Here is a 113,357-nt window from a genome sequence, read left to right on the forward strand (position 1 = left end):
GGTTCTGTCAGCTGAATTCGAACCGGTCTCAGTTTGCCACGGAAGCCGCGAACCTATCCGGAACAAAGCTGTCGCCACTCGCTAAGAGCGGCGGCGCGGGTCAGCTTGAAAGTGTCTCTGCTGGTAAGCGATCTTTCTTGGTTGAAGTGGTTGTATACGGAGGAATGGACGGAGGCGAATTTCTGTAAACTTCGCATGCGCCTGAAACGCTGCATGGCGCGTTCGCGTCGTCGAAACGGCAGGTGCGAGTTCTCCACGGGGTTATTGAGCCACCTGCCCGTCCTTTGTTTTTTAACACGCCCAATTGTCTGAGTGCAGCCTTATGGAAAGCAAAACAGTCGGTCACGATCTCATCGGCGCCACCTACCGCTTCATCGATTTCTTGAGGAATTTCAGTGCTGCAGCTTTGTTTCGGCGTTTGGTGACAACGGCCTCCAGTACTTCGCCCTCATGATCAACAGCCCGCCAGAGGTAATGTCTCTTGCCATTAACCTTCACAAAACCTCATCCACGTGCCACTTCCATTTCGAGAGTGCGCGCAGTTGTTGCACCTGCTTTCTTCGGATCTCAGAGGCAATCATCGGACCGAACCTGTTCCACTCATATCGGACAGTTTCGTGGCTCACGTCGATGCCTCGTTCGTGCAACAGATCTTCGACATTCCGAAGCGAAAGCGGGAAACGGATGTACAGCATCACCGCAAGGCGGATGATCTCGGGACTAGTTTTGAAGTACTCGAAGGATGCAGGTCTGGTCATGGGCAATAGCTACGCAATACCCCTGCCCCACTCAAACAAAGTTCTTTTGACAAGACCATCAGAGCAATTCAATCTGACAAGACGTAATAAAGGCTTGCAATGCTATCTACCTATTGATAGGTAGATAGCATTGCAAGCCCTGACGGAGGTACTCAGATGAAGATTTATGATGTCGAAGGGTTCCCGAACCCTGCCCGTGTTCGTATTGCGCTGGCTGAAAAAGGCGCGTCAGACAAAGTTGAATTCATCCCTGTGGATGTGATGGGCGGCGAACATCGCACGCCTGAGTTCAAAGCCAAAAACCCCGATGCCGCAGTGCCTTGTTTGGAACTGGAAGATGGATCGCACATCGCTCAATGCAACGCGATCACTGAATATATCGACGCAACCTTCGATGGCCCATCATTGACCGGCGTGACTGCGCAAGAGCGTGCCCGAATCTCGATGATGAACCTGCGCGCGGAAAACGGTCTGTTGAATGCGGTCGGCACCTACTTCCACCATGCCACACCTGGCCTCGGCCCGGACCTGGAAACCTATCAATGCGCCGAATGGGGCAACAAACAGAAAGAGGTTGCCGGAAACACCATGGCCTATCTGGATGCGGTATTGGCCGAAAACGAATACTTGGCTGGAGACACATTCTCGGTGGCTGATATCACCGCCTTTGCAGGATTGGCGTTCGCCGATTTTGCTAAAGTTGAAATTCCTGAAACCCTGACCAACCTGCAAGCTTGGCGTGCTAAGATGGCGGCCCGTCCATCTATCGCCGGCTAAGCGAGAACTGCCATTTAAGTTGAAAGGACCCCTCCCATGGAACTCAACTCGGACTTCTCTTCGCGTGTCGTTGTTCACTCTGATCAGCTTGAGTGGCGGGCCTCGCCCATGAAGGGTGTGGACCGGCGCATGCTGGACCGAATTGGTGGCGAAGTCGCCCGCGCCACCACCATTGTGCGCTATGCACCAGGCAGCAAATTCTCGGCCCACACCCATACGGGTGGTGAAGAGTTCATAGTTTTGGACGGCGTCTTTCAGGATGAGCATGGCGATTTTCCCGAAGGCACTTATGTGCGCAATCCCCCAACGACCGAGCATACGCCCGGCTCAGAACCCGGCTGCACGATCTTCGTCAAACTCTGGCAGTTTGACATGGATGATCGCAATCAGTTCCGCAAAACCATGGCCGACGAACTGGCCGCACCCGTGAACGGGGTCGCCACTGCGACCCTGCACAAGGATGACCGCGAGGTTGTCACTTACAGCCATGTTGATGCAGGCACCGAGATTACTTCGAATGCGCCGGGTGGAATCGAGCTGTTAATGATTGGCGGATCGCTGACCTCGGGCGGTGACGTTCTGAAAAAGAACGACTGGCTACGCCTGCCTGAGGGTGAAGCGCTGTCGGCTATGGCTGGCCCAGACGGGGCGAAGGTCTGGATGAAGACTGGCCACCTGCCCTTTGCACAGCCACCGGTGGTTTAATTCATGAGTAGCAAGAAACCTCTGGCGATTGTCGCCGGTGCGGGGGCTGGCCTTGGCCAGTCCCTTCTCGCGCGGTTTCAGGCAGGTGGCATGACGGCCATTGGTCTTGGACGGACGCAGCCGCAGGAAACGATCGCGCCGTTTCATCAGGTCGATCTGTCCGATCCGAGTGCGGTTGCGCCAGTGATTTCTGAATTGATCGCTACGCATGGCCCGCCGAAGATCGTGGTGCACAATACGGCTGAGCTGGTGATCGCGCCATTCCCCGAAACCGCATTGGAAGACTATCAGAGAACGTGGACATCAATGGTGCAATCTTTGGTCCTGCTGGGGCAATGTGTTCTGCAACCGATGGTGCGCGGCGGTGGTGGCGCGCTGATCGTTTCGGGGGCCACAGCGTCGCTGCGCGGCGGCCCACGGTTTTCCGCTTTTGCGTCGGCTAAGTTCGCCCTGCGCGGGCTGACACAATCGCTGGCTCGTGAATATCAACCGGCTGGCGTACATATCTCGCACGTCGTTCTGGACGGGATCATCGATACACCCCGCTCGCGGGATTTGCACTCGCTGGATCAGTCGAAGATGATGAAACCGGACGAGATTGCCGAGGCCTACTGGCAGTTGGCTCATCAACCGCAATCCACCTGGACCCATGAGCTGGACCTGCGCCCGGCATCTGAGGGGTTCTGAGCGATGCAGACGCAAACTCTGATCATTGGAGCAGGCATTTCTGGCCTCTGCCTTGCGCGACAGCTACAGACACAAAGCCATGACTACCTGCTGGTCGAAGCGCGGGATCGTCCGGGCGGGCGTATCCTGACGGAAAGGCTGGAGGGTGGGTATTTCGACATGGGTCCAGCCTGGTTCTGGCCCGGACAGCCGCGTATTGCAGCGTTAATAAAGCGGCTCGGACTGGAGTGGTTCGAGCAATATTCAACAGGCGCTCTCAGCTTTGAAAACGAGATCGGCCAGGTCGAGCGCGATCGCGGGTTTGCCTCGATGCAAGGATCTTATCGCTTGAAAGGTGGTCTGGGCGCCCTCACTGATGCGCTTGCCGCTGAGATACCGTCGAAGCGGCTCATCTTATCCGCGCCAATCGTCGGGTTAGAGAAGTCTGCGTCTGGGATCACCACGACCGCTCAAACTGGGCAAGTCATCCATGCTCAGGAAGTCGTACTGGCCCTCCCTCCTCGCGTGGCGAGCAAGATCGCGTTCTCACCTGCTTTACCAGATGAAGCTTTAGCGGCAATGACCGGGATCGCGACTTGGATGGCCGGACAGGCCAAAGCCATCGCTGTCTATGATACCCCGTTCTGGCGCACGGTCGGGCTGTCCGGTGACGCGATGAGCCGCAGGGGGCCGATGGTGGAAATACACGACGCCTCCCCTGCCGAGGGCGGACCTTACGCGTTGTTCGGCTTTATCGGCTTACCCCCGCGCACCCGCAGCAACGAAGAACGGCTGCGGCAGTTGCTCAAAGAGCAACTGTCCAGGCTGTTCGGCGCCGCAGCTGCGGAGCCAAAGACACTCTATGTTAAAGACTGGGCCTTTGACCCGTTCACCTCTATCGAAGCGGATCAACAGCCGTTATACGCTCATCCGCAATACGGGCTGCCCCATGCGATGACCCGTCTGTGGGATGGCCGACTAATCTTTGGCGGGACCGAAGTTGCACCACAGTTCGGGGGCTATATCGAAGGCGCCCTGGAGTCTGCGGAAAACGCGCTGGCCCTGATCATGACGGAAAAGGTTTGAGCACGTATGACGAGTGATACCAAGACTGCCCTTTTGGATGTTGCCGAACACGCTGCGCGCGCGAGGGGGTTTGACGGGTTCAGCTATGCCGATCTGGCAGAGGCGGTGGGTATTCGCAAGGCGTCAATCCACTATCATTTCCCGACCAAAGCAGCGCTGTCGGCGGCACTCATGGGTCGCTATCATGAGACCCTGCAAGCAGAGTGCAACCGCATCCGGTTAGAACACAAAACCGGGGCCGAGCAATTGCTGGCCCTGATCGACCTCTACCGGCATGCACTCAATGACGGGAAAACCTTGTGTCTCTGCGTGTCGCTCATCAGCAGCCGTGAAAGCCTTTCGGATGACGTGATCCAAAAGATCAGAAAATTCCGCGCCATGATGGTTACCCAAATCGAAGAGATCCTGAAGCTTGGCCAAGAAGACAAATCAATCACCGGCATCACCGATCCTACCTCGGAGTCCCGCGCGGTACTGGCCCTTTTGGAAGGCGCGCATCTGACCGCGCGCGCAGAAGAGAATGTGAATACCTTCGATGAGGCTTTGGGCGTTTTAAAGTCCCGCTGTTGACCTTCGCCCCGACACATCGGATCGTTGCCGCAAGCAATTCATTTGATATTCGGAGCTTCCATTATGCCCAAAGTCATTCTGATCACCGGCACGTCATCCGGCCTTGGTGTTCAAATCGCCGTACAAGCAGCCCAAGCGGGCCATACTGTCTACGCTACTATGCGAAACCTCGCCAAGCGTGGCATCTTGGATGCGGCCGCCTCTGACGCTGGCGTCAATTTCAACGTGCTTGAGCTGGACGTGCAGAACAGCGCCAGCGTAAACGCCGCAGTCGATCAGATCATCGCGAACGAGGGGCGGATCGATAAGCTGATCAACAATGCGGGTGCTGGATTTGTTCGCACAACCGAACAAGCCAGCGAAGAAGACGTCGCCTGGGTCATGGACGTGAATTTCATGGGTGTCGTGCGCTGCACAAAAGCGGTGATGCCACACATGCGCGCAGCGCGCTCGGGCCATGTCATCACAATCTCATCCGTAGGCGGCCTTGTGGGTCAGCCGTTCAACGAGATCTACTGCGCCGCAAAGTTCGCCGTTGAGGGATACACTGAGGCTCTGGCCAGCTATGTCACGCCCAATTTCGGTATCCATTTCTCGACAGTTGAACCGGGCGGTATTCAATCCGAGTTTGCGACCAATGTGCTTAAACATGTCGAGGCCACGGGCGGGATGCTTGAGGATGAGTATCTACCTATTCTCCAGAAGTATATCGGCGGCGCTCAGGCGCGAATGGATGGCAGCGATATCTATCAAACTTCGGAACAAGTGGCATCAGTTGTCATGGGCGTGGTTGAAGCCTCTGACCCGCCGATCCGCGTTCGCACTTCAAACTGGGGTGAGGCGTTTACTCGCCTGAAAACCGAAGCAGACCCGGATGGAAAAAAGCAACAAGCAGCCGTGATTGAGCAGTTCCTAAGCTAAAACCTTACTGGTGTAAGTCTGCTAGGAATGCGGCAGCCTTGCTGCAATTGCCACAGGTTTCCATGCTGCATCAACGGCGACGTCCGCTTTTTGCGATGTCGAGGAACACCAGCACGCGTCGATCATGCGTACAATCCCTGATCCTTTTCGGATCGGTTTCTGTCGGCAATGTCGTAAAGCTTTTCGCGACCAGCGCCATGAAAAGGGTGCTGTCAGACGAATTCGAACCAGTCTCTATTAGGCCAGTGACGCTGTCCTTTATCCAGCACCAAGTTCGCGCCACTCGCTAAGAGCGGCGCTTCGTGTCAACTTGAAGGTGTCTCGGCTGGTCAGCGATCTTTCCTAGTTGAAGTGGTTGTAGACGGAGAAATGGACGGAGGCGAATTTCTGTCGACTTCGCATGCGCCTGAAACGTTGCATCGCGCGTTCGCGTCGTCGAAACGGCTGGTGCGAGTTCTCGACGCGGTTGTTGAGCCACCTTCCCGTCTTTTGTGTTTCGAGCGCGCCCATTTCTCTGAACGCAGCTCGATACGACGCGAAGCGATCGGTGACTACTTCTTCAGCTTTACCGCGCCGCCTCATCGATTTCCTGAGGAATTTCAATGCTGCTTGCTTGTTTCGACGTTTGGTAACGATTGCTTCCAGCACTTCGCCCTCATGATCGACGGCCCGCCAAAGACAAAGCCGCTTACCATTCACCTTCACGAAAACCTCGTCCGCGTGCCACTTCCATTTGGAGTATGCTCTCAATTGCTGAGCACGCTTTCTTCGGATCTCAGCAGCAAACATCGGGCCAATCCTGTTCCACCAATATCGGACAGTTTAGTGCCTCACGTCGATGCCTCGCTCGTGCAACAAGTCTTCGACATTCCGAAGCGATAGCGGGAAACGGATGTACAGCACTACCGCAAGACGGATGATATCGGGGCTGGTTTTGAAGTATTTGAAAGAGGCAGGTCTGGTCATGGGCAAAAGCTATGCAACACCCCTGCCCGCCTCAAGACAAGTTCTTCTGACAAGACCAAACAGAATGCCTTATGAGCTAGCGATGAATAGTCTAATTTCGAGCTTGCCGTAGACTACCTCTTCAGCTTTTTGCCCGATGGAAGAAAAGCTGAGCGACGATGATAACACTTGTAAGTCCACCAGTTTTCGCGCTTCAGGTCGGCTATCGGGGCGAAATAACAATGGTTCTGAACTTGCGAAGGGAACCATTACACTCCGGCGAAGAGTATTTGTTTCTTGCGGTCTGCATCCCTTTGACACAAAACGAAATCGTTCTCATGCAAAAAGCCCTGAGGGGAGGACGCAACTAAAAAATGCCCAAAATCATCTCGCCCTGCGACTAACGCAACCAAAGTTTTCACGCCATTCTGCTGTTTCATTGAAGGCTTTATGAAACGCAACGCCGCACCAATGCGTCTATCGTCTGTGTTATTGGGCCCTGATGCGTGAAAGAGATGCCCGTGATGCATGGATGCCTGCCCTGCACGCAATTCGGCAGCAACTGCATCATTTTCGTTCACATCGACTGCGATTTCCTGCCCACGTGATAACAGATTGTTTTCGCTGAAAGTGTCCACGTGAGGCACGATACGGCTTTTGTGGCTGCCAGGAACAAACTTCATACACCCGCTTTGCTCGGACGCTTCTGAAATCGCAACCCAACAGGTAACCTCTTCAGCATCATCCAATCCCCAATAGGTCAAGTCTTGGTGCCACGAGACTATCTTCGATGATCGCGCTTCTTTTACGAAAAGTGCACCGCTCCAAACCATGAGGTCCGGCCCTAACACCGTTGAAGCAGCCTCAATCAGCTTCGGATGGCGAAGTAGTGCATCGAATGATGGTATCAGCCTGTCCGGATAAGAATATAGAAGCTTAAGTTTATCTGGGTCGTCTCTGAGAATGCGCTCTGCTTCCTCAAAATCATTGCGCAGCGCTTGGACCTCAGAAACTGTCAGGATATCCAGCGGAGCTACGAAACCGTCTCTTTCATAAGTCTTTGCAATATCACGCGTTCGTTTATCCATTTTCATTATCCGGAAAAGTTAACTGCACCTTCATTGATTGGGTTCGATCAGACGCGACCTCGAAAGCAGTGATGGCCTCGCCAACCTCGAAGGAATGCGTCACCAACTGGTCGACGTTTATTAGTCCGCTTCGCATCATCTCGACCGCGACTGAGAACTCGGAATGGAAACGGAAAGACCCGCGAAGCACTATCTCTTTTGCAGTCAACGCCTGCATCGGCACAGTCATATCTCCGCCCAGACCAAGCTGAACCAATGTTCCACCCGGTCGCAAGCATGCGACGCCAGAAGCCAGAGCCGATTGAGCCCCGGAACACTCCAGTTGTACATCAACCTGACCCTTGTCGTTTTCAAACTGCTCCAGTTTTTGTGGATCGGTGTAGGTGTTGATGACATCGTCTGCCCCGCATCCACGCGCCAGAGCGAGGGTCTGGTCCGAGATATCCGTCGCCACTATTCTGGCCGCCCCAGAACGACGCGCCGCCAAGATCGTAAGGCAGCCGATTGGACCGCATCCCGTGATAAGAACCGTTTTACCTAAGAGGCTCCCGGCTTGTTTAATCGCGTGCAAACAGACCGCCAAAGGTTCGGCCATAGCGGCCTGCGCAGGACTTAACTCATCTGCTGGAACGCATTGACTGGCTTTCGCTACGAGTTTGCTTTGAAAAGCACCTTGGATATGCGGGAACGGCATCGCGCTGCCATAGAACTTCATATCAAGACAGTGGTTTTGCTGCCCGTTCAGACAATAACTGCAGGATTGGCAAGGTCGGGATGGAGAAACTGCAACCAGTTGACCTAAATGCAACCCCTGCACACTTGACCCAACTCTCACTATTTCCCCGGCGATTTCGTGTCCAAGCACCATCGGTTGACGCAACTTGATCGCGCCGAAACCACCGTGGTTATAATAATGCAGGTCAGAGCCGCAAATCCCTCCCGCGCGCATGGCAATCAAGACTTCGTCTGGCCCCACGTCGTGCACATCCCGGTTTTCCAACCTCAGATCTTTTGCGGCATGGATAACAACAGCAACACTGGCCGAAGACATTGCACGGACTCCCTATACAGATTGCCAAAAGATACGGATAGTCGGTGCTGACAACCAAGGGATTTTTGCATGACGCTTGAAATGTTTAGCCTAGAGGGAACACGCGCGCTCGTAACAGGCTCTAGCCAAGGCATCGGATTTGCGTTGGCTCGTGGTTTGGCTGCCGCCGGTGCGCAGGTCGTTTTGAACGGTCGCGATGCCACTAAACTAGCGGCAGCAGCATCCGAGCTGAGCGAAACAGGTGCCTCGGTACGCGAACTTTCGTTCGATGCAACCGATCATGAAGGTGTCCGATCTGCTGTGGACGACTTTGAAGAAAAAGTCGGCCCAATAGACATCCTGATAAACAACGCCGGAATGCAACATAGGACGGAGTTACAGGATTTCCCCGCTGATGCCTTCGAGCGCCTGCTACAGACAAATGTAGCGTCCGTCTTTCACGTCGGTCAGGCTGTGGCACGGCACATGATTGAAAGAAAGTCTGGTAAGATCATTAACATTGCGTCGGTTCAATCCGCACTAGCAAGACCGGGTATTGCGCCTTACACGGCGACAAAAGGCGCCGTGACCAATCTTACAAAAGGAATGGCAACTGATTGGGCTAAGTATGGTCTAAACTGCAATGCCATTGCACCTGGATATTTCGATACACCTTTGAACGCCGCCTTGGTTGCCGACCCAGAGTTTAGCTCATGGCTTGAGAAACGTACCCCGGCCGGTCGCTGGGGCAATGTAGAAGAACTTGTCGGCGCCGCCATTTTCCTTGCCTCCCCTGCATCCAGTTTCGTCAATGGTCATACTCTCTATGTCGATGGTGGAATAACGGCGTCACTTTGATCTGCAGCTTCCAATCGTCTGCTAAGTAAGACTGACTTAGATATCGTTCATAGCGCCGACGCCAAGGCAATTACCACAACAACCATTAATGAAGCGGCCATCGCAATATTGATCCTTTGATGCGATCTCTCGCTTAAATCAAGGCTACCCAGCTTTGCGCCAGCACCCAGCCAGATCATGTGCACTGGCACCCAAATCATATTGAATACTACGATTTTTATGACGACCTCCCAAACGGGCGCATCGGGCAAAAAGGCAAACCCTGAAAACAATGCTGTGCCGACCACGTAAGCCTTGGGATTGATGAACTGAAGTGTCAGACCGTTCGCAAAACCAAGCGGCGAAACCGCAGGAGAAAATCCGACCTTTGAGCCGGCGCTGGCAATACGCCAGGCGAGAAATACCAAATACCCGACAGAGGCGAATAGCAACAAAGTTCTAAGCACCGGTACAGCCAAAGCGACCGCAGCGACTCCAGAGACAACTAACATCATGTTGATGAACCCGCCCAGCATCAGACCAGCCACAAAGGCGAGTCCAGCTCGAAAACCAAATGCTGATCCAATACCCGCGGTTGTTAGAACACCCGGGCCCGGCGTAACTAGCAGAAAGAAAACCGCGACAGCAAACTCAAACACTTTTCAGATTGGCCTACTACAGATCTCTGCATTCCGGCACAGCTGTGATCACCGATCCGTCCTTATGGTGTTGCAGCAGATTGTCGACAGTCAGGTCACCCATTGCTGCACGCGTCTCAAAAGTCGCGCTACCAGCGTGAGGGAGCAGAACGACATTGGACAACTCGCGCAATGCTTTTGGAACGCGCGGTTCGTCCTCGAAGACATCAAGCCCTGCCCACCCGAGCTCACCGTTTTGCAATGCACTAATTAAGGCAGTTTCGTCAACAACCGAACCTCGACTAACGTTTATCAGAGTGCCGCCTGCCCCCAACGCGCGCAACACCTCAGCGTTGACCAGCTTATTGGTCGACGGGCCGCCGGGCGTGATGCATATGAGGACGTCCACATGCTCTGCCATTTCAACCAAATTGTCGAAATATCGGTACGGGACATCCTTTTGATTGCGGGTGTGATATGAGATTTCGGGTGCCCACGGCTCCAACTTATCAACAATCGCCTGACCAATGCGACCAAGACCAAGAATGCCTATTTTTTGATTGTCCGCTGATCGCGTCAAAGGGGCATTACCTTCAACTTCCCACCGTCCGGACCGAACGTAATTATCGTCACGTATGAGTTCTCGATAACATGACAGCAACAGCAGAACGGCGGTGGTTGCGACTTCTTTGTTCAACACATTGGGCGTGTGCGTCACAACAATCCCACGCTCAGCCGCAGCATTAGCGTCGACGGCGTCGTAGCCGACTCCATAGACGCTAATCATCTTCAGATTACTGAGTGAAATCATTAGGTCATGCGGAACGCCATCATGCCCGTTCGTTACGATATGCGTAATACTTTCCGCGTTGAAATCGTCCATTTGATGAATATTGAACACTGAAGACAGGCGTTCTCGCATCCGTTCAGTGATCCCTCCGATTTGCAACAAGTCAGTCATCTTGGCCGACCTTTTGCCGCTGAACACCAAGCCCATCGATACGAAGCTCCATGACGTCGCCCTTTTTCAGATAAACTGGTTCCGGTTTGATCCCCATTCCAACACCGGGCGGTGTTCCGGTTGAAATGACGTCACCGGGGTGCAGCGTAAAAAGTTGGCTTAGATGCTCAATGATCTCGGCAACGGAAAAGATCATCGTGGCGGTATTCCCGGTTTGCATGCGCTGACCGTTTACATCCAGTGACATACCAAGATTCTGGGGATCCGGCACCTCATCCCGGGTCACTAACCACGGGCCGGTAGGGCCATATGTGTCGCAGGATTTTCCTTTGGTCCATTGACCGGTCAGTTGCGTTTGAAAATGCCTTTCCGACACGTCGTTTACGATGCAATAGCCCGCAACATATTCGAGTGCGTCGGCCTTGGAAACGTATTTGGCCGTCTTACCAATGACGACCCCCAGTTCGCATTCCCAGTCGGTATGTGTAGACCCCCGCGGCATAACAACATCATCATAGGCACCTATGACAGCCGAGTTCGCCTTGAAAAAAAGTATCGGATGCTCGGGAATATCTGCGCCGGTTTCTGCAGCATGGTCCGAGTAGTTCAAACCGATGCAAAGAAATTTGCCGATGTCACCGACACACGGCGCGATACGAGGGTCACCCTCTACAATTGGCAGGTTGTTCGGATCCAATGACCGCAGGTTATCAAGCGTTCCGTCATCCAACATATCCCCCGTGATATCATTGATATGAGCGGACAGATCCCGCAATTGACCCTCAGAGTCGACCAAGGCTGGCTTTTCCGAGCCCTTGGCTCCGTAACGAACAAGTTTCATTTCTGTTCCTTTTAGTGGTTATCGCGTGGCATGAAGCCTCGCGCGATATCGCGGTAGTTTTCTGCACCCTTGAGCGTCATCCCGCGATCCAACCGATCTACTTTTTCGCGGAATAATTCCTGCCAGGGGGATTGGTTGGGCGGGGTTGAATAACCACCCTTTGCCTCCAGATCGCGGGCGCGTTCATGCAGCTCTTCAAGCGAAACCAGCATATCCGCTGTGCCTTTTCCAAGATCGATGCGCAGTCGGTCGCCATTTCGCACCAAGGCCAACCCACCACCCTCTGCAGCTTCGGGTGAGGCATTCAGGATAGACGGACTTCCTGATGTACCGGATTGCCGTCCATCACCGATGCAAGGAAGGGCTTCTATGCCCTGTTTCAACAAATATGCGGGCGGCCGCATGTTCACGACCTCTGCAGCACCAGGGTATCCTTTTGGTCCCGCTCCGCGCATAATCAGTATACAGTTTGCGTCGATGTTTTCTGCAGGATCATCGATCCGATGGTGAAAGTCCTCAGGCCCATCAAACACAACCGCCCTGCCCTCAAATGCATCAGGATCATCCGGGTTCGACAGGTAGGTCTCTCGAAATGCCTTTGAGATCACAGATGTTTTCATAATCGCACTCTCGAACAGGTTGCCTGAGAGATTGATGAACCCCGCCTGTCGCTTAACCGGGCTACTTACAGGCTTGATTACGTCGCTGTTCTGAGACCGGCGCGTCGAGCAGTTATCGCCCATCGTCTTACCGTTCACCGTTATCGCATCGGGATGCGGCAGCAATCCAGCATCAAGAAGCTCTCCGACAACGGCGGGTACACCTCCGGCCTGTTGGTAATCTTCGCCCAGATACTCACCCGCAGGCTGCATGTTAACCAACAGTGGAACGTCGTGGCCAAGTTTCTGCCAGTCATCGTTGGTCAACGGAACACCAAGATGCCGAGCGATTGCATTCAGGTGGATCGGCGCATTCGTCGATCCACCAATCGCAGAGTTGATAACAATCGCATTCTCAAAAGCCTGACGTGTCATCACATCGCTGGGGCGTAGATCCTCCCAGACCATGTCCACAATGCGTTTACCCGTTTCATAACTGATTTGACCGCGCTCTCTGTACGGGGCTGGTATGGCGGCTGATCCGGGCAATTGCATACCCAAGGCCTCAGCAAGCGAATTCATGGTCGTTGCTGTTCCCATCGTATTGCAATAACCCACCGAAGGTGCTGCGGCGGCTGCGATTTCCATGAACTCATCGGTGTCGATTTCGTCAGCCGCAAGGTCTTCGCGCGCTTTCCAAATAACCGTTCCCGATCCGGCGCGCTCACCTTTCCACCAGCCGTTGAGCATGGGGCCGACCGACAGGGCGATCGCTGGGATGTTGACGGTCGCAGCGGCCATAAGAAGCGCGGGCGTGGTCTTGTCGCAACCAATGTTCAGAACAACGCCGTCAATCGGATACCCGAATAGACTCTCAACCAAGGACAGATAAGCCAGGTTGCGGTCGAGTGACGCCGTTGGCCGTTTACCTGTCTCTTGTATCGGGTGGACCGGTATTTCGATGCACGTTCCCCCGGCGGCGATGATTCCATCGCGAACACGTTTGGACAATTCGATATGATGCCGATTACAGGGGCTCAAATCACTGCCGGTCTGAGCAATGCCAATGATCGGTTTGCCTGATTGCAGTTCCTCACGGGTCAATCCGTAATTCAGGTATCTTTCCAGATACAATGCCGTCATCTCAAGGTTCTCAGAATTCATGAACCACTTGCGAGATCGCAAATCGTTTTTTGATACTTTTCTCATTGGCCTGACCAACCCCCGTCAATTATATGCGTGTGTCCTGTGGTGAATGCACTTTCATCGCTCGCCAGATAGACGACCAATGCAGCAATCTCTTCTGCTTTCGCTACACGCCCCATAGGCTGACGCGCCACAAATTGTGCAAGGGCCTCTTCTCTGCTGCCCAATTGCTCTCCCAACGCATCTACGCGGTCACGCCAACTGGGACTATCGACTGTTCCCGGACAAATGCAATTGCACCGGATTCCTTTTGTTATGAAGTCCACGGCTACCGATTTCGTCAGCCCGACAACAGCGGCTTTTGTCGTTCCATATACAAAACGATTTGGCGCACCGATTATGGAACCCAGCGCGGAAGACATATTGATTATCGAGCCTCCTCCGCGCTCTAGCATTCCCGGCAATACAGCCTTTGTCGTGCGCACCATTGAGCGCACATTAAGGTCCATTGCGAAATCCCACTCTTCATCGGTTGCACCCAGAATAGTTCCGTGATGCACGAACCCTGCGCAGTTGAACAAAACGTCCGGCTTCGCTCGCGCGACCCCATGATGAATGCTGTCATTATTCGTCACATCCATCTCGAATATTTCGAGATTTTCGAGATTCCGACCGCGAATCAAATTTAGTTTTTCAGGGTTAATATCCGTCGCATAGACTTTTGCACCCTCTCTTGCCATTGCAATTGCGCTTGCAAGTCCGATCCCCTGTGCGGCGGCTGTGACCAAGACGCTTTTTCCCTTAAGTCTTTCTGACATATAAATATTCCGACCTCAAAAGTGGCGACTGGACAAGTGTTACTTCGTCCCACAGATCAACCGAGAAGCAAAGAAACCTTGGCGGATTTGCAACGACTTCTGGCATGTGGGCACAGAGCCGTTAGCGTATGACAGAGATTTTGGTTTGGCCATAACCATGCGTGGCGCACCTTCGGAAGGACAGTAGATGATGAGCAAGCAGTTCAAAGTGGCTCTGTTGGGAACCGGCCTGATGGGAGCTCCTATGGCGCGGAATATTTTGCGCGCCGAGTTTCCGCTCACTGTATGGAACCGCAGCTTGAAAAAGGCAAAACCGTTGACAGCAGAAGGCGCGACATTGGTGGAAACTGCCCCGCTGGCGGTTTCGGGTGCAGACGTAATAATAACCATGCTCTCGGATGGATATGCGACCGGCGCGCTACTTGCTGACGAGGCTTTCCGCGAGCGACTCAAACCGGGGATGATCTGGATTGATATGTCGAGCGCCAAACCCGAACACGCAAGAGAGCAATCCGCGCAGCTTTCCTCGATGGGGGTGCTGCATCTGGACGCCCCGGTTTCCGGTGGCACCAAAGGTGCCGAAGCTGGCACCCTTGCGATCATGGTCGGTGGCGATCAGGACGTTATGGAGCGCGTGCGACCAGTTCTGACAGCAATGGGCCGGCCTGTACATGTTGGCCCAAGTGGTTCTGGTCAATTGTGCAAATTGGCCAATCAAACAATTGTCGCTGTAACAATATCGGCAGTCGCCGAGGCGACTCTACTGGCTCAGCAAGGTGGTGCGGACCCCACCGCGTTGAGGGCCGCACTGAAGGGGGGCTTTGCGGATAGTATTATCTTGCAACAACATGGCGAACGCATGTCTGATGGAAATTTTGCACCCGGAGGTTTGTCTAAGTTTCAACTAAAGGATTTGGACAACACGCTGGAGGAAGCACGAAGCCTTGGCGTTGAGCTACCTAGCACCCGATCTGTGCGCGACCGTTTCGAATATCTGATAGACGAAATGGATGGGGCCGAACTGGATCATTCGGCTTTGTATCTAGAACTCAAAAAACGGAACGGAATGCTGTGACGCGGATCCTGATTATAGGCGGCGGAGGAATGCTGGGTCAGAAACTGGCCCATCGCGTGTCGACCCAAGAAACCTTCGGAGCCGATGCCCAAGTCTCACTGTTCGATCTCTCGTTCCCGCCCGACAGTGCGGCAGGTAATCAAATTGTGGGGAACTTGACTGCGTCAGGCATAGCTAAGTCTTTTGCTACGCAGCGGCCAGACGTCATTTTTCATCTTGCAGCTATCGTTTCAGGCCAAGCTGAAACAGACTTTGCGTTGGGTTGGGATGTAAACCTTATGGCAACGTGGGCACTGCTGAACGCACTTAAGGATGAACACGAGGCATCAGGAAACGAGTACACACCTCGTCTGGTTTTTGCCTCGTCCATAGCAGTTTTCGGGTCACCATTCCCCGAAAAGATAAGCGATGAGTTCCTCTCGGCACCTTTGACAAGTTACGGAGCGCAGAAAGCGGCGGCTGAATTGATGATCACGGATTTCAGCAGGAAAGGATACATCGACGGTATTTCCTTGCGCTTGCCCACTTTGTGTGTGCGCCCGGGCAAAGCCAACGCTGCCGCTTCGTCCTTCTTTTCGGGTATAATCCGAGAGCCATTGAATGGGGATGAGGCTGTCTTGCCAGTTGCCGAAACCGTTCGCCACTGGCACGCCAGCCCCCGCGCCGCTGCGACTTTTTTGACCCACGCAGCAACAATGGACACACAGCTTTTGAATGACAGACGCGCATTGAACATGCCTGGCGTAAGTTGCACCGTCGCCGAACAAATCGAAGCTCTGCGCAAAGTGGCAGGTCAAGACGCGGTTGGCCTAATCAGGCGAGAACCCGACGAGGCAATCGAACGAATAGTCAAGAATTGGCCGCGCGACTTTCAAACAGATCGCGCTCTGGAGTTGGGGTTCGAAGCGGAATCAAGCTTCGACGAAATCATTCGCGTGTATTTAGAAGACGATTTTCGGCTTTAGTCGCCCATCGTCTTTCCAGTTAGGTGGCGTTCCAGATGATCGTGAATTTTCTCTCGTGTTAACTGCTCATCCCCTGACAATGCTGCTTCAAGTATATCGGCATGGTGTCTTATGTTCTGAGAAATGAATTCAAAGTTCCGGTCTGCAACCATCAACTGCTGCCTGAACTGCGCGTAAACTCGGCTATGCATTTGTTTTAAAGTTTCCGAGCCACAGGCAGAAATAAGTGTTTGGTGAAACTCCTTTTCCGAGGCAAACCATATCTCGATAAGGCCGCTCGGGTCGTCTGTGGCGTGAATGCGTTTTTCGATATGGCTGAGTTTGTGATGTGCGGCCGTCAATCTTGCTTCCCAATCCACCCCGCCATTACGGATCGACATTGCGGTGCCTTCGGCCTCCAACAGAACACGGACGTGCGTCAATTCGATAAGCTTCTGCGGCGAACGCATTGGCACGCGGAAACCTTTTTGTTCCTGAAAGTCCACCAAACCAACAGCGGCCAAACGAAAAAGGACTTCACGAACGGCGCTCGCAGAACAGCCATACACTTTACGAAGTTCTTCAGCCCGCACCTTCGCTCCATGCTCGAATCCATTAGAGATCAGGCGCATCTTAAGATCTTGATAAATATCTATTTCGTCGTTCATTCCAGTATGCACCTTCAAGTTTTGTCCAAGTAGCGTCCTAACCTTATTTTCGAATTATCGCAAGAATCTCGAAATTTTTAGAAATTTCAATTTTTTCTTGTTGCATTCGATTCGTCGGCTTAACGTTTACCTGCGCGACAGCAAAGGAGGCGGCAAGATCTTCCACACCGCGCACGCTCAACGTCTGGGAGGACAATATGAAAATAGTCAAGACAGCGGCCCTGGCGGCCGTAGCCACGACAATGGCAGCCGGTTTCGCGATGGCTGAAACAACGAAGCTTAGAATTCAAACCCATTTTTCGCCCGAAACTCTGTCAGGCCAGATGGCTGCAAAATTCGTTGAAGACATTCAGGAAATGTCGAACGGCGAAATCGAAGTTGAAATGTTCTATTCCTCTTCGGTGGTCAAATCAGTTGAAACCTTCGATGCCGCAGCTACCGGAATTCTGGATTGCGACATGACGGGCGGCGGCTATCAGACCGGTAAAAACCCGGCCTTCCAGTTTGCGGGCGACCTGCTCGGCGGATATCAGAACCCATATCAGCAAATGGCTTGGCTTCTTCATGGCGGCGGAAGAGAAGCTGTAAATGATCTATACAACGGCTACGACATGGAATTCATCGGATGGTGGATTCCCGGGCCAGAGTCGCTGTCTTCGACCAAGCCGATTGCAAAAGTGGAAGACTTCAAGGATTGGAAGTTCCGCTCGCCTCCAGGCCTTGCAACCAAGGTGTTCGCGGAACTTGGTGCTTCTCCGATCGTGATGGACTTCAACGAAATCTTCACGGCTTTGGAAACCGGTATCATTGATGGTGCGGATGCTGCGAACCTGACGAACAATGTGGGCCTCGGTCTGTACGAGATCGCAGGCCACACAAACTATCCCGGTTTCCACTCGATGCCTGCAGATCACCTAGCTTGTCGCAAAGACGTCTGGGAAGCGATGCCCGCGCATCACAAGAAGATCATGGAAGTCGCAATGGATAGCCTGGCATTGCACAATGCCACAATCAATGAAGTGCAGAACGCTCAGACTGCAAAAGACCTGAAGGCAAAAGGCGTTCAGTTGTACGAATGGTCGCCTGAAGACCTGGCAGCGTATCGCGCGGCCGTTCAGGTCGGTTGGACGGAGTTCGCAACGACACCTGAAGCACAGGCGCTTTTGGAAAGCCACATCAACTTCCTGCGTGACCTGGGCGCAATGCAGTAATCAGGCTTCGATCGAACTACGACACACGGAAAGGCCGCACTTGCGGCCTCTCCGGATCGGCGCCGGGATCCAGAACTTCATGAAAATCACCAGAATAATAAGTCATGTACTGCAGTACGACATGCCGGAAGTTCTGGGCTACTCGCAACAGTATTATGACAAGCGTACAACCCATCTGGTCGAGATTCAGACAGATGAAGGGGTAACCGGTTGGGGGGAGTGCTTTGGTCCCGGAAACGTAGCCATTGCGAACAAATCCATCGTGGAAAAGGTAATCCAACCAATGGTCCTTGGCATGGACCCTTTGGACAAAGACGTGATCTGGCACAAGGTGTACAATCTTTTGCGAGACCATGGCCAAAGCGGAATGCCAATACAGGCTTTGTCCGGGGTGGACATCGCACTTTGGGACATCTCCGGCAAAATCTCTGGCCTCCCCCTCCATAAGCTTGTCGGCGGGGCTCATCGCGCAAGCGTTCCTTGCTACGGCTACGGCATGATGCTCCGGGATGAACCGATTTCTAGTCTTGCAAGCCGTTTTGAGGATGAAGCCGCAAAGATCAAGGCAATGGGATTTACCGCCACCAAAATGAAAACGGGCTTTGGCCCGAAGCCTGATGTGAAACTGTGCGAAGCAGTTCGACGCGGAGTTGGTGACGACTTTCCTTTTATGGTCGATGCAAACCATGCCTATACGACTTCAGACGCGTTCTTTGTCGGTCGGGCGCTGGAAGAACTGGACGCATATTGGTTCGAAGAACCGGTCGCGCCAGAAGACATTGACGGATACCGCGAACTGCGCACTTCGCTTAAAGTAAACATCTCGGGCGGAGAGGCGGTATTCAATCGCTGGGCATGGCGCAATCTTCTTGAAAACCGTGGCATCGATATCGCGCAGCCAGAGGTTTGTGCTTTGGGCGGTGTTTCAGAGTATCTCAGGGTACTGTCTCTATGCCACGCACATTTCATTCCGGTCGTAAATCACGTCTGGGGTAGCGCCATCGCCGTCGCAACTAATCTGCATTTACTAGCGGCCATGCCCGCAATTCCAGGCGGCTTGCATCCATGGGAGCCGATGCTGGAGTTCGACACAACGGACAACAAGTTTCGGGACGATCTGCTGACCGAACCGCTGGAAATTCAAAATCAGGTCAAGGCCAACAACGGCCGTGTCACGATCCCGACTGGCCCCGGATTGGGTGTCGAGCCGGACCGAGACTTTATCGATCACTACAGGATCGAAGGATAGGGACGAGGGTTACGCGATGCACAAGAACTCAGGCGGACTAATTGAATGGCTCATACCGTTGGCCTTCGTCGCAACAGCCAGCTGGCTTGTTTGGCATCTTCCCGCATTCCTATTGGACTGGCTGCCTTACACCTCTGAATCCCTCAAAAGTCAGGTAACTGAAATATATCTGCGCAGCGACGTTACGCCCGAATTGTCTGGCGTATTCGGGGGGTATGTCGACATCATCGACATGGCCGCGCTCGTCCTTCTACCGTTTCTTGCAGTGATTGGTACCAAGACCGTGCGCCCGGCGACGATGGAGTTCGAAGGCTCGACGGTTATGGACCGTTTCGCCCTGTTCATAGGTCGAGTGACGATGATGATGATCGCAATCATGACTGTCGTCATGCTCTACGAAGTCTTCATGCGTTATATCCTGGAGAAGCCGACCGAGTGGGCGAACGAAATGACACTCTGGTTCGCCAGCTTTGTGTTTTTAATGTCTGGCTACTACGCCATGCAGCAACGCAGTCACATTCGAATATTCCTGATGTACGACGCAGTTCCACGTTGGCTTCAGCGCGTTTTTGATACGGTTTCGACTATACTGATCGTGCTATTTGCCTTCTTTCTTGTCTACGGCAGCTACAAACAGGTGTTCGTCAATAAGCTCTACAAATGGGAGCTTTATGGCTCTGCCTTCAATCCTCCGATCCCGGCGACGTTGCAGCCGATGGTGCTGATCGTGATTACGCTCGTCGCAATGCAAGCAATTTTGAACTTGGTCGCGGATTGGAACAAAGAACCGGAAATCCACACAGATGAACCGGACGAAGACGAAATTGAAATGATCAAACGGGCGGTGGGACAAGACTGATGGACATTGGAACAATCTCACTCATCCTGATGGTCGCCCTGATTGTGCTTCTGGCGATCGGGATGCCCTTGGGTCTGGCCTCGGCTTCGCTTGCGGTTCTGGTTCTTGTGCTCAAGTTCGAACCGACACTGCTTTTAAACCCGTTTTCATTCGGCGACGGGATTCTCACCGGTCGGCCAGGGACTGGGCCGCTCTATATCCTGGCGCAGAAGATATACGGGCTCTTAACGGACTACGTGCTCATATCCGTGCCATTGTTTATCTTCATGGCGTCGCTGCTAGAGCGGTCCGGGATCGCGCGCGACATGTATTCGTCGCTGAATGTCTGGCTGTCCAGAACACGCGGCGGCATCGCGATCGTGACCTCGATCATGGCGGTGATCATGGCTGCCATGTCCGGCATCATCGGCGGTGAGGTTGTCCTGCTGGGCCTTATCGCCCTGCCCCAGATGCTGCGCCTGGGCTACGATCAGAATCTCGCGATCGGCGTCATCTGCGCCTCAGGGTCTCTGGGCACCATGATCCCTCCTTCGATCGTTCTGATCATCTATGGGCTGATCACCGAAACCTCGATCAAGTCGCTGTTCACCGCGTCTTTCATTCCCGGCTTCATGCTGGCCTCGATGATCATCCTGTACATCATCATCCGCACGCGGTTGAATCCTCATCACGCTCCGCTGCCGGAACCGGACCCGAACGACCCCGAACCAGCCGAGAAACGCAAACTGTTTGGGGCCTTCATGAGCATCGTCGTCGCCGGGTTTTCCACCGTTCTGTTTATCCGGGCCGCTTTTTTCGAGCTCTCAGGCTCGAACGCTGCCAGCCAGGGTGAGCCCGCGAGGCTGGGAACGGCTGACTACCTGCCCTGGTTTGCCGGCATCACGATCGTCGCCCTTCTGCTGATTTTCTTCGTCTTTGGCAGACAACGCGCAAAAATCGGTTGGGAAATGGGCAAGGGTCTCGTCGCGCCGCTGGTCGTAATCGGCGTCGTGCTCGGTTCGATCTATGGCGGGATCACAGGGATCACTGAGGCTGCAGGCATGGGCGCCTTCGCCGTTCTGATCATCGCCATCCTGCGGGGCGAAGGATCGTTCGAGCTGGTTTGGGACAGCTTGATGCGGACGTTAAAATCCACAGGCACCATCATCTGGGTTACGATCGGGGCCGCCGCGCTGGCGGGTGCCTATACCATTGCTGGAGGGCCCCAATACGTGGCCGACCTGATCGTCGGCCAGGAGCTGCCGACCATGTTGGTCATTCTGGTAATGATGCTGATCTTGCTGTTCATGGGCGCATTCATGGATTGGGTCGGCATCGTACTGTTGATCATTCCGGTCTTTCTGCCGATCGTCCTGCGCCTTCCTATCGAGGAAATCGGAGTCTTTGGCCAGTTGGAGCCGAGTCATGTCGCCATCTGGTTCGGCGTCGTGTTCTGTATGAACATGCAGGTCAGCTTCCTCTCGCCCCCTTTCGGCCCGGCCGCGTTCTACCTGAAGTCAGTGGCCCCGCCGCATATTAGCCTAACGGATATCTTCCGCGGCTTCCTGCCATTCATCGGGATCCAGTTGCTGGCGCTTTCCGTTCTTCTGATTTGGCCGGGCATCATCGCGCTGCTGTTGTGAGGTTGCACCCATGCTGACACAAGATCAGATTGGCAAGTTCCAGACCGATGGATACCTCGTGGTTGAGGATGTAATTCCCCGCGATGTCCTGGGTCGGGTGCAAGCGGAATACTCGGATGTCCTGAACCGGCTCTATGACTGTTGGTACAAAAAAGGACTGGTCAAGGATGAGCCGTCCGGAATGACCTTCTGGGACAAACTTCTGTCCGCCTATCAGGCCGGATGCGACTATTTCCAGCCGCTGGACATCTCGCTGCCCGGCGATCGGATCATGGCGGACACACCGTTCCATATTGGGCCCGCAGTGTTCGACTTGCTGACGGCCCGTCCCATGCTTGACATCGTCGAGCAGCTGATCGGGCCAGAGTTGGTGAGCAATCCAATCCAGCACGTTCGGCTGAAGCCACCTGCCCTGAAGCTGTCCAAGGACGAGGTGCGCGCGCACATCACCGCAACGGACTGGCATCAGGACCGAGCGGTTGCGCTGGAGGATGCTGATCAGACCGACATGGTCACGGTTTGGATTGCCGTCAACGATGCAACGGTTGAAAACGGCTGCCTGCAAGTGCTGCCAATGGCACAAGACCAATCTATCCTGCCACATTGTGCCCGGACGCAGACAGGCATTGCCGACGGGTTCATTGATGAAGGCCGCGCCGTGCCCCTTCCTGTCAAGGCCGGCGGGATCATCCTGTTTCACCCTTTGACGCCACACGCTTCGCTGATCAATAAAACGGACCGGTTCCGCTGGTCGTTCGACATCCGCTTTAGCGCGGCAGGCCAGCCGACCGGTCGAGATCATTTCCCCAGCTTCATCGCGAGGTCCAGATCGCGCCCCGAAACCGAGCTGCGAGATTGGCGCGTCTGCAAGTCCAATTGGGAGGCGGCGCGAGCAAGACTGTCCGGCAAGCCGCATATAGATATTCACCGGTGGACATCGGACTCACCGTTCTGCGCCTAGCTGCTGCCGCCAGGAAAGCTGATTATGACTTTTGTACGTTTAGATCGAACGGATAGCGTGGTGGTTGCAAGTCGGCACCTGGAGGCCGGCAGTATGGTCGAGGATGTCACGACCAATGCGCGCATACCCCCGGGGCACAAGGTCGCCACGCGGAATCTTGCACTCGGCGATCCGGTTAGAAAATACGCCCAGATCATCGGTTACGCCACCCAACCGATCGAACCCGGTGACCATGTACACACCCACAATGTCGAGTTCCGGAACACCAGCGTGAACTACGAGTTTGCGACGGATCACAGGCCCACGAAACCCGCCAACTCGGTCGATACATTCATGGGCTACCACCGGGACAGCGGTCGGGTCGGCACGCGCAATTACATCGCGGTTCTGACCACAGTGAACTGTTCGGCAACTGCGGCCCGCATGATCGCCAATCACTTCACGCCGGACAAGCTGGCCAAGTTTCCGAACGTCGACGGCGTGGTGGCCTTTGTCCACGGAACGGGCTGCGGAATGGCCGATTCCGGCGACGGTTTTGAAGCCCTTCAACGGGTCATGTGGGGGTTTGCAAAACACCCCAACCACGCTGCCGTTCTGATGGTCGGTCTAGGCTGCGAGATGAACCAGATCGACTGGCTGCTGGACGCGTATGGGCTGAAGCAAAGTCCCACCTTCCAGACGATGAACATCCAGAACGTCGCCGGATTGCGTCGGACCGTGGAAATGGGCATCAACAAGATCAACCAGATGCTTCCCATTGCCAATGAGGCGAGGCGCAGCGAAGCCCCGGCGTCCGAACTGATGGTTGCGCTGCAATGCGGTGGCTCGGACGCTTGGTCCGGCGTGACCGCGAACCCGGCGCTCGGACATGCCTGCGACCTGTTGGTTGCGCAAGGCGGCACAGGTGTCCTTGCGGAAACACCCGAAATTTACGGAGCCGAACACCTTTTGACCCGCCGCGCCCTTAGTCGCACAACTGGGGAAAAACTGATCGGACTGATCGATTGGTGGCAGGACTATACCGCTCGCAATCACGGTTCGATGGACAACAACCCAAGCCCCGGCAACAAGCAAGGGGGTCTGACGACCATCCTAGAGAAGTCGCTGGGGGCAGCGGCGAAGGGCGGCACCACCCCTTTGACCGGTGTATTCAAATACGCCGAACCCATCACCGCCAAAGGCTTCACCTTCATGGACAGCCCCGGATATGACCCGGCCTCTGTGACCGGGCAGATCGCGGCTGGGTGCAACCTTGTGTGCTTCACCACGGGACGCGGCTCTGCATTTGGGTCCAAACCGGCACCCACGCTGAAAATCGCTACCAACTCTGAATTGGCAGCACGCATGCCCGAAGACATGGACGTGGATGCGGGCGACATTCTGACCAAAGGCGCCAGCGTCGAGGAAAAAGGACAGGAAATATACCGACGGCTGCTCCAAGTCGCCTCCGGCGCGCGGACCAAGTCCGAGGCGCAGGGCTTGGGTGACTACGAATTTGTTCCCTGGCAAATCGGAGCGGTGATGTGAAACGGATCCTTGTAGCCGGCGGCGGATTAATCGGTATCCGCCACGTCCGCGCCGTGATTGAGCATCCCGGCTGCATGTTGGTCGGGTTGGCCGATCCAGATGGCTCGATCCAGATCGACGCGCCGCGTTTTGCCAGTATGGACGAGGTGCAGGACCCGGTAGATGGCGTCATCATCGCCACTCCGACCCGCCTGCATGCCGAACATGGCATTCTGGCCGCATCCCGCGGTTGGCACATGCTGATCGAAAAGCCGGTTGCCGCGTCGGTCGATGATGCACTGCGCCTGAAGACGGCCGTTCGCCAGGCCAATGTCCGCAGCCTTGTAGGCCACCATCGGCGGTATCATACAATCTTGCAACACCTGAAGGAGGTGATCGCGCAAGGTACGATCGGACAAGTCATCAATGTCTCGTTGCTGTGGGCCATGCGCAAACCCGACAGCTATTTTGAACAGAACTGGCGGACTTCCGATGGCAGCCCAGTCATGATCAATCTGGTGCATGATATCGATGTCCTGCGCTTTGTGATCGGAGAAATCTCGGATGTCGTCGCCCTGCCCGGAGCGCCCATCCGCGGATCGGAACGGATAGAAAGCGGGGCTGTCGCGATCGCATTCGAAAACGGCGCGACGGGCACTATCAGCTTTGCCGATACCGCACCCAGCCCCTGGGGGTTTGAGGCCGGAACCGGCGAAAACCCGAACATCGGCACGACCCATCAGGACATGATCTGGATCACGGGAACCAGTGGCGCTGTGAGTTTTCCTTCCATGACCCTGTGGCGCGGACAGGATTGGGGCACTGCGGCCCAAAAAGACCAACTTACACGACCGGAACAGCAACGCGCACCGCTTGAAGCGCAACTGGATCACTTCCTTGACGTGATCGACGGCGCCCCTCCTCTGATCGACGTCGAGGATGCAGCCCGGACGCTCGAGATCACATCATTGATCGAACAGGGGTTAAGGGCGCGAACAACTCGGGCGCGGGCGCCGGCCTGATTGACACGCGGCCCGGCGAAATACCGGACCACTCAAAAACCAATGATTATCCGCTGGGCAATATGTGTATTCAAACTGCAAAGTCGCCCGCACCAAACACAAGAATGAAAACCAAACACATTCACGGAAAGGGAAACCAATGAGCAAACCATCAATCGGGTTTATCGGCTTGGGACTAATGGGCGGAGCCATGGTGAGCCGACTGTTGGACCAAGGATATTCGGTCGCTGTATTGGGAAACCGTGACCGCACGTACCTGGACGCCGCGATTGACCGAGGCGCCCGCGAGATGCGAAACGCCCAAGAACTGGCTCAGGCCAGCGACATCGTGATGCTGTGCATGGGCACCTCCGAACAGGTCGAGAGCCGAATGCACGGTGCAGATGGAGTGATTGCGGGATTGAAGTCCGGCGCGATTGTCATCGACTTTGGCACCTCGCTTCCTGGCAGCACACGCGCCTTGGCCGAGGAGGTTGCTGCAGCCGACGGAAGCTATCTTGATGCACCGCTTGGCCGGACACCTTCACACGCGCTGGAAGGCAAGCTCAACATCATGACATCTGGCGACAAGGCTGCCTTTGACAAGGCAGAGCCGATACTGAAAGATTTGGGCGAAAACGTTTTTTACCTTGGCCCCGTTGGGTCCGGACACACGATCAAGCTGATCAACAACTTCTTCGGAATGACCGTTGCGAACGCGATGGCCGAAGCCTTTGCCATGGCTGACATCACCGGTGTTGACCGCAAGCAGCTTTATGATGTGATGGCCGCAGGGCCGCTGCATTCCGGAATGATGGATTTCGTCAAAGCCTATGGCGTTGAGAGCGACCCAAATCAGCTGGCCTTTGCCATCAAGAACGCGGCAAAAGACCTCGGGTATTATGACCGAATGGCGCGCGAGGCAGGCGTTACCAGCGTGATGTCGCAGGGCGCGCTTTCGGCGCTGAATGACGCCCGCGACCACGGTCAGGCGGATGACATGGTAAGCCAGATGGTTGACTACTACGTCAAGCGCTTCAACACCTGATCGATGGCCGTCTCCGCCAACCCCACCGCTGACCTGCCGCGCCTTGGCATTGTGCTGATGCTGATGGCGTGGCTGTTCTTTTCGTTGGTTGACCTTGGGGCCAAGTGGTTGGCGTTGGCCGGAGTGCCAGCATTTCAGTTGGCGTTCATGCGCTATGCGGGGCACTTCGTGATCTCAGTGGGCGTGATCGCCAAGGGCGGGATAGAGGCCGGTCGGTTCAAGACTGCCCATCCATGGCAGGTGATAAGCCGGGCCTTGCTGCTGATCTCGGCGACCGTTTTCAATTTTTATGCCCTACGGTTTTTGCCACTGACCGTTGTGTCGGCAATCATGTTCTCCAGCCCGGTCATCGTGTGCTTTCTGTCCGTCTTTGTATTGAAAGAAAGCGTGGGCCCATGGCGTTGGGCGGCTATAATCCTGGGCTTTCTGGGGGTGTTGGTTGTCGTACGGCCGTTTGGTTCGGCCTTTCATCCGACCATGCTGCTGATCGTATATAATGCCACCGCTTTGGCTTTGTACTCGATTATGACGCGCAGGCTGTCCGGGGTCGTTGCCGTGGACACTATGCAATTCTACCTCGGGCTTACCGGTACGGTGGTCCTGTTGCCGTTCGCCATCTGGTTTTGGGTCCAGCCAGAAAACACGTGGAGCCTGATTGTACTGATCGGCCTTGGTGTGTTTGGCTGGTGCGGGCATCAGCTGCTGACGAACGCGCATCGGTTTGGAACGGCGAACCAGTTGATGCCATTCACCTATTCGTTCCTAATCTACGTGGCAATCTGGGGTTATCTGTTCTTTGACACAGTACCGGACGCATTCACGTTGGCGGGGGCTGCGCTGATCATGGCTGCCGGTCTCATCATCTGGAAAAGAGAAAAGAAATGACGCGAATTGCCTGCATCGGCGAAGCAATGATCGAATTGTCCATGCTGGAAACCGGCGCGAAGGTGGGCGTCGCGGGGGATACGCTGAACACGGCCATCTACATGCACCGTGCCGCGCCTGACCTGCAGGTGGAGTATGTGACATGTCTAGGCGACGATCCGTTCTCAAGGCGTATCGTGGACTTCATCGCCAGTCATGACATCGGAACATCCGGCATCCGCATCATTCCGAACGCCTCTCCGGGACTATACGCGATCACGACATCTGCGGACGGTGAACGCAGCTTTACCTATTGGCGCAGCGAGGCGGCCGCCCGCCAGCTTTTTGCCGATCACGACTTCAGCCCGCTGAACGGTTACGACGTGCTGTACTTGTCAGGGATTTCCGTGGCCATTCTTCCGCATGCAGTCAGGCTTGCGCTTCTGGATTGGCTCGAAGGCTCTTCCGTTCGGTTGGTATATGACAGCAACTTTCGTCCGCGTCTTTGGGACAGCGTCCAACACGCTCGGCAGATTAACCAACGGCTTTGGCAACGTGCAGACATTGCCCTGCCGTCCATTGACGACGAGATGGCATTGTTCGGGGAAAGCGCGGACCAGGTGGCTGCACGCTTTGCCGATCATCACGGTGTTGGTGCGTTGAAACGCGGAGAGAATGGCCCTTTGTCCATCGGTCAGAACACTGACCAAACCTATGAACCTGCCAAAAACGTGCTGGATACGACAGCGGCGGGCGACAGTTTCAACGGTGGGTACCTCGCGGCCTTGCTGATGGGGAAATCACAGGCCGACGCCCTGATGACTGGGCACAATTTGGCTTCCACCGTTGTTCAATTCCGCGGCGCGATCATTCCCGGATAAGTGGCGCGAGATCCTCAGCGCCAACGAGACCCAAAAGCAGCGCTACCGGGTCCGGCTGCTTGACGGCCGTGGCAATTTCCGACGCGCAAGGATCGTTCAGCGCCCTGCCCTTTGCGATCTCGGACATGCAAAAAGAGATCCAGGCCCGCATCCCTGCAATCACCGCCTGAGAGCCGGTCTCACGGAGTGTGGGAACAAACCGATACGGCAGCTTCTGGCTGCCATCCATTGCGATTTGGTCCAGACGGTGCGCCAGCTCGGGGTTTTCAAAGCGGCGTAACAAAGCCTCGGCATAATCCGGAACCTGTGCTTGCAGTGCAGCGGGCAGCGTTGCGCCCGCATCCTTCATCAACTCAGAAACCAGCGGGCGCAAAACCGGGTCTTGAACCGCTTCGTGGACGTAGGTCAGGCCCCGCTCCAACCCGGCATAAGCCAACAGGGAATGGGCACCGTTCAGCATGCGCAGCTTTCGCATCTCGTGCGGGGCTACGTCATCGACCAGTTGCACTCCCGGCCAATCCGGGTGTGGACCGGCGAAACTGTCTTCGATCACCCACTCCGAGAACGCCTCGGTCGGAACAGCCATAGGATCGCCGCTGATTGCGCGAACGGCGTCCGTGGTAGCCGGGGTGATCCGGTCGACCATCGCGTTGGGAAAGCGAACAGAGTCCCAATTCACGTCCAGACCGGCTGCTTCCGCAAAATCGGCAACTGCCGTTTCGAGCGTCTTGCCGTTTTCCATGCGATTGTCACAACTTAGTACCGTTACTGGCTTGCTCCGTTCCGCAAGGCCATAAGCTAAAAACCCGATCAGCGTCGCAGGCCCTTGCCCTGCCAGATCGGCGGCAATCGCCGGGTCCTGAAGGTTCAGCTTGCCCGCGGCGTCCAAGTGATAACCTTTCTCGGTAACGGTTGCCGAAATGATCTCGGCATCCGCCATCACATCGAACATCTCTGCGCGATCCTTGGGCGCGACCAGAACGTCACGCAGAGCTTTGATGCGCCGGACTCCCTGCCCCTGTACGCACAAATCGTACTCGAAATCCTGTCGGGCCAATCCATCCCGAACCGAGGATGAACGCAGGCTGACGCCGACAACGTCCCATCCGCCCGCTTGATCCGTGTAATCCAGCAAATGCGCCCGGGCAAAGTTTCCAAGGCCGAAATGAAGAATTGTACCCATTTACCTTTGCAACCCGTAAACTTGTTTCGCCAGATCGACCGCCAGCAATCGCGCCAGATGCTCGGCACTGTCCCGATCGAAATAGCCGCGCGCAACCTGCTCGGCCAGATGAATCGCCACACCCCTTCGCCACAGGTCGTGACGTGCAGGAATGGACAGGAAAGCCCGCGTGTCGTCATTGAATCCGGCCAGATTGTAATATCCGGCCGTTTCAACGACCTGATCGAAATACCGCGCAATCCCGGCTGGGCTGTCGTGGAACCACCAAGGCGGCCCGATCCTAAGGCACGGCCAATGTCCCGCCATCGGGGCCAATTCACGGGCATAGGTGCTTTCGTCCAATGTGAAAAGTATGATGCGCAGTTCCGCCGAGTTACCGACCCGGTTCAACAGCGCCTCAAGGCCCGTGACCCAATCCATTGCGATTGGAATGTCGGCCCCCTTGTCCCGTCCGAAGTCCCGCAGTACCGCGTGGTTCGTGTTGCGCTTGCTGCCAGCATGTATCTGCATTGTCAGACCATCATCGACAGACATCTGCGCCATTTCGATCAGCATATGCCCATAGAACCGGCGAGCATCCTGTTCGGTACCTTCCCGCCGTCTCAGCCGCTGGTACAGCGCATCCGGGTCGTCCAGCCACTCGGTCTGTACGCGTTCGATACCGTGGTCGGTGGCAGTACATCCCAGCTGGATGAAATAAGCCCGCCGCATTCGCAGCGCGTTGAGGTAGCCATCATAGCTGCCCAGATCGCAGCCTGTCAGCTCGGCCAACTTGTTCAGGTTCTGTACGAACTCCGGGTCCGCCCCATCCAAAACCCCGTCTGGGCGGAACGTCGGAACAACCCGCCCGCCCCAACCGCTTGCACGGATCTCTTGATGCTCCACGAGGCCATCGAGAGCGGAATCCGTGGTGGCCAGAACCTCGATCCCAAACCTGTCGAACAAAGCCCTCGGACGAAATTCGGGTCGCGCCAGCTTTTCTGAGATTTTATCATAAATCAGGTCAGCCGTGCGCAAAGACAACTCTTCAGACACGCCCAGCGTTTCGTGCAGCACGTAGCTCATCCAGATCCGGGATGGCGTTCCCAGAAACAGATGCCAGTGTTTGGCAAAGGTGCGAAAAACGGCGCGTGGATCCTTCTTTCGCCCCTCTTCCCCAACGCCAAGTTCGGACAAAGGAACGCCCTGCGAATAGAGCATACGGAATACGTAATGGTCGGGAACCACAAGCAGCTCTGCCGGGTTGGGAAACGGCTCATCGGTTGCAAACCACCCCGGATCGCAGTGACCATGCGGAGACACGATTGGCAGGTCCTTGATGCCCAAGTACAGGTTTTCTGCCATGCCATTCAAATTGCCAGTCAATTCTGCCTCCGATACTGCTGCCCGCAATTGTTAACACAGTTTTTAATGGTTGCATCTTTCCCGTTCGAACCCGCAGACTGACCGTGTGATCCGGGGGAATGAATGAATATTGCGCTGATTGGTTTGGGGATGGTTTCGGGCACGCATGTCGCTGCCATTCAAGCATCGGATCAAGGCCTCAGTCTTGCCGGCGTCCTCGGGCGCAACTCTGAAAAAGCAGCTGGGTTCGCGCGGCGAAACGGCACCCGCGCATTCGGCTCGATCGAGGAAATCGCAGACGACCCAAACGTCGACTTTGCGATCATCGCAACACCGCCCGATCAGCGCTCAGAGTTGGTTCGGGTTCTTTCGAGCGCTTCGAAACCGATCCTGATGGAAAAGCCCATCGAGAGAACGCTGGGCGCCGCGACGGCCATCGTCGAGCAGTGCGAGGTATCCGGTGTGCCGCTGGGCATAGTCTTTCAGCACCGCGCCCGCGCCGCCTCGCAGACGCTGAAATCAGCCATTGAACAGGGTGAGCTAGGCGCGATCGCCACGGTGGAGATCCGTGTCCCCTGGTGGCGCGATCAGAGCTACTATGACGAGCCGGGTCGCGGCACTTATGCGCGCGACGGAGGCGGTGTCATGATCTCGCAGGCAATCCACACGCTTGACCTTGCGATGTGGCTGCTGGGGCCGATCTCGGACATTCAAGCCATGATGAGAAAAACTCCGTTACACGATCTCGAAGCTGAGGATTGGGCAGGTGCAATCTTTGAAATGGATAGCGGCGCAGTGGGCACTATGATGGCGACTACTGCCGAATATCCCGGGGCCGCTGAGTCCATTACCATCCAAGGCACACGCGCCAAAGCGCATCTGGAGTCAGGTGTCCTGACCTTAACGACTTTCGATGGTCATAAATCCACGGTTGGCGAAACGTCCGCTACAGGCGGAGGGGCCGATCCCATGGCGTTCACCCATGCTTGGCATCAGGCGGTCATCGAGGATTTCGCCAAGGCTGTTGCCGATGGCACGCTGCCCATGGCCACCGGACGCAGTGCCCTTTTGACCCACGCCGTCATAGACGCGATGCAGATCGCCAATCGAACCGGCCAGAAAACACGAGTCATCTCATGAGCCTGACCTGCGTCGCCCTTGGCCTGGACCACCGCCATATCTATGGCATGACGGAAAACATGCGTAAAATCGGCGTGGACTGCGTTGGCTACTGGACACAAGGCGATCCGGAAACGCTGCCGGGCTACGTCAAAAGGTTTCCCGATATTCCGCGGCTGGCCCGACTGGAAGACGCCCTAACCAGTGGGGCGGATCTGGCGCTGATTTCGGCGATACCGGCAGATAGGGCCGCGTTGACGATCCGCGCCATGCAAAACGGCATGGATGTCATGAGCGACAAGCCGGGCTGCACGACGTTCGAGCAACTCGACCAGATCAAGCTAGCGGTCGCCGACACTGGTCGAATCTGGTCGGTGAATTATTCCGAACGATTTGAAACGCCCGTCAGCACCCGGGCGACCGAGTTGGTCGAGTCCGGTGCCATCGGGCGCGTGATCCAGACGGTTGGGCTTGGCCCGCACCGATTGAACCGGGCAACCCGGCCGGATTGGTTTTTTCAGCGTGACCGCTATGGCGGCATTCTGACCGACATCGCCTCGCATCAAATCGATCAGTTCTTGCATTACACAGGTTCGAAAACCGCAGAAATCACGAACGCTTATGTGGCGAACTACGCAAACCCCAAAGATCCCGGATTGCAGGATTTCGGAGAACTCAATCTAAGAAGCGAGAATGGCACCGGGTACATCCGGGTTGACTGGTTCACGCCGGATGCCTTGCCAAACTGGGGGGATGGTCGTCTGACGATCCTCGGAACCGAAGGATATATCGAGTTGCGGAAATACGTCGATGTGGGTGGGGCCTCAGGGACAGACCATCTGATCCTCGTCAATGGTGAAACCTGCCAAAAGATCGACGCAGCCGACGCCGGCCTTCCCTACTTCGCGCGCCTGGCCGATGACATCCGCAACCGGACCGAAACCGCGATGACACAGACCCACTGCTTTACGGTCATGGAACTGGCACTGCACGCGCAGGAAGTGGCGGAACGCAGATGATCAACGTTGCGATCCTTGGCGCAGGTATCGGTGCGCAACATCTGGACGCTCTGGAACGGCTTGACCGCACCTTTCGCGTAGCCGCCGTGGTCGACCAGAATACGGACCGGATCGAACAGATACGGCAGAACTCGGATTTTCGGGCACTAACCAACATTCAGGACGCTCTTGATGATCCGGCGATTGATGTCATCGACATCTGCCTGCCGCCCCATCTGCATGTACCGACCACCCTTGCAGCACTGGCCGCAGGAAAACACGTTGTCTGCGAAAAGCCTCTTGCGACCTCGATGCAAGATGTGGATCGGATCACGGCAGCCACACGCAGCGCGGGCAAGCAGGTGTTTCCGGTGTTTCAATACCGGTGGGGGCCGTCACTGGCCCAACTGCGCCACCTGCAACGCGCAGGCCTGACCGGAGCGGTCCAAACTGCCGCGCTTGAGACCCATTGGTCCCGCGGGGCAGACTATTACGCGGTGCCGTGGCGGGGAACATGGGCTGGTGAACGCGGCGGCGCAGTGCTGGGCCATGCCATCCACAACCATGATCTGCTGACTCATATCGCGGGTGATATCGCCTGGGTGTCTGCAATGGCCACAACGCGGGTCAACCCGATCGAGACCGAAGACTGCGCCGCGATCTGCTTTGGCATGACTTCCGGAGCTTTGTGTACAAGCAATATCACCCTGGGCGCCGCCACGGACGAAACCCGCCTGCGGCTCGTCTTTGAAAAGGTGACCGCCACCTCTGGCACCGAACCCTATGCCCCGGGTCAAACGCCCTGGACATTCGTCGCGCGAGACCCTGTGAATCAAGCCGCTATCGACGAGGCCCTTGCAGCCGCCACTGACGAGCCAACAGGTTTCGAAGGGTTCTTTACCGAAGTCGGCAGGGCGCTGCGGTCCGAGGCAAATTCGGCCGTTACGCTGAAGGATGGCGCTGCATCCATCGGCCTTGTGACAGCGATTTATCACGCGGCGCGCACCGGGCAGCGAGTTGCTCTTCCCATCAGGTCCGATCACCCGCTGTATGAAGGGTGGCTGCCATGAAACAATGCTGGCGTTGGTTCGGACCCGATGATCCGATCGCCCTTACCGCTCTCCATCAAGTCGGGGTTCAAGGCATCGTTACCGCGCTGCATCACATCCCGCCGGGACAGCCCTGGGACGAACCAAGCATCGCCGATCGGCAGGCAGTTCTGGCTACTGCCGGGTACAGTTGGGACGTTGTCGAAAGCCTGCCCGTCTCCGAGGCGATCAAAACACAGTCCGCAGACATGGCTGAACATCTGCAGGCGTATAAGTCCAGCCTCAGGGCCCTGTCCGCCCGTGGCATCAAAGTCGTTTGCTACAACTTCATGCCAATCCTGGATTGGACGCGCACCGCCCTTCGCGCCCCGCAGCCGCACGGCGGAACGGCCATGCTGTTCGACCTGACCGATTTTGCTGTTTTCGACATACATATTCTTGAACGTCCGGGCGCGTCCGAAGACTATTCCAGCGTCGTCCAGCAAACGGCCAAGGATCGCTTCTTGCGCATGTCGGATGAATCCAAGGCCCAGTTGCAACACAATGTCACTGCGGGGTTGCCCGGCGCCAACGATCAGTGGAGCGTGCAGGACGTGCGCGCTTTGTTGCAGACCTATGCTCATATAGATCGTGACCGGCTTCGCGCAAACCTGATCGACTTCCTGTCAGAAGTCGCCCCAGTCGCCCAAGAACTGGAACTACGCTTGTGCTGTCATCCAGATGATCCGCCGTTCTCGTTGCTTGGTCTGCCGCGGATCATGTCCAGTACCGATAACTACGGCGCCGTTCTGGATGCGGTTGATTTGTTGGCGAACGGCGCAACGTTGTGTACCGGATCGCTGGGAGTGTCTCCCGAATTTGATGGGCCGGACTTCGTGCGCAGGCATGGCGACCGAATTCACTTTGTCCATCTGCGGAATACCAAACGCATCGCCGGATTAGACAGCCAGAAACCGGACTTCTTTGAGGCCCCGCATCTGGAGGGCGACACCGACATGGTCGGCACCATTCGCGAACTGATGAACGAACAGCGCCGCCGCAAATCCCAAGGGCGTTGCGACTGGCAAATTCCGATGCGACCCGACCACGGACAAGAACTGCTGAGCGATCTGGGTGGACACAGTACTCCCGGCTATCCGTTGATCGGGCGTATGCGCGGGCTTGCGGAACTGCGCGGCATCATGGCGACGTTCTCCTAACGCGTCGGATCAGGCGGTTTCTTTTCGCCCGCAACACTTCTATGCTTGCCTGAGCGCCGCATTCTTCGTTTAATTGCTATACGTAAACGGGCAGCGGGGTGTCTTCCGGACTCGCCCGACGTCTGTACAAGACGCGTGAAACTCCCGCGAAAACCGATGCGATTGGGCATCATTTTTCGAAACGTCTGCCATACGGCAATGGCGAAATATCGGGAGGAGTCCAAATGAAAACTGCAGGCGTAATAGGTCTTGGCGACATGGGCAGCGGCCTTGCCAAGAACCTGATCAAGAATGGCTTTGAAACATCAGGTTTCGACCTGAGCGAGACGCGCATGACGGCATTTGCTGACATGGGCGGCCAGCCCAAGGACAGCGTGGGACAGGTCGGTCGACACGCCGCCAGTGTGTTTGTCATGGTAATGAACGGAGATCAGGCCCGCGATGTCATTCTGGGTGAAAACGGGCTGGTTGCGAACATGGCCAAAGGCGGAACGGTCATCCTGTCGGCGACCATTACCCCGGCCGAAGCCCGCGCCATCGGGCAGGATATGGAAGGCTCGGGGATTAACTTAATCGACACGCCGGTCTCAGGTGGGTTTCCCGGCGCGCAGAACGGCACATTGACGATGATGGCTGCCGGTGCTGCGGATGCGCTGGACCGAAACGCCGAAGTCATGCAGGCAGTATCGGCAACCATTCATCGAGTCGGAGAAAACGCTGGCGACGGGCAAACCGTGAAAGCCTGCCTGCAATCCCTGATCGGATCGATCTTTTCCGCCACATTCGAGGCTGCGGCCCTGGCGGCCAAAGCCGGTGTCAGCGGTCAGGCATTACTTGATGTGTTCTCCTCATCCAGCGCGGGGTGCGGCGTCGTGAATTCCGCCCTTGAAAACATCATTGATCGCAAGTTCGAGGCCACCGGCAGCCATATCGCAACCATGCACAAGGATCTGACGATCTCGCTGGCACTGGCCGGTGCGTTGGGCGTTCCAATGCACACAGCATCATCCGCGATGCAGATCTTTCACGCAGGAAAAACAAAATACCCGAATGGTGACAACTGGGTGTGTACTCGCGTCATCGAAGAAATCGTTGACGCAGAATTGCATCGCTGAGGGGACCGGACATGAAACTAGGTGTGATTTGCGACGGCATTTCCCGCGATTTGCTGCATGCCGTTGACGTGATGGACGAATTCGGTCTGGACTATGCAGAGCTTCAATTCGTTGGCGATGCGGAGGTCGGGGATCATTCCCCGCAGCAAATTGCCGAGATCGACGCGCTTTTGCGCGACCGGGGCAAGCCTGTGTCATGTCTGTCGCGCCATATCTTTGCGGGGATGACAGCTGCCAATAGGCCCGGCGACGACCTCCACACTCGGCATATGGACGCCTTGAAACGCGTAATCGACATGGCGCATGTTGTTGGGTCTCCGCTGGTTCGGATCATGACCCAACGAAAAGAGCAGATACTGTGGGGAAAAAACGGCGCCGAGAAGTGGAACGTAGCGCATGGGGTATGGGACTCGATGCCGCCGCTGATCGCGCCGGCGGTTGAACTGGCAAGAGCTGAGGGCGTGACGCTTGTCGTGGAAACCGGAAACGGCACGCTGGTCAATTCCAACTATACAGCCCGCAAGCTGATTAACGAGTTGGACGCAAAAGACTCTTTGAAAGTGCTGTGGGACCCCGGAAACAACTGCTGGTGCCATGAACTGGCATATCCGGACGGTTATGAAGAACTGCGCGGCGGATATCTGGGTCACATTCATATCAAGGACGTAAAGGTCGACACGCCGCGGGCAACACTGGAAGTGTGCCGCATGGGGGAAGGTCAGCTTGCGCCATTGTTCCAACCCATCGCGGACGCACTCAGATCCGACGGCTATGATGGCGTCATTTCTTTCGAAAGCGTTTATCACCCCGGCAACGGGAATTTCGAAGATGGTTTTCGTCTGTGTGTGGACAGGTTCAAAAGCCTGTTTGCATGAACGTGCAGTCAATATGCGTTCAAAATCAAAAGTTTGATCCCCATTGCTGAATGCCAAATGGGGTGTAGAAAGCTGGGCGCGTTCGCGTGAAATCAAGGAAAGGGCCTGCTGGATGAAGCAAGAGTTTTTTGACCTGTCCATTGAAACGCCGGGCAAATCCCTCATAGACATCAGCGGGATCGTGCAGCGTGCGGTGTCCGAACACGAATTTGTCTCGGGCCTGTTGACCCTTTGGTGCGTCCACACCGGTGCCGCGCTATTGGTGCAGGCCAATGCCGATCCCGATGTGCTCAAGGATATCGAGACGTTCTTCGAGAAACTCGTACCCAAGTCACCAGGCAAGTATCACCACCGCCCGACCGAGGACGACAACGCTCCATCGCATCTGCGGGCGCTGTTGACGCAAACTCAGGTATCGATCCCGGTCGAACAGGGGCAGCTTCCGCTGGGGCGCGTACAAAGCCTGTACCTGTTCGAACATCGGGAAGCACCCAAGGCACGCCGATTGAAGGTGCACTACATCGGGACGTGATGCCTTGGATCACATGGAGCGTTGGCAGTGCTAACGCCCCATCCAGCCCCCGTCGACTACAAGGATTTCACCGTTGACGAAGTCCGACGCAGCGGAGGCCAGAAAGACCACCGGTCCCGCAAAATCAACAGGCGTACCCCAACGGCCTTGGGGTGTTCGTTCCAAGATCGACTTCGACCGGACCGGATCATCCCGCAGGGCTTGGGTGTTGTCGGTCGCGATGTAGCCAGGCGCGATCGCATTCACGTTTACGCCCTGCCCGGCCCATTCGTTGGCCAAGGCTTTGGTCAGCTGTCCAATCCCGCCTTTCGAGGCCGCATAGCCCGGAACGGTGATGCCACCCTGAAATGTCAGCAGCGATGCCGTGAAGATGATCTTCCCCGAGCCGCGCGCCAGCATGTCCTTGCCGATCTCGCGTGACAGAACGAACTGCGAGGACAGGTTCACCTCCATCACTTCGTCCCACCAGTCGTCCGGGTGTTCGGCGGCGGGTTTGCGTTTGATCGTGCCGGCATTGTTGACAAGTATATCAGGGGTTTGTCCGTCGGCCCTCAACTGATCAATGAACCCATGCAGCGCGGCGCGATCCGAGAAGTCGCATTGGTAGGCCCGGAAATTGCGTCCCATCGCCGTCACGGCTTTTTCGACATCCGAGCCAGACAGCTCGAGCGAGGCGGACACTCCGATGATATTGGCTCCGGCCGATGCCAATGCTTCGGCCATACCGCGCCCGATACCGCGTTTGCACCCGGTCACAAGGGCCGTCTTTCCCGTCAGGTCGAAACTTTGCAAAACACTCATGAACGCGGTCCTACTTCGATCAGGCTTTTCATTGCGGTTGGGCTGCGATCCAGTGCTTCGAACGCGGCCTGGATGTCTGCCAGAGGGCTGATGTCCGTGATCACAACATCCGCGTCCACTCCGCCCGAGGCGACAACTGCAATGGCTTTCTCGTAATCCTCTGGCTCATAGACCCGAGCACCGATCAGTTGCAGCTCTCGCCAGAAGAACTGGAACAGGTCTATCTGAGGTTTTTGAGCATGAATCGCGACCATTACGATCCGGGCCCGAGTCGCGGCAACGGCGGTCATTGCATCGACACCAGGCTGCGTCCCCGACACTTCGAAAACCACATCTGCCCCTTTGTCGCCCGTGCGCGCGTTGATTGTGGACACCAGATCGGTTTCGATTGGGTTGATCGTGTCAAAGCCAAGTTTTTCAGCTATCGCAAGACGGTTCGGATTCACTTCGGAAATTACGACATTTCCACCCGCGTCCCGCGCAACCATGGCAACCAGGATGCCAATCGGGCCGCCGCCGATAACGACAACGTCCTCTCCAGGTTGCAGGTCAGACAGCCGCACATCGTGGCAGGCAACGGCAACCGGCTCGATCAGCGCCGCGTGATCCATGCGCAAGTCATCCGGCAGAACGTGCAACGTGTGGGCCGGAACAGTCCAGATCTCTTGCATCGCGCCATCGGTGTCGAGGCCGAGAAACTTGAGATTCTGACAGATATGCTGATGCCCCCGCTTGCAAGCTGGGCATTCTCCGCAATGATCAAGCGGTCGGACAACGACCTTCTGGCCGGGTTCGACCGTATCGACGCCCTCGCCCACCGCTTCGACCACACCTGACATCTCATGCCCAATCACCCGGTTCAGGCCGACGCGGGCATCCATGTTGCCGTGGTAGACGTGCATATCCGTCCCGCAAATCCCACAATAGGCAACACGAATGGCAGCCTCGCCGGGACCCGGATCTGTCGCTTGGGCTTGCTCTACTGCAAAGCTCTTATCGCCCCTGTAGTATGCGGCAGTGATCGTCTGGGTCGTCATCTATGCATCTCCTTGTGTTCCGCATTCAATTTGTCCCAGTCGAATTCCACTCCGGTTCCCGGGGTATCCGGGGCCACGGCCAGACAGTCTTCGACAACTAGTGGACGGGTCGTGTACTGGTCTATCGGGAATGAGTGTACTTCTAGCCAGCCTGCGTTGGGTTGCGCAGAGACAAGGCTGACGTGCAGTTCCTGCATCCCATGACTGCAAACCGGAATGCCGTGCTGTGCGCTTAGCGCGGCCACGCGCAGCCAGCCGGTGATTCCACCGCAGTTTGAGGCATCGGGCTGGATAAAACTCAGTTTCGCGTCATCAAAGGCGTATTCAAATTCGTGTATGGTGTGCAGGTTTTCACCCATGGCAAGGGGAACGCCCGTCGCTTCGACAATTTGGCTATAACCTTTGTAGTCGTCTGGAATTGTCGGTTCCTCGAACCACAGGATATCGCAGTCGGCGAACCCTCTGGCAGCGACGATGGCCTGTTCGACACTCATAGAGTAATTCGCATCGACCATGAAGAACCGGTCCGGCCCCAGCATCTCGCGTACCGCCCGGGCACGTGCAAGATCGTCGGCCAGGTCTGGTTGACCGACCTTGATCTTGACTGCGTTGAACCCACGCGCAAGGTACCCTTCGGTCTGACGCAGCAGTTTCTCCAACGAGAAATTCAGGTCGATCCCGCCGGCATAGGCCTTGCACCGTTTGGACGCTCCACCGGCCATCTGCCACAATGGCGCATTCTGCGTTCTGCCGCGAATATCCCACAGTGCAATATCTACGGCCGAGATGGCAAACGAGGCGATCCCACCCCGTGCGACGTAGTGCACGTGCCACTGCATGGCATCGTACAGGCTTTCGATCTGTTCGGCGTCTTGTCCAACAAGGAACGGTGCCAGGTCATGCTGGATCATCGCTAAGATGGCATGACCACCCTTGCCCCCGGTGTAGGTATACCCGACCCCCTCGACCCCATCAGAGGTTTGAATGGTGACAGTGATCAATTGAAAAAACGTGTGATCCCCATGTTTGGCATCGACTAGGACTTCGGCGAGCGGAACGTTGAACAGCCGCGCTGATACACTTTCTATGCGATTCATTAACCTAAGACCTTCTGCTGCCTAGCAATAACCCGAGACTGTAAAAGGATGACCGCAAATAGAAAGCCTCCACGTATGACCATTTGCCAATAGGCACTGAAACTGATGGTGCCCTGACCGTTTTCAAAGTTTAGAACGTTGAAGACCAGCCCCAGCAACAGCGCTCCGGCGACCGTCGCAGGGATCGATCCCATCCCACCCGTCAACAAAGTACCGCCTACAACCACGGAAGCGATGGCTGACAATTCCCATCCGATGCCTTCAAGGGGTTGCCCAGCTCCAAAACCCGAGGCCAGAAAGATTCCGGCCAGCCCCGCACAGCCCCCCGACAGCAGGTAGACAAAAGCCTTGGCGCGATTGACCTTGAGACCCATGAGGTTCGAGGCATCCTCGCTGCCACCGATCGCCAAGACGGTCCGCCCGATGGTTGTTCTTTCCAGCACCAACCAAAGGGCCAGAGTCAGTCCGGCCACGATGACGATCGCCCATGGAAACATGCCAAACGCCTGCCCCATGCCAAGCTTGGTGAAGTTCGACCCCCAATCGACCGAAATTGTCTGGGCGCCCGAAATCACCAATGCGCCGCCTTTTGCGGCCAGCATGGTGGCCAGCGTGGCGATGAAGGGCGGGATCCGAAGGATGATTATGCAAAAGGCGTTGATCGCCCCGAAACCAACCCCGGCAAGAACGGCCCCCGGCAACGCAACCTGAATCCCATACGGGCTGAGATAGGCCGCAACAACCGAGGTAAACGCCGCCACGGATCCGACCGACAGATCAATCCCGCCGGTCATGATCACAAAACACATGCCCAGCGCAATCGCGATGAACATCGCGTTGTAATTCAGGAAAGACGAGAAATTGTAGGCGCTGCCAAAGTTGTCATAGCGCATCAGCCCGAACAGAATCAAAGCCAGCAGTGCGATCCACACCGTCACCGAGGCCGAATTACGTCGAAGGTATTTTCGCAGGTCAAAAGCCGTTTCATCCAACATCGATTAAACCCTCCGAAACTGCTGGACCCAAACGGCCAGGATAATGATGACGGCCTTGGCGATCAGTGCAACTTCGTCCTCTACCCCGTTGGCCAACAATGTATATTTGACCAACTGGATGATGACGGCACCCAGTATGGCACCAAAGATCGGCGCTCGCCCGCCTTGCAAAAGAGCCCCGCCAACAACCGCGGCCGCGATGGCATCAAGCTCCATCAGATTGCCGTTGCGCGCGGCGTCCGAGGCCGAGTTGATTGCAACCACGATCAAACCGGCTAGGCCCGCAAGCACCGCGCAGATGACATAGGCCCCGATCTTGACCCGTCGGACGGGACCACCCGACAGATAGGCCGCACGTTCATTGCCCCCTATGGCCAACAGGTAACGGCCCCATGTGGTTCTGGTGATCACCCAAAACAGCACACAGGCAATGGCCAGCGCCAGCCAGCCCTGGAACGGCAAACCAAGCACTTTACCAGTTCCAAGATAACTGAATGAAGGGTTTGAAAACGTCTGCAGGTTCCCGTTCGTCAAGACTTGGGCAATACCGCGACCAGAGATGAAGAGAATGAGCGTCGCAACGATGGGCTGCACGTTCAACACGGCAACCATCACGCCGTTGAATACCCCGCATAGCCCCGCAATGAACAGCGGCAGGACAATGGCCAAAGTGACGCCTAGCATCGGATTGGCAGCGCCCAGATCCGACAGAAAGATCAGCGGAGCAAGCGCCCCCGCCAGCGCCATGACCGCCCCAACCGACAGATCGATCCCACCCGTGGCGATTACCAGCGTCATCCCCATGGCCACGATGGCGATCGTAGCGACCTGGCTGATATTTACGAACAGGGTTTGCAGTTGCAGGAAATTAGGTGTGAAAAACGCGTTGAATACTAATAGGGCGACCAACGCGGCGATGCCGCCGTGAAAGCGGAAGGGCATTGATGCGACCCGTTGCGGCAACTTCATTGCGCGGTCCATGAACCAGTTCCTTCTTCATGATGCGCAAGCGCGCGCACCAGTATGTTCTCGGTGACCCCGGGGTTGGTCAGTTCCTTGACCGAGCGTCCCTCGTGCATGACAACGATGCGGTCAGCGCCTTCCACCAGTTCTTCGAATTCCGAACTGATGAGGACGACACCAAACCCCTCCTCGACATAAGACCGAATGAACGATTGGATCTCTCGCTTGGCGCCAACATCCACGCCTCGGGTCGGCTCGTCGAGTATCAGGATGTCGGGCTGCGTCGCCAGCCAACGGGCAAGCAGCACCTTTTGCTGGTTGCCACCGGACAGTTCTCGAATGGGTTGGTCCATATGCGCCGCCTTGATGCCCAGATCGTCGATAAAGGCCTGAACGATCTCGCGCTCGCGGGCAAAGTCGATCTGACCACGGCTGGCCAGTTTCGGCAGCAGGGCCAGCGTCATGTTCTCGCGCACAGACATGTCTGGAACGATCCCTTCGGCCTTGCGATCTTCGGTCAGAAAGCCGACGCCGTTTGCGATCGCGTCACCCGGTCCGGACGGTTGACCGACCGTGCCATGCAACTCGATTGCGCCGCTGCGTTTCCCGTCCACTCCGAACAAAGCGCGCGCCGCCTCGGTCCGGCCAGAGCCCAGCAATCCGCCCAGCCCAACGATTTCCCCGCGGTGGAGCGTGAGGTCGAAATGCGTCAGCCGCGGGCCTGTTGAAACAGAGTCCGCCCGTAAAACGATATCGCCTTTCTTGGCCTTGGCACCTGCGAAGTCCGTCAGACCGTCTGCCGCGATCTCATCCTTGTTGCGGCCCAGCATGTCCGCGATCATTTCCAGTTTGGTCGTGTCCTGGACGTTACGCGTGCTGACGGTGCGCCCATCTCGCATCGTTGTGACTCGATCGCATATTTGGAACAGCTCATCGAGGAAATGCGAAACATAAAGAACAGACACGCCCTGTTTCTTCAACTCGCGCACAACACCGAACAGCACCTCGACTTCGCTGGCATCCAGCGACGACGTAGGTTCATCCATGATGACAAGTTTCGCATCCAGCGATACAGCCCGCGCAATTGCAACCAACTGCTGGATCGCTGTCGAGAAATTTCCTAACGGCTCGGTCACGTCGATATCTATGCCAAAGCGCGTAAGCACCTCGCGTGCGCGCCTGTTGCCCTCGCGCCAGTCGACCAGAAAGCCGAGACGTTTGGGCTCGTACCCCATGATGATGTTCTCGGTCACTGACCGCAGCGGTACCAGGTTGAGCTCTTGATAGATTGTGGCAATTCCGGATTCCTGCGCTTCGCGCGGAGTGGAGATGCGGCTCGGCACACCCGCCAGATGAACGTCGCCGGCATCCCGATCGTAAACTCCGGTCAGAACCTTGATCATCGTCGATTTTCCCGCACCGTTCTGGCCGATCAGCGCATGAACCTCGCCGGGCGCGATTTCCAGGTTGGCCTGGCTAAGTGCCGGCACGCCGGCAAAGGACTTTTCAATTCCCGACATCGAGACGAGCGCATTCATGAGATGTCTTCCTCCGATTGCTTGCAGGCGGCGCCGACCACAGGCCAGCACCACCCACCAGGGAGAATCAATAGGCTTCGTCGATGTGATCGGCCGCATTGTCCTTGGTAAAGATGCGATCTTCGACTTTCACCCATTCCGGGATCGCCTCGCCAGCTGCGTATTTTTTCATGACTTCACAAGCCAGAGGGCCGAAGAAGGGTGAGCTTTCCACCGTCACCCCCATCTTGCCATCGATAATAGCCTGAAGTGCATCGCGTGTCCCGTCGATCGAAACGATGGTCACGTCCTCGCCGGGCTTGCGGCCGGCCAGTTCCAGAGCCTGGATCGCACCGATTGCCATCTCGTCATTGTGGGCGTAGACCACGTTCACATCGGGGTGCGCCTGCAGCAGGGTTTCCATCACCTGACGACCCAGGTCGCGCGCAAAGTCACCGGTCTGAGAAGCCACGATCTCAAAGCGGTCATCCGCTGCAATCGCGTCGTCGAAACCTTTTTTGCGGTCATTTGCAGGTGAAGAACCAGTCGTGCCCTCCAACTGGACGATGACGCCATTGTCGCCGTCGAAATTCTCCATCAGCCACTGTGCGGCCCGGTTGCCCTGATCAATAAAATCCGACCCAAGGAACGCCACAAAATGCTCGCCCGGCTTGGCAACGGCCGGATCAACCGAGCGGTCCACCAAAAAGGTCGGGATTCCCGCTGCACGGGCCTTCATAACGGCTGGGATCAACGGCTTTTCTTCCCGCGGGGGCAGGAACAGAACGTCGATGCCTTGGGCGATCATGCTGTCCACATCCGCAACCTGCTTTGCCGCAGATCCGGCCGCATCCGTCGCGATCAGATCCCAGCCACACGCCTCGGCTGTGTCATGGAAAGATTTCGTTTCGGCAATGCGCCACGGGTTGTTCGATTCCATCTGCGCAAAGCCGACCTTGTAGCGATCCTTCTGCTCAAGCGGTGGCAGATCCTGCGCGATCACCGTGGTGCCCAACAGCGCACCTGCGACAACCGTCGAGATCAAAAGAGTTCTGCGTTTCATGGTTATTCCTCCTCCATTGGTGCGGTCGCCTCCGTTTTGACCGCGAGTTTTAGGTCATGCCCAATTCATGTAAGTCGTCTGTTTCCTCAGATAGCCATCGAAGCCATACGCGCCGTCTTCGCCCCCAACACCGGACAAACCCCAACCGGTGTGAAATCCCTGTACGGCCTCACCATTGGAGCGGTTCAGGTACAATTCGCCGAACTTCAAACGGCTCGGGGCCTCCATCAATCGCCGGTGCGATGCCGTAAAGAGATAGGCAGACAGCCCGAATGATGTGTCATTCGCTACGTCTATCGCCTGATCAAAATCATCGACTCGCATGGCTGTCGCCACGGGTCCAAAGACCTCCTCTTGCATCGCGGCATTGCCGTTGTCGGAGACCTCAAGAACCGTCGGGGACATCCAGTGTCCTTTGCGGTGCGCGCTGTCCAAAAGGGGCCCGCCTTCCAGATGAACCGTGGCACCTTCTGTGATGCTGCGCTGGATGATTTCGGCGACCTTGGTCACTTCGACCTTGCTGACTTTGGGCCCCAGGTCGCAGTCCTCCATCGGATCTCCGATCGACAATGCGCGGGCTGCTGTCACGAATTTTTCCAAGAACTGATCCGCAATACCGCGATGCAGATACATACGCTCGTTGCAGGTGCAAATCTGGCCGCAATTGGCAAACCGGGCGGCAATGGCGGCCGAAACAGCAGCGTCAATATCCGCATCCTCCATCACGATGAACGGAGCCTTACCGCCAAGCTCGAGCCGGACAACCTTGATCCGGTCGGCCGCGGCGCGAAAAATCTCTTTACCCGCTCGTGTGCTGCCGGTCATTGTGATCAGTGAGGTATCGGGGTGTTCGACCAACCGCTGCCCTACCACCGGCCCCTTGCCTGTCAGAACATTCAGAACACCGGGCGGAAACCCGACCTTTTCGGCAAGCTCGGCGATCGCGAGACCGGACAGCGGCGTGATTTCGTGCCCCAACAGAACAACAGTGTTGCCCGCGACCAGCGCAGGCCCGGCTTTCCTGGCGGCCAATGCCAACGGATAGTTCCAGGCCGTCAACGCAACAACAACGCCATAAGGATGACGCCGGATCTGGATTTCCTCGGACTTGTTGTCCGATGCCACTATGTCACCCGAAATCCTCCGGGCCTCTTCAGCCGCATGGCAAAGAAAGGTAACAGCGGCATCAACTTCACTTCGGGCCTGCGTGATCGGCTTGCCCTGCTCGACCGTGATCAAGGCTGCCAGACGCCCGGCGTCAATTCGAATGGCTTCGGCCAACCGCTGAACCAGTCGCGCCCGCTCGATCGCCGGGCGCGAGGACCACGAGCTAAAAGCACGATGGGCCGCCTCGACGGCCGCATCCGCATGAGCGGCACCGCCATCTGGAACTTGCGCAAAGATCTGTTCATTTGCAGGGTTCTCGACACCAACCGTGTCCGCGTCAGAGTCGGTAAAGCGGCCATCGATGAACATCGAATGCCGAACCACCTGACCCAACTCCCCCACTACAGACCGCAATTTCGCCTCCCGCGCTTACTCGGTCAGACCACATTGGCGACCGCACCGTCGATCAAAACACTAATAATATTATTTCGTCAACACTAATATTAATTACTATTCACTAATATTAGTTGCGCGTCCTCCGTATAGTCGATAAAAAGGAAGCGAACAAAAAGGTTGAGCAATGAATGATCAAGCGAACAAGGCCGGGCAGCACAGGGGCGTGGGACGAGTCGCGGGCCGGCAGCGCATAACGATGCATGATATTGCACGCGTCGCCGGGTGCTCACAGACGACAGTATCGCTGGTTCTAAACAAGAACGATTCCGTCAAAATCTCCGAGGACACAAAGCAAAGAGTCCTGGATGCCGCCAACACGCTTGGATACGCCATGCCCTCTCAACTCAGGAAACCCCAGGACAGCGCGCCTCGACCCTCGGCGTTAGACGGCACCATCGCTTTTGTCGTGGACGATCTGGCGTCGAGCCCCGAAATGGTAAACGCGTTTAATGGCGTGAAACAGGCCGTTCGGGACACGGGAAATCTTGTATTGCTGGCAGAAACCCAAAACGACCCCGAGGTCGAACCCAGAACGCTTAGGTATTTCCTCGACCAACAGGTTGCGGGCATCATTTACGCAACCGTTTTCACCCGGCGGGTGGTCGTTCCGGAAATACTCAGGCAGACCGCAACCCCGGTTCTGCTGCTGAACTGCTTTTGCGACGACCTCTCTTTTCCTGCGGTGATCCCCGGCGAAGTCGCTGCTGGACATACGGCGACCAACGCCCTGATCAAGGCGGGGCACAAACGAATCGCCACCATCACCGGCGAGCCGTTCATGGAATGCGCCGCAGGGCGAACGACCGGGTACAGAAACGCCCTTGCTTCCGCCGACATCCCATTTGACGAGGATTTGGTCATCGAGGGCAACTGGCTGCCCAGCGCAGGCTATGCTGCCACGCGCGAATTGATGGACCTGCCCTCTCCGCCAACCGCCATTTTCTGTCAGAATGACCGAATGGCAATCGGCTGCTATGAGGCGCTCAAGGAACTTGGCCTATCCATCCCCGAAGACATCTCGGTCATCGGATTTGACGATGACGAAACCGCGAGACACCTGTCGCCCCCCCTGACCTCGATGATCCTTCCAACTAGGGCGATGGGACGCTGGGTCATCGAACAGTTGTTCCACGGTCCGACGGATGGTCAGCGACACCCTCTCGTGAAGCTTGAATGCGAACTGGTGGAGCGCGACTCGATCAGCGAACCCAAACGCCGGGCCTGAAGGCGAACTCATGACGGAAACCTTCGATCATATCGTCATCGGCGGCGGCTCTGCCGGCGCAGCCGCTGCAGCGCGACTGGTCAACCAGGGCAAGTGCAGGGTTCTGGTGCTGGAGGCCGGGCATTCGCACCGCCATCCGTTGCTGGACATGCCGCCGGGTATCTTCAAGATGATCAACGGGTCCAAGTTCATGACCTACCACCAGACCGAACCGCAGGACCACCTGGACGGTCGCGTGCATGACATTCCGCAGGCCAACGTGCTGGGTGGCGGGTCGTCTGTGAATGCCCAGGTCTATATGCGCGGCCGCCCTTCTGATTATGACGCGTGGGACGACCTGCTACGACAGACCAACGACGGGGTCGGCTGGGGATGGGATGATGTGCTGCCCTACTTCCGTAGAATGGAAGACAATAACAGGCTTCACAATGACCTGCATGGCAGCAACGGTCCGGTGCAGGTCTCGGATCCGGGGCATATCGACGACATGTCACGTTGGTTCGTTCAGTCGGTGCAGGCCCTTGGCGAACCATTCAACACGGACTTTAACGGCGCAACGCAGCGCGGTGTCGGGTTCTATCAGTTCACCAATCGCGCCGGTAAGCGCAGTTCGTCAGCCTATGCGTTTCTCGCCCCTCTCGAGACGAACCCGAACTTGACCATCCAGCTTGGCGCAACGGTCAGCAAAGTCATCATCGAAAACGATAAGGCCGTCGGCGTACAGTATCGAGACAAACGCGGAGCCCACACGGTCCGGTGCGATGGTGAAGTTGTCGTTGCGGCGGGCGCTCTGGTGACGCCAAAAATCCTAATGCTATCAGGCATCGGACCTGATGCACATCTTGCCGATCACGGTATTCCCGTGATCTGCCCATTGCCTGGGGTTGGCCAGAACCTGATCGACCACCCCGAAGTTCCAATTACCGCCTTTGCCAACGGTCCCTACGGATACTTCAAACAAGGTGAGGGCTGGCGGATGCTTCGCAACGGCATCCAGTTCAAACTGTTCGGCAGCGGACCGGTGACTTCCGCCGGAGTCGAAGCCGGCGCGTTTGTCAATCCGTCGATTCCTGATGGAGAACCAACCATTCAAGCTTTTTGCGTGCCAATTGTTTATCTGGATCGCGACGCTCTGGACGAGGTGCAGGATGACTTTGGCCTGACCGTTACGACCGTCGTGGTCAAACCGAAATCACGCGGAGAGGTCCGGCTTCGCTCGGCCGATCCTCACGCCATGCCAGTGGTCTCGCCAAACCTTCTGAAGCATGAAGACGACATGCAGGAGATGATCCGGGGGCAGCGGTTCTTTCGCCGGGCATTCACTTCGGGCCCGCTTGCTCAAAGGGTTCGCGAAATCGTCATTCCCACAGCGGACGACGACCAGACGCTACGAGCACATTGCAAGCGATTCGTAAAAACCAACTATCACCCGGCGGGCACTGCCAAAATGGGCCGGGACGGCGACGGAATGGCCGTGCTGGACGCCAGGATGCGCGTGCGCGGAATCGAGAGCTTGCGGGTGTGCGACATGTCAGCCGTGCCCGACATCAACGCCGGCAATACAAACGCACCTGCCATGATGCTGGGCGAACGATGCGCCGACCTGATCCTCGGCATCGGATCAGCCCGCGAGATACGCAATTCCTAACCTGAGCTGCGGCGTCGCCCGTCATTGATCCGATTTCTAACGCAGAATATGGCGTCGCCTTGCCCGACCCACCGAGGTTCTGTCAGCTGAATTCGAACCGGTCTCAGTTTGCCACGGAAGCCGCGAACCTATCCGGAACAAAGCTGTCGCCACTCGCTAAGAGCGGCGGCGCGGGTCAGCTTGAAAGTGTCTCTGCTGGTAAGCGATCTTTCCTGGTTGAAGTGGTTGTATACGGAGGAATGGACGGAGGCGAATTTCTGTAAACTTCGCATGCGCCTGAAACGCTGCATGGCGCGTTCGCGTCGTCGAAACGGCAGGTGCGAGTTCTCCACGGGGTTATTGAGCCACCTGCCCGTCCTTTGTTTTTTAACACGCCCAATTGTCTGAGTGCAGCCTTATGGAAAGCAAAACAGTCGGTCACGATCTCATCGGCGCCACCTACCGCTTCATCGATTTCTTGAGGAATTTCAGTGCTGCAGCTTTGTTTCGGCGTTTGGTGACAACGGCCTCCAGTACTTCGCCCTCATGATCAACAGCCCGCCAGAGGTAATGTCTCTTGCCATTAACCTTCACAAAACCTCATCCACGTGCCACTTCCATTTCGAGAGTGCGCGCAGTTGTTGCACCTGCTTTCTTCGGATCTCAGAGGCAATCATCGGACCGAACCTGTTCCACTCATATCGGACAGTTTCGTGGCTCACGTCGATGCCTCGTTCGTGCAACAGATCTTCGACATTCCGAAGCGAAAGCGGGAAACGGATGTACAGCATCACCGCAAGGCGGATGATCTCGGGACTGGTATTAAAGTATTTGAAAGAGGCAGGTCTGGTCATGGGCAAAAGCTACGCAACCACCCCGCCCCGCTCAAGCAAAGTTCTTCTGACAAGACCCTCAGGATTATTGGTATTGCATTTACCAGGGTACGAACAGACCTGCCCGGAAACTGCTTGTACTCGACGGCCATCTTCCACTCGATGCTATCGCATGCCAACATATGACCTCTCTCCAAAGGGTGCTGTCAGACGAATTCTAACCAGTCTCAGTTTGCCACGGAAACCGCGAACCTATCCCGAACAAAGTTGACGCCACTCGCTAAGAGCGGCGGTGCGGGTCAGCTTGAAGGTGTCTCGGCTGGCTAGCGATCTTTCCTGGTTGAAGTGGTTGTATACGGAGGAATGGACGGAAGCGAATTTCTGTAGACTTCGCATGCGCCTGAAACGCTGCATGGCGCGTTCACGCCGTCGGAAAGGAAGGTGCGAATTCTCGACGCGGTTATTGAGCCACCTGCCTGTCTGCTGTTTTTCGGTAGCGCCGAGCTCTCTGAGAGCAGCTCGATACGACGCGAAGCGATCGGTGAATACTTCTTCAGCTTTATCGTGCCGCTTCATCAATTTCCTGAGGAATTTCAATGCCGCTTGCTTGTTTCGACGTTTGGTGACAATGGCTTCCAGCACTTCGCCCTCATGATCAACGGCCCGCCAGAGGTAGTGTCTCTTGCCATTCACCTTCACGAAAACCTCGTCCACGTGCCACTTCCATTTGGAGTATGCTCTCAATTTCTGAACACGCCTTCTTCGGATCTCAGCAGCAAATATTGGGCCAAACCTGTTCCACCAATATCGGCCAGTTTCGTGGCTCACGTCGATGCCTCGCTCGTGCAGCAGATCTTCGACATTCCGAAGCGAGAGCGGGAAGCGGATGTACAGCATCACCGCAAGGCGGATAATCTCAGGACTGGTTTAATAATATCTGAAAAAAGCAGGTCTGGTCATGGGCAAAAGCTATGCAACACCCCTACCCCGCTTAAGCAAAGTTCTTCTGACAAGACCTATGAAAGCTCCAAAGGCGTTTTCAGGCACTTTTGTGGAACTTGCGGGTCACCAATTGGGTTTGAAGCCGATCACTATCCAGGTGGTATGCACCTCTACGCTGCGTCGCTCGAAAACCCGGAAAATTTCGAACCGACATTTCACGTTAACAAGCAAAGCAAGTTGCCTTGGCTTCAAATGACTGATGATCTCGACGCCTTTGAAGGCACATTATTACACACCCCTAACGACCCAGACGGATATCAGTAGATTGCGAAGCCACCGGATTTTCAAATGGCAGCTTCGTCCGCAGAGCGGTCGTTCAAGCAGTGTGTTGTGATCTTCTTCGGGCCCAGAGCCGGCGTTAATCCGGCATAGGTAGGCTCACGCAACTCGGATGTCTGTGAACGCGAGCACGTGAGGCATCGATCGAATGCGAATGCCTGCAAGGCGGAACGCCAACGCAGCAATTCATCGTATCGCTGGATGGCGGCTCTGGGCCGCCACCAACCGCTGCTGTGAAGGCGGACTGGTCGCCTAAGCTGTGCTGCCGCGGGTCTGCTCGTAGTTCTCGCTGTGAATTTAGTATTCAAGATGCGTGCGCCGCCACATAAATCCTTCTGGAAGTGCACGAATATTCGTGCTGAAACGCGGCCTCAAAACCAGTCATTTGAGCACTTATCGGAAATTGGACTCACAATGCGAGCAGGGAGCTGACATTTCAGTGTTTCGGCATTCACTTGAATTGCCACCAATCGCCAATGTCCCGAAAGGCACCAAAAGTACGGCAGTGCGTTGGCAGTTCATTTTGAGGCCGAAACGTCTTAGGCTGTGAAATGGGCCGTAAACGGAGGAACCAATCGTAATACGAACAATCGCACTCGCGCTTGTGGCAAGCGTCATTGCAAACCCTTCTTTTGCAACGTTTCTTGTTTCCTGCGAAGCGCCTGATGAGTCAGGCGTTGCGGTAGCATTTGGCTTTGGATCTGTACCCGGCCTTGCGATTATCAGCGCGACGATCCACGCGGATGGACAGGACTGGAGCATGACAGAGACAGAAGGTGCGCTGCCCATTGTTTTGGCGCAGGGGGCCTCGGAGAACACACACACATTGCTGGATTTCGCCGATCCTGAGTTTGATCGCATTGTTGCATCCGTGCGGCTGATTACGGCTGATGAAGGCGATGACCAAATCACCGTTGGCACGCTTAAGATCCCAGAGGTCGGGGTCTTTCCGCTGGTCTGCGAAGGACCATGACCCATATCTGTGCCAGAAACGTGTGGGCGGGGCAGAGAGAGAATTCCGATGCCCATGACCTGGTGAAAGAACATCCAGTTATAGCTTCATTCTCCGTTTTTTGGCGATCTCGGCCCGCCCTGACCTATAGATATGAGGTCAACACCCCGGACAAATTCAGACGTGGCATTTTCTAGCTGGATTCCACACCACGCCCACCCGGCAACCTTCTAGCGGCCACGCCACCTCAGGAGACAGTCGCATGATCCAAGAAATACAACAACCTGGAGATCCAGTAGCCGACATTCTCTTCAATTGGCTTCCATTTCTTGGGATGGTTGCGCTTGGCGTAGTAGGATTGATCATCACCGCGCGGGGCTATCGGCACTATCTCAATTCGACGTATCTAAAGCGAGCCGGCCGACCTGGGCAGGCGCGCGTGACCGACAAGTGGGTCAAGAAGGGCCACGTTGGTCGCAACGAACGGCATCGTACGAAACCTTCGAAACGTTACTTTCTGCGCTTCCAACTTTTGGATGACCCGCGCGCATTTTCCCTAAAAGAAGTCGCTCCGGTAGACCTTTGGAACGCGGTCGAGGTCGGCGACGCGGTCGACGTGCTCTATCACCCGAGGCGGCGCTTGATGCGCCTTGCTGCCTGGACGAAGTACAGCGGGACAAACGCAGGTGCGGCCCAGTTGGCGATTGGTGCGATCATGCTGTCAGCAGCCATCGCTTCGGTTGCAGAAGGCGCAGTCTCCGCTTTGCGAAGTCCTGAGCAGCGCATTGCTGGCGAAAGATGGGTTCGCAGCAAGGCAGAGGTTTTGAACATGGGCAAGCCTGCGGATCCGTATCTGCGTATGTTTGCCCCAGGGTCTCGGATGATCCGTGTCGTGTTCGGAGAGACCCATGGCGGCGCATTCTTAGGGAATGAGCGCTTTATCCGTGTGACCCCAGCAGAAATTGAAACTTACGCCATCGACGACGAAGCGATCCTGGTTGCCTGGATGGACCCGGAGAATGAATTCAATGCCGTTCTGGACCTTGAGAGGCGTGACACAGATTTGCGCTGATTGTTTTGACTAAAAGTAAGGCGACAAATACACTCAGATGGCGAGTTGGCCCGAATTACGTGACTGATCTTGGCTGCAAAGAAAGTGCACTTTTGATTCTGGAAAAGTCGAAGTGCTGAATAACCAGATTGGCAATGCAAGCATCAACATCGCTTTATGTCTGCCGCATGTGAACACGTGCTGCGACAGCGCTCTCTGAAATTCAAAAATCTAGAAGGTCCGCGAGTCGCACGTTGATTATTGGTCTGATGCTGCGTTGTTGACGAATGTCCGGTTCGAAGGGCCTCGCCGCAGCAACTTGACCAGGATGTGTAGGTCGGCTTTAGGCCGGGCATGTAGCCTTAGATTGGAGGTACGGCGCGTTCGGTGACCAACTGTCTGGCCGCCACCCTTTCGCGATGTATCATGTACAGCCCTGCACTGATGATGATCGCAATGCCAATCAGGCTAAGCGTATTCGGGAAGTCATTGAAGATAAGATAGCCGAACAAGGTCGCGACCGGCAGCTCAAAATACTGCAGCGGTGCCAGCGTGACGGAAGGCGCAAAAGACAGCGCATAGGTCATCATCATGTGGCTCACCGTCGCGAAGAAGCCAGCGCCCCAAAGCCACAACAGAGCGGTGTCTGTTGGCCAAACGGGATCAAACAAATCAGAGCCGGAACCTTGCGCAACAATTAGAGCTGGAATGCAAAACAGGCTGGCGATCAGACCGGTGTGGAATTGCAGGGTCACGGGGTGCACCCGACGCGACAATCCCCGGGTCACAAGAATGTAGAAAGCGAAGGCAACTGCCGTTCCTACCGGAATAATAGCGACTGCGCCGAAAGCTGCGAAACTGGGCTGGATGACGAACAACACCCCGACAAACCCCACAAGCGCCGCGCCGACGCGACGCGGGCCGACATCTTCACCAAAATAGAACTTGCCGACCAACAAGACGATGAACGGGGCCACGAACACGATTGCTAATGCATCGGCAAGGGGCATCACCCGGATCGCGGCAATGAAGCAAAATGTTGCGAACACCAACAGCAATGAGCGGAAAACCAGCACCATCACCTGACCTTTCGCCACGCGCAACGACAGTCCCATTATCCAGATGAAAGGCGCCATCAACGCGCATTGTACTACAAACCGAGCAGCCGTAATCTGCCCAACCGGCACACTGGTTGACGCGAGTTTCGCAGACACATCCAGCAAAGGAGCGGTTAGGCAAAACCCCAGCATCAGCGCAACGCCAACAAGTGTGCGATCCGGAGATTGAGGTATGCGTTCAGCTGAGGTCATCACTTTATTTAGAGATGTCGCCAAATGCGTGTCTGTTCTCAATACGACGACAGGCAAAAATCCCGCTATCCACGAGTTCGGGTTGAATTGGATATAGCGCCCGCGGCAAATGTCTCCTCTGACGGTCCGCACAGTCGCATCAGATGGCCGGGCCAAATGGCAGCTAAGGGGCCGTTATCACACATCCCAACAAACTGAATTATCGGCAGCTTTGTCCGCAGAGCGGTCATTCGGGGTGAGTCGATCAGTGTCTGCTGTGCGGACTTTGCAGCCATCCGCATTCCTAATTCAAAGGACCGCAGTTAGCCCGGTCCGGACGTTAAACTGGTGTCTATTTGCCAGTAGTTTTAATTTAAAGTAGGCATCTGAATCCTGCCTCAATTTTTTGGTAAGTAACGATCCAACAGAGCGTCGACCAACCCATCCTGAAGTTGGTAGCCAGTTGCTTCGTCCACGCGCAAAATGTCTTCAAGAATAACAAGTTGTTCCATGCCTGTCGTCATGGACAATCGCTTCGCCAGGTCGTCAATTTCCTTCGGCTCCATCAATGGGTGAACTGGCGCAAGTGCTTCCGAAAAAGCCGCCACTCTTCTGGCGCCACGCATTTTGACAGTTCCATTCTCAAGAGATGCCTTGAGTGATTCAGCTAAAAACTGCCGGAAGTGCGCCTCATGAACCCGAGAAAAATCCAGATAGTAACGCGCAACGACATGTACACGGCTGCTAACGTCATCCAGCCCCTCGAGAAGTTCTGACGTTGGAGTGACTTCAAGATCGAGCGTCGCATCCAAAGCCAAGACACTTGGGTCAGAAAAGTAGCGATAGACCGTCGCACGGCTGGTTTTGGCGCGTTCAGCGACTTTTGCTAGCGTGACTTCCTTTCCCTCCGACATCAATTCTCGAGCGGCCGAAAGAAGTGCTTCTCGCGTTCGGTTGATTTGATTTGTACGAGGTGCCAATCCCAAGCCCTTTGCGAAACACTTGTCTCATAAGTAGATTTATGTATCATAAGCCGAGTGTGTTTCAAGTAAAGGGAGTCGCAGTTATGACTGAACCTCGCCCGCGAGTTTACCATCTTCTTGGGAACCTTTTGACCTTCCACGCCTTTCCCAGTGAGACTAGAAATCGTTGCACAATCGTTGAGATAAAGACGGCTCCTGGTGCCGGTGCGCCGCCCAATCATCATGCAGGCGAAGATGAGAGCTTCTATGTGCTAGACGGTGAGTTCGAGTTCTTCGTGAATGGTGAGACAGTCAACGCAAAAGGTGGTGATTTCGTCAAAGTCCCGGACGGCGCAGTGCACGCCTTTACATGTACTGGGGAACGGCCTGGGCGGCTACTTTGCATCAACGCCCCCGGCGCTATGCATGACACATTCTTTACTGAAGCTGGTGAAACAATGCCTGAGGGTACGACAGATATTCCGGCGCCAGATGGACCGCCAGATATTCCGGCGATCATGGCCGTAGCGGACCGAGTGGGAATGACGATCCTTGCGCCAGCGGACATTCCCAGCTAACGAATGCGATTGCATAACTCCGGGTTGCGAAACGGAGGCTTTGGAACAAAGCTTCTGCCGTACACCCTAACTTGTAATACTGGCTCAACCCGAAGCCGACATTCACGACGAGACCTTGCGATTCTGGATAGCCGACTTTGGCGGCGCTTTCCAAAAAATGTCTTCTATGTGAACCTGAGCAATCGTTTAGGCGCAGGCGTGACAGCGGCTTAGATCGTCTGCTATGAGTGCTTGGTTGAATTCGTTTTAGTGTGAGAACGCTCAACTCAGCATTCTTTCCGAAACGTCCTCAAGAAGGGTATGAAGATCGAATTCTTCACCTTTCTCTGCAAGCCCTTTGTCATGCAAAATGAAGGACAGCCCGTGCACGAAACTCCACAACAAAAAACCACGGCGGCGAACTTCGTCTGTGATTCCCGGTTCACCGAGACATTTTGCTACTTCAGTCAAAAGAATCCCGAAACTTTGCTGGCCGCCTTCCTCCAGCCGGGGATCCGCGATGCGGTCTGTGAAGCCGCCAAATTTCAGTCTGAAGATCCCGGGCTCATTTAACGCAAAGGCAATATACTCCATCCCTATGGCAGTAATGCGCTCGGGAGATCCTTCAGGAACGCCTTCCAGCGCAGTAAGCATTTTGTCTCGGTGCCGATCCATTCCCTCAAGGACAGTGGCGACCAGCATTTCTGTCTTGTCTTTGAAGTGCTTGTAAGGTGCCGCAGTCGATACGCCCGCGCGTCTGCACGCCTCGGATACGGAAAAACTGTCCGGACCTTTTTCTTCTACCAACTGTCGGGTTGCTTCGATCAGTGCAGCGCGGAGATCACCGTGATGATAGGCTTTCTTGCTGACGGAAAGACCAGCCGTTTGTCTGCTAGTCGAATGATTTTTTTCGATGCTGCTCATGATCCAACATGTGCCAGATCACGTATCTCTTGTCAAAGTAAGAACTTCTAACATATGTTAGAGACGCTAACTTGATGAGGTCCCCAAATGCCGAATCCTGCTAATTCATCTACTGAAGCGACCAAACCGAGCCTATTTGCACGTGTGTTACGCGGCACTGTGCGTTTGGGAGTGACCGTCAGTTTTATAGCCGTTGCAGCGGCCGCCGTTCACTTTGGCGCATCCGAGCTCACCCGTAGAGCGGAGGCGGTGCCCGCACCGGATGCCGCCGCTGTGACCCCGGTATCCGTGACGCCGATAACGTCCGAGAGCGCTTACACGGTCGACCGTGTGTTCATCGGGCAGGTCGAACCTCAGCGTTCGGCAGATATCTCTTTCGAGCTGAACGGGACGCTCGATCAAATTCTGGTGGATGAGGGTGACAAGGTTGCCAAAGGTCAACTTCTTGCGACACTGGACATTGCACTGCTGGAGGTCGAACGCGACCGTCTGACAGCATCACGCGATGCCATTGCAGCCCAGCTTGCATTTGCAAGAAAGACGGTCGAGCGAAACGCGAAACTCATTGAACAAGGCTTTACCAGTCAAGCCCGTTTGGACGAAGCCGTTTCTCAGCAAGATGAATTGTTATCCAGAATTGGCGAGTTGGATGCGGCCCTGCGCGATGTTACCGTTCGGATTGAGAAATCCAGCATCGAGGCCCCATTTGCCGGTCAAATAACCGCGCGACACGTGGACGGCGGTGAAACTCTTCGCTCGGGCGAGCTGGTTCTGGGAATGGTCGAGGTCGTGTCGCCGCAGGTTCGGATCGGTGTTCCTCTCGATGTTGATCCGGCGCTTCTGACTGATGTTGAGATCGAAATATCAGCTAAAAGCTACCGGGCTGAGTTTGCAACCTTGCGGCCCGATATTGACCCAGTGACACGAACCCGCACTGCGCTGTTCGATCTGAAAAACGCTCCCGACGTTGCTTTCGGACAAACCGCACGTGTGCATGTACTCGATCCTGTCCAAAGTGCGGGAACCTGGGTGCCCACAACATCGCTGAAGGAAGGAACGCGCGGGCAATGGACACTGCTGGTTGCCGACGCGCAAAAGACTGTGCGCCTGGCGACGGTCGAAGTGCTGCATGCCGAAGACGACCGCGTCTTTGTGCGTGGCGCGTTTCCGGAAGGCACCGTCCTGATCGATCAGGGTCCGCAGCGGGTGAGCGTTGGTCAGCGCGTCGCCTTCGACACTGGCGAGTAACGGAGCGATCTGATGGAAACCCTAACCTTTCGCCATCCCCGGCTGGTTGCTCTCATCATTTTGGTGCTTGTGTCTGCAGGGCTGTCTTCGTTCCTATCGCTTGGGCGACAGGAAGACCCCACGATCACCAACCTCTTCGCAACCATAACCACGCAGTTTCCTGGCGCAGACCCCGAACGGGTTGAAGCACTGGTTACCGCAGAAATCGAAGAAGAACTGCGAAAGATCGCCGAGGTGGATGAGATCAGTTCTGTCTCCCGCTCGGGCGTGTCGGTCGTTTCTGTTGAATTGCTGGAAACACTAGACGAAGCCACCATTGAGCAGGTTTGGGCCGAGGCTCGGGACGCCGTGGAAGATGCGCGCCAGAACTTCCCGGCAGGAGTATTGCCACCGGAATTCGATGCCGAAGGTATTGCTGCCTATTCCGCTGTCATTGCAGTTGCGGCCGAGGACCCCGACTTCCCGATAACTTTGCTGTCTCGTCATGCCGAAGCATTGGGTGACAGATTGCGCGCGATACCTGCGACACGAGCCGTCGACTATTTCGGTCAGCCAGAGGAAGAGGTGCTCGTAAGTGTCGATATGGACAAGGCCGCTGCGCTTGGGCTTGGCGCTGCCGAGATTTCCCAGCGGATCGCCGAAGCAGATGGGAAGGTTCAGTCTGGGCGGCTGCAATCCGATGTCGACCTAACCATTGGCGTCAGCGGAGAAATTGAGAGTCTGGATCGCATTCGGAGCATCGTCCTGCGTGAAAACGCGGACGGTGCAGTGGTGCAGCTCGGCGATATTGCCAGCGTAGACCGGGGCGCACGCGAACCGCAGTCCTCAATCGCTTTTGCCAACGGGATGCCCTCCGTTTTGGTCGGAATTCTGGCGCAGGACGGCGTGCAGATCGACCGCTGGACAGGCTTTCTACGGGATGAGCTTGAGGCCGGCGCCGCAGCGGTGCCTTTGGGCATGCAGGAAATACTGCTGTTTGATCAAAGCCAGTACACGACGGATCGTTTGTCAGAGGTTGGGGTCAACATGGCCATTGGCGTGGCTCTGGTTGTGGCAGTTTTGTTTGTTACGTTAGGTGTTCGGGCAGCCGCGATCGTGGCTCTGGTTTTGCCGGTTGTCTCATTGGCGACCCTGGCGACGATGAACATGATCGGTTTGCCCATTCACCAGATGTCCGTGACGGGTCTGATCGTTGCCCTCGGTCTGCTTGTTGACGCAGCCATCGTGATGACCGATGAAATTCGACGTCGTCTGCAGGATGGGATGGAGCGACTTTCAGCCGTGCGAGATGCTGTTCGCCGGTTGGCCGCGCCTTTGCTGGCGTCGACCGTCACTACGGCGCTTGCCTTCACGCCGATGATCTTGCTGCCGGGACCCGCCGGCGACTTTGTCGGTGCCATCGCTATCGCCGTGGTGCTGATGCTTATTTGGTCCCTGGTTGTGGCCTTGACTGTGACTCCGGCGATTGCGGGCTGGCTACTGTCCGATCGCCCAGACGCAGGAATGCTGAGCCGCGGTATCAGCATCCCGCCACTTGCCCGTATGTTCGAGGCCTCAATTCGATTGTCAGTCACCAATCCGGTGCGATCTATCGCGTTGGCATTGATCTTGCCGGTGCTTGGCTTTGCGGCCTTTCCAACGCTGACCGCGCAATTCTTCCCGGGCGTCGACCGCAACCAATTCTATATCGAAGTCGACATGCCGGGTGGAACGTCAATTGCCACCACCGAAGCAACCGCCCGCCAAATTGATGAAATGCTGCTGGCTGACGACGGCGTCAAAAGTGTCTACTGGACCGTCGGAGAGTCCGGCCCGGCATTCTACTACAACATCGTTGGAAACCGCTCACGAGAGCCTGGGTTTGCACAAGCTATGATCACGACCGGCACGGCAGACGACGCCGCCCGCCTTGTTGGAACGTTGCAGAGTCGTCTGGATACCGACTTTCCTGATGCGCAGATCATCGTTCGCAGTCTTGTTCAGGGCCCTCCGGTCGCCGCACCGGTTGAAGTCAAAATTCAGGGGCAGGACATCACGGTTTTGCGTGATCTGGGCGACGAGGTGCGTTCAGTCATGGCCAATCTCGATCTGGTAACCCAGGCGCGCGCCAGCGTGAACGGCGGCAACCCTCAAATCCGGTTCGAGATTGATGAGGTCAAGGCGCGTCTGCTGGGACTGGATGTGGCGGATATAGCTGGTCAGCTAGACACGGCGCTTGTTGGCATTACCGGTGGATCACTGATCGAAGGGACCGAACAGTTGCCGGTGCGTGTTCGACTGGGTGACGAGGTGCGATCAGACCTAAGCGCCATTGTCAGTATGCCCATCCTGCTGCCCAATGCTGCCGCCGTATCCGCCACAAGTGTTTTCCCTGCTGTGCCGTTGTCGGAACTAGCCAGGCCGGTGATCGAACCAGCGGAAAGCGTCATAACCCGAACGGATGGCGTGCGCGAAAACACTATCCAAGCGTTTATCGTCCCCGGTGTTTTACCCGAAGAGGCGTTGCAAGACGTACTAGAAGCGCTTAATGCGTCCGGGTTTGAGTTACCGCAAGGCTATTCGATGTCCTTAGGTGGCGACAGTGATGCCCGAACCAACACCGTGGGCAATCTGCTTGCCTCTGTTGGATTGATTGTCACACTCTCCATTGCGACCATCGTTCTCACCTTTAACTCGTTCCGGCTGACGCTCGTGACCTTGGTCGTGTGCGTGTTGTCTGCAGGCCTTTCAATGCTGTCGCTGGCCGTTATGCAATTCCCGTTCGGAATAACGGCGATTATCGGTGTCATCGGCTCGATCGGAGTTTCGATCAACGCGGCGATCATAATTCTAACCGGTTTGCAACAAGACGTTGACGCAAGCCAAGGCGACCGAGCGGCCATGGCGCGCGTTGTGACTGGTTCAAGTCGGCACATCATCTCGACAACGATCACAACCTTTGGCGGCTTCCTACCCCTGATCATAGCAGGAGGAGCATTTTGGCCGCCATTCGCCGTTGCAATCGCCGGGGGCGTGCTGTTGTCGACTGTCGTATCGTTTTATTTCACCCCACCCGTGTTCGCGTTGGTGTATCGTGGAATGTTCGACAAACCGCTTGAGGCAAAAAACCAGCATTCCCAGCCTCAAGAAGCAATTGTCGCGCTTGTGGCCGAATGAGAACCGAAACTACTTCTGCTTGCTAATTGGTGTGTTTCAAACACCGTTGTTGTGTGAAGCAAAACTCATGTCAAATTTCGGCCGCACGCCTGACTTTGCAACGTCTGGTTTCTGCGCATCGCTGATACTGTTGCGCTAAGCAACATCGGTTGATTTGGGCTCGATGCGGTCATTTGCAAAGGGTGCTGTCAGACGAATTCGAACCAGCCTCAGTGTGCCGCGAAAACCGCGAACCTATCCGAAACAAAGTTGGCGCCACTCGCTAAGAGCGGCGGTGCGTGTCTGCTTGAAGGAGTCTCGGCTGGCTAGCGATCTTTCCTGGTTGAAGTGGTTGTACACGGAGGAATGGACGGAGGCGAATTTCTGTAGACTTCGCATGCGCTTGAAACGCCGGATCGCGCGTTCGCGTCGTCGAAATGGCAGGTGCGAATTCTCGACGCGGTTGTTTAGCCACCTGCCCGTCTGTTGTTTTTCGAGAGCACCCAAATCTCTAAGGGCAGCCTTGTAGGAAGCGAAGCGATCTGTGACGATCTCTTCGGCGCAGCCGTACCGCTTCATCAATTTCTTGAGAAATTTCAGTGCTGCAGCTTTGTTACGGCGCTTCGTTACAACTGCTTCCAGCACCTCGCCTTCGTCATCCACAGCGCGCCAAAGATAATGCCGTTTGCCATTCACTTTCACAAAGACCTCGTCCACGTGCCACTTCCATTTTGAAAAGGTTCGGAGTTGCTGCACACGCTTCCGTCTGATCTCAGCGGCGAACATCGGGCCGAACCTATTCCACCAATAGCGGACTGTCTCATGGCTTACATCGATCCCACGTTCATGCAGGAGATCTTCGACATTCCGAAGCGAGAGCGGAAATCGGATGTACAGCATCACCGCCAGGCGGATGATTTCGGGGCTGGTTTTGAAGTATTTGAAGGAGGCAGGTTTGGTCATTCCTAAATGCTATGCAACCACCCTGCCCCGCTCAAGCAAAGTTCTTCTGACAAGACCCTTCGGATCTCTGATGTAAACATCGGGCCGAAACTGTTCCACCAGTATCGGACAGTTTCGTGGCTCACGTCGATGCCTCGCTCGTGCAACAAGTCTTCGACATTCCGAAACGAGAGCGGCAAACGGAAGTACAGCGTCACTGCAATGCGGATGATCTCGGGACTAATTTCGAAGAATTTGAAAGAGGCAGGTCTAGTCATGGCAAAAGCACGCGACCGCTATGTCCCGCTCAACCAAAGCTCTTCTGACAAGACCTCTCGACAAAGGCTGGTATAGTCTTTTGCTACACCGTGTCTTTCGTAGTTTGCCTCAATACCAAGCGCGTTGAAGTCCGCGTGTGTTGTGCTGGCGTGGCACCATCCTGCAACCACAGCAAAACAGTATCCGCAACTTGTTTTCCAAACTCAGAGACGCCGCAGTGTACGGTAGACAAAGCTGGCCAGCATTCTGATGCTTCCTTGATGTCGTCGAAACCGACAATCTGAAACTCCGTGCCAATCTTTACCTGAGTTTCATGGCAGGCATTAATCATCCCAAAAGCAACAAGATCATTGAAACAGACTGCGGCATCGCACGCAGGATGCTCTTTGAAGAGGTTGACCGTTGCTTCATGTCCAAATGATCGGCTGGATTCCCCTGTTTTTACAATAGGCTGCAAGTGGTTGTCTTTCATCGCACTTATATAGCCGGACAGTCTTTCCTGAGTGACTTCGGCACCATCCAGACCACCGACAAAGGCGATGTTCCGCGCGCCCGTTTCGATCAGATACTGCGTTGCCGCGCGTCCACCCTCTGCGTAATCAGGGGCGATAAAAGGAAATCTGCCTGTTTCGCTTTCAACCTGTCGCAAGACTTGCATCAACGGAATGCCAGCTCGCTCTACCGCGGAGAGAGTGTTTGTGACATCGCCATAAGCAGGCGATAGGATCAAAGCAGAAACACCGTGCTCAAGCATCGCTCCCACCACCTGATCCTGAAGTTCGGGGTCTTCGTTTGTGTTCGCCAATACGACCGCATAGCCTCGGGACGCCAGCGCCATCTGCAAAGAAGTCGCAAACTCGGTGAAAAACGGGTTGGTCAGGTCGTTTATCACCAAACCTATTAGCGCCGCTCCCGTGGATCGCAGATTTGCCGCCGATCGGTTATAGACATACCCGGTCTCTTTCATCGCGGTATGGACGAGCTTGCGTGTCTCCGGCTTCACCTGCGGACTGCCCTGCAACACAAGGCTTACCGTCGACTTGGAAACGCCCGCCGAGTTGGCGACATCTATGATCGTGGGTCTTCGCATTCAGATTATTGTTCAACTCCATGCAAGCTGAGAAGCGTGGTCATCCGTGCTTTAGCCAGTTCAGGGTCTGAGAGTAAACCGGCCTGATCCGACAATCTGAACACTTGCGCGTAGTGGCAGATGTCACGGCTGGATTGGAACCCACCCGGCATGATGAAATGGGACTGGGCTCCGTTCAGCCATGCCAGATAGGCAATCCCGGCTTTGTAGAACCGCGTCGGAGCCTTAAAAATCTCTCGACTGAGGGGAATAGTCGGTGCGAACAGCGCGTTGTAGCGATCCATGTCGCCCATAGCCAACGCCTCAAGCGCCTGGCTGGCGGCGGGGGCGATAGCAGCGAAAATGCCGAGCAGAGCGTGGGAAAAATGCGCTCCATCCCCGGCAATAAGCTCGGCGTAGTTGAAATCGTCACCAGTGTAGAGGCGCACGCCGTCCGGCAAACGTGCGCGAAAGCATTCTTCTTGTGCCTGATCCAACAAGGATATTTTTATCCCATCAACCTTGGCGGGATTTTCGTTGATCAGGGACAGTACAAAGTCGCTGGCCGCGTCGATATCCGTGCTACCCCAATAGCCCGTCAATGCAGGATCGAACATATCGCCCAGCCAGTGCAGGATTACAGGCTCCGCAGCCCCATCGATCAGCGCGCGGTATACATCATGGTAGGTGTCCGGACCTGCCTTGATCGATGGGAAGGCGCGTGACGCCATGAGGATCAATTGCCCTCCGGCGGCTTCGATCGCCTCGGCCTGATGCTCGTAGGCTGACAGGATTTCACCTGCTGTGTTCAACGCGCTTAGAGGCAGGTGATCAGTCCCTGCCCCACAAGCCACCCGAGGCGACAACGGATGCGCCTGCGCAGCCTTCATTGTGCGCTGGATCAGCTCCAGCGCGGTCTCCCAATCGACGCCCATACCCCGTTGTGCGGTATCCATGGCTTCGGCCAGACCCAGCCCCTGATCCCAGAGTCCCTGACGAAATCGCAGGGTCGCTTCCCAATCAACTGCGGGACGCCCATCCCAGGGATTACGTTCCGTCAGCGGGTCTGAAACCACATGAGCCGCCGCAAAGGCCGTGCGCGTCAGAGGCACCTGCGGCTTGCGCGGTACTAACGGCGTTCCGGTCAGCGCATAGGGTTCCAGCTGCCCCTCAGGATTTGGCAAAATCAATTTCATTGTCTCAAACCTCCAAATCCAGAACCAGAATGCCGTCGATGCCACCCACGGCGTTCTCGACCAGTTGCGCGCCCAGCGCTTTGTGCGTTTCGTTGTTCTGATAGGCCTCCAGCACGCCCCAATCGTTGAAGTCGATCACGAACCCATGCATGTATCCGCGTTCGATCTGCTCGGGGCTCTCACTGCGGCCCCCGGTAAACCCGCTGGCCCCGGGAAGGGCCTTGGACACGTCCTCGAGACCTTTGTAGATGGCTCCGATTGTCTCCTCGGTCACGTCGGCGCGGAATTTGGTCAGTACGATATGGCGGATCATTTTTAGAAACCCTGATCTTGTTTGATCATGTCGGAAGCTTTTTCCCCGATCATGATTGTAGGTGCATTGGTGTTCGATGAATTCACTGTTGGCATAATCGACGCATCCGCGACGCGAAGCCCTTCGATCCCATTGAACCGCAGGCGCGGGTCCAGAACGGCTTCGGCATCGCTGCCCATCCGACAGGTACCAGCGCAGTGGTGCGATGTTTTGGAGTGTACACAGATATAATCGAAATACTCCTGCTCGGTCCGCACGTCCGGGCCCGGCAAACGTTCTGCCAAGATGTACGGCTTCAACGCATCCTGAGCGAGGATGTTCTGCACCAGCTTCAGGCCCCGAATGGACATCTCGCGATCGTAGGGATCCGCCAGATAGTTGGGATCAATCAGCGGCATCATCGCAGGGTCCGAGCTTTGCAATCGGACGGATCCGCGTGACCTGGGTCGCAGAAAACAGGCGTTCAGTGTAACCCCACCGTTGGGCATCGCCTCGACCCCTGCCTCAATGCCGGTACCAAGCCCTAGATGCATCTGAAGGTCCGGCGAACGCGCATCCGGGTCTGCGTACCAGAACCCACCCGTTTCGAACAGGCTGGACGCGACCGGTCCCTTGCGGGTGAAAAGGTATTGCAGGCCTGCAAAAGCTGAAAGGTGCAACTTAGCAAAACGGTCGTAGGTGTGCGGGCCGGTCACTTCGCAGATGGAATACAAATCAAGATGGTCCTGCAAATTTGCGCCCACCTGCGGCTGATGAAAAACTGCGTCGATGCCAAGGCAGTCCAAATGATCCGCCGGGCCAATTCCCGACAGTTGCAACAAGCGCGGCGAACCGATGGCACCTGAGGACAGAATGACCTCTTTCGCGGCGGAGATCTTGTCCCCGTTCATCATCTCGACACCAGTCGCCCTGCCCTTGTCCACCGTAATGCGGCGGGCCTGTGCGCCAGTGCGCACTGTCAGGTTCGGGCGGCTGCGGTTCGGCGTGATAAACGCCATCGCAGCAGAGGATCGTCGCGCATTGCGCTGGGTCAGCTGATAGTACCCCGCTCCATCTTGTTTGGCCCCATTCACATCGCGTGTTTCAGGAATCCCCACTTCCCCAGCGGCCTTGATGTAGGCATCGCAGATTGGCAAAGGGGCTGCGGGCATGGACACGCCCAGCGGTCCGCCCTTGCCGTGAAATTCGTCGTCGTAGGTGTCGTTGTCTTCGGACTTTTTGAAATAGGGCAGCACGTCGGCATAACTCCACCCCTCGCACCCCATCTGTCTCCAGTCATCGTAGTCCTGAGCTGCACCCCGCGTGTAGATTTGCGCGTTAATTGCAGACCCTCCGCCGATCACCTTGGCCTGGGTGTAGTTGAAGACCTTGTTCTGCATGTGCTTTTGCGGAACCGTGGACCAGCCCCAGCTGCCGATACCCTTGGTCATCTTCGCGAACCCGGCTGGCAGGTGAAAGAACGGGTGACGGTCGGTGGAGCCAGCCTCTAGCAATAGCACACGCGTCGACGGTTCTTCGGAAAGACGCGCAGCGATCACCGAGCCTGCCGAGCCGCCACCAATGATAATGAAATCATATCCTTCAGACATTCTCGTGTGCCCTGACTTACAGACGTGAAATCGACAAGCCGCCATCCACCGGGATGGCGGCGCCGTTCGCAAAGTGCATGTGCCCCTGAACCAGTGGGACGACAACGGACCCAATATCCTCGGGCTCACCCCAGCGTGCCGCGGGAACAAGACCGCCCTCGATACGGTCGGTATACTTGTCGCGCACGCCCGCCGTCATCTCGGTCGCGATGATGCCCGGTCGCAGCTCAAAGACACCGATGCCTTCGGGGGCCAAGCGTACTGCGAACAACTGAGCCATCATCGCTGCGGCCGCCTTGGACACGCAGTACTCGGCGCGTTCGATCGATACCATTGTCGCGCTGACAGAGGTGACAAAGGTGATCGAACGATAGGTATCTTGCGGCTGCTCCAACATGCGCCGGGCCACCTCTTGCGCCAGAAAAAACGCGCCACGCAGGTTGATGTTCTGCACGAAATCCCAATTCTCGGGCTTCAGATCCAGCATGTCACCACGCACTGGCGCCCCTACGCCTGCGTTGTTTATAAACGCGGTGATCGGGCCCAAATCGGCTTCGATCTGATCCAGTAGCTCCGGAATGTGATCAATGTCGGACACGTCGTGCTGCACATAAATTGCGCTTGGGCCAAGCTCTGCCAAAGTCGCCTCAACGACCGGTTTGTAGGGCGCCGAGCGAGAGGCTATTGCGACCTTGTACCCTGCGGCGATCAAGGCGCGCGCCACCCCGAGTCCAATGCCCTGTTGTCCTCCGGTCACCAATGCTGTTCCGGTCATGCGGCAAACTCCGTTTCAATAATGTGACGACCTGCCCGGAGTGCGAGTGCGGCTATAGTAAGAGCCGGATTCACTGCCGCAGATGTCGGAAGAACTGACGCGTCGACGATGAACAGGTTCTTGTGGTCGTGGCTGCGGCAGAACGTGTCGACGACACTGCTTGCCGGGTCATTACCCATCCGCGCTGTGCCGCATTGATGCGACGGAGTGCGCCGATCAAATGGTCGCGACAGTACCACAGGAAACCCCGCCTGCTTCAGATGCGCCTTTAGCCGCGCAACCAAGGCCTCGTGCGCCGCCCAATTCGAGCGTTTCCAGTCCAGCGTGATTTGGTCTCCTTCGACCGTCACCCGGCTGTCTGGGTTCGGCAGGTCTTCGGACATGGCATAGAAATCAAAGCTGCGATTGGCGATTAGCGCTGCAATTGGCCTCGGCAGGCTTGTTTGCGACGAAAGGATCGGCCCGGTGATCTTTCCCAGCATCTGAATATTGCCCAATGGCAAACCACCCTGCCCGCCGCTGTTGTAATAGTCGTTAAACATCAACGTTTTCTGATAGACCGCCCTATTTCGACGCAGCGGATGAAGGGCCAGCACCGCCGAACAATTGTGGTTCATAAAGTTCCGTCCGACCTGATCGGACCGATTGGCAAGACCGGTTGGACAATTGTCGTTTGCGGACTGCAGCAACAGTGCCGAGGACTGTACCGCACCTGCTGCAAGCACGATGACCTGCGCATGCAGGGTACCGTGGCCATCAACTTCGACACTTGTGACACGACCAACGGCATCAGCCTTCAATTTTCGGACACGCGCGTCAGTTAAAAGCTCGACATTCCTATGCTTCAATGCCTCGGCGAGGGCACAGGTTTCGGCGTCCATTTTGCCGCCGCATGTATTGGGAAACGCATCCCAAGTTGTTTTCCCAGCCCGCAACCAGGTTTTAATATCCACGCCCAACGGCACTGAGGATGGCGTCAGGCCTGCGTGGCTTAGCCGGTTCCTCAGGTCTGCAATATCAACCTCATCCGGCACAGGTGGGTGCGGGTAACCCCTACTGTGCGGCGGTTCGGTGGGGTCCTCTTTGGTGGTCCCACGTGCGTCGTAAAGCTGTTCCGCGGTGGTGTAATCCGCCTCAAGCTCTTCATAGGGCATGGGCCAGCCGCGCGAGTAACCACCCATATGCTGACGCGGCTCAAAATCCTCTTTCCGATAGCGTATCAAAGCTGCGCCGTAGAACTTAGAATTTCCACCAACGCAGTAGTAGTTTCCGGGGTTAAAAGGTTTGCCTGCTCCATCTAGCCATGTTTCATCGGGGCGAAAGTGCCCATTGGCAAAGATCGCTTTTGGGTCTCGATCTTGCGGTGAGGGCTGCAACCGCTTTCCTCGTTCAAGGATCAGAATGCGACGACCGGACGGAGCCAACGCCGCAGCCAGCGTTGCCCCCCCGATACCCGTCCCAATGATTATGACGTCAGCTCGATTCATGGAAGAATCCGCATCTCGCTTTCGGGATCAAAAGCCACGGCCTTTTCCATGTTCACTGCAAAGTTGAAATCCTGACCCGGTGCCACTTCGGCATCCGAACGCATACGCGCGATCACATCTCGTCCGCCCAATTGCATCGAGACGAAGGTGTCCGATCCAGCGGGCTCCGTCACCACGATACGGTTGGCCATCTGCGCGATGTTCGACGACTTTCGATCCGCGCCATCCATATCGGTGATAGTCTCTGGGCGGATTCCCAACAAGATCTCGCGCCCATCCCATGCGGCCAAGTTGTCCTGGCTGAACGGAAGTTGCGCCATAGATCCGTCATGAACGGCGACCTCTACATGAGGGTGGCCATTCAAAACCGTAACCTTGGCCGGTACCACGTTCATCGCAGGCGAACCCATGAATGTTGCAACGAAGATATTCGCAGGCGTGTCATAGATTTCCTGCGGCGTACCCAGCTGTTGGACATAACCGCCGTTCATCACGGCGATCCGGCTTGAAAGCGTCATCGCCTCGATCTGGTCATGCGTCACATAGACGATGGTGGTCCCGAGATTTTGATGCAGCTTCTTGATCTCGGTTCGCATGTCGACGCGAAGCTTGGCATCGAGGTTCGAGAGCGGTTCATCGAACAGAAAGACATCAGGGTTACGTACTAACGCGCGACCCATTGCAACCCGCTGGCGCTGACCGCCCGACAACTGACCGGGCTTACGATCCAGCAACTGCTCGATTTGTAAGAGCTTGGCAACTTCTTGCATCGCTTTGTCGCGTTCAGGCTTGGGCACACCATGCATCTCAAGACCGAAAGTGATGTTCTGCCCGACCGTCATATTAGGATACAAAGCATAGCTTTGGAAAACCATGGCAATGTTGCGGTTGGACGGGTGCACCCCGTTCATCACCTGATCCTTGATGCGGATTTCGCCGCTGGTGATCTCTTCCAGCCCCGCGATCATGTTCAGCAGAGTGGATTTGCCACAGCCCGAGGGGCCGACCAGAACCAGGAACTCTCCTTCCTGCACCGAGATGTCGACTTTGTGCAGAACCTCGACCGCCCCGTAGGATTTGGTCGCGTTGTCTATGTCTAGAAAACCCATGAGGTCTTATCCTTTCACCGAACCCGCCATCAGGCCGCGGACGAAGTATCGACCGGCCACGATGTAGACGAGCAGAGTTGGCATGGCCGCCAGAATGGCGCCTGCAAAATGAACGTTGTATTCCTTCACACCGGTTGATGACTGCACCAGATTGTTCAGTGCCACCGTCATCGGTTGGCTGTTGGCATCGGCAAAGGACGCGCCGAACAGAAAGTCATTCCAGATGTTAGTGAACTGCCAGATGATCGAAACCACGGCGATCGGCCCGGAACTGGGCAGAAGAATGCGCCAGAAAATCTGGAAGAACCCGGCGCCATCAATCTGCGCCGCGCGGATCAGCTCGGTCGGGAACACAGCGTAGTAGTTGCGGAAGTACAGCGTGGTAAAGCCAATCCCGTAGACAACGTGGACAAGTGCAAGACCCCAGGTGGTGCCTGCCAGCCCGATTATGCCCAACATCCGTGCCATCGGGATAAGAACAATCTGGAACGGGATGAAGCAGGCGAACAGCATCAGACCGAATAAGATGGTGTCGTACTTGAAGCGCCATTTGGTCAGCACATAGCCGTTCAACGCCCCAAGAATGGTCGAGACGATCACCGCCGGAACCACCATCTTGATCGAGTTCCAGAAGTAGGGCTTCAGCCCTGTCGGATCGACGCCGATCTGCGCCGAAGACCACGCCTTGAGCCACGGCTCAATCGTGAATACCTGCGGCAGGTTCATCATGCCGCCGCCGGTGATCTCTTCCAATGGCTTCACCGAGTTCACCAGCATGACATAAAGCGGCAGCAGGTAGAACAGACCGAACAGAAGCAGCACCAGATATATCAACGTGCGCGTAACGCGGCCCGTTCGGATTGCGGTATCCTGAGTAGCTTGAGACATCAGCGTTTCTCCCGCAATTCGGCGTAAAGATACGGGATCATGATCGCGGCAATGGTCATCAGCATGATCGTGGCCGAGGCCGCACCGATCCCCATCTGGTTTCGCGTGAACGTGTAAGAATACATGAAGGTCGCGGGTAGTTCTGTGGCGCGACCGGGGCCACCCCCGGTCAGGGCGATGACAAGGTCAAAGGTCTTGATCGCCAGATGGCTGAGGATCACGAAGGCCGACAAGAAGGCTGGTCGTAGTTGCGGGATAATGATCCGGCGATAGAGGTTCCAGTTCGACGCGCCGTCCATCTGCGCAGCCCGCAGAATTTCATTGTCGATCCCACGCAGGCCAGCCAGAAACATTGCCATCACGAAGCCGCTCGTCTGCCAGACGGCTGCTAGAACAACTGTGTAGATGGCGTAATCACGGTTTTTTATCCAGTCGAACTCGAAGCTGGTCCAGCCCCATGTGTGCATAACGTTTTCCAACCCGATGCCAGGGTCAAGGAACCACTTCCAGGCTGTACCGGTGACAATGAAGCTCAGAGCCATCGGATAGAGGTAGATGGGACGCAGCAGCCCTTCCCCCCGGATTTTCTGATCAAGGAAGATCGCCAGACCCAGGCCGATACAGGTGCAGATCACGATGTATAGGCTCGCGAAAATCCCCATATTGATCAACGAGGTTTCCCAATGGCTCAGCCGCCACAGTTTGTCGTAGTTTTCCCATCCGACCCATCCAAAGGACGGCAGGATGCGACTGTCGGTGAATGACAGGTAGACCGAAAACAGAATGAACCCGTAGACAAAGACCAGCATCATCGCCAGCGACGGTGACAGGACCAGCTTGGGTATCCAGTTCTGAAGGCGTGTCTTAAAATCCGCGTCGGCTGAAGCAGCCATGGCGCGCCCTCCTCGTTCGAGTCGTGTTAGATCGGAGCTTTTGCGCCCGTTTGGTGACAGGGCGGCCAAACCGCCGCCCCATCGGGAGGATCACTTGTGGATCACTTGGCGATCGAAACGGCGTCAACCAGTTCGGTCACGGCATCTTCGCTGCCGTACTCGCCGTTAAAGTGGGCGGTCACCACGTCATAGACGGCGTTCTTGACTGACGCGGGCGCGGCATGTCCGTGTGCCATCGAGCCGAACAGGTTGCCTGATGAAGCCGCGGCGGCCAAATCTTTCATGCCCTGCTGGCCACACGCATCCAGATCGCTGCCATCCACGTCAGTACGAGCCGGGACAGAGCCCTTCACCTTGTTAAAAGCAATCTGGAAGGATGGCGACAGGATCGCGCTGGCCAGCGCGGCTTGCTCGGCCGATACCGAACCGCCCTGATCAAACATCATGAACTGGTCAGCGTTGAAGGTGACCTGATCCTGAGTACCCGGGAAGCGGAAGCACAAAAAGTCTTCGCCCGGCACTTTGCCCGCGTTCAGGAATTCGCCTTTGGCCCAATCACCCATCATCTGGAAGCCGGCTTCGCCGTTGATGACCATCGCTGTCGCCAGGTTCCAGTCTCGACCCGAGAAGTTCTCATCCACGTTGTCGCGGATAAAGGCCATACGGTCGAACGCTTCTTTCATCGCGTCGCCACCCAGCGTTTCCTCGTCCAAGTCGATGAAGGCCGCTTCGTAGCCGTCAGGCCCCAGCGTCGACATCGCGATAGCATCGAACACGGTCGCGTCCTGCCATGCCTGACCACCATGCGCGATCGGAGTGACACCAGCAGCTTTCAACGCCTCAACTGCGGCGACGAATTCGTCCCAGTTGGTGGGCTGTGCAATGCTGTTGGCGTCCAGCACCGCCTTGTTAGCCCAGACCCAGTTGGTCGAATGCACGTTCACAGGGGCCGAGACCCATTTGCCGTCATGCTTGGCGAAGGCTTTCAGCGCATCTGGGACGACGTCATCCCAACCTTCCTGGGCTGCCACTTCGTTCAGATCGGCCAGCGCGCCCTGATCGGCCCAGTCCAGAATGTCAAAGCCCAGAGCCTGAACGGCTGTTGGAGCGTTGCCTGCGGTGACGCGTGCGCGCAGAACGGTCATCGCCTGCTCACCACCGCCACCTGCAACAGGCATGTCGGTCCAGCCGATGCCCTGTCCGGACAGGTCGTCCTTGAGAACGTTCAATGCTGCAGCCTCACCGCCAGAAGTCCACCAGTGCAGAACTTCCACGTCTTCAGCGTGCGCAAGGCTGGTCGTGCACAGTAGACCTGCCACAAACAGCGATTTTGTCTTCAAAAATTTACGCATTCTTGTTTCCTCCCTTAATGCGTTATTCTCACTCGGGACCAATCTGGTGCCCGGGCTTAGTCGTGCGGAACCCATGGCGCCCAGCTGTTGCCGACGCGCATGACCACTGATTTCACTTCGAAGAATTCCTCGAACCCATATCGTCCGATTTCCCGCCCCTGCCCGGATTGTTTGACCCCACCGAAAGCGACCTCGGGGAACCCGTCCATCCAGGTATTGGTCCAGACCGTTCCCGCTTCTGCTCGGCGGGCAAACTCTAGGCAGGTGTGAACGTTTTCGCTCCAGACCCCTGCCGACAGACCGTAAGCGCTATCATTGGTGAGCGCGATGGCTTCGTCTAGTGTTTTGAAAGTCAAAACAGACAGAACAGGCCCGAATATTTCATCGCGGGCAATGGGCATGTCGGGCGAGACGTCGGAAATCACCGTCGGCTGATAGAACTGAGCGCCGAGGCCTTCAACTTCCAGCGGCTCACCACCCAGATCAATAGTCGCACCGGAAGCTTGCGCCTGTTTAACATACGCGTCGATTTTTGAGTTGTGCGCGGACGTTACGATAGCCCCAACCTGCGTCGTCGGGTCCAGAGGATCGCCGAATTTGACTTTGCGCGAAAGGGCGATGACACGTTCGCGGAATTCATCGGCAATGTCCTCATGCACGATGATGCGACTGCTTGAATTGCAGCACTGGCCCACATTGAAATAAACACCGAACACAACCGCATCAGCGGCTGCATTTAGATCGGCGTCGGGAAAGATGACCTGAGGGTTCTTGCCCCCAAGCTCAAGCGCGACTTTCTTGAGTGTATCCGATGCTACTGCGCTGATCGTCTTGCCCACAGCCGTTGAGCCCGTAAAGCTGATCATGTCCACGCTGTCATGGCTCGACATCACACTGCCAACGGGAACTCCGTAGCCCAGAACGATATTGCATACACCGGCGGGCAATCCAGCTTCGACCAGCAACTCGCCCAGCATCAAGGTTGTCGACGGTGTCATCTCAGACGGCTTCACAACAACGGTGCAACCAGCCGCCAACGCGAAGGGCAGCTTCTGACTGAGAATCCAGAAGGGGAAGTTCCACGGCGTAATGATGGACACGACACCGATGGGTTCCTTCAGCACGACACCCATCATGTCTGCGCCAAGAGTGTTGTGGCTGTCGCCGTGTGTGCTGCGTGCCAATGAGGCCGCATAGCGCCAAAGGTCTGCTGCACCGCCGACCTCGCCCTTGGATTGGCTGATCGGCTTACCGCTTTCCAGCGTTTCGATCAGCGCGATCCGGTTGACATTCTGCTCAATCAGGTCGGCAACCTTCAGCAAAACGGTGGCCCGTTCTTTGCCTGATGCCCGGCTCCAATCACCGCTGTCGAACACCTTGCGCGCCGCCTGGATCGCGGCCTCGGCTTCAGCCTCGCCACCCAAGGCCGAACGGCTGACGATGTGCCCGTGCGAGGGCGAGCGCCGTTCGAACGTCTCACCCGACGCGCTATTCTGCCACCTGCCATCGATGAGATGCCGACCTTCGAACAACGGCGGCAACTCGAACGGGATGGCAGGGTTGATGGTGATATCTTTCATATTGTCAAAGGCCAGAAAATGTGGGGTTACGTTTTTCCATAAATGCGGCAACGCCTTCTTCGCGGTCCGCTGAGGCGGCAATCGCTGCGCTACCAAGGGTTTCGACCACGGCATGAGTGTCTTCACCGACCGCTGCATGGATCATGTTTTTTGAGATTTCGGTGGCGCGAGGCGAGAGGTCGCTAAGTTCGGCGGTGATCTCAAGCGCGCGCGCCAGAACGTCGTCAGTCACCTCGGTCGCATAGCCCAAGGCCACGGCGCGGTCAGCACCAATACGGCGCCCAAAGAGTGCCATCTCTTTCACCGCAGATTCGGGGATCAGCCGGGTCAACCGCTGTGTCCCGGACCAGCCGGGTACAATCCCAACCCGAGCTTCAGGCAAAGCCAGCGTGGACCGCGGGGTCATCAGGCGCAGATCGCAGCAACTGGCCAGCTCTAGCCCACCGCCGAACGCATGACCGTTGATCGCAGCAATTGTTGGCTTGCCGATCCGCGCCAGGCGGTCAAAGATGCGATGTCCATCGCGGACCCAATGGCGCGCGAATTCAGCGGGGCTCAGACCACCCCAAGCGCCAATATCGGCCCCACAACAGAACGCTTTTTCACCCGCGCCCGTCAGAACAAGCGCACGAATAGACACGTCACGCTCGACCTCTGTCAGGCCAGCTTCCAGCGCGTGCAGTATATCTACAGTTAGCGCATTGAGCTTGGCCTCGTTGTCCAAAGTCAGGACGGCGGTTGCACCCTCGATATGAATGCGCAGTTTGTTCAAAGTGTCATCCCCATCGAGCCAACTGCGAATAGCGACTTGGGCATCTGAACCGCGTTTTCCGCGACTTTGACGCGACCGCCTGAAGCTTCGACAATATCGCGCTGCACCTCAATGCCGGGCATGATTTCCGTCGCGACCAGCCCCTGATCCGTCAGGCGAATAACGCAACGCTCGGTTACATAGAGCACATCCTGACCGGTTTCCCGGGCACGGCGGCCCGAGAATGTGACATGTTCGACCTGATCCACCATCTTGGTGAATTTTCCGGGGGCATTCACACGGATACCATCATCCGCCAGATCAATCTTGGCGCCAGCTTCGAACCAGCCCGAGAACACGATCTTTTTGGCCCGCGCGGTGATATCGACAAAACCGCCGCACCCTGCTGTCAAATAGGGCTTCTTACCCAGTTTGGAGACGTTCACATTGCCTTCGACATCAACCTCGAGGAACGAGAGGAACGACATATCGAAGCCGCCGCCCTGGAAATAAATGAACTGCTGTGGGGACGGCACGAAAGCATGTGCGTTGGACGCGCAGCCAAAGGCAAATCCGGTCAATGGGACGCCTCCAACGGCCCCTTGCTCAATCGCCCATGTCACAGCCTGAGGATGCCCCTCTTCCAACAAAACACGCGGGACCATAGCGCTGATTCCAAAGCCCAAGTTGGCGCTCATGCCGCTGCGGAGTTCTTGGGCGGCGCGACGCGCGATGACCTTTTCGACGCCATGCTCAGCCAGTGAAAAGCTGTCCCAAGGGCGCATGATCTGGCCAGAAATCGCAGGATCATAGGACGTTTCAGTCGTTTGCATCTGCTCCGGGTCTTCAACGATCAGGTCGACCAGATGCCCCGGCACGCGCACTTCATGGGGGCGCAGGCTTCCGGCGGCAGTCACACGTTGAACCTGTGCGATCACGATCCCACCGTGGTTGCGGACGCATATCGCTTGCTCTAGCCCGCCCAAATAAGCGCCTTCATGCTCATAGGTCAGGTTGCCAAACTCATCCGCCGTGGTTGCGCGCAAAACGCAAACGTTCGGGTTGATGTTTGGGAAGTGCAGCCAGGTCTGACCGTCGAACTCTCTCCGGTTCACGATGGGCGTTGCCGCGCCACGCGCATTCATCGCGCACCCTTCGCGGACAGGGTCCACGAAGGTTTCAAGCCCGACTTGCGTCAGAACACCAGGCCGATGCGCTGCGGCCTCGCGATGCATGTCGAACAGAATTCCCGACGGCACGTTATATGCGGCGACCCGATCCTCGACGATCATTTTCCAGATTTCCGGCATCTCAAGGCTGGAAGGGCCCGACGGGTACGATCCGGCAAGAACGCGGCTTAGCAATCCATCCTGCGCCAGATAATCCATGCCCTTCACGCCATACATATCACCGGCGGCTATAGGGTGCAGCGTTGTAATGTTGCGCGGATGCCCTTCAGAGCGAAACCGTTCTCCAAGTGCCTTCAGCACGAGGTCAGGGCACCCGAGCGCAGAGGACGATGAAACGGTTACGACAGCATTGTCAGGAATGCGAGAAACGGCCTCGGAAACGGAAACGAGCTTGGTCATCAGCGGCCACCATAGTCTACGTTGATGCGCTTACCGGACGCAGCGGCCTCACGAACGCTCAGCGCGATGGACAGCGATTTCACTCCATCAGGTCCGTTCGCGGCTGGACGGCCTTGTCCCGCTGCTGCGGCGACAAATTCGGATACGCCTTGAATGTAGAGCGAGTGATCTGAAAACGGAATTTCTTCGCTTCCGGCTTCAGTCACCAGTTTTATTGCCCCAATCGGGCGTTGTGTCATGACGCCATCCGCAAAAATCGAACCTTTGGTTCCGTGCACCTGCAGGCCAGAACCGGCAAAGGGGTGCGTAAAGCTTTCGTGCGTCATGACCATCGCCCCCGATGGCATCGTCCACACGGACATGCACGAGTCTTCGACCCCCTGCCCCATCCCAGAGCTGGCCATTTGCGCGACGACGGAAATCGGGTCCTCATTGAGCAGGAACCGCGTGACATCCGCATCATGAACGACGATGTCGGGGATCACGCCGCCGCCGGCATCTGCTGAGTTAATGCGCCACCCCTGTAGGTTCCCGGGCAAATGTACCGCGTGATGTATACGCAGCGAAAGAACGTCGCCGACGCGACCGTCTGCAATGAGATCACGAATGGCACGATGGCTGCCAGAGCATCGCAGGTGGTGATTTGTACCAAAAGTCACGCCAGCCGCTTCGGCTGCGCGCACCATTTCGACACCTTCCTCCTGAGTCATCCCAAGCGGCTTTTCACATAGAACATGCTTACCAGCCGAAATGGCTGCCATTGCCTGACCGTGGTGCTTCTCATTGGTCGAGGAAACATAAACAGCCTGAACATTCTCGTCAGAAAGCGCAGCGTCCAAGTCTGTAGTTGCGTTAGGAATTCCGTGTTCCTTGGCCCAAGTCTGAACCCGATCCGGAGAATTACTGACGACCCAGGTCACGTTGTTGCCTGCCTGTAGGCGCACCGCGTCCAACATATATTGCGAAGCTATAGTGCTCGCTCCGACAAATACCCAATTCATCTGACTTCCCCGTAATTGGAACGTTCCAAAAATGATTAATGGAACGTTCCAAATTTGGCAAGATAAAACTCTATGCGCGCCTTAAAGGTCAGAAAAAATGTCTAAAAACGAGACTTTAGATGCCTCATCCAAAACGATCATAGGGAACCGAAGAGATTCACGGCGTGCCGACACTCTGACTGAGTCGCAGAAATTCGCCGCGCGCCACTTACATCAATGCGTCAGAGCGACCCCTTCCACGGTCACCCTGTGCATAAGACGTCGAAACCCATGGTAGTCGTTGATCGCCTTGTGCCACGTCGCTCTGTTATCCCAAATGGCGATATCCCCTTCCTGCCAACGCAGACGACATTGGAATTCAGGCTGCTTGCAGAGATCGTAAATCATACCCAGCACCGCGGCAGACTCATCCGCGCGCAAGCCTTTAATTTCGGTCGTGAACACGGGATTGACGAACAACCCTCGCCTACCGCTGAGAGGATGCGTGATGACAACGGGGTGCAAAGCGTCTTGCGTGGCAGCTTCGGCGTTACCCAAACGGCCGCTTTTTGCGGCTTCTGTGTCCATGATGCTGGCGCCAAAGACATGGCGAGAGGAATGCACCGCCCACAAACCATCTAAGAAACCACGCATCGTGGGCGACAAAGCTTCGTAGGCAGCAGCCATCGACACAAACAGCGTGTCGCCACCCTGGGGCGGAACCTCTAGGGCGTGCAGGATCGAGCCCATAGCAGGCTCCTGATCATAAGAGTGGTCAGTATGCCACCCCTCTCCCACAGCTTCTTTCTGATCCTCCTCTTTCAACACCATGGCAATCTCTGGGTGGCCGTCAACCGGTTTGAAAAATCGGTTCACGTTGATTGGGCCGAACCTTCTCGCAAAGGTCAAATGCTCTTGCGGACTAACGCTTTGGCCCCTCAGTGCGATAACGGAATACTCTGCGAAGGCTGACTTAATTGCGTCGAATTGATCTTCACACCGGATGTCCGCCCCGACGATTTCCGCACCCAATCCACCCGTGAGAGGTTTTACTTCCATGCGCCCTCCTCCCTGCTTCGCTCAGCCTAGAAGACGAGACATATCACTTCAATGCAATCGGCTTGGCTTCATACAACTCCAATGGAAGATCGTCCGGATCGCTGAAGAAAGTGAACCGATGGCCGGTATATTCATCGACACGGATGTCTTCGACGAGGACACCTTTCTTTTCCAGACTGTCTTTCAGCGCCTCGATATCATCCACAACAAACGCAAGATGCCGCAGACCTCGCGCTTCGGGGTGAGACGTGCGTTTGGGCGGGTTGGGAAAGGAAAACAGTTCAATCTGAGAACCGTCCGGCAACGCCAAATCCAGCTTCCAAGATTGCCGCTCAGCCCTGAAATGCTCAGCAACAATCCTCAAACCAAGCGTCTCTGAATAAAACGCCTTGGACCGTTCATAGTCCGAACAAATGACTGCAGCATGGTGGATTGCTTTCAGACTGGTCACGGGCCTGTATCCTTATTTAATCAATTAGCTAAGCCGAACTCTTGAGGTATTTCTTCGCTTCATTTTCAAAACTGATCGAGAAAACCAAGAGGCGTTTGGCCAAATTTGGCAACCGAACAATACAGGAAAACAAAGCAGTATTCATCAAGCGTCTGTGGGCTCAACGTCGTTGTTTTAGGCAACTCGTGCCGGTGGCAGGTCGCGATTCGAGACACACCTTAAATACCAAGCTTCGTGAGCTCTGAGTTGAGAGATTATGCCGCCAAACTAGGCTGTCTACAAACTCGTTTGAAATAAATGAGTGTTACTCTAAGACAAATTCGAAGCGGTCTTAGTTGCGCCGATTGGGAGTGTCCTCAATGCCGCGTACGGATCGCGCCACTCAAGCAAGCCAAATCTGAACGGGATCTTTGACCGACATGACTGGACCGGCAAAGCGAGATTTTGGAAACATAGTAAAGCTGGCCACCGCCTCTTTCACCTTTCAAAATAGCAATTTAATCGGCGCTCCTATTGCTCCACCGCCCACGGAAGACGAAGGCTGTTTGATAGTTCAGCGCCGTCCAGGCCAAGCGTGACCAACTCTAAGCAGTGTTTATGAAACGTCTAGGTAGCATTCAAAATCGGACCATCTAACAATCTGACCAATTCTCCAAAATAGCCTCCAGAACGCGCCGGACGCGTAGGATCAGATGTAATTGCGACAGCAAGGTTTCGATCAGGATGGGCCGCTATGATTTGGCCCCCATATCCACGTGCCAACTCATAGCCTGAAGGGGACAGAAACCAGCCATAGCCGTAATCCAAACCGGAGAAAGGCGAACGGCCGTGTGGCTTGGTCGATTCCAAGACCCAACGCTCAGGAATGATTTGCCTATTGGCAAAAGCCCCGCGGTCCCGAAGCAGGACCGCGATTTTCAACATCGATCTTGGCGTAATCGCCATCTCATTTCCACCCAAGTAGTAGCCCTGTGGATCCCTCGTCCAAGCAGGTATCTCGATACCAAGCGGTGCACCCAGTCTTTCACGCGTCAGTCTCAATAGGCTTTGTCCGGTTGCTACGGTCAATACTGCGCCAAGCACATGGGTCGATCCAGTAGAATAGAGCATCTGCTGACCGGGCTCAGCAACCATCGGTCGTGTCAACGCGTCTGCGATCCAGTTGGGAGAGTTGATCCATTCTCCGTAGTTGCTGCCCGAAGTTCTTTCGAGTCCTGCGCGCAGCGTCACCAGATCCTCCATCGTAATGCTTTCGGAACCGGGTGTCGCATTAGCGGGCAAAAGCCGTGGAGCGACCTCCTGCAAGGTGGATTCTACAGATGGGATTTCCTGCCGGTCAATCGCTGTCCCCAACAACAAAGCCACGATGCTTTTCGAACAAGACTTAATATTGGCCGGCCTATCCAGGCCTGCACCCTGATGGGCCCGCGCGAAAATGACATCGTCGCCGCGTTGAATTTGAAGTGAATGCAACTGCGGAAGACCGCTGATTGCATCATTCAGCGCAACCGTTCGTCCCCGCGCAATATACGGAGCACAAATTGCGGTTGCGGTAACCAACAGGAGCTTTCGACGTGTGATCATGGCCTTCATTTGGAAGCAAATCTCGGAATGTCCAGACACCTACGCAACATCCCAAGATTTATTGTCCAAGATGTAAGAAAGCCTCCGCAAACAAAAAGTGGGATTTGAGGCAACGGGAGGCTTCGTTCGTACAATTGACCAGCATCCTTGCGTTTACGAATTGTGTTAGAATGACCCCGAGGACATTCTAGCAGGAGATCTCCCGTTGCTAACGAATTTACTCCGTCTCGCACTCTCGGTCATAACAATCGCCATGTCGGTGAGCACCCTACCGGACCGCGCATATGCGATAACGCAAGATGTTCCAGCGTGGCTACAAAAGCACGTCGGTACAGGTGAGGGGCAAATCGCGCCAATCGTTTTGGAAAGGGCACGAGCGCTTTACATCAAGAAACTACGCCGAGGCGAAGTCAGGAACCCTTGCTACCTTGCCAAGGATGCGACCCGCCCCAGCACTGCAAGTAACGGCAATCCGGGCAAGCGTTTTTTTGTCATCTGCGAGTCACAAAAGTTCTTCCGAGCGGTTTCGTCCGGCTATGGCAATGGCAGAAAACTCCTGCGCGCCAATTTTTCGAATGGCCGACAATGTGCGAAGAACTTCAGCAATGCAGAGGGCTCTAAACTAACCGCCGGAGGTGCCTATGTGACGGCTGAAACCCGCACGTCCTTCAAAGGTTACCGCAGTCATTCCGGCAAAACGCAGCCGTTCTACCGCACGTTTCTTTTGTTTGATGGTGAAGGAGAAACGAGCAATGCTCGCGAGCGCGCCATCGGAGGCCATCCGGCTGTCTTCCTGAAGTGGCAGTGTAGGTTCAAAAAACCTAGAAGCACTCATGCAGACAACGACGGTTATGTCCCCTACGGAAAACTTGTGAACTACACTGGTGGTCGTAGCAATGGTTGCACAACCTGGTCACAATCCGCCTCAAAAGAGATTTTGGCGCTTGTAGAAGGGAACCCGACGACCCTCTACATCTACCCAGAATCCAAAGACATAAACGCTGTCGCCAAAGCGTTAAAAAAGGGAAAATCACTTTCTCGAGCTGGAGTTTATTGGAACGCAGCTTGCCTGAAAGCGATTGGCGCACCAAAGTTTTGGCCCAAAAGCAGCCTCCAACCGATCATAAATAGTTGGAGAGCATCCTTGCCTAAACAGCCACCACTGGAATTGCCGATCTGCAAGTAAACTGAAAAGCAGACCGTTGGCGCGCTACCCTTCAAGCCTTTCTGCTGTGGGCTCGATGTTGACGTTCAGTGAGTTTCACTCAATGTCTGCTTTGGGGACGAAGCGGATATTGCGAGAATGTTAGCTCACAGAGTTGGTGCTTGGTTGATCGGAAGGCGGCTATTCCAACTTTGCCGCCGTCCGATTGAAGCAAACCTGGCTACGCGGAAAGCTGGGAGTACGCGGTGACCAACACTCCGATGATGACAAGCTCAGCGACCAAAGGTGGCACAACTGCTTTGTCAAACCCGTCCGCCAAAAATCCGACAATACGCCCGGCAGCTACAACCGCCATCAAGATCGCAACAGCGACATAGCCCAGTGTCTGCCCAGTGGTCAGAGCGACCACTAGCAAAGTCACTGAGGCCAGAAACAACCCGCCAATCACCGAACGGATTGTGCTTAGCCCGGCTGCGCCAACCGGCTCGATGGCGAAGTTAGCGATCATGCGCCGGGGTGCAAACATCGACATGATGCCGAGACCAGACAGCATGAGGGTTGCGAGGATCACGAGGATGTTCAGTGTGGTTTCCATTTCACTACTCCTTTGTTCTAGGCGAATTGGCGCAATGCCTGGTTTGCGTTGTCCTGAGTGGTGATGTCCGACAAGGCCCCATCGATGCCGGCCTGATCCACGACCGGCCCGGTGGGATAACCGGTTTGGCTGGCATAGAAATGGCCGGTCTTGAACTCCGGGTTCAGTAACCCGTCAAGATACCGTTTCGCCCCGGTCTCAACGCTGTGCATCATCCCCAACAAAGGCATCAGAACGCCACCTAGATATTTGAAGACAATGCGTTTCATAAGCGGCAGGTCATCAAAGCCAGCCGTTCCGGCTGTGCCACCCGGGCTCATGGTAACAAAGCGAACATGAGGGTGCTGACGCGCCATCGCTCCCATCCAGAGGGTCGCGGTGAGCTTGGCATAGGCGTAGGTCTGCATCGGATCACCGTCGGGGCCAAATTTGCTGCCATCGGCGATTGATTTGAACTCGTCCACCGTCCCATCGGACAGACCTGGGCGATGCATACCCATTTTGGGAATACCACGAGCCGCCTCGGACCCGGCATAGAGGATTGTAGACGTTACTAACTGGCGTTCTAACAATGCGTCGACCAGCACCACGTGGCCCAGAACATTCGTTGCGAAGATATTAGTCACGCCATCGCTGGTGAGGCTGTTTGGGTGCCGCCCGCCCGTGCCGCCTGCATTCAGGATTACCGCGTCGATCGGGGTGGAAAGCTCGGCTACGGCGGTGCGAACCGAAGCCGGGTCAGTCACGTCCATCAGCACTACTTCAAAGATCTGGCGTCCGGTCTCACGTTCCAGCGCTGACTTTGCGGTTTCCGCTTTAATTGAGTTACGGCAAGCCAGATAGACTTTGGATATACCGTTCTGAAGCGCAAGCTGCCGGGCTGCCTCGCGACCCAGCCCGGCGTTTGCGCCGGTGATCAATACAGATTGTATTTGGTTCATCGGGTATGGTCCTTGGGTTTGCGTTTGATTACCCAAAGGTACTCCGACCGAGATTTGATCTGTAGATAGGTATTTCTGGACATGCTGCTTCAAAAATGAAACACAAGATGCATGTCGATCAAGGAAAGCCACTCTCTCAACTGGGATGACCTGAAGTATTTTCTTGCTGTTGCACGAACTGGGACATTGCGGGGCGGTGCCGATAGCATTCAGGTCAACCATACGACCCTGACCCGGAGGCTATCGGTCATGGAGGAACGCGTCGGAAGCCGCCTCTTTGTTCGCTCGAAGCAAGGCTTGGCGCTGACCCAGCTTGGGGAAGACCTTATGCCTCATGCCGAACGTGTTGAGGCGGAAATGACAACTGCGTCTCGAATGATTGTCGGTCGCGATGCTCAACCTTCGGGCACGGTCTACATCACACTGCCCCATGGTCTGGCGATGACATCGTTGATGGAAGATTTTGCCACCTTCGCCGATTTCTACCCAGACATCATCCTGAACATGAATTTCACAAATGACATTCGTGATTTGACACGACGGGAAGCGGACGTGTCGTTCCGAGTAGCAAGTGAGGTGACGGACGATGTCGTGGGCCGGAAGCTCGTGCAGATGTCGCAGGCTGCCTATTGCACACGAGACTATGCTGAGCGGGTCACTGATAACGGTGGCGAAGGGCTGCACCTAATTGGTTGGCATGAGCCAGAAGAGGTGACCACAGCGAACTGGGTTAAGAACAGCTACTACCCCAAAGCCACGCTTAAACACCGTGTATCTGAACTTGTCCCACTGATCACGCTGGCCGCGTCCGGGCTTGGCATGGCTTACCTTGCGTGCAATCTGGGAGACCGGCACCCGAACCTGATCAGAGCTCCGTTTCAGAAACCCATGCCCTACAGAAGCATCTGGTTACTGCTACACCGCGACTTGAAAAACACGGCCCGGGTCAGACTATTCGTGGATTTCTTGGCTGAGTGCGTCCAATCAAGGCGGAGCGAGTTCTGGGTCGCCGGAACGGCACTGCCTCAATAGAAGACATTCGCTGCAATTCGGTTTAGTCGCTGCTGGTCGTGCAATATTGGCCGAAGTTAGGAAAACATCCTAAACAACTCAATTTTGGTTCTTCTGACAATACCTAGTTATCTAAGGTGACACCCCACAAAGCTAAAACGATAGTTTTCGCAAATATGCCCAAGAGACAAATCCCTTTAGGCCACGCGCTCGTTGCAGGGACACGCGGCACCAACGGGTGCCGCCGGTCTGTTCGCAACTATGAACTCGCAAAGCGGTTCCATTTGGAAGGCCCACGATCACGTTGAACCCTATTCCCGGTCCTGCACGCAATTTCAGCATGTCTCCGTCTTCAACACCAAAAACCTCGTATTGCCCGAGAGAAGCTGCCGTTGCGGATTGAGCCGCGACAATAGCGCCTAGGGAAAATGCCAATAAGTATAAGATGATAGCGCTGCGCATAACGTTAACCTGCCTGTTTCCTCAACTGCAATCTTAACGACTCTGATCATCAAGCGTAACTCCCTGATCAAAGTATGCGTACGTTTAAACCGACCATTGAACATAGGATTCAAAAATAGGCCGAAATTAAGGTTTGGCCCCGAAGTGATCGATCAGTGATTTGAACCGGATGTCTGTCATGTAGATCAATTTGTTGTTCAACCGCCGACCAGAGCCGGCGGTTGAAGACTTGTACGCAGTGACTAAGCGGTAAGCTGTGCCGCGGCCGACTTTCGTGCGTATGGATCTCCTTGTTTATAAGATCCCGCCGCGGTGAACAGAACATCGGTCGATGAGTTCAAACCGGTCTCCGCAGAGTCTTGCAACACGCCGATAATGAAGCCGATGCTCACCACTTGCATGGCCGTTGCATTGTCGATGCCAAACAAGCTGGCGGCCATTGGGATCAGCAACAGTGATCCTCCTGCTACGCCCGAAGCCCCAGTTGCAGCAATCGAGGCGATGATGCTCAGGAACACTGCCGAGACGAAATCAACCTGTATACCCATTGTATGGACGGTTGCCAGCGTCATGACAGTGATGGTTATCGCTGCGCCGGCCATGTTGATCGTAGCACCGATTGGAATCGTGACCGAGTAAGTCTCTTCATCCAAATCCATACGTCGGCAAAGTTCCATGTTTACAGGAATATTGGCCGCCGAACTGCGCATGAAGAAAGCAGTAATACCCGACTCTTTAAGGCATGTGAAAACCAGCGGATATGGGTTTTTGCGGATGCGCAGGAATACGATCAGTGGGTTCACAACCAGCGCCATGAAAATCATGCAGCCAAGCAGCAACACCAGAAGTTGGCCATAGCTTGCAAGTGTTTCAAAGCCGGTCTCAGCAATCGTCGAAGCCACGATACCGAAGATGCCAATTGGTGCCACCCGGATAATTGCTGCAACGATCTTGGTAATCGCGCCGTCCAGATCCGACATCAGGGTCTTGGTTGAGTCACTTGCGTGACTAAAAACAAGTCCCAGACCTATGGCCCAAGCTAGAATGCCGATGTAGTTGGCCGTTGCCAGAGCATTCACTGGATTATCCACGATTTTCAGCAAGATATTCTTGACGACCTCGGCAAGACCGTCGGGTGCATCCAAAAGCTCGGGTGTGCCGGTCAGATGCAAAGTTACCGGAAACATGTAGCTCGCTGCAACCGCAACCAGTGCAGCAGCGAAGGTTCCGATTATATACAAACGCACCACGGGGCCCATACGCGCCTCGCTGCCCTTTTTGTGGTTGGTGATCGCGGCGCAAACCAGAATCAGCACCAGAACGGGTGCAACGGCTTTCAATGCGTCGATGAAGAAGTCGCCAAGCAGGCCGACGGCTGATCCGGCAGCGGGCCAAGCGATGGATAGCAGAACACCGGCGACCAGGCCGATGGTGATTTGGGTAACCAGGCTACCACGCAGAATAAAATTCATGGGGACCATCCTGTTTGAGTAGGGGCCAAACGGGCGAAGCGCACGCCCGCGCAGGCACGGTTGAAGCTTGTAGGCTGGTGGCTATTTGGAGGTCTTAGCGCAGAATTAAACGCCTCTAGATGGCTTTGGTCTTTGCTGCGTATTTCTAAAGTAGTTGTTTTTGCGATCAAAAGTGAATGATTTGCTGATGCATTACAAAGACTTACCCTGCGTCAAGTTGGTCGCACAATTCACCTAAATATAAATGTTTATTAATGAATTTCCCAAATTGCTTGTACTCCAAATCGGCTTCTAACTTGCCCTGACGGTCAAATGGTGAGCCTGTAACTGGATTGGCAATGATGGTGTACTGAAGTCTCTTTTAGAACCGCGACAACCCTTCGTTGAATGCCAAAAGCCATAGCAAAGCAAGCGTGCCGAAAACGTCCGCTTTGGGCTTGAAGCAGACGAACGGCAGGATTCAATGAATGCCTGCAACGCGGACGCAAGTCTGCCTCAAGCAACTTCAACCAGTAGTGTCTGTGCCTCACCCCATTGCCTCGGCGATTGCCCATACATGCGCCTGAACTCGCGACTGAACTGGGACGGGCTGACGTAACCAACGTCCATTGCGGCTTCGTTCACAGGCATCCCGCCCGCGATCTTCATGGCGGCGTTGTTGAGGCGCATCGTCTTGACGAACTGGATTGGAGTCATCGTCGTGACCTGCTTGAATTTGCGATGAAAAACCGCCCGGCTCATGCCCGCTCGGCTTGCCATATCCTCTATCGAGATCGGCGCATCCAGATGTGACGACACATGCGCAATTGAACGTGCAATGGCGTTGCCAGCACCAAATGCTTGCCGTGCGAAGGTGCCAGCTTCTCCCTTCAGGATCGCATAGAGCACCTCACGTAGGTGCTGTCAGACGAATTCGAACCAGTCTCAGTTTGCCGCGGGAACCGTGAACCTATCCGGAACAAAGTTGACGCCACTCGGCAAGAGCGGCGCTGCGTGTCAACTTGAAGGTGTCTCGGCTGGTGAGCGATCGTTCCTGATTGAAGTGATTGTAGACGGAGGAATGAACGGAGGCGAATTTCTGTAGACTTCGCATGCGCCTGAAACGCTGCATCGCGCGTTCGCGTCGTCGAAACGGCAGGTGTGAATTCTCGGCGCGGTTGTTGAGCCACCTGCCCGTCTGTTGTTTTTCGAACGCGCCTATTTCTCTGAGCGCAGCCTTGTAGGAAGCGAAGCGATCTGTGACGACCTCCTTGGCGCAACCGTGCCGTTTCATCAATTTCCTGAGGAATTTCAGTGCTGCAGCCTTGTTTCGGCGCTTGGTGACAACGGCTTCCAGCACTTCACCTTCGTGATCTACTGCACGCCACAGATAATGTCGCTTGCCATTCACCTTTACGAAAACCTCGTCCACGTGCCACTTCCATTTCGAGAACGCGCGCAGCTGCTGCACACGCTTCCGTCGGATCTCAGCTGCAAACATTGGACCAAACCTGTTCCACCAATATCGGACGGTTTCGTGGCTCACGTCGATGCCTCGCTCGTGCAACAGATCTTCGACATTTCGAAGCGAGAGCGGGAAACGGATGTACAGCATCACCGCAAGGCGGATGACCTCGGGACTGGTTTTGAAGTACTTGAAAGAGGCAGGCTTGGTCATGGACAAAAGCTACGCAACCGCCCTGCCCCGCTCAAGCAATGTTAATCTGACAAGACCCTCGCCACCCTCGGCCATCTGCGGGTTCAGCTCGAATGGATGCCAATGGATATCTAGTTCGGTCTGGGTGTCGCGCGCAGCTTTGGCAAGTTGGTGGTAGCCGATCACACACCAAGGGCAAACAACGTCTGACACGATATCGACGCGAATGGGCAGAGCAGCTTGCACGGTTCAGGTTCCTTTAACATCGCTGGAAAAGCGCGACGCGTTTTCCTTAGCAAAGGCGCTGGCATCTGCGTTGGCATCCCAGAATTGGGGGTTGGCCTTTGGGATGGTCAACGCCCGTTGCACGGCCGGCCGGGCGTCAATACGGTCGAACCAGGCGTTCAGATGCGACAGGTCCGACACATCTACCCTTGCCCAGACATATGCACGCGCCCATGGGAACAGCATCATGTCAGCTATGGTGTATTCGTCTGCAGCAATCCATTCGCGCCCGTCCAGACGAGAGTTCATCACCTCCATCAAGCGGCGGCTTTCGTCCACGTAGCGACGGATTGAAAAGGGCTCTTCATGGCCATTAGGCGCAGCGATGTGCTGGAAATACATCGCCTGTCCCATCATCGGTCCTACGTGCCCAACCTGAAACAGCATCCATTGCATGACCTCGGACCGTTTGACCGGGTCCGATGGCAGAAATTTTCCGTATTTCTCGGCCAGATACCACAGGATCGCGCCGGATTCGAAAATCGCGTGCCCTTCCGAACGGTCTTCGATGGTCGGGATCTTTCCGTTCGGGTTCAGCGCCAGATAATCCGGCGCTTTTTGTTCCTGTTTGGAAAAGTTGATGTGAGTCAGGTCGTAAGGGACACCTGCCTCTTCCAAAAAGATGACCGGCTTGTAACCGTTCATCGTACCGGCGGTATAGAGATGGATATCAGGCTGGGACATGTTCAACCTCGGCAAACGTGGTTTTCAGATGCGCGTCAAATCGAGCGAAATCGGTGTCGATTTCTGGGTTCTTCATTACATCAAATGCCGCAAAGGTCGGAAGCGGCTGCATCGCAAAGAACTTTGCGTTCAGGTGCATCGGGCGCAGCAAATCATCGACGCTACCACCGGCAAAGAACGGTTCGGCCTCATTGTTAAACGCTTCTTTCGGGGCGTTGAACGTCACTGAAAGCATGTAAGTCTTATCGCTCAGCGCGCCTCCCATCCCATAATTGGCCTTCGGTGCTTCTGCCGTCCGACCGTCACCGGTACTTAGCCGCCCATCCATTCCAGCGGTGTAAACTTCATCCATGTACTTCTTGAAAACCCACGGAACGCCCATCCAATTCACCGGAAACTGCATGATGACCGTATCGGCCCACATGTGCGCCTCAACCTCAGCATTCGCGTCATAGCCGTCGGCGACAGTTGCCACGCGTACCTCGTGACCCATTGCGGTAAGCATGTCGCGCGCGCGCTCCGTTAGGCTGGCGTTCAACTGCCCGGGGGCGAATTCGTAGGGCTGAGTACCGTTCACGATCAGGATTTTTCTCATGTCCATATCCTATTTATGTAATCTTGAACCCTTGACTTTCTTCGGGCTCAGAGAGCATTTGATGGTACAGGTGTTGGAAATCAACTAGTATACTTTTGGTAACCTAGTTGCCTAAGCTAAAGGATGACGATGCGAGCGCGGATTGACGAAGATGCCAAAGGGCGCCGACTGGTCTCGGAGGCCTGTGTGGAGCCATGTGCAATAGAACGAGGTATGCGGATCATTGGCGGAAAATGGACCGGGTCTATCTTATGGCACCTCAAAGATGGTCCTGTGCGTTTCAACGATCTGTCGCGCATGATCGGCGGGGCAAGCAAGAAGATGATCACCGAGCGATTGCGTCAACTTGAGGAGCAGGGCTTGGTTGCGAGGCAAGTAATGGATACTGCCCCTATTTCCGTTCAATATTCCATTACCAAGTTTGGCAGAACGGCGCTTGGATTTCTCGATGAACTGCGAAAGTGGAGTGAGCAGTTACCCAACGGTTTGAATCGATAGCATCGGTGTGTGTTATTGTTTCTTCTGATCGCCGTTTGTCAAAATGCAACGACTCGATTTTGATGTGTACAGTTCCCTTCAGAAGTGCTGTCAGACGAATTCGAACCAGTCTCAGTTTGCCGCGGAAACCGTGAACTTATCCTGAACAAAGTTGACGCCACTCGCTAAGAGCGGCGGCGCGGGTCAGTTTGAAGGTGTCTCGACTGGCTAGCGATCTTTCTTGGTTGAAGTGGTTGTAGACAGAGGAATGGACGGAGGCGAATTTCTGTAGACTTCGCATGCGCCTGAAACGCTGCATCGCGCGCTCTCTTCGTCGGAAAGGCAGGTGCGAATTCTCAACGCGGTTGTTGAGCCACCTGCCCGTCTGTTGTTTTTCGAGAGCACCCAAATCTCTGAGCGCTGCTTTGTAGGATGCAAAACGGTCGGTCACGACCTCTTCGGCGCAACCGTGCCGTTTCATCAGTTTCTTAAGGAATTTCAGTGCTGCAGCTTTGTTTCGGCGTTTGGTGACAACGGCTTCCAGCACCTCACCCTCGTGATCAACAGCCCGCCACAGATAGTGTCGCTTGCCATTCACCTTCACAACGACCTCGTCGACGTGCCATTTCCATTTTGAAAAGGCTCGGAGTCGCTGAACCCGCTTTCTTCGGATTTCAGCAGCAAAAACCGGACCGAACCTGTTCTACCAGTAGCGGACCGTTTCGTGGCTCACGTCGATCCCGCGTTCGTGCAGCAGATCTTCGACATTCCGAAGCGAGAGCGGAAAACGGATGTACAGCATAACAGCAAGGCGGATAATCTCAGGACTGGTTTTGAAGTATTTGAATGAGACAGGTCTGGTCATGGGAAAAAGCTACGCAACCGCCCTGCCCGCCTCAACCCAAGTTCTTCTGACAAGACCCAGTAGCGTACCTGCGATCACGAGTGCCGCCAGTGCCAGATAAACGAGTGAGTACTTCTTCATGATTTCACGCGATACTGTTGGGTTCGACGGTGAGTCTATCGCGCCGCCGGCTCGAAGGCCTTGCGTTGGATCAAGCTAGGGTCCGATTACCGCGCTAACGTGCTCTCGGCATTAAGCTCGGAACCGACTCCCAGCTTTTGGTTCAAACAACAACAATCTGTTTTTCAACGGGTCTGTTGCGTCCAATTTGCGCGAGCTTTACCTGGAGTTACCTGCCACCAAGATCCACACTCCTATCTGTTCTTTTTTCCCCCTTATGTCCATCATTCCGACAAACTTAAGTTTAGAAACACACGCTTGAGCGACCTCGCCAGTTTTCACGATAGATCGGACCAGTTCATCGCTGACCGCCAAAGATGTCTTCAATCTTCTGGTAAGAGTTTCTAGTCTGCTTGCAACATTCACCGTATCCCCAATAACACTGTACTCCAGTCGCCGCTGATTGCCGATGTCACCAGCTATGACGGGGCCGTAGTGAACTCCTATTCCAATGTGGACCGGAGTCTGCCCATTTGCCACTCTAGCCACGTTCCAATTCTCGAGCGAGGTTAGCATTTCGAAGGCACAGTTAAGAGCATTTTGAGCATCATCCGATCCAGGCTCCGGCGTGCCAAATGTCGCCATTAGTCCGTCACCAATGTACTTGTCCAACGTTCCGCCATTTTCAAAGACAGCTTTGCCAAGCCGGTCATGATACTCTCGAAGAAAGGCGATAACTCCCTTCGGTGTCTCGTTTTCACACATCGAAGTGAAGCCCATGACGTCGACAAACATGACGGCTACGTCCTGCTCACGAGCCGTTTCCAGCTCCCGGTCTGATGCGCTTAACCGATCCACAACGTTGGGAGAAAAGTAACGCGCGAGGCTTGCACGCGCCCTTTCTGTCGTAATTCGACTTTCTACGAGTCGACGAGATCGGCGCACGACTGCCGCCAAGCCGACGGTCACTAGAAGACAAACGATAATTTCCTGCGCCCAGAAACCCAAGTAGACAAAGTTTGGATCCGCTCGCGCCCGCAAAAAACTCTCAACAGATTGTTCGGCAAGGTCGAGGTTTGTAAATGTACCTGGGAGGTACAAAAACCAAAGGAGCATTCCGGTGCGCGCGACAACAATACAGAAACCGCACCATAGGACGAGACTCGGACGTAAGCTAAAAGCGGCTTGCATCAGAAACAGGTAGAAATATGAGAATTGGCTCCCGTTCATGAGAACTGCTGGCGGAAGAACAGTCTCAGAGAACGGGCCTTGGCTGCTGGTAACCAGCGCTAGCAGTGCGCAGTCGACGGCCACAAAGACATATTTCGCGGTTCGGCCCAGCAAACCGCTCCTGGCGCAGTGGAACTGGAAAAGGCCAAGAACCGCGAATATCGCAACTTGCGATATGTCGTAGAGAAAACTCAGACCGCGACTTTGCGTGTCGAGCGCAACCCAGATCAGGACGACACAAAGAGAAAGTGTTCGAACCTTGGCAGCCAGCATCAAACCTTGCCGTTCAGCCTCGACGAAGGTGGCGAGGTTGCGTTGACTAAGCCTGTGTTGCGCGCCTTCTTCCATTAATTGCCACCTTGCGGCCGGCTTCGGCGACCTTGTCACTCCAATTCCCTCCAATAGCGAACACCATAAAGGTCTCAGCAAATTCTGGAAGGAGTTGGTCTCCCTATCAGCACTACACATTTTAGGAATTTTTGCAGATCAGGCTCTCATTTCTAATTCGACTGTTGGCAGCGAAACGATGCGTGTGCTCAAAAAGTCCAAATGTTGAGTGCAGAATTCTCTTTACAAACCGACTGCCGGTCTACATATACAGACCAGAAGTCTGTTTTGGTGGAATCGGAAAACCACTAACGCCTGACCGCCCTCTCACCTCGTGAGTACTCAAACCAAATCCGCTGGCCGCTCCACGACACCCGTTTCGTGGGAGCATTAGCTGTGCCTGAAATCGAAAGCTTGAAACATGCATTATGATACAGTCCGTGCTCCACGCAGTATTTTGGAGTTCTGCGCCCGTCAGTTGCACCGAATTTGGCAACATTCAGGAGATGTTCGAAAAAGAAATCTCTCCGTAGGAAATCCCAACACTACAACGCCATTGTCCGACCACATGCGCCGAGACATTGGATTGGTCGAGCGTGGACCCGATGATCGTTCGCATTGGTGGTCATATTGACGTGCTCAGCGATGGGATTGTTTATCTTCGCAACCTACAGGTGCAGATTCGCCTTTATCAACTTTGCGCATGCAAGCGGTGAGGCAACTTCGGTGTCGACCGAAAAGTCATATGCCATCCCATCATGAACACGCTCGTATTGCCATCTGGAAAGCCCGAGCGTCCGGTCGCCTCTTTTTCGTTCCCGTTCCTCCAGCACGTCCAGCGAGGCAAACACACCAACCATGTAAAAATCATACGGCTCCAGTAAGATCTGGTATTCCTCCACTGCGCGCGCAGATCCTGCTTCCGTGTTTCCAAACAACACCTCGTCAACAATCAAATTGTTCCCGGCGCTCGCCATTGCAGCAACTGAACGACGCATTCCGGAGAGTGCACGACTTGCCACCGGTCCGACACACGCGAAGGTTACTGCATTCCCGTCCACCACACGCTTTTCAAAACTCAATCCATCTGGTTCACCAGCAAGCCGGTCTGGCAACATTGCCAGAAAGGCATCCATTTCGATATGAAGGAACGGTAGCGTGGTAATGTTCTGAAGCGCTTTTGCGATAGAACTTTTACCAACGCTCCCAACTCCGTTTAAGAGAATTACTGTCGCCATTGGTCTCGTGACTGAATGATCGCTGCCAAGGTCCGTTATTTGGCCGCGGCTGGGGTTGGAGGCACGGTTGCCATCGTAACATTTACCGCTTCGGGCCAACCGAAATTTGTTGTTCCATCTGGCAGGCCCAGAATACGGTCGAGCGTCAGATATTGCATATCGATTGCAGCCTGCAATTTGGTTGCTGCCTGATCTGCGATGTCAGTCCCCCGGGCATCGATGGCACGCAGCAATGCAAAATCGAAGAAGTTCATAAGGAAGAGAATGAGCTCTGCCGCCGTATCGACATCGGCGACGGTGAACGTTCCTTCGTCACAGCCCTTCTGGATGATTTTGGTCAGGACCGGCATGGCGCCGGTTCTGACCCTGCGCTTGAATTGCTCGAGCAGGAACAGGTTTTTGTCCTGGTTCATGATCTTGAACATCTCAACCTGGCCTGGGTAGTCATGCTCACGCAGGTAGTTTGCTCGTAGATGCGTGAAGTTATGCAACAGATCGAGTGCCGAAGATTTTTCGTCGGAGGCAACAACAGACATTTGCGCGAATACGCCTTCTGCCATCCCATCCAATACCCCGAACAAAAGCTCATCCTTGGACTTGAAGTGGTGATAGAAACCACCTTTGGAAACACCGGCCAAATCAAGCACGTCCTGAATGGTCGTATCTTCGAAACCTTTCGAAAAGAACAACATTTGCGCACAACCCAGTAGCTGAGCACGTCGCGCCTCTGGCTGCATATTCTTCCGCTTCGTAGGTTTCATACATTTTCCTCTTGCAAACCGACCGACAGTCTGTATTTACAGACCAACGGTCGGTTTATATCCCGACTCATCTGGCAGGACAATGAAATTCATCTGCCGCCCCGAATTAAATGATGTGCTGATGCAGCCCAAGACCGCAAGCTACAATACTTCGCGCGCTCAGTTGAGTTGTGTCCACTACACAGGATCGAATGCCATGAATGCTCTTGTCTGCGGGGATATTTCAATATCCGAGCTACGCCAAACATCTCGGCTGGCTGGTATCAGGGATTTGCTTGAACTTCTGGTCAGGCTTTCTCTGAGCAGGGACGTAACCCGACAGTCTTTGCCGCGAACACGTCCGGATGTTTGGTTCAAAAATCCCTTCTTTCTCAAGTGATCCAAAACTCTCAGGAGAGAAACATGTTGGAAAATGTAAGAGCGCTTTCCACGATATATTGCGCTGCCGAAAACATGACGGCAATCGCTTTGACAGATTTGCCTGAGCCCGGGAATGTCGCCGAAGCATTGCAAATGGTGACCGTGACCGTGCCAAGACCTTCTCGCCACCAAGTCGCAATTCAACTGGTCGCTTCCTCAATGCATGTCGATGAGATTTATGCGGCTCAGGGCACCGCTCTTGGTCGTTTCTTCGGGCCTAAACGCGTTTCTACAAATTCCCCCTACATCATGGGGACCTCAGTTTCCGGGTACATTGTTGCAACTGGTCAGGACGCGACCCGGTTCAATGTTGGAGACGAAGTTGTCGTGATCCCCAATGCGCTTGGTGAGTCTGGTTCATGGGCAACTTACCGATGCGTGTCACAGGACTATGTGATGCTCAAACCCCGGTCCCTGTCACATGTCGAGACAGCAGCTGCAATGCTATCTGGTTGCGTTGCATGGGGCGCGATCAACTCCGCACGCGTCGAAAAAGGTGACCATTGCCTCGTTGTTGGGGCATCGGGCGCTGTCGGATCCATGATGGTCCAGTACCTCAAATCAAAGGGTGCAATTGTGACCGGGGTTTGCAGCGGCGCGAATGCCGATCTGGTACGCACGCTGGGAGCAGATCACACAATCGACTACACAGTCGCCGATTTTGGGTCTCAGGGCAAAAACACCTACGACAGGGTCTTTGATATGGTAGGCGGTCGGGACATCGAGACCGCAGCGTACCGCGTTTTGAAACGCAAAGGTCGGTTCATCACTATCGTTGGCCCTGTTCGACACATTGGTGAACGCAAGCTGTCCAGAACCAAGCTTCTTTCGAGCATCGGGCACATTGTTTGTCGCAGTGTCGCGACAATGCTTCGCGGTCCTCGGTATCACTTTAGCGCCTCGCTGCCGCAGAGCAGTGCCTACGCAGCAATGTTGAGCATGACCAAACACAACATACGCTCTCCCATTGAAACGGAGATCCCATTCGATTTGCCGCAAATCAAGGCCGCAATCAGAACTCTGACGTCCCATCGGACAAGAGGTCGGATCGTCATCAACTTCGAAGCTGACAAACAACCAGGCCAAGCTGCAATCGGTTTTAGACCTGAAGTTCAACTCAATCGGCCATTGTTCTGGCAAAACCCACAACCCAATCAAGATACGGTAATACTATGAAAAACCTCTGGAAGTCACCGGGATGGGGAAATCCTAATTCTTCGGAATCCCCTCGCAACCAAAGCACTCCGGCTCAATGCACTGCGAACTGCGTTCGGCCCGTGCGGTCAATGTTGGTCGCGCTTACCCTTGGCGTCGTGCTGAGCGGGTGTGCCGCAAACATGGCCGCAAAAGGCAGTGATGGTCCAGACCTGAGCGTCGTCAGCCAGGAGGCCACCCGGATGGATGTCGAACGGCAGTTGGGCTCGCCCGAGCAGCTACAGCAACAAGCCAATGGTGATTGGGTGGCCGTCTATGACGTCGAACCCAGAACGAAACCGAACCTCGCTCGGGCGGCAGGCCACGGAACGCTGGACCTCTTTACCTTCGGGCTCTGGGAGGTTGTTGGTGGGCCTTTGGAAGTGGCCCATGCGCGACGGGTTCTCGTCACTGCACGATATGACAACGCGGGAAAACTGCTGCAATTGACCAGCAAGCCCAAACCCATCCTTTAATCTTAGGACCGGATCTCTGCCGACCCGCAACAGGCCGGCGTTACATCCAACACTTCGACGAATAACAAGCCATCCCCGTTGGACCATAGTGCAGGTCCAGCGAGCAGATACCTCTGTCCACACAAACAAGAGAACGGACTAAAAATGAAGACTATTACATTGATCACACTGGCGGCTATGGCTCCCTCACTGTGTTTGGCAGACGAAAGCTGGACCTAGCGCCGATATGCCCGAAGAGTTTTTCAGCAAGCCCAACGCCATCGCTGAAGAGGTGTTCCACATAGCCCATCAAGACAGATCTACCTGGTCGTTTGACGTAGAACTGCGGCCCTTCGGGGAAAAATGGTGAGTCTTCAGCTGGTCACTCGCAGGCCGATTGAGTTCAATCAGATAAGCGGACTACCCAGTGATCGGAAGACGCCTTTTTTCCCCAATACGTGGGCATGGGGCAAAGGGTTTCAGTGTGCAGCCCTGGCACCTGGAGGATGGGATCAACAATGTGCCTGTCCGATTCTAAGGTCCTGGTTCTGCTGATATATTCGTAAGTTGTCGGGTCGTTGAAAGGGAAACGAAAATCCATGAATGACAATCCGGCCTTCAGTCATAGCCCGTCATCGAGGGTGATTTTCATTCGGCAGACAGGTTGCGTCAGCCCGTTGTTGCCAAATGCTTAGCACGCGAAAATTTGGAACCCTATTATTCCGGCCATTCCAGCAGAATGATCTTGTAGCTGGGGCTGTTTCGGTAGTCTGGGAACGCGTCTTCGATACTCGAAAAAGCTGAATTCGACGCCTCAATGTCTCCTAGACGCTCCAGCGCAAGAGCTTCATGAATGCGCCCCGGAAGAAATTGGGGATTTCTCGCTACCGTTCGCCGAAAATTAGACAGGGCTGTCTCGTAGTCGCCAAGCGCAAAGTAAGCCCGCCCGAGCGCCAGAGTGTACGTCACGCTATAATTTGGATTTAGTTCAATCGCCCGGTTGATTGCGTTCAGCGCCCCTTCTCCGTCTGATGCCGCGGAATGGATCATCGATTTCCACAACAGCGCATCGGCAAAATTCGGATCCAGGGTGATCGCAGTTTCTACTGACTTTTGTGCCTCGGAAAGTTCCCTGTGCCATCTCAGAGCCCAGGCAAGGTTGGCGTAGGCCATCGGCAAACGTACATCAATCCTGATTGCCTTGTTCGCTAGTTCGACGGCGCGGTCAATTGTCTCGCCTTCGGAGGAATTAATGCCACTTAGAAACGCAAATGTCAGCGCGCGGGCCTTCCAGGCATACGCCTCTGCGTAATCCGGGTCTGTATCAATGGCAGCCTGAAACAACGCGATGGCTTCGGTAACGCCTGCTGCATCAAGATGCCAAAATCGCTCCTGCCCGCGCAGGTATAGATCATGAGCCTCGACGCTGGCCGTATTTCTGTGGCCCAAACGTTCTTCTTCGGCATCGGTCAGAACGACCTCCAAGGCACCTACGATCTGAGCGGTCACCTCGTCCTGAACATCGAATACGTCCGAAACGCCCCGATCAAATCGCGCGGCCCAGATGTGGCCCTCGGAGGCGACATCAATCAGCTGGGCCGTAATTCTCAACTTGTCGCCTTGCCTGCGCACGCTGCCCTCCAGAACGTAACGGACGTTTAGTTCGTCTCCGATCTCTCTGATGGTCACCTGCTTGCCCTTATAAACAAAAGTAGAATGTCGAGCGATGACGCGAAGCCCGGATATCACTGACAAATCCGTAATAATATCCTCGGTGATGCCGTCGCTGAAATACTCCTGCTCCGGGTCTGCGCTCATGTTGTCAAACGGAAGAACCGCAACCGAATGATCGGTCGATGGAAGTGGTGAAGGCATTTCTCCACCGTCCTGGCTGAACGCTGACCAAAGGAGAAAAGACAAGCTGGCAAAAACGGCCACCAGTGCCGGGTATACAAGACGGCGCGAAATTAGCGCGGTACCCGTTTGATCGGAACGCTCATTCTGGTCCGAACACTCAGATATGCGCATAGTGATGACCGGCACGTATCCACCCTTTGGTAGATCTATGAAGATCGGGTCGTTCTTGCCTTTCGTTGCATAATAGTCGGCAATCCTGGATCGCAATCGCCCGGCTTCAACTCGGACGATTGCATCCGTGGCCGGGTCAAAATCCTGTCCTCGATCAAAGACATCTATGCCGATGGAGAATTGGTTCAGGTCTGCATCCCTGCCTTCCAGTGACTGTTCGACAATGTATCGCAGGAATCTACTTTGCCGGTCGGCCTGTGCGAATGCCTTGAAGTCGAGAATGCGCTCCAGCTGCTCCCGAACTTCGTTGATGTCGATGATGTCAGAATTCGCGATCCGAGCCCCCTGACTTTCCACTCAGACAAACTATACCCCTCCAGTTGACATGTGTCTAACGACGCCCCTCGTCGTTTCGACAGGTAGTCGATACCACTATCGGCGCCTGTAAGGCATTATTTTTGAACACTTATTGTGAGCGTTACATCGACTGGTAACCCCACGATAACTGTTACGTACTTCCGGGTTTCGGATTTCGTCCGCACCTTAAACCCAATCCAGTCAATGCAAAGGAAAGGGTGACCAAATGACTGAAGCGTTTACTCGCACACGCAAGTTTGTGAAGCAGGTCGGAACCTTTCTTTCCGATTGGGACGAAACCATCCACGCAGATCCTACAGATCAATTGCTGTTTCGCATTCAGCAAATAGAAGGGCGTCTCGACAAATTGGAAGCATCCGAAACCGCTCACGCTGAACCAATCAACGTCAGGTGAGCCAAGCCAGAAAGGAACCAAAAAATGTCCGTTGACCAGATTTTCCTGTTGCAGTTCGCTCTTAGCATAGTGGTCTGTACCCTTGTCGCGATCCGAATTTCTCCGGCATTGAACAAACTAGAGTGGTCGGATGCCATGTTCTGGCTGACAGTTCCTCATGCGCTCCGGCATCTAGGGCTGGTTTTCCTTGTTCCCGGTGTGGTCGCGGAATCGATGCCCGGTGGGTTCGCAGCGGAGGCAGGCTACGGAGATCTGAGTTCGGCCGTTGCCGGCATATTGACTCTGATCGCTCTATGGCGAGGTTGGATTGTCGCTGTACCATTGTTGTGGGCGTTGAACATTGTAGGCGTCTTTGACCTTATGAACGCACTGAGGCAGCTTGAGGCCGTTCCGCATTTCAACGCGGCCTGGTACATCCCGACCTTTGTGGTCCCGGTACTTCTGGTTACACATGCGATGATGGTTATTCGGCTGATCCGTCACGCGACAGGGTCTCGATTAACCGCTGACCAGCCGCAGTAAGGACACCTGCTGCATCGGTGAAACCGGAAAAGGACGTGCATCCGCCAGGATGCGCGCCCCTGCCAGGGCCTACCTTCCGCGATTGCTGGAACATACCCGACGGGCTGCACCCTATTTAGCTCCAATGGTGAGGACGCAATAATGCCTACTGAACAGTTCTTTCCGTCAACGCAGTGCGGTCTACTACTAACGTCGCAGTGGGTCGGCGCACTCGCGCGCCAGGTGCGGGCCCGTCTATCCCTGAAGCTCCTCAACAAGAAAATCGAGAAACACCCGAACTTTCGACATCATGTAGCGTCGGGACGGGTAGACAGCGTAAAGGCCCGTCTCGTTCGGCGCCCAGTCTTCCAGAGCCGTACTCAGCCGTCCTGCAGCCAGATCTTCCTCGACATACATACGAGGGACAAGGCTCAGACCGAACCCGGCGCGGAGAGCATCCCGGACTGCAAGGCTGGACGAAACTTTGTAGCGGCCTCGGACGGGGACTTTGACAGTTCGCCTGCCCTGTATGAAAGTCCATTGAACGGCATGGTCCGACAAGGTGAACTGGACGCAATTGTGCAACGCCAGGTCCTCGGGTCGGGTTGGACGACCGTTCTGTTCGAAGTAAGATGGTGCCGCGCAGACGACGTGATCCATGATCATCAGCTTTCGCGCAATCAGTCCCGAATCTTCAAGATTGTCGCTCCCGCGCAGAGCGACATCAAACCCTTCTTCCACCAGATTGACTCGCCGGTCATTCAACCTCAGATCAAGCGTCAAATCGGGATAACGGTTGAGAAACTTAGGGATTTTTTCCGACAGGCCGATCAGCGTTACCGTAACCGGAGCGCTGACGCGCAACACGCCCGAAGGAGTATCCTGAATGGCCTGAAGTGTTGCGTCGGCTTCTTTCAAATCATCCAAGACTTGAACGACTCGCTCGAAGTAAAGCGTTCCGGCCTCGGTGAGACTCATGCGCCGGGTCGTGCGATTGATCAGACGCGCCGAAAGATGCCCCTCCAACTCGCTGACATTCTTACTGATGGCAGCAGGAGACAGGTTCAGCTTGCGCGCCGCTGCGGCGAAACTGCCGAGTTCGACCACGGTTCGAAACACGGTGAGGGCGGTCATTCGATCCATGATTATTCACTAACGATGAATTATGTATTCATCAATGGGTATATTCTCCACCAAGTTATGCCGATGTATCTCCTGAGGCAGTAAGTTTGCGCAGCTGACGTCATCCACGAAACCACAGTCGGACGGAACGTCGGCGCAAATGTAGAGGAGCCCCGCTATGCAGACCGCCAGAACCGCTGACCACCCCATTGAACCACTCTTTCTTGATCGCTGGTCCCCACGCGCATATGACGCAAAACCCATGCCCAATGCCGATCTTCTGACCATCCTTGAAGCAGGCCGTTGGGCACCCTCGGCATTCAATGTCCAGCCCTGGCGATTTCTGTATGCCCATCGCACCGACGCCCATTGGGCGGATTTATTGTCGGTGCTTGACGCAGAAAATCGGCAATGGGCCGGATCGGCCTCGGCCCTGATCTTTCTGATCTCGGACAAGGTGATGCCCGCCGAAGAAAATCGGCCCGAGATGATCTCGAAATACCACAGCTTCGATGCTGGGTCCGCCTGGATGCAAATCGCGCTTCAAGCAACCGCGCTTGGCTACGCCGCCCATGCCATGGCGGGCCTCAAATTCGAACACGCGACCACAGTTCTGGGTTTGCCAGACCGGTTTCGACTGGAGGTGGGGATCACCATCGGTCGCGCCGCCGAGGCCCATCGCCTTCCACACGATCTGCGTGTGCGCGAGGTGCCGAGCAACCGGTATCCGCTTGAGCAGATCTCCTACCCCGGTCCCTACCCCGCCAGCTTTACCGCATTCGCAGCAGAATAGGAGGTTGCCATGTCCTTCGACCCAAACGCATCCGTCAAACCAGCGCTAGTCAGAGCCGATCTGCATGTTCACGGCCTGATGCTGGTTGCGACATTCCTGGTCGCAACGTCCTTTCCGGTTGTTGCCGCCATCACGGACAGTCTGGATAGTGTTGTGCTGACTTTTGTGCGGTTCGCTCTTGCGACATTGCTATTCGCTCCGCTGGTGGCGTGGCGCTTCCGCATCGTCCGTCCCAGCCTGCGCGACATGTCGCGCTACAGTTTGCTCAGCCTTCTGCTGGTCACGTTTTTCTGGTGCATGTTTGCATCATTGCGGATGACAACACCCCTGAACACCGCAGCCATCTTTTCCCTGAGCCCCGTCATTACCGCGGGATTCGCGGCGATTCTGTTGAGAGAACGGGTGACCCTGCCCGCGCGTGTCGCACTGCCCGTCGGGGCAGCTGGTGCGATCTGGGTGATATTTCGCGGTGATGTCACGGCCTTGATGGCGCTTCAGATCGGCGCGGGGGATCTCCTGTTTCTTGCAGGCACCATGGCGCTAGCCGGATACAGCACGCTGGTCAAGGTCCTGCACAGGGGCGAGCCTATGGCCCGTATGACCTTCTGGATATTGGCCACCGGATCGATCTGGCTTTTGTTAGTGTCGCTGCCCCGTCTTGGCAGTGTTTCCTGGGCCGAAATCCCGATCCGCACGTTGGCAGGCATCACCTATTTGTCGGTCTTCACCACCATCGTCACCTTTTTCCTGTTTCAGTGGAGCACAACCCACATCGGTCCGACCCGTGTGATGTCCTACACCTTCCTCAACCCAACCCTGGTGCTTATGATCGGTTTGATGGCAGGAGACACCCTTCCACCCCTCGAAACCTGGCCTGGCATACTGATGGCGATCGCAGCTACAGTCATTCTCCAATCCGACTTCACCCGATGGTTCAGGTATATGAGACGGGGCATTCGGCCTGCCGCGCCGAGTTAAGCCAATCGAAATCAACTGCTTTCCTGGGAAACGAAAGGATCGCAACATGCCAAGTGTTCAACATCGTCTTTTTGCCACGATCCAGCGGCCCGCCCGCCAGTGTCTGACCAGTCCTGACCGGAAGAAACCAAGACCACCAGCATTTGGCCTCGTTGGATTGGTGGGCCTGCTGATTGTTCCGAATGTTGCGCAAGCGCATGTCCGTTGGTTTGTCGATCCCAACAGCCCCGAGGTTGCAACATTCGAGCCTTATTCTCTATTCGACCCCGCTGTATTGATCTGGATCGCGATCGCATCTGTCTTGATTGGAACTGCAATCTTCCTCGACTCTCGGTTGCCGTCGGTTCCAGTCGCTAACACCAAGTTTCGCCATGACGTGATGGAACTGATGCGAATTCTCACCGGTGTATCCTTTCTGTTGACCGCGTATGACGGCGCGCTGGTCGCTCCTCACCTGCAGGCCCAGGGCGGGTTTGGGCTGTTTCTGGTGTTTCTGCAGGCCGGGATCGGGATTCTCTTGCTCAGTAACCACTTCCTGCACCATGCCGCGATCCTGATGCTGATCCTGTTCATGGGTGTGATGATCCAGTTCGGCGTCGTTCGGTCGTTCGAATACATCAACGTCGTAGGTATCGCGCTCTTCCTGCTCTTCAATTATTTCCCGACGGATGAATTGCGCGCAAAACTGAAGCCATATTCCGTAGACATGCTGCGGATATTCACCGGACTTTCACTGATCATGCTCGGTATTTCTGAAAAGCTGCACGGTGCCGCGCTCGGCCAGGCATACCTCTCTGAATATCAGTGGAACTTCATGCAACTGCTTGGCTTCGACTGGTTCAGCGACAAGCTCTTCGTTCTTTCTGCAGGATTCATGGAAGTCGTATTCGGGATCATCTTGGTTCTGGGCGTTGTCACCCGATTGAACATCCTCGTTGTTGCCGGTCTGATGCTGATCTCTAACGCTGTGTTCATCTTGCAAAACGAGCAGGACGAAGCGCTGAAGGAACTGATTGGCCACCTGCCCATCATTGCCACCGCACTGATCCTGCTGCTGTTGGGATACGGGCAACGGCTGAAGATCACGGCGCGAAGATCTGCCAAGGTCGCAACGGCCTGATCTACGGGTCGGATCCGTCAGCCGCACGTCTGTTTCGGAGGCTACGATGAAACTCCCCAGAAAACTTGAAATCCCGCTGATGTACGTCCTCTATTGGACCCTCGGTTGCCTGTTTCTCGGCATACTCTTCGCACCCGCGGTTAGAACCTTTGACGCTGATCCATCTGTCGACGGCGAGCATGGCCATGCCCAACTTCACAGCCAAGTCGAGGTTGATCCAGACAACGCACCGAAAGTGTCGATCGAAGTTGTGAAAGATGCGCTCGCCGGTTGGAATGTCTACGTGGCTGTCGAGAACTTTCGGTTTGCACCTGAACGGGTCAACCAAGCCAACACACCAAACGAAGGCCATGCCCATCTCTACCTAAACGGCAACAAGGTCACGCGGCTCTACGGAACCGCGTTTCACATGACGGGATTGCAACTAGGGGAAAACGTCGTCTCGGTCAGTCTAAACGCGAACGACCACTCTGATCTGGTGTTGGGGGGTGAACCAATTGAGGCTGCGGCGTTGGTCGTTGTGGGTGATGGATGAAAGGTTCTGTCGCAACGGGGTTTTTCCAGCGGCTTCGGCACTTTCTTCACGCCCAAGCGACATTGACACCACAACAACCTCAGCGCGGCCTTTTGGGTGCCGCCACATAAACCTGAAACTGTTAGTGACGAAAGAATAATGTCTTTCATTTCAGATGCATGGCAAAAATACGCGCCAACGCGTCACAATAGGTGGCCGTGAATCGTCATCAAAGTAGAACATCAACGATAGGAATGAGACAATGACGAGTTCAAACGCAATCAAGTATGAAACCGCAATCCCGGATGTCCTACAAACACTCGCGGCCGTTCATGACGTTCTCGATGGCAAGGGACTTGATCCAAAGCTGCGCCATCTTCTTCGGCTGCGGGCCTCGCAGATCAATCGCTGTGGGTTCTGCGTGAAGATGCACACGACTGAGGCGCGGCAAGATGGAGAAACCAGCGATCGGCTTGACCGGGTTATTGTCTGGGACCATGTCCGGGACTTCTCTGAGGCGGAACAAGCGGCACTGGAATGGACCGAAGCTCTGACAATCCTTGACCCGAAGCTGGACTTTGGACCCATTCGCGCGAAACTGCGAAAGCACTTCTCGGATGCTGAGATCGGACTTCTCACGGCTGAGATAAGCATGATCAATCTCTGGAACCGGATCAATGTCTCCAAACACTGAGCTTGCACAGGCTGAGGTCCTCTTTTTTGAGGATCTCAGACCCCGCCTCAATGGTCTGGCTTATCGCATTTTAGGCTCGTTCAGCGACGCAGAAGATGCGGTACAGGACACATTCCTGAAATGGGCCAGCACCGATCGATCGGAAATCGAGAACACCCAAGGCTGGCTTATCTCGGCCTGTACACGTCGCTGTCTCGATATACGGCGAACAGGAGACCGGGCACGGATGGACTATGTCGGCGCCTGGTTACCTGAACCCATTCAGGTGGCGGTGCCGCCCGAGGCCGAGACGCGGGTTGAGCTGGCCTCATCCCTGTCGATGGCGTTCATGATGATGCTGGAGCGACTGACCCCAAAGGAACGCGCGGCCTACCTGCTGCACGACATCTTCGATCTCTCTTATGGCGAAATTGCGGAGACCCTGGACATATCCGAACCCGGCAGTCGAAAACTGGTGTCTCGAGCTCGTGCAAGTGTAAGCAAATCGAAGACCCGCCACGCAACACCAGAACCGCGCCAGGAAGAGTTCCTGACGGCGTTTCAATCAGCCGTGGAGACCGGCGAGCTCGGTCCTTTGGCCCGAATGCTGGCTCAGGATGCAAGGTTGAGCACCGACGGTGGTGGCAAAGTGGCGGCGATACGCGACCCGATTGTCGGTTGCGATGCGATTTGCGATTTCGTCTCTCGCAAATTGCGGCGCTATTGGGCAGAGCTTGGCTGGACGCGGGCAGATCTGAATGGGTCGCGCGGCGTTCTGATCAAGGTTGACGGGCAAACAAGCTCGGCTGTCTCTGCAACCTTTGACGAGGCTGGGTTCGTTCAGGAAATTCTGATCGTGCGCAACCCCGACAAGCTGCACAACCTAAATTCGGTGCAGGTTCACTAATCCAATCAGCCGCTCATGGCCCGAAGGAGACATCTGGCAGACCACTTGGATGCAGCGGTCGAACCCGCAAAGCAGCTGTTCGCTGTATCTGCACGAACTCAGCGGTGACAGAGAGCTGGATCGCAGGACAAACCGAACCTTCAATCTATGATTCTGAGCGTCCGCTCTCCTATTCCTGAGCGTGTAAGTGTTTTGCCCATTCCTTACTGAAGTCTCCGAGTGGGCAAAGATGATCATAGAGGTGTTGTCCCAGATCAGTCGACGCATATCCTTCAGCAACGCGATGAACAAATCCCGCCGCTTGAAGCTCTTTCAGTCGGGTGTTGAGTGCCGCAGGTGAGATTGTTTCGCATTCTTCTTGCAGCTTTCGGAATGTGCATGGGCCAGCCTCGCTCAACGTCCAAAGGACTCCCATAGCCCAGTGGCGTCCAAGCAGGTCGAACAGAGCCATAATGGGCGCGCCGCTTTTTGAACCACGAACAGGCTGACCTGGTATCGGTATCTTAGTCACTTGCTATACTTTCTGTAGCAACCTATATTGCTATGTAATTTGTAGCAACCCAAGTCGATATTGCAATGACCAAGACAGACACCTACGAAATCCGTGATGATCGGTTCAAACGCAGCATCAAACTGGATGAGCCGATCGACCAAATCTGGACAGGCGGCAAATGGACAGAAGGACCGGTGTATTCTCCGACGTTCAGATGCCTGATCTGGAGCGACATTCCCAACGATCGACGGCTCCGCTGGGACGAACTGACCGGAGCAGTCGGAGACATCCGCTCAGGCCTCGGATGCTACACGAATGGCTCAACGCTCGACCGGCAAGGGCGGATCGTGGCTTGTGAGCATGGGACGCGCAGTGTCACCCGGATTGAGCATGATGGGTCGGTTACGACTCTGGCCAGTCATTTCGAGGGAAAGCGGTTCAACAGCCCCAACGATGTAGTGGTGCGATCAGATGACACGATCTGGTTCAGTGACCCAGCCTACGGAATCGAGTCTGACTACGAAGGGTTTCAGGCAGACCCAGAGCTTGACGGGGAGCATGTCTATCGTCTCGATCCGGCCACCGGCGATGTCACACAAGTGACTACTGACTTCGCCTGTCCGAATGGACTTGCATTTTCGCTGGACGAGCAAACGCTGTATATCGCTGACAGTGGTGGCACGCGTTACGCAAGCGGAGAGCATCATATCCGCGCGTTCTCCGTTAGTGCAGACGGCAAGCTCTCAGGCGGGGATGTCTTTGCTAAATGCGAAGAAGGCGTCTTTGACGGATTTCGGCTCGATACCCAAGGCCGTATCTGGACGAGCGCAAAGGACGGCGTTCATTGTTACCACCCGGATGGCACGCTGCTGGGCAAGATTTTCGTCCCAGAAGAAGTCTCGAATGTTTGCTTTGGCGGGCCCAAACGCAATCGCCTGTTCATTACCGCCTCCACAAGCGTATATGCAGTCCTCCTACCAACAACTGGCGCTTTTCTGTTCTGATGGCAGAGGCTACTATGCTGAAGGCCTTAACGGGCCGCGGATTTCGTCTTGTCCAAGGCGCACAATTGAGAGTTACCAATACCTTCGGCTTTCAGGTAATCGACGCGCGGGCGTTCATGGCTGATGACATCGACTTAACTGCGTTCTGGGCCAGCAAGGCAATACGGTATCCGTCCCGTGCAAACCGGCGGGCAACCGATGCTCCGGTTCCGTCACCGACACCTGTAATCAGACAAACTTTATCGTTCATGGCGGCTCTCCTTTGGCAAGGATCCGCTTGTATCAAGCTGCTCTAAATCAAGGATTTTATATCCGCAGCGAAAGTCGGAAACGCATATAGCGAGGACTTGAGATCGCTGGCAGAGATGCCGTGACGCATGGCCATCGCAAAGAGATGAATCAGTTCGTCACCGTGATGGCCCAGGATATGAGCACCCAAGACTTGATCGGTACTCTTGTCGACTAAAACCTTGGACCAGGCTGCCGTTTCCGCATAGGTCTTTGTGGAAAACCAACCGGACATATCAGAAACCGTAACTGAGACATCGAGACCTTTTTCCCGCGCTTCGGCTTCACTCAGGCCCACGGTGCTGAGCGCTGGAACGGTGTAGACGGCGCTGGGGATCACGCTGTAATCCGGCCTTTTAGTTGGTCCATGCACGATGTTGTGGCCGACAATCTGACCCTCATACGTTGCGATGGGGGAAAGTTGAGCGGAGCTGGTGACAGCATCGCCCGCAACCCAGACTGAAGAGTTGGAGGTGGACCGCATCGTATCGTCGATCAGAATGCGAAGTCCGTCATGCCCGACACCGGCGGCATCGAGGTTAAGCCCGTCGATATTGGCGACGCGGCCTGCGCCGTTGACGACCCGCTCGGCTAAAAGACTTTGGTTTCTGCCGTCATGTTCGAATTCAACGCGCAACCCGTCGGCAGTCTTCTCGATTGCCGTCACCGATACTCCGGTTTTGACCGCTACGCCCAGGCGTTCGGTTTCCGCTTGCAGAGCCGATACGGCGTCACTGTCCATACGTGGCAGCAACTGTGGCAACGCTTCAAGGATTGTCACCTGCACTCCGGCTCGCGCGTAGACATGACTGAACTCCATGGCAATGACGCCGCCGCCAATGAAGACAACTTCTTTCGGCAATGTCGCATCGGAAAGAACTTCGTCGGACGTGATCATGTGCTCGGTGCCGGGAATAGGCAGAGGCCTTGGCTTCGATCCTGTTGCGATCACGATGTCCTTGCCATGTATAACCTGACCGTCGACCTCAACCTCGTTCCGCCCGACAAAACGCGCGATGCCTCGAAAGACATCACCACGTTTTTCGGCCAACCCCTGCATGGCTTCAGGGATGAAACCAATCAGGTCTTTCTCTCGGACGATCAGTTTCGTCCAATTAAGCTTTGGCTTGCTGACTTCGATCCCGTGGATGGGGGCTTGTTCGATCTGGTGCATTGCATGGGCGGCCGCCACCAGAACCTTTTTTGGCGTGCAGCCGCGATTGGGGCAGGTCCCGCCAAAATCGCGCGCTTCGATAAATGCAATGGATTTTCCGGCTTCATGTGCCACGGAGGAAACACCGAACCCTGCATTGCCCCCACCAATAATGATCACATCATATGACTCGCGCATATTGTTACTCCTCTCGTTCTAATTTCCGATTGCAGATCTTCGTCTATAGAGATCACACGGCGGAACCGAAATTTTCGGTGTGGATCTGCTCGGCGGGAACGCCTTGGCTTTCCAGGTCAGCCTGCACGTCGCCCATGAAACTGACTGGTACGCACAAAAAGTAATGCGCGTCAGGTTTTTCGATCAGTCGAGCAAGCAACGCTCCGGTGAAGCGTCCCCGGGAATTGTATTAGTGGCCATAGACACCGCCTGTCGCCGGTCTGCTAACGGTTAGGCAAGCTCACGCGCAATATGACGTGCCTGGGCCTGAGCTGAGGCAACCGAAGCTTTGTGACGCTCATCGGCAAATTCCTGATACTCGGCCGCAGCTTCGAACATGCGTTCTGCGCCCAGGTATTTGCGCAATGTGCTGATATGCGCAGAAAGGTGACCCGAGTCATTGCGAATCCCACCGTTCTCAAAGCCGAATTCGCCAGCCGATGTCAGCAGCACCAGTGTTTTTCCGGACATGATCGGTTCCAGAGGGAAGTCGCCGCGCGCCAAATCAAACGTAAATGTCTTGTTGATCCGGATGATCTGATCAAACCAAGCCTTCAGGGCTGCGGGCATGCCATAGTTGTACATGGGCGTCGAAATCAGCAGGATGTCGGAGCGGTCGAGTTCGTCAATCAGCGTGTCAGACAAGCTGACCAAAGCGCTCTGTTCAGGAGTGCGTTCTTCTTCTGCTGTAAAGACAGACGCGATCCAATCGTTGGAAATGAAATCTGGTGGTGCCATTCCAACGTCACGCAGAATAATTTCGACGTCCGGATCAACCGTTTTCCATTCTTCTACGAAACTGTCCGCCAAAGCGCGGGAAATGGAGTTATAAGCCGAAACGGGGTTGTCGGTGCGGCGTACGCTGGCGTCAATTCTCAGGATTGTGGTCATCTTGTCACCTAGTCAGTTTGCAATGAACCATTCAAAGGTGAAGCCAGTGATGCGCAGGTACAAATGAAGAGAATTCTGAATAGAATGAACTGACCTCAGCCATATCTAGTCGCTGAAAAAATCTTCTCCAGGTAAGACCCCGTCGCAAGTACATCCGCGTCCCTGTTTGCGCCGCCGCTCAAGGATAGGCTGACCCCCGGTCTCCGGTCCCCAAATGGAACGGAAATTGTTGGGGCATTGAGGAAAGCGGCTTTCATCGATACCGACAGGATAAGGGCGTTTTCCCGTGCAAAGACACCTTTATCGCGGGTCACAGCCAGAACAGACGGCGGGTACGACGGCAATGTCGGATAAAGCAGCATCTTCCCAGCCAGTTCCCTGCCAAAGTCCAGGATGAGCGCCCGCCGGATTTCTAGCAATGCTTGCAGATCCGTGCCAAGGATTGAAGCCGCCTGAGCAAGGCGATCCTGCACATTTGGGTCCAGTCTGGCCTGCTGGTCTCCGACCAAACTTGGCAGAAGACGAAAGGCTTCGGCGCTCACCAGCGTTCCATAGGTTTGGAAGATCTCCGTGACACGAGTGAAACTACGGATATCAACCCTTTCCAAATTGATGCCATGATCGGACAAATGCTGCTGGGCCTGTTCGTACATAGCCCTGATTTCCGGGGTAAATCCCACCAGGGCGTCTTCCCTCAGACACAGAATATGACGGCAGGCGTGCCCGGTTTCTTTGCAATCCGACAAAACGCGATCTACAGCGCAAATCTGACTGACGTTAAAAGCGAGTGAGCCTGGCGTATCCAGAGAAGGCGCCAGTGGTAAAATCCCGGCGCTTTCATAGCGGCCCATAGTTGGGCGAAACCCCACCAGGCCCTGACAGGCGGCCGGAATGCGCACGGAGCCGGAGGTGTCTGTGCCCAGGGCGATGTCGGCCAAGCCCAAGGCAACGGCTGACGCCGATCCGCTCGAGGACCCTCCGGGCACCATTGTACTGTCCAACGCATTCAGAGGGGTGCCGAAATGCGGATTAACTCCGAGCCCGGAGAAGGCGAACTCCGACATGTTCACATGACCCAAGACGATCGCGCCCGCAGAACGCAGCCGGGCCACAATCGGGGCGTCATTGTCTGCTGGTTGAGGATCGATGGCCATAGATCCCGCATGGCTTCGGAGCGCTTGCACGTCGATATTGGCCTTCACCGAAAGAAACTGGCCGTCCAACGGGCCAAGCAGCTTCCCTGCGGCCTGTCGCGCGGCGGCAGATCGGGCATCCTGCAATAGTCTATCTGGTGCAACGCTAAGGAATACCTCGCGATGCGCGTCGAGCGAATCCAGGAAGTCGCGCGCGCGTTGAAGGATATTCATGTCGTCAGGACCGGAGCCTTGTAATAGGGCAGTTCTTCAACCCGTACGCTTTGACGGTCTGCCTCATATTGCGTGCGCACGTGCTGCGCGATCTCTCCGAGAGTGGCAAACCAGACGTCACCCTTGTTCAAGATGGTTTCCATCCAGTCTTCCACCTGCCGCCACCGCGCCAAACGCCCGGTCAGGAAGGGATGCCAAATACCGATCCAGAAGCCACCTGCTTCGTACTGGGCTTCGAATTCCTCCCAAAATGGGGTCAGCCCAGCGCGTGGCCCGGCGACGGGCATCATGTAGCCAATCTCCTCAAAATGGGCGAATTGCGGCCAGTCGTCGGTCCCCCAATGCGGTGGAAGTTCGACCAAAGTCCGCCCGCCGGATCGCATGAGATATGGCACATCATCCGCCATCAGCGAACTGTCGTAGTCGAATTCATGCTTGTTCAGCAGGTCGATGACGGCTTGCGTCACATTGTAAACCGGTGCGCGATAGCCTTTTGGCACATTACCCAGAACCCGCTTATGCGACTCCAGCGCGCGTTCAAACCAATAGGCTTGTTCAGACGCGCTGTGGTTTGTCGGGTCTTCGTGCAAATAGCCATGATGGCCGATTTCATGACCATCTTTCAGGATGGCTTGCATAGCATCTGGATATTGCTCCACGACCCATCCGGGGGCGAAGAAGGACTGTTTCAGCCCGAGGCGTTTGCAGGTTTCTAGAATCCGAGGGATAGCAACCGTCGGCCCGTAGCGCCCCATGGAGATCGGATAGAGGCGATCATGCCCGTCGACCGGCTTTGCGACATGGATCAGGCTGTCCGCATCGATGTCAAAGGTGATCGCACAGGCGCATCGCGCGCCGTTTGGCCAGATTACTTTCTTCTGCATGGTCTTGCTCCTCTGTCACAATTGC

The 113,357-nt window shown here is 55.4% G+C and carries 109 protein-coding genes and 5 pseudogenes (1 of these 114 running past the window's edge); 48 read left to right on the top strand and 66 right to left on the bottom strand.

Annotated elements, in window-relative coordinates:
* Positions 1-53: 53 nt before the first annotated feature.
* Positions 54-758 (bottom strand): annotated as a pseudogene (locus tag AC2TEM_RS07420) (IS6 family transposase).
* Positions 759-914: 156 nt separating this feature from the next.
* Here AC2TEM_RS07420 and AC2TEM_RS07425 point away from each other — a divergent pair.
* From AC2TEM_RS07425 to AC2TEM_RS07450, 6 genes are all read left to right on the top strand, one after another.
* Positions 915-1,535 (top strand): glutathione S-transferase family protein, encoded by a 621-nt coding sequence (locus tag AC2TEM_RS07425; RefSeq protein WP_170399737.1) that lies wholly within the window; start codon positions 915-917, stop codon positions 1,533-1,535.
* 36 nt (positions 1,536-1,571) lie between these two features.
* Positions 1,572-2,240, top strand: coding sequence for a cupin domain-containing protein (locus tag AC2TEM_RS07430; RefSeq protein WP_170423938.1), 669 nt, complete (start codon positions 1,572-1,574; stop codon positions 2,238-2,240).
* A gap of 3 nt (positions 2,241-2,243) precedes the next feature.
* Positions 2,244-2,927 (top strand): SDR family NAD(P)-dependent oxidoreductase, encoded by a 684-nt coding sequence (locus AC2TEM_RS07435; RefSeq protein WP_170423940.1) that lies wholly within the window; start codon positions 2,244-2,246, stop codon positions 2,925-2,927.
* A gap of 3 nt (positions 2,928-2,930) precedes the next feature.
* On the top strand, positions 2,931-3,992 hold the full coding sequence (locus AC2TEM_RS07440) for an NAD(P)/FAD-dependent oxidoreductase (RefSeq protein ID WP_170423942.1): 1,062 nt from the start codon (positions 2,931-2,933) through the stop codon (positions 3,990-3,992).
* A 6-nt stretch (positions 3,993-3,998) separates the two neighbouring features.
* Positions 3,999-4,562, top strand: coding sequence for a TetR/AcrR family transcriptional regulator (locus AC2TEM_RS07445; RefSeq protein ID WP_170423944.1), 564 nt, complete (start codon positions 3,999-4,001; stop codon positions 4,560-4,562).
* Between the two features lie 63 nt (positions 4,563-4,625).
* Complete coding sequence (locus AC2TEM_RS07450) at positions 4,626-5,483, top strand: SDR family oxidoreductase (protein WP_170423946.1); 858 nt, start codon at positions 4,626-4,628, stop codon at positions 5,481-5,483.
* Between the two features lie 258 nt (positions 5,484-5,741).
* Here AC2TEM_RS07450 and AC2TEM_RS07455 read toward each other — a convergent pair.
* The 3 genes and pseudogenes from AC2TEM_RS07455 to AC2TEM_RS07465 form a co-directional block, all read right to left on the bottom strand.
* A pseudogene (locus tag AC2TEM_RS07455) lies at positions 5,742-6,449 on the bottom strand (IS6 family transposase).
* Positions 6,450-6,697: 248 nt separating this feature from the next.
* Complete coding sequence (locus AC2TEM_RS07460; RefSeq protein ID WP_480790357.1) at positions 6,698-7,516, bottom strand: phytanoyl-CoA dioxygenase family protein; 819 nt, start codon at positions 7,514-7,516, stop codon at positions 6,698-6,700.
* The gene (locus tag AC2TEM_RS07465; RefSeq protein ID WP_170423950.1) at positions 7,509-8,567 is read right to left on the bottom strand and encodes an L-idonate 5-dehydrogenase; all 1,059 of its coding nucleotides are present in this window, start codon (positions 8,565-8,567) and stop codon (positions 7,509-7,511) included. The genes AC2TEM_RS07460 and AC2TEM_RS07465 overlap by 8 nt, the downstream gene beginning before the upstream one ends.
* Positions 8,568-8,636: 69 nt before the next feature.
* Between AC2TEM_RS07465 and AC2TEM_RS07470 the strand changes: the two genes are divergently transcribed.
* Positions 8,637-9,404, top strand: a complete 768-nt coding sequence (locus AC2TEM_RS07470) for an SDR family oxidoreductase (protein ID WP_170403472.1) — start codon at positions 8,637-8,639, stop codon at positions 9,402-9,404.
* A gap of 47 nt (positions 9,405-9,451) precedes the next feature.
* On the opposite strand, the gene AC2TEM_RS07475 is transcribed toward AC2TEM_RS07470, so the two are convergent.
* From AC2TEM_RS07475 to AC2TEM_RS07495, 5 genes are read right to left on the bottom strand one after another with little or no spacing between them, the layout of a single operon-like run.
* Positions 9,452-10,042: a LysE family transporter gene (locus AC2TEM_RS07475; RefSeq protein ID WP_170423952.1), complete on the bottom strand. Its 591-nt coding sequence runs from the start codon at positions 10,040-10,042 to the stop codon at positions 9,452-9,454.
* 16 nt (positions 10,043-10,058) lie between these two features.
* Complete coding sequence (locus AC2TEM_RS07480) at positions 10,059-10,982, bottom strand: 2-hydroxyacid dehydrogenase (protein ID WP_170423954.1); 924 nt, start codon at positions 10,980-10,982, stop codon at positions 10,059-10,061.
* On the bottom strand, positions 10,975-11,823 hold the full coding sequence (locus tag AC2TEM_RS07485) for a fumarylacetoacetate hydrolase family protein (RefSeq protein ID WP_170423956.1): 849 nt from the start codon (positions 11,821-11,823) through the stop codon (positions 10,975-10,977). The genes AC2TEM_RS07480 and AC2TEM_RS07485 overlap by 8 nt, the downstream gene beginning before the upstream one ends.
* An 11-nt stretch (positions 11,824-11,834) precedes the next feature.
* Complete coding sequence (locus AC2TEM_RS07490; protein WP_170423958.1) at positions 11,835-13,631, bottom strand: IlvD/Edd family dehydratase; 1,797 nt, start codon at positions 13,629-13,631, stop codon at positions 11,835-11,837.
* Positions 13,628-14,386, bottom strand: a complete 759-nt coding sequence (locus tag AC2TEM_RS07495; RefSeq protein ID WP_170423960.1) for an SDR family oxidoreductase — start codon at positions 14,384-14,386, stop codon at positions 13,628-13,630. Before AC2TEM_RS07495 ends, AC2TEM_RS07490 begins: the two co-directional genes overlap by 4 nt.
* A 190-nt stretch (positions 14,387-14,576) precedes the next feature.
* Between AC2TEM_RS07495 and AC2TEM_RS07500 the strand changes: the two genes are divergently transcribed.
* Positions 14,577-15,461: an NAD(P)-dependent oxidoreductase gene (locus AC2TEM_RS07500; protein WP_170423962.1), complete on the top strand. Its 885-nt coding sequence runs from the start codon at positions 14,577-14,579 to the stop codon at positions 15,459-15,461.
* A complete protein-coding gene (denD, locus tag AC2TEM_RS07505; protein WP_170609036.1) occupies positions 15,458-16,426 on the top strand; it encodes a D-erythronate dehydrogenase in 969 nt (322 codons plus the stop codon). The genes AC2TEM_RS07500 and denD overlap by 4 nt, the downstream gene beginning before the upstream one ends.
* Here denD and AC2TEM_RS07510 read toward each other — a convergent pair.
* Complete coding sequence (locus AC2TEM_RS07510; protein WP_170396177.1) at positions 16,423-17,073, bottom strand: GntR family transcriptional regulator; 651 nt, start codon at positions 17,071-17,073, stop codon at positions 16,423-16,425. The two genes, denD and AC2TEM_RS07510, sit on opposite strands and share 4 nt — an antisense overlap.
* Positions 17,074-17,270: 197 nt before the next feature.
* On the opposite strand from AC2TEM_RS07510, the gene AC2TEM_RS07515 reads away from it, so the two are divergent.
* The 10 genes from AC2TEM_RS07515 (at position 17,271) to AC2TEM_RS07560 (ending at position 28,275) form a co-directional block, all read left to right on the top strand.
* Positions 17,271-18,284, top strand: coding sequence for a TRAP transporter substrate-binding protein (locus AC2TEM_RS07515; RefSeq protein WP_170396175.1), 1,014 nt, complete (start codon positions 17,271-17,273; stop codon positions 18,282-18,284).
* A 79-nt stretch (positions 18,285-18,363) separates the two neighbouring features.
* Positions 18,364-19,533, top strand: a complete 1,170-nt coding sequence (locus tag AC2TEM_RS07520) for a mandelate racemase/muconate lactonizing enzyme family protein (protein ID WP_170423966.1) — start codon at positions 18,364-18,366, stop codon at positions 19,531-19,533.
* A gap of 16 nt (positions 19,534-19,549) precedes the next feature.
* A complete protein-coding gene (locus AC2TEM_RS07525) occupies positions 19,550-20,392 on the top strand; it encodes a TRAP transporter small permease subunit (RefSeq protein WP_255612041.1) in 843 nt (280 codons plus the stop codon).
* On the top strand, positions 20,392-22,014 hold the full coding sequence (locus tag AC2TEM_RS07530) for a TRAP transporter large permease (protein ID WP_170403499.1): 1,623 nt from the start codon (positions 20,392-20,394) through the stop codon (positions 22,012-22,014). The genes AC2TEM_RS07525 and AC2TEM_RS07530 overlap by 1 nt, the downstream gene beginning before the upstream one ends.
* Before the next feature lie 10 nt (positions 22,015-22,024).
* Positions 22,025-22,975, top strand: a complete 951-nt coding sequence (locus tag AC2TEM_RS07535) for a phytanoyl-CoA dioxygenase family protein (protein ID WP_170423968.1) — start codon at positions 22,025-22,027, stop codon at positions 22,973-22,975.
* A gap of 24 nt (positions 22,976-22,999) precedes the next feature.
* Entirely contained in the window at positions 23,000-24,502 is a 1,503-nt protein-coding gene (locus AC2TEM_RS07540) for a UxaA family hydrolase (protein ID WP_480790356.1), read from the top strand.
* A complete protein-coding gene (locus AC2TEM_RS07545; protein ID WP_170423972.1) occupies positions 24,499-25,503 on the top strand; it encodes a Gfo/Idh/MocA family protein in 1,005 nt (334 codons plus the stop codon). Before AC2TEM_RS07540 ends, AC2TEM_RS07545 begins: the two co-directional genes overlap by 4 nt.
* A 64-nt stretch (positions 25,504-25,567) precedes the next feature.
* Complete coding sequence (locus AC2TEM_RS07550; RefSeq protein ID WP_480790355.1) at positions 25,568-26,530, top strand: NAD(P)-dependent oxidoreductase; 963 nt, start codon at positions 25,568-25,570, stop codon at positions 26,528-26,530.
* 3 nt (positions 26,531-26,533) lie between these two features.
* Positions 26,534-27,415 carry a DMT family transporter gene (locus AC2TEM_RS07555; protein ID WP_170423974.1) on the top strand — a complete coding sequence of 294 codons (882 nt, stop codon included), beginning with the start codon at positions 26,534-26,536 and terminating at the stop codon, positions 27,413-27,415.
* Positions 27,412-28,275: a sugar kinase gene (locus tag AC2TEM_RS07560; protein WP_170423976.1), complete on the top strand. Its 864-nt coding sequence runs from the start codon at positions 27,412-27,414 to the stop codon at positions 28,273-28,275. The genes AC2TEM_RS07555 and AC2TEM_RS07560 overlap by 4 nt, the downstream gene beginning before the upstream one ends.
* Here the strand turns inward: AC2TEM_RS07560 and AC2TEM_RS07565 are convergent.
* Together AC2TEM_RS07565 and uxaC are read right to left on the bottom strand one after the other, a co-directional pair.
* The gene (locus AC2TEM_RS07565; RefSeq protein ID WP_170423978.1) at positions 28,262-29,458 is read right to left on the bottom strand and encodes a mannitol dehydrogenase family protein; all 1,197 of its coding nucleotides are present in this window, start codon (positions 29,456-29,458) and stop codon (positions 28,262-28,264) included. The genes AC2TEM_RS07560 and AC2TEM_RS07565 overlap by 14 nt on opposite strands.
* On the bottom strand, positions 29,459-30,802 hold the full coding sequence (gene uxaC / locus AC2TEM_RS07570) for a glucuronate isomerase (protein WP_170424502.1): 1,344 nt from the start codon (positions 30,800-30,802) through the stop codon (positions 29,459-29,461). It abuts the gene before it with no gap.
* A gap of 123 nt (positions 30,803-30,925) precedes the next feature.
* Between uxaC and AC2TEM_RS07575 the strand changes: the two genes are divergently transcribed.
* The 7 genes from AC2TEM_RS07575 (at position 30,926) to AC2TEM_RS07605 (ending at position 37,689) form a co-directional block, all read left to right on the top strand.
* On the top strand, positions 30,926-31,942 hold the full coding sequence (locus tag AC2TEM_RS07575) for a Gfo/Idh/MocA family protein (protein ID WP_170423980.1): 1,017 nt from the start codon (positions 30,926-30,928) through the stop codon (positions 31,940-31,942).
* Entirely contained in the window at positions 31,939-32,940 is a 1,002-nt protein-coding gene (locus tag AC2TEM_RS07580) for a Gfo/Idh/MocA family protein (protein WP_170423982.1), read from the top strand. Before AC2TEM_RS07575 ends, AC2TEM_RS07580 begins: the two co-directional genes overlap by 4 nt.
* Entirely contained in the window at positions 32,937-33,989 is a 1,053-nt protein-coding gene (locus AC2TEM_RS07585) for a Gfo/Idh/MocA family protein (RefSeq protein WP_170609038.1), read from the top strand. The genes AC2TEM_RS07580 and AC2TEM_RS07585 overlap by 4 nt, the downstream gene beginning before the upstream one ends.
* Positions 33,986-35,167: a mannonate dehydratase gene (gene uxuA, locus AC2TEM_RS07590; protein ID WP_170609040.1), complete on the top strand. Its 1,182-nt coding sequence runs from the start codon at positions 33,986-33,988 to the stop codon at positions 35,165-35,167. The genes AC2TEM_RS07585 and uxuA overlap by 4 nt, the downstream gene beginning before the upstream one ends.
* A gap of 224 nt (positions 35,168-35,391) precedes the next feature.
* A complete protein-coding gene (locus AC2TEM_RS07595; protein WP_170423988.1) occupies positions 35,392-36,282 on the top strand; it encodes an NAD(P)-dependent oxidoreductase in 891 nt (296 codons plus the stop codon).
* Positions 36,283-36,293: 11 nt separating this feature from the next.
* Positions 36,294-37,157 carry a sugar phosphate isomerase/epimerase family protein gene (locus tag AC2TEM_RS07600; protein ID WP_170423990.1) on the top strand — a complete coding sequence of 288 codons (864 nt, stop codon included), beginning with the start codon at positions 36,294-36,296 and terminating at the stop codon, positions 37,155-37,157.
* 112 nt (positions 37,158-37,269) lie between these two features.
* Complete coding sequence (locus AC2TEM_RS07605) at positions 37,270-37,689, top strand: secondary thiamine-phosphate synthase enzyme YjbQ (protein WP_170423991.1); 420 nt, start codon at positions 37,270-37,272, stop codon at positions 37,687-37,689.
* A gap of 30 nt (positions 37,690-37,719) precedes the next feature.
* Here the strand turns inward: AC2TEM_RS07605 and AC2TEM_RS07610 are convergent, their stop codons facing one another.
* The 8 genes from AC2TEM_RS07610 to AC2TEM_RS07645 form a co-directional block, all read right to left on the bottom strand.
* Entirely contained in the window at positions 37,720-38,490 is a 771-nt protein-coding gene (locus AC2TEM_RS07610; RefSeq protein WP_170396139.1) for an SDR family oxidoreductase, read from the bottom strand.
* Positions 38,487-39,527: an alcohol dehydrogenase catalytic domain-containing protein gene (locus AC2TEM_RS07615; RefSeq protein ID WP_170423993.1), complete on the bottom strand. Its 1,041-nt coding sequence runs from the start codon at positions 39,525-39,527 to the stop codon at positions 38,487-38,489. The genes AC2TEM_RS07610 and AC2TEM_RS07615 overlap by 4 nt, the downstream gene beginning before the upstream one ends.
* Positions 39,524-40,624 (bottom strand): mandelate racemase/muconate lactonizing enzyme family protein, encoded by a 1,101-nt coding sequence (locus AC2TEM_RS07620; RefSeq protein WP_170396135.1) that lies wholly within the window; start codon positions 40,622-40,624, stop codon positions 39,524-39,526. The genes AC2TEM_RS07615 and AC2TEM_RS07620 overlap by 4 nt, the downstream gene beginning before the upstream one ends.
* A complete protein-coding gene (locus AC2TEM_RS07625) occupies positions 40,624-41,619 on the bottom strand; it encodes an ABC transporter permease (RefSeq protein WP_170423995.1) in 996 nt (331 codons plus the stop codon). The genes AC2TEM_RS07620 and AC2TEM_RS07625 overlap by 1 nt, the downstream gene beginning before the upstream one ends.
* A gap of 3 nt (positions 41,620-41,622) precedes the next feature.
* Positions 41,623-42,600 carry an ABC transporter permease gene (locus AC2TEM_RS07630; protein WP_170403552.1) on the bottom strand — a complete coding sequence of 326 codons (978 nt, stop codon included), beginning with the start codon at positions 42,598-42,600 and terminating at the stop codon, positions 41,623-41,625.
* Entirely contained in the window at positions 42,585-44,120 is a 1,536-nt protein-coding gene (locus AC2TEM_RS07635; protein ID WP_480790349.1) for a sugar ABC transporter ATP-binding protein, read from the bottom strand. The genes AC2TEM_RS07630 and AC2TEM_RS07635 overlap by 16 nt, the downstream gene beginning before the upstream one ends.
* A 67-nt stretch (positions 44,121-44,187) precedes the next feature.
* On the bottom strand, positions 44,188-45,162 hold the full coding sequence (locus tag AC2TEM_RS07640) for an ABC transporter substrate-binding protein (protein WP_170396129.1): 975 nt from the start codon (positions 45,160-45,162) through the stop codon (positions 44,188-44,190).
* A 54-nt stretch (positions 45,163-45,216) separates the two neighbouring features.
* Positions 45,217-46,683 (bottom strand): aldehyde dehydrogenase family protein, encoded by a 1,467-nt coding sequence (locus AC2TEM_RS07645; protein WP_480790348.1) that lies wholly within the window; start codon positions 46,681-46,683, stop codon positions 45,217-45,219.
* A 238-nt stretch (positions 46,684-46,921) separates the two neighbouring features.
* Here AC2TEM_RS07645 and AC2TEM_RS07650 point away from each other — a divergent pair, with 238 nt between their 5' ends.
* On the top strand, positions 46,922-47,950 hold the full coding sequence (locus tag AC2TEM_RS07650) for a LacI family DNA-binding transcriptional regulator (RefSeq protein WP_170396944.1): 1,029 nt from the start codon (positions 46,922-46,924) through the stop codon (positions 47,948-47,950).
* Between the two features lie 10 nt (positions 47,951-47,960).
* Positions 47,961-49,598 (top strand): GMC family oxidoreductase N-terminal domain-containing protein, encoded by a 1,638-nt coding sequence (locus tag AC2TEM_RS07655; RefSeq protein ID WP_170423997.1) that lies wholly within the window; start codon positions 47,961-47,963, stop codon positions 49,596-49,598.
* A gap of 128 nt (positions 49,599-49,726) precedes the next feature.
* Here the strand turns inward: AC2TEM_RS07655 and AC2TEM_RS07660 are convergent.
* Positions 49,727-50,431, bottom strand: a pseudogene (locus AC2TEM_RS07660) (IS6 family transposase).
* A 231-nt stretch (positions 50,432-50,662) separates the two neighbouring features.
* Positions 50,663-51,307, bottom strand: coding sequence for an IS6 family transposase (locus AC2TEM_RS07665; RefSeq protein WP_170423999.1), 645 nt, complete (start codon positions 51,305-51,307; stop codon positions 50,663-50,665).
* Positions 51,308-52,451: 1,144 nt separating this feature from the next.
* Between AC2TEM_RS07665 and AC2TEM_RS07670 the strand changes: the two genes are divergently transcribed.
* Positions 52,452-52,664: a hypothetical protein gene (locus AC2TEM_RS07670; RefSeq protein WP_170395513.1), complete on the top strand. Its 213-nt coding sequence runs from the start codon at positions 52,452-52,454 to the stop codon at positions 52,662-52,664.
* Between the two features lie 241 nt (positions 52,665-52,905).
* Positions 52,906-53,715: a hypothetical protein gene (locus AC2TEM_RS07675; protein ID WP_170424001.1), complete on the top strand. Its 810-nt coding sequence runs from the start codon at positions 52,906-52,908 to the stop codon at positions 53,713-53,715.
* 341 nt (positions 53,716-54,056) lie between these two features.
* Here the strand turns inward: AC2TEM_RS07675 and AC2TEM_RS07680 are convergent, their stop codons facing one another.
* On the bottom strand, positions 54,057-55,004 hold the full coding sequence (locus tag AC2TEM_RS07680) for a DMT family transporter (RefSeq protein ID WP_480790347.1): 948 nt from the start codon (positions 55,002-55,004) through the stop codon (positions 54,057-54,059).
* A 377-nt stretch (positions 55,005-55,381) separates the two neighbouring features.
* Positions 55,382-55,963, bottom strand: a complete 582-nt coding sequence (locus AC2TEM_RS07685; RefSeq protein WP_170424003.1) for a TetR/AcrR family transcriptional regulator — start codon at positions 55,961-55,963, stop codon at positions 55,382-55,384.
* Positions 55,964-56,049: 86 nt separating this feature from the next.
* On the opposite strand from AC2TEM_RS07685, the gene AC2TEM_RS07690 reads away from it, so the two are divergent.
* Positions 56,050-56,523: a cupin domain-containing protein gene (locus AC2TEM_RS07690; RefSeq protein ID WP_480790346.1), complete on the top strand. Its 474-nt coding sequence runs from the start codon at positions 56,050-56,052 to the stop codon at positions 56,521-56,523.
* A 261-nt stretch (positions 56,524-56,784) separates the two neighbouring features.
* On the opposite strand, the gene AC2TEM_RS07695 is transcribed toward AC2TEM_RS07690, so the two are convergent.
* Positions 56,785-57,426, bottom strand: coding sequence for a TetR/AcrR family transcriptional regulator (locus AC2TEM_RS07695; RefSeq protein ID WP_170424007.1), 642 nt, complete (start codon positions 57,424-57,426; stop codon positions 56,785-56,787).
* A gap of 171 nt (positions 57,427-57,597) precedes the next feature.
* Between AC2TEM_RS07695 and AC2TEM_RS07700 the strand changes: the two genes are divergently transcribed.
* Together AC2TEM_RS07700 and AC2TEM_RS07705 are read left to right on the top strand one after the other, a co-directional pair.
* A complete protein-coding gene (locus tag AC2TEM_RS07700; RefSeq protein ID WP_170424009.1) occupies positions 57,598-58,674 on the top strand; it encodes an efflux RND transporter periplasmic adaptor subunit in 1,077 nt (358 codons plus the stop codon).
* 12 nt (positions 58,675-58,686) lie between these two features.
* The gene (locus tag AC2TEM_RS07705) at positions 58,687-61,830 is read left to right on the top strand and encodes an efflux RND transporter permease subunit (RefSeq protein WP_170424011.1); all 3,144 of its coding nucleotides are present in this window, start codon (positions 58,687-58,689) and stop codon (positions 61,828-61,830) included.
* A 234-nt stretch (positions 61,831-62,064) separates the two neighbouring features.
* Here AC2TEM_RS07705 and AC2TEM_RS07710 read toward each other — a convergent pair whose 3' ends face one another.
* The 19 genes and pseudogenes from AC2TEM_RS07710 to AC2TEM_RS07800 all read right to left on the bottom strand — a co-directional run bounded on the left by AC2TEM_RS07710 (position 62,065) and on the right by AC2TEM_RS07800 (position 81,704).
* Positions 62,065-62,772: an IS6 family transposase gene (locus AC2TEM_RS07710; RefSeq protein ID WP_170424013.1), complete on the bottom strand. Its 708-nt coding sequence runs from the start codon at positions 62,770-62,772 to the stop codon at positions 62,065-62,067.
* Positions 62,773-62,828: 56 nt separating this feature from the next.
* Positions 62,829-63,029: pseudogene (locus AC2TEM_RS07715) on the bottom strand (IS6 family transposase); the annotation flags it as partial.
* Positions 63,030-63,112: 83 nt separating this feature from the next.
* A complete protein-coding gene (locus AC2TEM_RS07720; protein WP_170424015.1) occupies positions 63,113-64,120 on the bottom strand; it encodes a LacI family DNA-binding transcriptional regulator in 1,008 nt (335 codons plus the stop codon).
* A gap of 5 nt (positions 64,121-64,125) precedes the next feature.
* Positions 64,126-65,295: a dihydrodipicolinate synthase family protein gene (locus AC2TEM_RS07725; RefSeq protein ID WP_170424018.1), complete on the bottom strand. Its 1,170-nt coding sequence runs from the start codon at positions 65,293-65,295 to the stop codon at positions 64,126-64,128.
* A gap of 4 nt (positions 65,296-65,299) precedes the next feature.
* Positions 65,300-65,608, bottom strand: coding sequence for a Dabb family protein (locus tag AC2TEM_RS07730; RefSeq protein ID WP_170424020.1), 309 nt, complete (start codon positions 65,606-65,608; stop codon positions 65,300-65,302).
* A gap of 2 nt (positions 65,609-65,610) precedes the next feature.
* On the bottom strand, positions 65,611-67,197 hold the full coding sequence (locus tag AC2TEM_RS07735) for a GMC family oxidoreductase N-terminal domain-containing protein (RefSeq protein WP_170424022.1): 1,587 nt from the start codon (positions 67,195-67,197) through the stop codon (positions 65,611-65,613).
* Between the two features lie 16 nt (positions 67,198-67,213).
* Positions 67,214-67,972 carry a 3-ketoacyl-ACP reductase gene (locus AC2TEM_RS07740; protein WP_170424024.1) on the bottom strand — a complete coding sequence of 253 codons (759 nt, stop codon included), beginning with the start codon at positions 67,970-67,972 and terminating at the stop codon, positions 67,214-67,216.
* A complete protein-coding gene (locus tag AC2TEM_RS07745; RefSeq protein WP_170424026.1) occupies positions 67,969-69,459 on the bottom strand; it encodes a GMC family oxidoreductase in 1,491 nt (496 codons plus the stop codon). Before AC2TEM_RS07745 ends, AC2TEM_RS07740 begins: the two co-directional genes overlap by 4 nt.
* Positions 69,456-70,568: a sn-glycerol-3-phosphate ABC transporter ATP-binding protein UgpC gene (locus AC2TEM_RS07750; protein WP_170424028.1), complete on the bottom strand. Its 1,113-nt coding sequence runs from the start codon at positions 70,566-70,568 to the stop codon at positions 69,456-69,458. Before AC2TEM_RS07750 ends, AC2TEM_RS07745 begins: the two co-directional genes overlap by 4 nt.
* Before the next feature lie 6 nt (positions 70,569-70,574).
* Entirely contained in the window at positions 70,575-71,456 is an 882-nt protein-coding gene (locus tag AC2TEM_RS07755) for a carbohydrate ABC transporter permease (RefSeq protein ID WP_068340098.1), read from the bottom strand.
* Positions 71,456-72,349: a carbohydrate ABC transporter permease gene (locus tag AC2TEM_RS07760; protein WP_170376146.1), complete on the bottom strand. Its 894-nt coding sequence runs from the start codon at positions 72,347-72,349 to the stop codon at positions 71,456-71,458. Before AC2TEM_RS07760 ends, AC2TEM_RS07755 begins: the two co-directional genes overlap by 1 nt.
* A gap of 101 nt (positions 72,350-72,450) precedes the next feature.
* Positions 72,451-73,701 carry an ABC transporter substrate-binding protein gene (locus tag AC2TEM_RS07765; RefSeq protein ID WP_170424030.1) on the bottom strand — a complete coding sequence of 417 codons (1,251 nt, stop codon included), beginning with the start codon at positions 73,699-73,701 and terminating at the stop codon, positions 72,451-72,453.
* A gap of 56 nt (positions 73,702-73,757) precedes the next feature.
* Entirely contained in the window at positions 73,758-75,281 is a 1,524-nt protein-coding gene (locus tag AC2TEM_RS07770) for an aldehyde dehydrogenase family protein (protein ID WP_170424032.1), read from the bottom strand.
* 4 nt (positions 75,282-75,285) lie between these two features.
* Positions 75,286-76,053 (bottom strand): enoyl-CoA hydratase/isomerase family protein, encoded by a 768-nt coding sequence (locus AC2TEM_RS07775; protein ID WP_170424034.1) that lies wholly within the window; start codon positions 76,051-76,053, stop codon positions 75,286-75,288.
* The gene (locus AC2TEM_RS07780; RefSeq protein ID WP_170424036.1) at positions 76,050-77,621 is read right to left on the bottom strand and encodes a CoA-transferase; all 1,572 of its coding nucleotides are present in this window, start codon (positions 77,619-77,621) and stop codon (positions 76,050-76,052) included. Before AC2TEM_RS07780 ends, AC2TEM_RS07775 begins: the two co-directional genes overlap by 4 nt.
* Entirely contained in the window at positions 77,621-78,622 is a 1,002-nt protein-coding gene (locus tag AC2TEM_RS07785) for a Gfo/Idh/MocA family protein (protein WP_170424038.1), read from the bottom strand. The genes AC2TEM_RS07780 and AC2TEM_RS07785 overlap by 1 nt, the downstream gene beginning before the upstream one ends.
* A gap of 213 nt (positions 78,623-78,835) precedes the next feature.
* On the bottom strand, positions 78,836-79,660 hold the full coding sequence (locus AC2TEM_RS07790; RefSeq protein WP_170424040.1) for a TauD/TfdA family dioxygenase: 825 nt from the start codon (positions 79,658-79,660) through the stop codon (positions 78,836-78,838).
* A gap of 43 nt (positions 79,661-79,703) precedes the next feature.
* A complete protein-coding gene (gene gloA2 / locus AC2TEM_RS07795; RefSeq protein WP_480856064.1) occupies positions 79,704-80,111 on the bottom strand; it encodes an SMU1112c/YaeR family gloxylase I-like metalloprotein in 408 nt (135 codons plus the stop codon).
* A gap of 606 nt (positions 80,112-80,717) precedes the next feature.
* On the bottom strand, positions 80,718-81,704 hold the full coding sequence (locus AC2TEM_RS07800; RefSeq protein WP_480856065.1) for a serine hydrolase domain-containing protein: 987 nt from the start codon (positions 81,702-81,704) through the stop codon (positions 80,718-80,720).
* A gap of 196 nt (positions 81,705-81,900) precedes the next feature.
* On the opposite strand from AC2TEM_RS07800, the gene AC2TEM_RS07805 reads away from it, so the two are divergent.
* Positions 81,901-82,881, top strand: coding sequence for a hypothetical protein (locus AC2TEM_RS07805; protein ID WP_480856066.1), 981 nt, complete (start codon positions 81,901-81,903; stop codon positions 82,879-82,881).
* A 199-nt stretch (positions 82,882-83,080) separates the two neighbouring features.
* Here AC2TEM_RS07805 and AC2TEM_RS07810 read toward each other — a convergent pair whose 3' ends face one another.
* A complete protein-coding gene (locus AC2TEM_RS07810; RefSeq protein WP_170424045.1) occupies positions 83,081-83,455 on the bottom strand; it encodes a DUF4345 family protein in 375 nt (124 codons plus the stop codon).
* Positions 83,456-83,472: 17 nt separating this feature from the next.
* Positions 83,473-84,396, bottom strand: a complete 924-nt coding sequence (locus AC2TEM_RS07815; RefSeq protein WP_170424047.1) for an SDR family NAD(P)-dependent oxidoreductase — start codon at positions 84,394-84,396, stop codon at positions 83,473-83,475.
* 111 nt (positions 84,397-84,507) lie between these two features.
* On the opposite strand from AC2TEM_RS07815, the gene AC2TEM_RS07820 reads away from it, so the two are divergent.
* Positions 84,508-85,428 (top strand): LysR family transcriptional regulator, encoded by a 921-nt coding sequence (locus AC2TEM_RS07820; RefSeq protein WP_170424049.1) that lies wholly within the window; start codon positions 84,508-84,510, stop codon positions 85,426-85,428.
* A gap of 132 nt (positions 85,429-85,560) precedes the next feature.
* Here AC2TEM_RS07820 and AC2TEM_RS07825 read toward each other — a convergent pair whose 3' ends face one another.
* The 7 genes from AC2TEM_RS07825 to AC2TEM_RS07855 all read right to left on the bottom strand — a co-directional run bounded on the left by AC2TEM_RS07825 (position 85,561) and on the right by AC2TEM_RS07855 (position 90,541).
* Positions 85,561-85,869 carry an SH3 domain-containing protein gene (locus AC2TEM_RS07825; RefSeq protein ID WP_170424051.1) on the bottom strand — a complete coding sequence of 103 codons (309 nt, stop codon included), beginning with the start codon at positions 85,867-85,869 and terminating at the stop codon, positions 85,561-85,563.
* Positions 85,870-86,111: 242 nt separating this feature from the next.
* The gene (gene sstT, locus AC2TEM_RS07830; RefSeq protein ID WP_480790343.1) at positions 86,112-87,341 is read right to left on the bottom strand and encodes a serine/threonine transporter SstT; all 1,230 of its coding nucleotides are present in this window, start codon (positions 87,339-87,341) and stop codon (positions 86,112-86,114) included.
* A 495-nt stretch (positions 87,342-87,836) separates the two neighbouring features.
* Positions 87,837-88,229, bottom strand: coding sequence for a helix-turn-helix transcriptional regulator (locus AC2TEM_RS07835; protein ID WP_480856067.1), 393 nt, complete (start codon positions 88,227-88,229; stop codon positions 87,837-87,839).
* 61 nt (positions 88,230-88,290) lie between these two features.
* Positions 88,291-88,998 carry an IS6 family transposase gene (locus tag AC2TEM_RS07840; RefSeq protein ID WP_480856068.1) on the bottom strand — a complete coding sequence of 236 codons (708 nt, stop codon included), beginning with the start codon at positions 88,996-88,998 and terminating at the stop codon, positions 88,291-88,293.
* 9 nt (positions 88,999-89,007) lie between these two features.
* Positions 89,008-89,223, bottom strand: coding sequence for a DsbA family protein (locus AC2TEM_RS07845; protein ID WP_480856069.1), 216 nt, complete (start codon positions 89,221-89,223; stop codon positions 89,008-89,010).
* A 3-nt stretch (positions 89,224-89,226) separates the two neighbouring features.
* Positions 89,227-89,946, bottom strand: a complete 720-nt coding sequence (locus tag AC2TEM_RS07850) for a glutathione S-transferase family protein (protein WP_480856070.1) — start codon at positions 89,944-89,946, stop codon at positions 89,227-89,229.
* The gene (locus AC2TEM_RS07855; protein ID WP_170510850.1) at positions 89,933-90,541 is read right to left on the bottom strand and encodes an NAD(P)H-dependent oxidoreductase; all 609 of its coding nucleotides are present in this window, start codon (positions 90,539-90,541) and stop codon (positions 89,933-89,935) included. Before AC2TEM_RS07855 ends, AC2TEM_RS07850 begins: the two co-directional genes overlap by 14 nt.
* A gap of 213 nt (positions 90,542-90,754) precedes the next feature.
* Here AC2TEM_RS07855 and AC2TEM_RS07860 point away from each other — a divergent pair, with 213 nt between their 5' ends.
* Positions 90,755-91,039 (top strand): winged helix-turn-helix transcriptional regulator, encoded by a 285-nt coding sequence (locus AC2TEM_RS07860; protein ID WP_480856072.1) that lies wholly within the window; start codon positions 90,755-90,757, stop codon positions 91,037-91,039.
* A 136-nt stretch (positions 91,040-91,175) separates the two neighbouring features.
* On the opposite strand, the pseudogene AC2TEM_RS07865 reads toward AC2TEM_RS07860, so the two are convergent.
* The 4 genes and pseudogenes from AC2TEM_RS07865 to AC2TEM_RS07880 all read right to left on the bottom strand — a co-directional run bounded on the left by AC2TEM_RS07865 (position 91,176) and on the right by AC2TEM_RS07880 (position 95,538).
* Positions 91,176-91,883: pseudogene (locus tag AC2TEM_RS07865) on the bottom strand (IS6 family transposase).
* A gap of 318 nt (positions 91,884-92,201) precedes the next feature.
* A complete protein-coding gene (locus AC2TEM_RS07870) occupies positions 92,202-93,560 on the bottom strand; it encodes an adenylate/guanylate cyclase domain-containing protein (RefSeq protein ID WP_480856073.1) in 1,359 nt (452 codons plus the stop codon).
* A 647-nt stretch (positions 93,561-94,207) separates the two neighbouring features.
* On the bottom strand, positions 94,208-94,777 hold the full coding sequence (locus AC2TEM_RS07875; protein ID WP_480856074.1) for a chloramphenicol phosphotransferase CPT family protein: 570 nt from the start codon (positions 94,775-94,777) through the stop codon (positions 94,208-94,210).
* A 35-nt stretch (positions 94,778-94,812) separates the two neighbouring features.
* Positions 94,813-95,538, bottom strand: coding sequence for a TetR/AcrR family transcriptional regulator (locus AC2TEM_RS07880; protein WP_480856075.1), 726 nt, complete (start codon positions 95,536-95,538; stop codon positions 94,813-94,815).
* An 82-nt stretch (positions 95,539-95,620) separates the two neighbouring features.
* Between AC2TEM_RS07880 and AC2TEM_RS07885 the strand changes: the two genes are divergently transcribed.
* From AC2TEM_RS07885 to AC2TEM_RS07895, 3 genes are all read left to right on the top strand, one after another.
* Positions 95,621-95,917 carry a hypothetical protein gene (locus AC2TEM_RS07885; RefSeq protein ID WP_480856076.1) on the top strand — a complete coding sequence of 99 codons (297 nt, stop codon included), beginning with the start codon at positions 95,621-95,623 and terminating at the stop codon, positions 95,915-95,917.
* Positions 95,918-95,940: 23 nt separating this feature from the next.
* Positions 95,941-97,134, top strand: coding sequence for an NAD(P)-dependent alcohol dehydrogenase (locus AC2TEM_RS07890; protein ID WP_480856077.1), 1,194 nt, complete (start codon positions 95,941-95,943; stop codon positions 97,132-97,134).
* A 110-nt stretch (positions 97,135-97,244) separates the two neighbouring features.
* On the top strand, positions 97,245-97,628 hold the full coding sequence (locus tag AC2TEM_RS07895) for a hypothetical protein (protein ID WP_480856078.1): 384 nt from the start codon (positions 97,245-97,247) through the stop codon (positions 97,626-97,628).
* Between the two features lie 696 nt (positions 97,629-98,324).
* Here the strand turns inward: AC2TEM_RS07895 and AC2TEM_RS07900 are convergent.
* A complete protein-coding gene (locus AC2TEM_RS07900; RefSeq protein WP_480856079.1) occupies positions 98,325-99,992 on the bottom strand; it encodes a tetratricopeptide repeat protein in 1,668 nt (555 codons plus the stop codon).
* A 226-nt stretch (positions 99,993-100,218) separates the two neighbouring features.
* Here AC2TEM_RS07900 and AC2TEM_RS07905 point away from each other — a divergent pair, with 226 nt between their 5' ends.
* Both AC2TEM_RS07905 and AC2TEM_RS07910 read left to right on the top strand, forming a co-directional pair.
* Positions 100,219-100,407, top strand: coding sequence for a hypothetical protein (locus AC2TEM_RS07905; protein WP_170728030.1), 189 nt, complete (start codon positions 100,219-100,221; stop codon positions 100,405-100,407).
* A gap of 24 nt (positions 100,408-100,431) precedes the next feature.
* Entirely contained in the window at positions 100,432-100,929 is a 498-nt protein-coding gene (locus tag AC2TEM_RS07910; RefSeq protein ID WP_480856080.1) for a hypothetical protein, read from the top strand.
* Between the two features lie 234 nt (positions 100,930-101,163).
* Here the strand turns inward: AC2TEM_RS07910 and AC2TEM_RS07915 are convergent, their stop codons facing one another.
* Positions 101,164-102,051, bottom strand: coding sequence for a LysR family transcriptional regulator (locus AC2TEM_RS07915; RefSeq protein ID WP_480856081.1), 888 nt, complete (start codon positions 102,049-102,051; stop codon positions 101,164-101,166).
* A gap of 157 nt (positions 102,052-102,208) precedes the next feature.
* Here AC2TEM_RS07915 and AC2TEM_RS07920 point away from each other — a divergent pair, with 157 nt between their 5' ends.
* The 6 genes from AC2TEM_RS07920 to AC2TEM_RS07945 all read left to right on the top strand — a co-directional run bounded on the left by AC2TEM_RS07920 (position 102,209) and on the right by AC2TEM_RS07945 (position 107,015).
* A complete protein-coding gene (locus AC2TEM_RS07920; protein ID WP_480856082.1) occupies positions 102,209-102,823 on the top strand; it encodes a nitroreductase family protein in 615 nt (204 codons plus the stop codon).
* Between the two features lie 9 nt (positions 102,824-102,832).
* Positions 102,833-103,801, top strand: coding sequence for a DMT family transporter (locus AC2TEM_RS07925; protein WP_480856083.1), 969 nt, complete (start codon positions 102,833-102,835; stop codon positions 103,799-103,801).
* Between the two features lie 46 nt (positions 103,802-103,847).
* Positions 103,848-104,921: a DoxX family membrane protein gene (locus tag AC2TEM_RS07930; RefSeq protein WP_480856084.1), complete on the top strand. Its 1,074-nt coding sequence runs from the start codon at positions 103,848-103,850 to the stop codon at positions 104,919-104,921.
* A gap of 46 nt (positions 104,922-104,967) precedes the next feature.
* Entirely contained in the window at positions 104,968-105,456 is a 489-nt protein-coding gene (locus tag AC2TEM_RS07935) for a hypothetical protein (protein WP_170728036.1), read from the top strand.
* 241 nt (positions 105,457-105,697) lie between these two features.
* Entirely contained in the window at positions 105,698-106,129 is a 432-nt protein-coding gene (locus AC2TEM_RS07940; RefSeq protein ID WP_480856085.1) for a carboxymuconolactone decarboxylase family protein, read from the top strand.
* Positions 106,113-107,015 (top strand): sigma-70 family RNA polymerase sigma factor, encoded by a 903-nt coding sequence (locus AC2TEM_RS07945; protein WP_480795874.1) that lies wholly within the window; start codon positions 106,113-106,115, stop codon positions 107,013-107,015. Before AC2TEM_RS07940 ends, AC2TEM_RS07945 begins: the two co-directional genes overlap by 17 nt.
* A gap of 169 nt (positions 107,016-107,184) precedes the next feature.
* Here AC2TEM_RS07945 and AC2TEM_RS07950 read toward each other — a convergent pair whose 3' ends face one another.
* A complete protein-coding gene (locus tag AC2TEM_RS07950) occupies positions 107,185-107,466 on the bottom strand; it encodes a winged helix-turn-helix transcriptional regulator (protein WP_113788289.1) in 282 nt (93 codons plus the stop codon).
* Positions 107,467-107,591: 125 nt separating this feature from the next.
* On the opposite strand from AC2TEM_RS07950, the gene AC2TEM_RS07955 reads away from it, so the two are divergent.
* Positions 107,592-108,512, top strand: coding sequence for an SMP-30/gluconolactonase/LRE family protein (locus AC2TEM_RS07955; protein WP_480795875.1), 921 nt, complete (start codon positions 107,592-107,594; stop codon positions 108,510-108,512).
* Between the two features lie 91 nt (positions 108,513-108,603).
* Here the strand turns inward: AC2TEM_RS07955 and AC2TEM_RS07960 are convergent, their stop codons facing one another.
* From AC2TEM_RS07960 to AC2TEM_RS07985, 6 genes are all read right to left on the bottom strand, one after another.
* Positions 108,604-108,762 (bottom strand): hypothetical protein, encoded by a 159-nt coding sequence (locus AC2TEM_RS07960; protein ID WP_480856086.1) that lies wholly within the window; start codon positions 108,760-108,762, stop codon positions 108,604-108,606.
* A gap of 42 nt (positions 108,763-108,804) precedes the next feature.
* Positions 108,805-110,151 carry a dihydrolipoyl dehydrogenase family protein gene (locus tag AC2TEM_RS07965; RefSeq protein WP_480856088.1) on the bottom strand — a complete coding sequence of 449 codons (1,347 nt, stop codon included), beginning with the start codon at positions 110,149-110,151 and terminating at the stop codon, positions 108,805-108,807.
* Between the two features lie 270 nt (positions 110,152-110,421).
* Positions 110,422-111,081 (bottom strand): FMN-dependent NADH-azoreductase, encoded by a 660-nt coding sequence (locus tag AC2TEM_RS07970; RefSeq protein WP_480856089.1) that lies wholly within the window; start codon positions 111,079-111,081, stop codon positions 110,422-110,424.
* 95 nt (positions 111,082-111,176) lie between these two features.
* Complete coding sequence (locus AC2TEM_RS07975) at positions 111,177-112,448, bottom strand: amidase family protein (RefSeq protein ID WP_480856090.1); 1,272 nt, start codon at positions 112,446-112,448, stop codon at positions 111,177-111,179.
* Positions 112,445-113,332 (bottom strand): polysaccharide deacetylase family protein, encoded by an 888-nt coding sequence (locus AC2TEM_RS07980; RefSeq protein ID WP_480856091.1) that lies wholly within the window; start codon positions 113,330-113,332, stop codon positions 112,445-112,447. Before AC2TEM_RS07980 ends, AC2TEM_RS07975 begins: the two co-directional genes overlap by 4 nt.
* A gap of 15 nt (positions 113,333-113,347) precedes the next feature.
* Positions 113,348-113,357, bottom strand: the final stretch of a protein-coding gene (locus tag AC2TEM_RS07985; RefSeq protein ID WP_480856092.1) for an amidohydrolase family protein. 1,349 nt of this gene lie beyond the right edge of the window; 10 of the gene's 1,359 nt are visible here — the last part of the coding sequence; the start codon falls outside the window, past its right edge — the gene reads right to left on this strand; the stop codon is at positions 113,348-113,350.

This window comes from Ruegeria sp. HKCCD3925, from assembly GCF_057221175.1.

What these genes read in the sequence shown, in the direction of transcription:
- AC2TEM_RS07885 (WP_480856076.1), top strand. Translation starts at nt 95,621, where the DNA reads ATGAAATTCATCTGCCGCCCCGAATTAAATGATGTGCTGATGCAGCCC.
- AC2TEM_RS07860 (WP_480856072.1), top strand. Translation starts at nt 90,755, where the DNA reads ATGCGGATCATTGGCGGAAAATGGACCGGGTCTATCTTATGGCACCTC.
- sstT (WP_480790343.1), bottom strand. Translation starts at nt 87,341, where the DNA reads ATGAATTTTATTCTGCGTGGTAGCCTGGTTACCCAAATCACCATCGGC.
- AC2TEM_RS07610 (WP_170396139.1), bottom strand. Translation starts at nt 38,490, where the DNA reads ATGAGTGTTTTGCAAAGTTTCGACCTGACGGGAAAGACGGCCCTTGTG.
- AC2TEM_RS07510 (WP_170396177.1), bottom strand. Translation starts at nt 17,073, where the DNA reads ATGAACGACGAAATAGATATTTATCAAGATCTTAAGATGCGCCTGATC.
- AC2TEM_RS07655 (WP_170423997.1), top strand. Translation starts at nt 47,961, where the DNA reads ATGACGGAAACCTTCGATCATATCGTCATCGGCGGCGGCTCTGCCGGC.
- AC2TEM_RS07710 (WP_170424013.1), bottom strand. Translation starts at nt 62,772, where the DNA reads ATGACCAAACCTGCCTCCTTCAAATACTTCAAAACCAGCCCCGAAATC.
- AC2TEM_RS07650 (WP_170396944.1), top strand. Translation starts at nt 46,922, where the DNA reads ATGCATGATATTGCACGCGTCGCCGGGTGCTCACAGACGACAGTATCG.
- AC2TEM_RS07595 (WP_170423988.1), top strand. Translation starts at nt 35,392, where the DNA reads ATGAAAACTGCAGGCGTAATAGGTCTTGGCGACATGGGCAGCGGCCTT.
- AC2TEM_RS07460 (WP_480790357.1), bottom strand. Translation starts at nt 7,516, where the DNA reads ATGGATAAACGAACGCGTGATATTGCAAAGACTTATGAAAGAGACGGT.
- AC2TEM_RS07520 (WP_170423966.1), top strand. Translation starts at nt 18,364, where the DNA reads ATGAAAATCACCAGAATAATAAGTCATGTACTGCAGTACGACATGCCG.
- AC2TEM_RS07625 (WP_170423995.1), bottom strand. Translation starts at nt 41,619, where the DNA reads ATGTTGGATGAAACGGCTTTTGACCTGCGAAAATACCTTCGACGTAAT.
- AC2TEM_RS07525 (WP_255612041.1), top strand. Translation starts at nt 19,550, where the DNA reads ATGCACAAGAACTCAGGCGGACTAATTGAATGGCTCATACCGTTGGCC.
- AC2TEM_RS07615 (WP_170423993.1), bottom strand. Translation starts at nt 39,527, where the DNA reads ATGACGACCCAGACGATCACTGCCGCATACTACAGGGGCGATAAGAGC.
- AC2TEM_RS07965 (WP_480856088.1), bottom strand. Translation starts at nt 110,151, where the DNA reads ATGCGCGAGTCATATGATGTGATCATTATTGGTGGGGGCAATGCAGGG.
- AC2TEM_RS07695 (WP_170424007.1), bottom strand. Translation starts at nt 57,426, where the DNA reads ATGAGCAGCATCGAAAAAAATCATTCGACTAGCAGACAAACGGCTGGT.
- AC2TEM_RS07435 (WP_170423940.1), top strand. Translation starts at nt 2,244, where the DNA reads ATGAGTAGCAAGAAACCTCTGGCGATTGTCGCCGGTGCGGGGGCTGGC.
- AC2TEM_RS07450 (WP_170423946.1), top strand. Translation starts at nt 4,626, where the DNA reads ATGCCCAAAGTCATTCTGATCACCGGCACGTCATCCGGCCTTGGTGTT.
- uxuA (WP_170609040.1), top strand. Translation starts at nt 33,986, where the DNA reads ATGAAACAATGCTGGCGTTGGTTCGGACCCGATGATCCGATCGCCCTT.
- AC2TEM_RS07940 (WP_480856085.1), top strand. Translation starts at nt 105,698, where the DNA reads ATGACGAGTTCAAACGCAATCAAGTATGAAACCGCAATCCCGGATGTC.
- AC2TEM_RS07730 (WP_170424020.1), bottom strand. Translation starts at nt 65,608, where the DNA reads ATGATCCGCCATATCGTACTGACCAAATTCCGCGCCGACGTGACCGAG.
- AC2TEM_RS07585 (WP_170609038.1), top strand. Translation starts at nt 32,937, where the DNA reads ATGATCAACGTTGCGATCCTTGGCGCAGGTATCGGTGCGCAACATCTG.
- AC2TEM_RS07675 (WP_170424001.1), top strand. Translation starts at nt 52,906, where the DNA reads ATGATCCAAGAAATACAACAACCTGGAGATCCAGTAGCCGACATTCTC.
- AC2TEM_RS07445 (WP_170423944.1), top strand. Translation starts at nt 3,999, where the DNA reads ATGACGAGTGATACCAAGACTGCCCTTTTGGATGTTGCCGAACACGCT.
- AC2TEM_RS07935 (WP_170728036.1), top strand. Translation starts at nt 104,968, where the DNA reads ATGAAACTCCCCAGAAAACTTGAAATCCCGCTGATGTACGTCCTCTAT.
- AC2TEM_RS07755 (WP_068340098.1), bottom strand. Translation starts at nt 71,456, where the DNA reads ATGTCTCAAGCTACTCAGGATACCGCAATCCGAACGGGCCGCGTTACG.
- AC2TEM_RS07665 (WP_170423999.1), bottom strand. Translation starts at nt 51,307, where the DNA reads ATGCTGTACATCCGCTTCCCGCTCTCGCTTCGGAATGTCGAAGATCTG.
- AC2TEM_RS07485 (WP_170423956.1), bottom strand. Translation starts at nt 11,823, where the DNA reads ATGAAACTTGTTCGTTACGGAGCCAAGGGCTCGGAAAAGCCAGCCTTG.
- AC2TEM_RS07840 (WP_480856068.1), bottom strand. Translation starts at nt 88,998, where the DNA reads ATGACCAAGCCTGCCTCTTTCAAGTACTTCAAAACCAGTCCCGAGGTC.
- AC2TEM_RS07760 (WP_170376146.1), bottom strand. Translation starts at nt 72,349, where the DNA reads ATGGCTGCTTCAGCCGACGCGGATTTTAAGACACGCCTTCAGAACTGG.
- AC2TEM_RS07850 (WP_480856070.1), bottom strand. Translation starts at nt 89,946, where the DNA reads ATGTCCCAGCCTGATATCCATCTCTATACCGCCGGTACGATGAACGGT.
- AC2TEM_RS07705 (WP_170424011.1), top strand. Translation starts at nt 58,687, where the DNA reads ATGGAAACCCTAACCTTTCGCCATCCCCGGCTGGTTGCTCTCATCATT.
- AC2TEM_RS07790 (WP_170424040.1), bottom strand. Translation starts at nt 79,660, where the DNA reads ATGGAAGTAAAACCTCTCACGGGTGGATTGGGTGCGGAAATCGTCGGG.
- AC2TEM_RS07640 (WP_170396129.1), bottom strand. Translation starts at nt 45,162, where the DNA reads ATGAAACGCAGAACTCTTTTGATCTCGACGGTTGTCGCAGGTGCGCTG.
- AC2TEM_RS07725 (WP_170424018.1), bottom strand. Translation starts at nt 65,295, where the DNA reads ATGAAATTGATTTTGCCAAATCCTGAGGGGCAGCTGGAACCCTATGCG.
- AC2TEM_RS07950 (WP_113788289.1), bottom strand. Translation starts at nt 107,466, where the DNA reads ATGGCTCTGTTCGACCTGCTTGGACGCCACTGGGCTATGGGAGTCCTT.
- AC2TEM_RS07630 (WP_170403552.1), bottom strand. Translation starts at nt 42,600, where the DNA reads ATGGACCGCGCAATGAAGTTGCCGCAACGGGTCGCATCAATGCCCTTC.
- AC2TEM_RS07740 (WP_170424024.1), bottom strand. Translation starts at nt 67,972, where the DNA reads ATGACCGGAACAGCATTGGTGACCGGAGGACAACAGGGCATTGGACTC.
- AC2TEM_RS07980 (WP_480856091.1), bottom strand. Translation starts at nt 113,332, where the DNA reads ATGCAGAAGAAAGTAATCTGGCCAAACGGCGCGCGATGCGCCTGTGCG.
- AC2TEM_RS07880 (WP_480856075.1), bottom strand. Translation starts at nt 95,538, where the DNA reads ATGAAACCTACGAAGCGGAAGAATATGCAGCCAGAGGCGCGACGTGCT.
- AC2TEM_RS07750 (WP_170424028.1), bottom strand. Translation starts at nt 70,568, where the DNA reads ATGGGTTTTCTAGACATAGACAACGCGACCAAATCCTACGGGGCGGTC.
- AC2TEM_RS07975 (WP_480856090.1), bottom strand. Translation starts at nt 112,448, where the DNA reads ATGAATATCCTTCAACGCGCGCGCGACTTCCTGGATTCGCTCGACGCG.
- AC2TEM_RS07430 (WP_170423938.1), top strand. Translation starts at nt 1,572, where the DNA reads ATGGAACTCAACTCGGACTTCTCTTCGCGTGTCGTTGTTCACTCTGAT.
- AC2TEM_RS07470 (WP_170403472.1), top strand. Translation starts at nt 8,637, where the DNA reads ATGACGCTTGAAATGTTTAGCCTAGAGGGAACACGCGCGCTCGTAACA.
- AC2TEM_RS07765 (WP_170424030.1), bottom strand. Translation starts at nt 73,701, where the DNA reads ATGCGTAAATTTTTGAAGACAAAATCGCTGTTTGTGGCAGGTCTACTG.
- AC2TEM_RS07800 (WP_480856065.1), bottom strand. Translation starts at nt 81,704, where the DNA reads ATGAAGGCCATGATCACACGTCGAAAGCTCCTGTTGGTTACCGCAACC.
- AC2TEM_RS07970 (WP_480856089.1), bottom strand. Translation starts at nt 111,081, where the DNA reads ATGACCACAATCCTGAGAATTGACGCCAGCGTACGCCGCACCGACAAC.
- AC2TEM_RS07780 (WP_170424036.1), bottom strand. Translation starts at nt 77,621, where the DNA reads ATGACCAAGCTCGTTTCCGTTTCCGAGGCCGTTTCTCGCATTCCTGAC.
- AC2TEM_RS07465 (WP_170423950.1), bottom strand. Translation starts at nt 8,567, where the DNA reads ATGTCTTCGGCCAGTGTTGCTGTTGTTATCCATGCCGCAAAAGATCTG.
- AC2TEM_RS07495 (WP_170423960.1), bottom strand. Translation starts at nt 14,386, where the DNA reads ATGTCAGAAAGACTTAAGGGAAAAAGCGTCTTGGTCACAGCCGCCGCA.
- AC2TEM_RS07515 (WP_170396175.1), top strand. Translation starts at nt 17,271, where the DNA reads ATGAAAATAGTCAAGACAGCGGCCCTGGCGGCCGTAGCCACGACAATG.
- AC2TEM_RS07670 (WP_170395513.1), top strand. Translation starts at nt 52,452, where the DNA reads ATGACAGAGACAGAAGGTGCGCTGCCCATTGTTTTGGCGCAGGGGGCC.
- AC2TEM_RS07905 (WP_170728030.1), top strand. Translation starts at nt 100,219, where the DNA reads ATGACTGAAGCGTTTACTCGCACACGCAAGTTTGTGAAGCAGGTCGGA.
- AC2TEM_RS07930 (WP_480856084.1), top strand. Translation starts at nt 103,848, where the DNA reads ATGCCAAGTGTTCAACATCGTCTTTTTGCCACGATCCAGCGGCCCGCC.
- AC2TEM_RS07745 (WP_170424026.1), bottom strand. Translation starts at nt 69,459, where the DNA reads ATGAATCGAGCTGACGTCATAATCATTGGGACGGGTATCGGGGGGGCA.
- AC2TEM_RS07735 (WP_170424022.1), bottom strand. Translation starts at nt 67,197, where the DNA reads ATGTCTGAAGGATATGATTTCATTATCATTGGTGGCGGCTCGGCAGGC.
- AC2TEM_RS07815 (WP_170424047.1), bottom strand. Translation starts at nt 84,396, where the DNA reads ATGAACCAAATACAATCTGTATTGATCACCGGCGCAAACGCCGGGCTG.
- AC2TEM_RS07770 (WP_170424032.1), bottom strand. Translation starts at nt 75,281, where the DNA reads ATGAAAGATATCACCATCAACCCTGCCATCCCGTTCGAGTTGCCGCCG.
- AC2TEM_RS07955 (WP_480795875.1), top strand. Translation starts at nt 107,592, where the DNA reads ATGACCAAGACAGACACCTACGAAATCCGTGATGATCGGTTCAAACGC.
- AC2TEM_RS07425 (WP_170399737.1), top strand. Translation starts at nt 915, where the DNA reads ATGAAGATTTATGATGTCGAAGGGTTCCCGAACCCTGCCCGTGTTCGT.
- AC2TEM_RS07825 (WP_170424051.1), bottom strand. Translation starts at nt 85,869, where the DNA reads ATGCGCAGCGCTATCATCTTATACTTATTGGCATTTTCCCTAGGCGCT.
- AC2TEM_RS07500 (WP_170423962.1), top strand. Translation starts at nt 14,577, where the DNA reads ATGAGCAAGCAGTTCAAAGTGGCTCTGTTGGGAACCGGCCTGATGGGA.
- AC2TEM_RS07920 (WP_480856082.1), top strand. Translation starts at nt 102,209, where the DNA reads ATGCAGACCGCCAGAACCGCTGACCACCCCATTGAACCACTCTTTCTT.
- uxaC (WP_170424502.1), bottom strand. Translation starts at nt 30,802, where the DNA reads ATGGCAGAAAACCTGTACTTGGGCATCAAGGACCTGCCAATCGTGTCT.
- AC2TEM_RS07875 (WP_480856074.1), bottom strand. Translation starts at nt 94,777, where the DNA reads ATGGCGACAGTAATTCTCTTAAACGGAGTTGGGAGCGTTGGTAAAAGT.
- AC2TEM_RS07945 (WP_480795874.1), top strand. Translation starts at nt 106,113, where the DNA reads ATGTCTCCAAACACTGAGCTTGCACAGGCTGAGGTCCTCTTTTTTGAG.
- AC2TEM_RS07855 (WP_170510850.1), bottom strand. Translation starts at nt 90,541, where the DNA reads ATGAGAAAAATCCTGATCGTGAACGGTACTCAGCCCTACGAATTCGCC.
- AC2TEM_RS07620 (WP_170396135.1), bottom strand. Translation starts at nt 40,624, where the DNA reads ATGAATCGCATAGAAAGTGTATCAGCGCGGCTGTTCAACGTTCCGCTC.
- AC2TEM_RS07785 (WP_170424038.1), bottom strand. Translation starts at nt 78,622, where the DNA reads ATGAATTGGGTATTTGTCGGAGCGAGCACTATAGCTTCGCAATATATG.
- AC2TEM_RS07820 (WP_170424049.1), top strand. Translation starts at nt 84,508, where the DNA reads ATGTCGATCAAGGAAAGCCACTCTCTCAACTGGGATGACCTGAAGTAT.
- AC2TEM_RS07870 (WP_480856073.1), bottom strand. Translation starts at nt 93,560, where the DNA reads ATGGAAGAAGGCGCGCAACACAGGCTTAGTCAACGCAACCTCGCCACC.
- AC2TEM_RS07560 (WP_170423976.1), top strand. Translation starts at nt 27,412, where the DNA reads ATGACGCGAATTGCCTGCATCGGCGAAGCAATGATCGAATTGTCCATG.
- AC2TEM_RS07720 (WP_170424015.1), bottom strand. Translation starts at nt 64,120, where the DNA reads ATGCGAAGACCCACGATCATAGATGTCGCCAACTCGGCGGGCGTTTCC.
- AC2TEM_RS07810 (WP_170424045.1), bottom strand. Translation starts at nt 83,455, where the DNA reads ATGGAAACCACACTGAACATCCTCGTGATCCTCGCAACCCTCATGCTG.
- AC2TEM_RS07910 (WP_480856080.1), top strand. Translation starts at nt 100,432, where the DNA reads ATGTCCGTTGACCAGATTTTCCTGTTGCAGTTCGCTCTTAGCATAGTG.
- AC2TEM_RS07690 (WP_480790346.1), top strand. Translation starts at nt 56,050, where the DNA reads ATGACTGAACCTCGCCCGCGAGTTTACCATCTTCTTGGGAACCTTTTG.
- AC2TEM_RS07925 (WP_480856083.1), top strand. Translation starts at nt 102,833, where the DNA reads ATGTCCTTCGACCCAAACGCATCCGTCAAACCAGCGCTAGTCAGAGCC.
- AC2TEM_RS07635 (WP_480790349.1), bottom strand. Translation starts at nt 44,120, where the DNA reads ATGAATGCGCTCGTCTCGATGTCGGGAATTGAAAAGTCCTTTGCCGGC.
- AC2TEM_RS07530 (WP_170403499.1), top strand. Translation starts at nt 20,392, where the DNA reads ATGGACATTGGAACAATCTCACTCATCCTGATGGTCGCCCTGATTGTG.
- AC2TEM_RS07680 (WP_480790347.1), bottom strand. Translation starts at nt 55,004, where the DNA reads ATGACCTCAGCTGAACGCATACCTCAATCTCCGGATCGCACACTTGTT.
- AC2TEM_RS07890 (WP_480856077.1), top strand. Translation starts at nt 95,941, where the DNA reads ATGTTGGAAAATGTAAGAGCGCTTTCCACGATATATTGCGCTGCCGAA.
- AC2TEM_RS07580 (WP_170423982.1), top strand. Translation starts at nt 31,939, where the DNA reads ATGAGCCTGACCTGCGTCGCCCTTGGCCTGGACCACCGCCATATCTAT.
- AC2TEM_RS07490 (WP_170423958.1), bottom strand. Translation starts at nt 13,631, where the DNA reads ATGAGAAAAGTATCAAAAAACGATTTGCGATCTCGCAAGTGGTTCATG.
- AC2TEM_RS07895 (WP_480856078.1), top strand. Translation starts at nt 97,245, where the DNA reads ATGTTGGTCGCGCTTACCCTTGGCGTCGTGCTGAGCGGGTGTGCCGCA.
- AC2TEM_RS07565 (WP_170423978.1), bottom strand. Translation starts at nt 29,458, where the DNA reads ATGGGTACAATTCTTCATTTCGGCCTTGGAAACTTTGCCCGGGCGCAT.
- AC2TEM_RS07555 (WP_170423974.1), top strand. Translation starts at nt 26,534, where the DNA reads ATGGCCGTCTCCGCCAACCCCACCGCTGACCTGCCGCGCCTTGGCATT.
- AC2TEM_RS07575 (WP_170423980.1), top strand. Translation starts at nt 30,926, where the DNA reads ATGAATATTGCGCTGATTGGTTTGGGGATGGTTTCGGGCACGCATGTC.
- AC2TEM_RS07540 (WP_480790356.1), top strand. Translation starts at nt 23,000, where the DNA reads ATGACTTTTGTACGTTTAGATCGAACGGATAGCGTGGTGGTTGCAAGT.
- AC2TEM_RS07440 (WP_170423942.1), top strand. Translation starts at nt 2,931, where the DNA reads ATGCAGACGCAAACTCTGATCATTGGAGCAGGCATTTCTGGCCTCTGC.
- AC2TEM_RS07600 (WP_170423990.1), top strand. Translation starts at nt 36,294, where the DNA reads ATGAAACTAGGTGTGATTTGCGACGGCATTTCCCGCGATTTGCTGCAT.
- AC2TEM_RS07480 (WP_170423954.1), bottom strand. Translation starts at nt 10,982, where the DNA reads ATGACTGACTTGTTGCAAATCGGAGGGATCACTGAACGGATGCGAGAA.
- AC2TEM_RS07605 (WP_170423991.1), top strand. Translation starts at nt 37,270, where the DNA reads ATGAAGCAAGAGTTTTTTGACCTGTCCATTGAAACGCCGGGCAAATCC.
- AC2TEM_RS07535 (WP_170423968.1), top strand. Translation starts at nt 22,025, where the DNA reads ATGCTGACACAAGATCAGATTGGCAAGTTCCAGACCGATGGATACCTC.
- AC2TEM_RS07915 (WP_480856081.1), bottom strand. Translation starts at nt 102,051, where the DNA reads ATGGATCGAATGACCGCCCTCACCGTGTTTCGAACCGTGGTCGAACTC.
- AC2TEM_RS07960 (WP_480856086.1), bottom strand. Translation starts at nt 108,762, where the DNA reads ATGAACGATAAAGTTTGTCTGATTACAGGTGTCGGTGACGGAACCGGA.